The 115,343-nt window shown below is 45.1% G+C and carries 106 protein-coding genes and 1 riboswitch (2 of these 107 cut by a window edge); of the genes, 88 read left to right on the top strand and 18 right to left on the bottom strand.

Going from position 1 to position 115,343, the window contains the following annotated elements:
- The 15 genes from PUW25_RS16405 to glnA all read left to right on the top strand — a co-directional run.
- Positions 1 to 513, top strand: the 3' portion of a protein-coding gene (locus PUW25_RS16405) for an outer spore coat protein CotE (RefSeq protein WP_047910674.1). 48 nt of this gene lie to the left of the window's left edge; the window shows 513 of its 561 coding nt (coding positions 49-561); its start codon lies off the left edge, out of view; it ends in the stop codon at positions 511 to 513.
- Between the two features lie 110 nt (positions 514 to 623).
- Entirely contained in the window at positions 624 to 1,859 is a 1,236-nt protein-coding gene (locus PUW25_RS16400) for a putative amidoligase domain-containing protein (RefSeq protein ID WP_047910673.1), read from the top strand.
- A 125-nt stretch (positions 1,860 to 1,984) separates the two neighbouring features.
- Positions 1,985 to 4,735 (top strand): DNA mismatch repair protein MutS, encoded by a 2,751-nt coding sequence (gene mutS, locus PUW25_RS16395; RefSeq protein ID WP_047910672.1) that lies wholly within the window; start codon positions 1,985 to 1,987, stop codon positions 4,733 to 4,735.
- A gap of 44 nt (positions 4,736 to 4,779) precedes the next feature.
- A complete protein-coding gene (gene mutL / locus PUW25_RS16390; RefSeq protein WP_047910671.1) occupies positions 4,780 to 6,927 on the top strand; it encodes a DNA mismatch repair endonuclease MutL in 2,148 nt (715 codons plus the stop codon).
- A gap of 58 nt (positions 6,928 to 6,985) precedes the next feature.
- Positions 6,986 to 7,777 carry a class I SAM-dependent methyltransferase gene (locus PUW25_RS16385; RefSeq protein ID WP_047910670.1) on the top strand — a complete coding sequence of 264 codons (792 nt, stop codon included), beginning with the start codon at positions 6,986 to 6,988 and terminating at the stop codon, positions 7,775 to 7,777.
- Positions 7,755 to 8,735 (top strand): tRNA (adenosine(37)-N6)-dimethylallyltransferase MiaA, encoded by a 981-nt coding sequence (gene miaA / locus PUW25_RS16380; protein WP_047910669.1) that lies wholly within the window; start codon positions 7,755 to 7,757, stop codon positions 8,733 to 8,735. Before PUW25_RS16385 ends, miaA begins: the two co-directional genes overlap by 23 nt.
- A gap of 20 nt (positions 8,736 to 8,755) precedes the next feature.
- Entirely contained in the window at positions 8,756 to 8,995 is a 240-nt protein-coding gene (gene hfq / locus PUW25_RS16375; protein ID WP_047910668.1) for an RNA chaperone Hfq, read from the top strand.
- Positions 8,996 to 9,179: 184 nt separating this feature from the next.
- Positions 9,180 to 11,831, top strand: coding sequence for a transglycosylase domain-containing protein (locus PUW25_RS16370; protein WP_274337296.1), 2,652 nt, complete (start codon positions 9,180 to 9,182; stop codon positions 11,829 to 11,831).
- A gap of 158 nt (positions 11,832 to 11,989) precedes the next feature.
- The gene (locus tag PUW25_RS16365; protein ID WP_047910667.1) at positions 11,990 to 12,541 is read left to right on the top strand and encodes a ribonuclease FAU-1 family protein; all 552 of its coding nucleotides are present in this window, start codon (positions 11,990 to 11,992) and stop codon (positions 12,539 to 12,541) included.
- Positions 12,542 to 12,544: 3 nt separating this feature from the next.
- Positions 12,545 to 13,195 carry a YdcF family protein gene (locus tag PUW25_RS16360; RefSeq protein WP_047910666.1) on the top strand — a complete coding sequence of 217 codons (651 nt, stop codon included), beginning with the start codon at positions 12,545 to 12,547 and terminating at the stop codon, positions 13,193 to 13,195.
- 94 nt (positions 13,196 to 13,289) lie between these two features.
- Complete coding sequence (locus PUW25_RS16355) at positions 13,290 to 14,276, top strand: AAA family ATPase (RefSeq protein ID WP_047910665.1); 987 nt, start codon at positions 13,290 to 13,292, stop codon at positions 14,274 to 14,276.
- A 76-nt stretch (positions 14,277 to 14,352) separates the two neighbouring features.
- A complete protein-coding gene (gene hflX, locus PUW25_RS16350) occupies positions 14,353 to 15,645 on the top strand; it encodes a GTPase HflX (protein WP_047910664.1) in 1,293 nt (430 codons plus the stop codon).
- 76 nt (positions 15,646 to 15,721) lie between these two features.
- Positions 15,722 to 16,975: a methionine gamma-lyase family protein gene (locus PUW25_RS16345; RefSeq protein ID WP_047910663.1), complete on the top strand. Its 1,254-nt coding sequence runs from the start codon at positions 15,722 to 15,724 to the stop codon at positions 16,973 to 16,975.
- An 85-nt stretch (positions 16,976 to 17,060) separates the two neighbouring features.
- The gene (locus PUW25_RS16340; RefSeq protein ID WP_047910662.1) at positions 17,061 to 17,477 is read left to right on the top strand and encodes a MerR family transcriptional regulator; all 417 of its coding nucleotides are present in this window, start codon (positions 17,061 to 17,063) and stop codon (positions 17,475 to 17,477) included.
- A gap of 218 nt (positions 17,478 to 17,695) precedes the next feature.
- Complete coding sequence (gene glnA / locus PUW25_RS16335; RefSeq protein ID WP_047910661.1) at positions 17,696 to 19,024, top strand: type I glutamate--ammonia ligase; 1,329 nt, start codon at positions 17,696 to 17,698, stop codon at positions 19,022 to 19,024.
- 201 nt (positions 19,025 to 19,225) lie between these two features.
- On the opposite strand, the gene PUW25_RS16330 is transcribed toward glnA, so the two are convergent.
- Together PUW25_RS16330 and PUW25_RS16325 are read right to left on the bottom strand one after the other, a co-directional pair.
- The gene (locus PUW25_RS16330; RefSeq protein WP_337999876.1) at positions 19,226 to 19,645 is read right to left on the bottom strand and encodes an ImmA/IrrE family metallo-endopeptidase; all 420 of its coding nucleotides are present in this window, start codon (positions 19,643 to 19,645) and stop codon (positions 19,226 to 19,228) included.
- Positions 19,642 to 20,106 (bottom strand): helix-turn-helix domain-containing protein, encoded by a 465-nt coding sequence (locus tag PUW25_RS16325; RefSeq protein WP_047910756.1) that lies wholly within the window; start codon positions 20,104 to 20,106, stop codon positions 19,642 to 19,644. The genes PUW25_RS16330 and PUW25_RS16325 overlap by 4 nt, the downstream gene beginning before the upstream one ends.
- A gap of 238 nt (positions 20,107 to 20,344) precedes the next feature.
- On the opposite strand from PUW25_RS16325, the gene PUW25_RS16320 reads away from it, so the two are divergent.
- From PUW25_RS16320 to PUW25_RS16280, 9 genes are all read left to right on the top strand, one after another.
- A complete protein-coding gene (locus PUW25_RS16320) occupies positions 20,345 to 20,710 on the top strand; it encodes a hypothetical protein (protein WP_047910659.1) in 366 nt (121 codons plus the stop codon).
- 425 nt (positions 20,711 to 21,135) lie between these two features.
- Positions 21,136 to 21,729 carry a major tail protein gene (locus PUW25_RS16315; RefSeq protein WP_047910658.1) on the top strand — a complete coding sequence of 198 codons (594 nt, stop codon included), beginning with the start codon at positions 21,136 to 21,138 and terminating at the stop codon, positions 21,727 to 21,729.
- Positions 21,730 to 21,732: 3 nt separating this feature from the next.
- Positions 21,733 to 22,077 carry a hypothetical protein gene (locus PUW25_RS16310; protein ID WP_047910657.1) on the top strand — a complete coding sequence of 115 codons (345 nt, stop codon included), beginning with the start codon at positions 21,733 to 21,735 and terminating at the stop codon, positions 22,075 to 22,077.
- A gap of 366 nt (positions 22,078 to 22,443) precedes the next feature.
- Positions 22,444 to 24,084, top strand: a complete 1,641-nt coding sequence (locus PUW25_RS16305) for a phage tail protein (RefSeq protein ID WP_047910655.1) — start codon at positions 22,444 to 22,446, stop codon at positions 24,082 to 24,084.
- On the top strand, positions 24,085 to 24,951 hold the full coding sequence (locus PUW25_RS16300; RefSeq protein ID WP_047910654.1) for a phage distal tail protein: 867 nt from the start codon (positions 24,085 to 24,087) through the stop codon (positions 24,949 to 24,951).
- Between the two features lie 21 nt (positions 24,952 to 24,972).
- Entirely contained in the window at positions 24,973 to 26,292 is a 1,320-nt protein-coding gene (locus tag PUW25_RS16295; RefSeq protein ID WP_052511778.1) for a hypothetical protein, read from the top strand.
- Between the two features lie 635 nt (positions 26,293 to 26,927).
- Positions 26,928 to 28,085 carry a siphovirus ReqiPepy6 Gp37-like family protein gene (locus PUW25_RS16290; protein ID WP_047910754.1) on the top strand — a complete coding sequence of 386 codons (1,158 nt, stop codon included), beginning with the start codon at positions 26,928 to 26,930 and terminating at the stop codon, positions 28,083 to 28,085.
- 86 nt (positions 28,086 to 28,171) lie between these two features.
- Positions 28,172 to 28,441 carry a phage holin family protein gene (locus tag PUW25_RS16285; RefSeq protein ID WP_047910653.1) on the top strand — a complete coding sequence of 90 codons (270 nt, stop codon included), beginning with the start codon at positions 28,172 to 28,174 and terminating at the stop codon, positions 28,439 to 28,441.
- Positions 28,442 to 28,465: 24 nt separating this feature from the next.
- Positions 28,466 to 29,059, top strand: coding sequence for an N-acetylmuramoyl-L-alanine amidase family protein (locus PUW25_RS16280; RefSeq protein ID WP_152557662.1), 594 nt, complete (start codon positions 28,466 to 28,468; stop codon positions 29,057 to 29,059).
- A 201-nt stretch (positions 29,060 to 29,260) separates the two neighbouring features.
- Here PUW25_RS16280 and lexA read toward each other — a convergent pair whose 3' ends face one another.
- Positions 29,261 to 29,893 (bottom strand): transcriptional repressor LexA, encoded by a 633-nt coding sequence (gene lexA / locus PUW25_RS16275; protein WP_047910652.1) that lies wholly within the window; start codon positions 29,891 to 29,893, stop codon positions 29,261 to 29,263.
- Between the two features lie 178 nt (positions 29,894 to 30,071).
- Between lexA and PUW25_RS16270 the strand changes: the two genes are divergently transcribed.
- The 5 genes from PUW25_RS16270 to PUW25_RS16250 all read left to right on the top strand — a co-directional run bounded on the left by PUW25_RS16270 (position 30,072) and on the right by PUW25_RS16250 (position 32,704).
- Positions 30,072 to 30,440 carry a LysM peptidoglycan-binding domain-containing protein gene (locus PUW25_RS16270; protein ID WP_205052810.1) on the top strand — a complete coding sequence of 123 codons (369 nt, stop codon included), beginning with the start codon at positions 30,072 to 30,074 and terminating at the stop codon, positions 30,438 to 30,440.
- A gap of 162 nt (positions 30,441 to 30,602) precedes the next feature.
- Positions 30,603 to 30,806 carry a DUF896 domain-containing protein gene (locus PUW25_RS16265; protein ID WP_047910650.1) on the top strand — a complete coding sequence of 68 codons (204 nt, stop codon included), beginning with the start codon at positions 30,603 to 30,605 and terminating at the stop codon, positions 30,804 to 30,806.
- Positions 30,807 to 30,854: 48 nt separating this feature from the next.
- Positions 30,855 to 31,370, top strand: a complete 516-nt coding sequence (locus tag PUW25_RS16260) for a hypothetical protein (RefSeq protein ID WP_047910649.1) — start codon at positions 30,855 to 30,857, stop codon at positions 31,368 to 31,370.
- A gap of 43 nt (positions 31,371 to 31,413) precedes the next feature.
- On the top strand, positions 31,414 to 32,196 hold the full coding sequence (locus PUW25_RS16255; RefSeq protein ID WP_047910648.1) for an HAD family hydrolase: 783 nt from the start codon (positions 31,414 to 31,416) through the stop codon (positions 32,194 to 32,196).
- Between the two features lie 67 nt (positions 32,197 to 32,263).
- Positions 32,264 to 32,704: a FixH family protein gene (locus PUW25_RS16250; protein ID WP_052511774.1), complete on the top strand. Its 441-nt coding sequence runs from the start codon at positions 32,264 to 32,266 to the stop codon at positions 32,702 to 32,704.
- Positions 32,705 to 32,750: 46 nt separating this feature from the next.
- Here the strand turns inward: PUW25_RS16250 and PUW25_RS16245 are convergent, their stop codons facing one another.
- Entirely contained in the window at positions 32,751 to 33,305 is a 555-nt protein-coding gene (locus PUW25_RS16245) for an acireductone dioxygenase (protein ID WP_047910647.1), read from the bottom strand.
- A 260-nt stretch (positions 33,306 to 33,565) separates the two neighbouring features.
- Between PUW25_RS16245 and metH the strand changes: the two genes are divergently transcribed.
- The 27 genes from metH to PUW25_RS16110 all read left to right on the top strand — a co-directional run bounded on the left by metH (position 33,566) and on the right by PUW25_RS16110 (position 64,720).
- Positions 33,566 to 36,946, top strand: coding sequence for a methionine synthase (metH, locus tag PUW25_RS16240; RefSeq protein ID WP_420799985.1), 3,381 nt, complete (start codon positions 33,566 to 33,568; stop codon positions 36,944 to 36,946).
- A gap of 165 nt (positions 36,947 to 37,111) precedes the next feature.
- On the top strand, positions 37,112 to 38,029 hold the full coding sequence (gene rnz / locus PUW25_RS16235; protein WP_205052812.1) for a ribonuclease Z: 918 nt from the start codon (positions 37,112 to 37,114) through the stop codon (positions 38,027 to 38,029).
- Between the two features lie 127 nt (positions 38,030 to 38,156).
- Positions 38,157 to 38,939, top strand: coding sequence for a TIGR01457 family HAD-type hydrolase (locus tag PUW25_RS16230; protein ID WP_047910644.1), 783 nt, complete (start codon positions 38,157 to 38,159; stop codon positions 38,937 to 38,939).
- A gap of 54 nt (positions 38,940 to 38,993) precedes the next feature.
- A complete protein-coding gene (locus tag PUW25_RS16225) occupies positions 38,994 to 39,821 on the top strand; it encodes an Fpg/Nei family DNA glycosylase (RefSeq protein WP_205052813.1) in 828 nt (275 codons plus the stop codon).
- A gap of 1 nt (position 39,822) precedes the next feature.
- Entirely contained in the window at positions 39,823 to 40,662 is an 840-nt protein-coding gene (locus PUW25_RS16220) for a deoxyribonuclease IV (RefSeq protein WP_047910642.1), read from the top strand.
- A gap of 20 nt (positions 40,663 to 40,682) precedes the next feature.
- Entirely contained in the window at positions 40,683 to 41,024 is a 342-nt protein-coding gene (locus tag PUW25_RS16215; RefSeq protein WP_205052814.1) for a cyclic-phosphate processing receiver domain-containing protein, read from the top strand.
- Between the two features lie 2 nt (positions 41,025 to 41,026).
- Positions 41,027 to 41,341, top strand: coding sequence for a thioredoxin family protein (locus tag PUW25_RS16210; RefSeq protein ID WP_047910640.1), 315 nt, complete (start codon positions 41,027 to 41,029; stop codon positions 41,339 to 41,341).
- Complete coding sequence (locus PUW25_RS16205; protein ID WP_205052815.1) at positions 41,338 to 42,111, top strand: ABC transporter ATP-binding protein; 774 nt, start codon at positions 41,338 to 41,340, stop codon at positions 42,109 to 42,111. The genes PUW25_RS16210 and PUW25_RS16205 overlap by 4 nt, the downstream gene beginning before the upstream one ends.
- Positions 42,112 to 42,114: 3 nt before the next feature.
- Positions 42,115 to 43,167: a 23S rRNA (cytidine(2498)-2'-O)-methyltransferase RlmM gene (locus PUW25_RS16200; RefSeq protein ID WP_047910638.1), complete on the top strand. Its 1,053-nt coding sequence runs from the start codon at positions 42,115 to 42,117 to the stop codon at positions 43,165 to 43,167.
- A gap of 220 nt (positions 43,168 to 43,387) precedes the next feature.
- Positions 43,388 to 44,860 carry a serine/threonine protein kinase gene (locus tag PUW25_RS16195; RefSeq protein WP_047910637.1) on the top strand — a complete coding sequence of 491 codons (1,473 nt, stop codon included), beginning with the start codon at positions 43,388 to 43,390 and terminating at the stop codon, positions 44,858 to 44,860.
- Positions 44,861 to 44,887: 27 nt separating this feature from the next.
- Entirely contained in the window at positions 44,888 to 45,892 is a 1,005-nt protein-coding gene (locus tag PUW25_RS16190) for an SAF domain-containing protein (RefSeq protein ID WP_052511772.1), read from the top strand.
- Positions 45,889 to 46,596: a hypothetical protein gene (locus PUW25_RS16185; protein ID WP_047910636.1), complete on the top strand. Its 708-nt coding sequence runs from the start codon at positions 45,889 to 45,891 to the stop codon at positions 46,594 to 46,596. Before PUW25_RS16190 ends, PUW25_RS16185 begins: the two co-directional genes overlap by 4 nt.
- The gene (locus PUW25_RS16180; protein ID WP_047910635.1) at positions 46,593 to 47,426 is read left to right on the top strand and encodes a hypothetical protein; all 834 of its coding nucleotides are present in this window, start codon (positions 46,593 to 46,595) and stop codon (positions 47,424 to 47,426) included. Before PUW25_RS16185 ends, PUW25_RS16180 begins: the two co-directional genes overlap by 4 nt.
- On the top strand, positions 47,427 to 49,250 hold the full coding sequence (locus tag PUW25_RS16175) for an ATPase, T2SS/T4P/T4SS family (RefSeq protein WP_274337294.1): 1,824 nt from the start codon (positions 47,427 to 47,429) through the stop codon (positions 49,248 to 49,250).
- The gene (locus PUW25_RS16170) at positions 49,240 to 51,315 is read left to right on the top strand and encodes a hypothetical protein (RefSeq protein WP_274337293.1); all 2,076 of its coding nucleotides are present in this window, start codon (positions 49,240 to 49,242) and stop codon (positions 51,313 to 51,315) included. Before PUW25_RS16175 ends, PUW25_RS16170 begins: the two co-directional genes overlap by 11 nt.
- An 86-nt stretch (positions 51,316 to 51,401) precedes the next feature.
- The gene (locus PUW25_RS16165) at positions 51,402 to 51,887 is read left to right on the top strand and encodes a hypothetical protein (RefSeq protein ID WP_047910632.1); all 486 of its coding nucleotides are present in this window, start codon (positions 51,402 to 51,404) and stop codon (positions 51,885 to 51,887) included.
- Between the two features lie 68 nt (positions 51,888 to 51,955).
- Positions 51,956 to 52,306: a hypothetical protein gene (locus PUW25_RS16160; RefSeq protein ID WP_047910631.1), complete on the top strand. Its 351-nt coding sequence runs from the start codon at positions 51,956 to 51,958 to the stop codon at positions 52,304 to 52,306.
- Complete coding sequence (locus PUW25_RS16155) at positions 52,303 to 52,854, top strand: hypothetical protein (RefSeq protein ID WP_047910630.1); 552 nt, start codon at positions 52,303 to 52,305, stop codon at positions 52,852 to 52,854. Before PUW25_RS16160 ends, PUW25_RS16155 begins: the two co-directional genes overlap by 4 nt.
- Entirely contained in the window at positions 52,841 to 53,833 is a 993-nt protein-coding gene (locus PUW25_RS16150) for a F0F1-type ATP synthase (RefSeq protein ID WP_047910629.1), read from the top strand. The genes PUW25_RS16155 and PUW25_RS16150 overlap by 14 nt, the downstream gene beginning before the upstream one ends.
- 131 nt (positions 53,834 to 53,964) lie before the next feature.
- The gene (locus PUW25_RS16145) at positions 53,965 to 55,170 is read left to right on the top strand and encodes an S-layer homology domain-containing protein (protein ID WP_047910628.1); all 1,206 of its coding nucleotides are present in this window, start codon (positions 53,965 to 53,967) and stop codon (positions 55,168 to 55,170) included.
- 25 nt (positions 55,171 to 55,195) lie between these two features.
- A complete protein-coding gene (locus tag PUW25_RS16140; protein ID WP_047910627.1) occupies positions 55,196 to 58,633 on the top strand; it encodes a DUF5704 domain-containing protein in 3,438 nt (1,145 codons plus the stop codon).
- Positions 58,634 to 58,951: 318 nt separating this feature from the next.
- Positions 58,952 to 60,502, top strand: coding sequence for an ABC-F family ATP-binding cassette domain-containing protein (locus tag PUW25_RS16135; RefSeq protein WP_047910626.1), 1,551 nt, complete (start codon positions 58,952 to 58,954; stop codon positions 60,500 to 60,502).
- A gap of 74 nt (positions 60,503 to 60,576) precedes the next feature.
- Positions 60,577 to 60,687: riboswitch (TPP riboswitch) on the top strand.
- Positions 60,688 to 60,886: 199 nt separating this feature from the next.
- Entirely contained in the window at positions 60,887 to 61,537 is a 651-nt protein-coding gene (locus PUW25_RS16130) for a thiamine phosphate synthase (RefSeq protein WP_047910625.1), read from the top strand.
- 15 nt (positions 61,538 to 61,552) lie between these two features.
- Entirely contained in the window at positions 61,553 to 62,692 is a 1,140-nt protein-coding gene (thiO, locus tag PUW25_RS16125) for a glycine oxidase ThiO (protein WP_047910624.1), read from the top strand.
- Positions 62,689 to 62,892, top strand: a complete 204-nt coding sequence (thiS, locus tag PUW25_RS16120; RefSeq protein ID WP_047910623.1) for a sulfur carrier protein ThiS — start codon at positions 62,689 to 62,691, stop codon at positions 62,890 to 62,892. The genes thiO and thiS overlap by 4 nt, the downstream gene beginning before the upstream one ends.
- A gap of 2 nt (positions 62,893 to 62,894) precedes the next feature.
- Positions 62,895 to 63,662: a thiazole synthase gene (locus PUW25_RS16115; protein WP_047910622.1), complete on the top strand. Its 768-nt coding sequence runs from the start codon at positions 62,895 to 62,897 to the stop codon at positions 63,660 to 63,662.
- Complete coding sequence (locus tag PUW25_RS16110; protein ID WP_047910621.1) at positions 63,659 to 64,720, top strand: thiazole biosynthesis adenylyltransferase ThiF; 1,062 nt, start codon at positions 63,659 to 63,661, stop codon at positions 64,718 to 64,720. The genes PUW25_RS16115 and PUW25_RS16110 overlap by 4 nt, the downstream gene beginning before the upstream one ends.
- A 63-nt stretch (positions 64,721 to 64,783) precedes the next feature.
- Here the strand turns inward: PUW25_RS16110 and PUW25_RS16105 are convergent, their stop codons facing one another.
- On the bottom strand, positions 64,784 to 65,425 hold the full coding sequence (locus PUW25_RS16105) for a thiamine diphosphokinase (protein WP_047910620.1): 642 nt from the start codon (positions 65,423 to 65,425) through the stop codon (positions 64,784 to 64,786).
- Positions 65,426 to 65,567: 142 nt separating this feature from the next.
- Between PUW25_RS16105 and PUW25_RS16100 the strand changes: the two genes are divergently transcribed.
- Together PUW25_RS16100 and PUW25_RS16095 are read left to right on the top strand one after the other, a co-directional pair.
- On the top strand, positions 65,568 to 66,224 hold the full coding sequence (locus tag PUW25_RS16100) for a trimeric intracellular cation channel family protein (RefSeq protein WP_047910750.1): 657 nt from the start codon (positions 65,568 to 65,570) through the stop codon (positions 66,222 to 66,224).
- Between the two features lie 43 nt (positions 66,225 to 66,267).
- On the top strand, positions 66,268 to 66,735 hold the full coding sequence (locus PUW25_RS16095) for a low molecular weight protein-tyrosine-phosphatase (protein ID WP_047910619.1): 468 nt from the start codon (positions 66,268 to 66,270) through the stop codon (positions 66,733 to 66,735).
- Between the two features lie 179 nt (positions 66,736 to 66,914).
- Here the strand turns inward: PUW25_RS16095 and PUW25_RS16090 are convergent, their stop codons facing one another.
- Entirely contained in the window at positions 66,915 to 67,649 is a 735-nt protein-coding gene (locus PUW25_RS16090) for an alpha/beta hydrolase (protein WP_047910618.1), read from the bottom strand.
- Positions 67,650 to 67,908: 259 nt separating this feature from the next.
- On the opposite strand from PUW25_RS16090, the gene pdhA reads away from it, so the two are divergent.
- The 8 genes from pdhA (at position 67,909) to PUW25_RS16050 (ending at position 79,004) form a co-directional block, all read left to right on the top strand.
- Positions 67,909 to 68,976: a pyruvate dehydrogenase (acetyl-transferring) E1 component subunit alpha gene (gene pdhA, locus PUW25_RS16085; RefSeq protein ID WP_047910617.1), complete on the top strand. Its 1,068-nt coding sequence runs from the start codon at positions 67,909 to 67,911 to the stop codon at positions 68,974 to 68,976.
- Between the two features lie 81 nt (positions 68,977 to 69,057).
- The gene (locus tag PUW25_RS16080) at positions 69,058 to 70,038 is read left to right on the top strand and encodes an alpha-ketoacid dehydrogenase subunit beta (protein ID WP_047910616.1); all 981 of its coding nucleotides are present in this window, start codon (positions 69,058 to 69,060) and stop codon (positions 70,036 to 70,038) included.
- Between the two features lie 115 nt (positions 70,039 to 70,153).
- Positions 70,154 to 71,464: a dihydrolipoamide acetyltransferase family protein gene (locus PUW25_RS16075; RefSeq protein WP_047910615.1), complete on the top strand. Its 1,311-nt coding sequence runs from the start codon at positions 70,154 to 70,156 to the stop codon at positions 71,462 to 71,464.
- 4 nt (positions 71,465 to 71,468) lie between these two features.
- Complete coding sequence (gene lpdA / locus PUW25_RS16070; RefSeq protein WP_047910614.1) at positions 71,469 to 72,884, top strand: dihydrolipoyl dehydrogenase; 1,416 nt, start codon at positions 71,469 to 71,471, stop codon at positions 72,882 to 72,884.
- Between the two features lie 188 nt (positions 72,885 to 73,072).
- On the top strand, positions 73,073 to 73,867 hold the full coding sequence (locus PUW25_RS16065) for a thymidylate synthase (RefSeq protein ID WP_047910613.1): 795 nt from the start codon (positions 73,073 to 73,075) through the stop codon (positions 73,865 to 73,867).
- A gap of 19 nt (positions 73,868 to 73,886) precedes the next feature.
- Positions 73,887 to 74,372, top strand: coding sequence for a dihydrofolate reductase (locus tag PUW25_RS16060; RefSeq protein WP_047910612.1), 486 nt, complete (start codon positions 73,887 to 73,889; stop codon positions 74,370 to 74,372).
- 377 nt (positions 74,373 to 74,749) lie between these two features.
- The gene (locus tag PUW25_RS16055; protein WP_047910611.1) at positions 74,750 to 76,237 is read left to right on the top strand and encodes a glutamate synthase subunit beta; all 1,488 of its coding nucleotides are present in this window, start codon (positions 74,750 to 74,752) and stop codon (positions 76,235 to 76,237) included.
- Positions 76,238 to 76,658: 421 nt separating this feature from the next.
- The gene (locus tag PUW25_RS16050) at positions 76,659 to 79,004 is read left to right on the top strand and encodes a type IA DNA topoisomerase (RefSeq protein WP_047910610.1); all 2,346 of its coding nucleotides are present in this window, start codon (positions 76,659 to 76,661) and stop codon (positions 79,002 to 79,004) included.
- Between the two features lie 109 nt (positions 79,005 to 79,113).
- Here the strand turns inward: PUW25_RS16050 and PUW25_RS16045 are convergent, their stop codons facing one another.
- Positions 79,114 to 79,866, bottom strand: a complete 753-nt coding sequence (locus tag PUW25_RS16045; protein WP_047910609.1) for an HAD family hydrolase — start codon at positions 79,864 to 79,866, stop codon at positions 79,114 to 79,116.
- A 29-nt stretch (positions 79,867 to 79,895) separates the two neighbouring features.
- Positions 79,896 to 80,813 carry an ArsR family transcriptional regulator gene (locus PUW25_RS16040; protein WP_047910608.1) on the bottom strand — a complete coding sequence of 306 codons (918 nt, stop codon included), beginning with the start codon at positions 80,811 to 80,813 and terminating at the stop codon, positions 79,896 to 79,898.
- A 213-nt stretch (positions 80,814 to 81,026) separates the two neighbouring features.
- On the opposite strand from PUW25_RS16040, the gene PUW25_RS16035 reads away from it, so the two are divergent.
- The 6 genes from PUW25_RS16035 to PUW25_RS16010 all read left to right on the top strand — a co-directional run bounded on the left by PUW25_RS16035 (position 81,027) and on the right by PUW25_RS16010 (position 87,052).
- Entirely contained in the window at positions 81,027 to 82,208 is a 1,182-nt protein-coding gene (locus PUW25_RS16035; RefSeq protein ID WP_238546301.1) for an MFS transporter, read from the top strand.
- An 87-nt stretch (positions 82,209 to 82,295) separates the two neighbouring features.
- On the top strand, positions 82,296 to 83,021 hold the full coding sequence (locus PUW25_RS16030) for a phosphonate ABC transporter ATP-binding protein (protein ID WP_047910607.1): 726 nt from the start codon (positions 82,296 to 82,298) through the stop codon (positions 83,019 to 83,021).
- Positions 83,022 to 83,041: 20 nt separating this feature from the next.
- Entirely contained in the window at positions 83,042 to 84,373 is a 1,332-nt protein-coding gene (locus tag PUW25_RS16025; RefSeq protein ID WP_047910606.1) for a hypothetical protein, read from the top strand.
- Positions 84,374 to 85,072, top strand: coding sequence for a response regulator transcription factor (locus PUW25_RS16020; RefSeq protein ID WP_047910605.1), 699 nt, complete (start codon positions 84,374 to 84,376; stop codon positions 85,070 to 85,072).
- Positions 85,069 to 86,502, top strand: coding sequence for a sensor histidine kinase (locus tag PUW25_RS16015; RefSeq protein ID WP_047910604.1), 1,434 nt, complete (start codon positions 85,069 to 85,071; stop codon positions 86,500 to 86,502). The genes PUW25_RS16020 and PUW25_RS16015 overlap by 4 nt, the downstream gene beginning before the upstream one ends.
- 22 nt (positions 86,503 to 86,524) lie before the next feature.
- On the top strand, positions 86,525 to 87,052 hold the full coding sequence (locus PUW25_RS16010) for a GNAT family N-acetyltransferase (protein WP_052511768.1): 528 nt from the start codon (positions 86,525 to 86,527) through the stop codon (positions 87,050 to 87,052).
- An 82-nt stretch (positions 87,053 to 87,134) separates the two neighbouring features.
- Here the strand turns inward: PUW25_RS16010 and PUW25_RS16005 are convergent, their stop codons facing one another.
- Complete coding sequence (locus PUW25_RS16005) at positions 87,135 to 88,358, bottom strand: glucose-1-phosphate adenylyltransferase (protein ID WP_047910603.1); 1,224 nt, start codon at positions 88,356 to 88,358, stop codon at positions 87,135 to 87,137.
- A 210-nt stretch (positions 88,359 to 88,568) separates the two neighbouring features.
- Between PUW25_RS16005 and glgB the strand changes: the two genes are divergently transcribed.
- Positions 88,569 to 90,614 carry a 1,4-alpha-glucan branching protein GlgB gene (glgB, locus tag PUW25_RS16000; RefSeq protein WP_370510321.1) on the top strand — a complete coding sequence of 682 codons (2,046 nt, stop codon included), beginning with the start codon at positions 88,569 to 88,571 and terminating at the stop codon, positions 90,612 to 90,614.
- A 31-nt stretch (positions 90,615 to 90,645) separates the two neighbouring features.
- On the top strand, positions 90,646 to 92,082 hold the full coding sequence (gene glgA / locus PUW25_RS15995; RefSeq protein WP_047910602.1) for a glycogen synthase GlgA: 1,437 nt from the start codon (positions 90,646 to 90,648) through the stop codon (positions 92,080 to 92,082).
- A 203-nt stretch (positions 92,083 to 92,285) separates the two neighbouring features.
- Here the strand turns inward: glgA and PUW25_RS15990 are convergent, their stop codons facing one another.
- Complete coding sequence (locus PUW25_RS15990) at positions 92,286 to 93,458, bottom strand: M20 family metallopeptidase (RefSeq protein WP_047910601.1); 1,173 nt, start codon at positions 93,456 to 93,458, stop codon at positions 92,286 to 92,288.
- 238 nt (positions 93,459 to 93,696) lie between these two features.
- Between PUW25_RS15990 and PUW25_RS15985 the strand changes: the two genes are divergently transcribed.
- The 3 genes from PUW25_RS15985 (at position 93,697) to PUW25_RS15975 (ending at position 96,686) form a co-directional block, all read left to right on the top strand.
- Complete coding sequence (locus tag PUW25_RS15985) at positions 93,697 to 95,151, top strand: ABC transporter substrate-binding protein/permease (protein WP_205052823.1); 1,455 nt, start codon at positions 93,697 to 93,699, stop codon at positions 95,149 to 95,151.
- Entirely contained in the window at positions 95,138 to 95,860 is a 723-nt protein-coding gene (locus tag PUW25_RS15980; protein WP_047910600.1) for an amino acid ABC transporter ATP-binding protein, read from the top strand. Before PUW25_RS15985 ends, PUW25_RS15980 begins: the two co-directional genes overlap by 14 nt.
- Before the next feature lie 160 nt (positions 95,861 to 96,020).
- Positions 96,021 to 96,686, top strand: coding sequence for a 3D domain-containing protein (locus PUW25_RS15975; RefSeq protein WP_205052824.1), 666 nt, complete (start codon positions 96,021 to 96,023; stop codon positions 96,684 to 96,686).
- An 86-nt stretch (positions 96,687 to 96,772) separates the two neighbouring features.
- Here the strand turns inward: PUW25_RS15975 and PUW25_RS15970 are convergent, their stop codons facing one another.
- Positions 96,773 to 97,597 (bottom strand): polysaccharide deacetylase family protein, encoded by an 825-nt coding sequence (locus PUW25_RS15970; protein ID WP_274337291.1) that lies wholly within the window; start codon positions 97,595 to 97,597, stop codon positions 96,773 to 96,775.
- Between the two features lie 149 nt (positions 97,598 to 97,746).
- Between PUW25_RS15970 and PUW25_RS15965 the strand changes: the two genes are divergently transcribed.
- The 7 genes from PUW25_RS15965 to mobB all read left to right on the top strand — a co-directional run bounded on the left by PUW25_RS15965 (position 97,747) and on the right by mobB (position 103,383).
- A complete protein-coding gene (locus PUW25_RS15965; protein WP_205052825.1) occupies positions 97,747 to 98,769 on the top strand; it encodes an NADH:flavin oxidoreductase/NADH oxidase in 1,023 nt (340 codons plus the stop codon).
- Positions 98,770 to 98,874: 105 nt separating this feature from the next.
- Positions 98,875 to 99,543: a PspA/IM30 family protein gene (locus PUW25_RS15960; RefSeq protein ID WP_205052826.1), complete on the top strand. Its 669-nt coding sequence runs from the start codon at positions 98,875 to 98,877 to the stop codon at positions 99,541 to 99,543.
- Between the two features lie 128 nt (positions 99,544 to 99,671).
- A complete protein-coding gene (locus PUW25_RS15955; protein WP_047910596.1) occupies positions 99,672 to 100,076 on the top strand; it encodes a DUF350 domain-containing protein in 405 nt (134 codons plus the stop codon).
- Between the two features lie 35 nt (positions 100,077 to 100,111).
- Complete coding sequence (locus PUW25_RS15950; protein ID WP_047910595.1) at positions 100,112 to 100,618, top strand: DUF4178 domain-containing protein; 507 nt, start codon at positions 100,112 to 100,114, stop codon at positions 100,616 to 100,618.
- A gap of 12 nt (positions 100,619 to 100,630) precedes the next feature.
- Complete coding sequence (locus PUW25_RS15945; protein ID WP_205052827.1) at positions 100,631 to 101,386, top strand: DUF4247 domain-containing protein; 756 nt, start codon at positions 100,631 to 100,633, stop codon at positions 101,384 to 101,386.
- Between the two features lie 178 nt (positions 101,387 to 101,564).
- Positions 101,565 to 102,839, top strand: coding sequence for a molybdopterin molybdotransferase MoeA (locus PUW25_RS15940; protein ID WP_205052828.1), 1,275 nt, complete (start codon positions 101,565 to 101,567; stop codon positions 102,837 to 102,839).
- A 16-nt stretch (positions 102,840 to 102,855) separates the two neighbouring features.
- Positions 102,856 to 103,383: a molybdopterin-guanine dinucleotide biosynthesis protein B gene (mobB, locus tag PUW25_RS15935; RefSeq protein ID WP_205052829.1), complete on the top strand. Its 528-nt coding sequence runs from the start codon at positions 102,856 to 102,858 to the stop codon at positions 103,381 to 103,383.
- On the opposite strand, the gene xerS is transcribed toward mobB, so the two are convergent.
- On the bottom strand, positions 103,358 to 104,440 hold the full coding sequence (gene xerS / locus PUW25_RS15930) for a tyrosine recombinase XerS (RefSeq protein WP_047910591.1): 1,083 nt from the start codon (positions 104,438 to 104,440) through the stop codon (positions 103,358 to 103,360). The genes mobB and xerS overlap by 26 nt on opposite strands.
- Positions 104,441 to 104,659: 219 nt before the next feature.
- Here xerS and PUW25_RS15925 point away from each other — a divergent pair, with 219 nt between their 5' ends.
- Both PUW25_RS15925 and PUW25_RS15920 read left to right on the top strand, forming a co-directional pair.
- Positions 104,660 to 105,142: a GNAT family N-acetyltransferase gene (locus PUW25_RS15925; RefSeq protein ID WP_205052830.1), complete on the top strand. Its 483-nt coding sequence runs from the start codon at positions 104,660 to 104,662 to the stop codon at positions 105,140 to 105,142.
- Between the two features lie 319 nt (positions 105,143 to 105,461).
- Positions 105,462 to 107,048: a bifunctional metallophosphatase/5'-nucleotidase gene (locus PUW25_RS15920; RefSeq protein ID WP_205052831.1), complete on the top strand. Its 1,587-nt coding sequence runs from the start codon at positions 105,462 to 105,464 to the stop codon at positions 107,046 to 107,048.
- A 150-nt stretch (positions 107,049 to 107,198) separates the two neighbouring features.
- Here PUW25_RS15920 and phnE (PUW25_RS15915) read toward each other — a convergent pair whose 3' ends face one another.
- The 4 genes from phnE (PUW25_RS15915) to PUW25_RS15900 form a co-directional block, all read right to left on the bottom strand.
- A complete protein-coding gene (gene phnE, locus PUW25_RS15915; RefSeq protein ID WP_047910588.1) occupies positions 107,199 to 108,005 on the bottom strand; it encodes a phosphonate ABC transporter, permease protein PhnE in 807 nt (268 codons plus the stop codon).
- A gap of 13 nt (positions 108,006 to 108,018) precedes the next feature.
- Positions 108,019 to 108,834 (bottom strand): phosphonate ABC transporter, permease protein PhnE, encoded by an 816-nt coding sequence (phnE, locus tag PUW25_RS15910; protein ID WP_047910587.1) that lies wholly within the window; start codon positions 108,832 to 108,834, stop codon positions 108,019 to 108,021.
- Positions 108,827 to 109,609, bottom strand: a complete 783-nt coding sequence (gene phnC / locus PUW25_RS15905; RefSeq protein ID WP_205052832.1) for a phosphonate ABC transporter ATP-binding protein — start codon at positions 109,607 to 109,609, stop codon at positions 108,827 to 108,829. The genes phnE (PUW25_RS15910) and phnC overlap by 8 nt, the downstream gene beginning before the upstream one ends.
- A 116-nt stretch (positions 109,610 to 109,725) precedes the next feature.
- Positions 109,726 to 110,832, bottom strand: coding sequence for a phosphate/phosphite/phosphonate ABC transporter substrate-binding protein (locus PUW25_RS15900; RefSeq protein WP_274337290.1), 1,107 nt, complete (start codon positions 110,830 to 110,832; stop codon positions 109,726 to 109,728).
- Between the two features lie 542 nt (positions 110,833 to 111,374).
- Here PUW25_RS15900 and PUW25_RS15895 point away from each other — a divergent pair.
- Together PUW25_RS15895 and PUW25_RS15890 are read left to right on the top strand one after the other, a co-directional pair.
- The gene (locus PUW25_RS15895; protein WP_047910585.1) at positions 111,375 to 112,268 is read left to right on the top strand and encodes an aldo/keto reductase; all 894 of its coding nucleotides are present in this window, start codon (positions 111,375 to 111,377) and stop codon (positions 112,266 to 112,268) included.
- A 241-nt stretch (positions 112,269 to 112,509) separates the two neighbouring features.
- Entirely contained in the window at positions 112,510 to 113,757 is a 1,248-nt protein-coding gene (locus PUW25_RS15890; protein WP_047910584.1) for an MDR family MFS transporter, read from the top strand.
- Positions 113,758 to 113,830: 73 nt separating this feature from the next.
- On the opposite strand, the gene PUW25_RS15885 is transcribed toward PUW25_RS15890, so the two are convergent.
- Positions 113,831 to 114,544 carry a 4'-phosphopantetheinyl transferase family protein gene (locus tag PUW25_RS15885; protein ID WP_047910583.1) on the bottom strand — a complete coding sequence of 238 codons (714 nt, stop codon included), beginning with the start codon at positions 114,542 to 114,544 and terminating at the stop codon, positions 113,831 to 113,833.
- Positions 114,545 to 114,549: 5 nt separating this feature from the next.
- Positions 114,550 to 115,343, bottom strand: partial view of an amidase gene (locus PUW25_RS15880; protein WP_047910582.1) — the 3' portion only. It continues 700 nt past the right edge of the window; only the last 794 of its 1,494 coding nucleotides appear in the window; its start codon lies off the right edge, out of view; the stop codon is at positions 114,550 to 114,552.

The following is a 115,343-nucleotide window of genomic DNA, read 5'->3' as shown; positions in this document are numbered from 1 at the left end:
ATCTGCGGCAAGGGTCGTAAGTTCTCTACCGTAACACATACCGTGACTCCGCCACATAATCCTACCAGTATTTTGGGGGCATGGATTATTAACCACGAGTACGAATCGGTCCCGGCAGGAGACGGAATTGAAGTTATTGGTACTTACGATATCAACATCTGGTATTCCTATGACCAAAACTCTCAAACCGATGTAGCGAAGAAGACAGTATCTTATGTAGAGAACATTCCACTATCTTACCTGGATCCTAAGCATCGTGCCTCCACTGTTGAGGTCTCTGCGGATGCAACGCAGGAACCGAGCTGTGTAGAGGCGACGGTAGCTTCGGGCGGAGGCAGTGTAGTCATCCGTGTGGAACGCGAGTTTGCAGCTGAGATGGTTGCTGAAACCAAGGTTCGTGTTGTCGTGTGCACGAACAACTGCAGTGAAGATGCAGACAAAGATTATGAATTCGGCTCACTTGATGGCGATTTTGACGAGCTTGATCCTGACTTGCTGGATGATGAGATCTAATTGGTGCTGCAACACCTATATGGCAATATATGCGCCGAACCTTTCGGCGTAGAGGGCGGCAGCCCTCCTTTTTTTATTTCTTTTTTTGGGGGAAGGACGGTCTAGATGCCATGGTTGTAATTCGAAATCCAGAGCATTACGAGTCGATGACAATGGAGGAGCGTGACGCAAGATTAACCCGCTCAGGACTTCGTTCTTCCCTAATTCATCCTAAGGAGAACAAGCTGCAGTTCCATGTGACTTACGAAGTCTTGGTCAGTCAGCTTCATGCGTTAAGAATCGTGAAAAAGAGCTATACCGGAATTCGGGAAGGTAACTTGACGGTACTGAAAAGGGAGGATAACACTTCACTCTACAATCGAATTGAACGTGCTGCGGTTCGAGCGGCATATGCTCTAAATCTGGAGCATGCGGAGATTGTGCTGCAGGCAGGAGGACAGCAAGGCATTAGCGTAAGCAGCGTTCATGCGCAGCCATGGTTAATTAGAGAAGGAATCGCTGAGTTGTACGAACAGGCCATGATGGAAAAGCAGCTTGCACTTGAAGCAGAAAGTAATTTACATACGTCTCCGGTACTCGGTATGGATCCCGAATTTCTACTCGTTAGTCAACAGGAGAATAGAGTGGTTCCTGCTTCCTTATTTCTGGAGCGAACGGGCGAAGCCGGGTGTGATGCGGTAACTCGAGGCGGACGAAGATCGTATCCTGTTGCGGAGCTGAGGCCTATGCCAAGCTCAGAGCCGCGTGAGCTGCTCGCTCATTTGATGCATGCGTTCTTAACTGCTTCCACGCTGATTACGGATCGCACGCTGTTATGGAGAGCCGGCGGGCTTCCGGTAAGCGGGCTTCCGCTTGGCGGACATGTACATTTTAGCAGAGTGGTGCTGACCTATGATCTGCTCCGTGCCCTCGACAATTACTTGGCGCTTCCGATCGCCGTATTGGAAGATCCTCGCAGCAGTGGCAGACGACCGAAATACGGCTACTTGGGTGATTTTAGAACTCAGCCATATGGCGGCTTCGAGTACAGAACACTCCCGAGCTTCTTGGTGTCCCCAATGGTTGCCAAAGGGGTCGTGTCCATAGCTTATTTGGTCGCTGCCAATTACAGGGTTCTCCAGCGAAGACCGCTTGATCTTACCGAGAATCATGAAGCCTTTTATAAGGGAAATAAACCAATTCTTCGCGGACTGGTTCATCCCTTGCTGCAGGAATTAACAGCTCTGCCCGATTACAACCGTCATCATAAATATGTGAATCCCTTGATCAATGCACTGTATCTAGGGAAGACATGGGATGAATCCAAGGATATAAGACCTCTCTGGAATATTCAGCAAAAGCCATGAATATGAGGTCTCTTTTTGATATAATAAGCGGATGAATCCGTATCATCGTTCAGATAAGCTATACTGAATGTATGATAGGACTCGATATGATCGATGCAAATTGTGTGGCAGGAGTGGTATAATTCATGGCTCAATATACGCCAATGATTGAACAATATTTAAAGGTAAAAGAGCAGGCGCAGGATGCGTTTCTTTTTTTTAGACTTGGTGATTTTTATGAGATGTTTTTTGAGGATGCAACCCTTGCCGCGAAGGAACTGGAGATTACGTTAACCGGCCGTGAAGGCGGTGGCGGAGAACGTATTCCAATGTGCGGCGTGCCTTATCATTCCGCCGATAATTATATTCAGCGATTGATTGAGAAAGGGTATAAAGTTGCAGTATGTGAACAAATGGAAGATCCGGCCGCAACCAAAGGAATGGTACGCCGAGAGATCGTGAGAGTGATTACGTCGGGCACCGTCATGGAAGGCAAGACGATTGGCGAGAAGTCAAACAATTATATGATCTGCTTGACACAAACCAGCGGTGTTTTGGCGATTGCTGCCTGCGATTTATCTACTGGAGAGCTGTATGTTACCTCTGCTCCATATTCTGAAAAGTGGCTCAAAGATGAAATTGGCATCTATGAGCCCTCTGAGCTGATCGGAGATGCCGAGCTGCTAGAGACGGTGCAGTCCGAAATGCTGGCAGGTAACCGGAAGATCACCTATACGGCTATTGACAAGAGTAAATCTGAGCTTGTGATAACCCAATTTGGTGAAGCTGCCTGGGCCCGTTTGGGGGAAGAGCGCAGACATTGCCTTGCGACGTTGTTTGCCTATCTGCATGAGACTCAGAAGCGCTCATTGGGCCAATTGACTCAAATCCAGACGTACGAGCCCGATCATTACATGATTCTCGATCCATTCACCCGAAGAAATTTGGAGCTTGTAGAAACGGTACGCGACCGCTCCAAGAAGGGCTCGCTTCTATCTCTGATAGATAAGACAGAGACTTCCATGGGAGCGAGGATGCTCAGACGCTGGATTGATAAGCCGCTGCTCCAACGACAGAAGATTGAGGAGCGTCTTGAAGCGGTGGACAAGCTGTATAACCAATTTATTCTGCGAAGCGACATTCGCGAGCAGCTGAAGGAAATCTATGATCTGGAACGACTCGTTGGTCGAATTGCATTCGGCAATGCCAATGGACGGGATTTGAATGCGCTCAAGGTGTCTCTTGATATGATTCCTGCGCTTGCCAAGCTGTGTGCAGATTCTCCTTCAAGCACCTTGCGCCATATTGCAGAAACGATGGATGATTGCTCGGATTTGCGCGATATGATTCATCATGCCATCGTGGACGAGCCGCCTGTATCTGTCAGAGAAGGCGGAATGATACGTGAAGGATATCATGAGCATTTGGATGAGCTGCGTTATGCAAGCGTGAATGGCAAGCGCTGGATCGCGGAGCTAGAAGCACAGGAACGTGAAATTACTGGAATCCGTTCACTTAAGATCGGTTATAACAAAGTGTTCGGCTACTATATTGAAGTGACCAAATCGAATATTTCCTCCCTTCCTGAGGGCAGATATGAACGTAAGCAAACTTTGGCAAATGCAGAGAGATATATAACACCTGAGCTGAAAGAGAAGGAGTCTCTCATTCTGGAAGCCGAAGATAAGATGGTCGGGCTTGAATATTCATTATTTATTGAAATTCGTGATCAGCTTAGTAAAGAGATTAAAAGATTGCAGAAGTTAGCTGAGCAGGTTGCAGAGATTGATGTGTACCATTCACTTGCTGCCGTCAGTGCAGAGCGCGGATTTGTTAAACCGAGCATCACGGATGGATTTGACATGAAGCTTATTGAAGGACGGCACCCTGTTGTAGAATCGGTCATGCGTGATGGTGCATTTATGGCAAACGATACGGTGTTAACACAGGAGGATCCACGAATTCTGCTGATTACAGGTCCGAATATGGCGGGGAAGAGCACGTATATGCGTCAAGTGGCGCTCATCTCTATTCTGGCTCAAATTGGCTGCTTCGTTCCGGCCGTGGAGGCAGAGGTTCCGATTATGGATCGGATATTTACGAGAATCGGCGCCGGTGATGACTTGATCGGTGGTCAGAGTACCTTTATGGTAGAAATGGCTGACATTCAGGTGATGACGGAAAAGGCAACTCCGCGAAGCCTGATCATTATCGACGAGCTGGGGCGTGGAACCTCAACGAGCGAAGGTATGGCGATTGCTCAGTCGGTTATTGAATATGTGCATGATCACATCGGGTGCAAAGCTCTGGTCTCTACTCATTTTCATGAGCTTGCCCATCTGGAGGATAGTCTTCCTTCTCTTCGAAATTATTCAATGGCCGTGCAGGAGAAGGAAAATGAAGTGCAGTTTCTACGCAAACTGATCCCCGGCGCGGCAAGCAGCAGCTACGGTATTTATGTCGCAAGACTGGCTGGACTGCCGAGCTCGATCATTGACCGTGCCAGCAGGCTGATCCACACCATTGAGGAGCACTCATTTGATATCGCTGGTGAAGGACATAAGGAGCCGCTTGAGACCGATTACCATCAAGCCGAGAAGGAAGCGGCAGCTTCGTCAGATCAAATGATGCTGAACGAGACCAAATTAGCTGCGAAGATGTTTGAAGAGGAGAAAATGGAAGTGCCGGCTGCTTCGTCTAATGAAGTTGTTCAGCTGTCGATTTTCGGAGATGAACTACTTGAGCCGAAGAAGAAAGCGTTGCAGGAAGCAAATGAGCTGGACCCAGTTGTCAAGCAGCTGATTAAACGGCTGAAGAATGCGGATTTAATGAACATGACGCCGCTTCAAGCGATGCAGCTCGTGAATGAATTAAAAATGAAAGTAACGGATATGTGAAGTTATTAACTTATAAACTTATAAATAAAAGGGAGGGGTAAAAGGTGGCTAGAATTCATGTGCTGGACGAGCATATTGCCAATCAGATCGCTGCCGGTGAAGTGGTGGAAAGACCCGCTTCTGTCGTTAAGGAGCTTGTGGAAAATTCCATTGATGCTGGAAGCACCCGAATTGATGTATCCATACATGAAGGAGGGCTCCAAAGCATCCGGATCACCGATAATGGAGGCGGAATTGATGCAGAGGATATGGAAACCGCCTTTTACCGCCATGCTACGAGTAAAATTGCAAACGGTCGGGAATTATTTGAGATCACGAGTCTTGGTTTTCGAGGAGAAGCCTTGCCGAGTATTGCTGCCGTTTCCAAAGTAAGGCTGATTAGTGCGACTGAATCCGACGGCCGTGGCCGTGAGATTGTCATTGAGGGCGGCAAGCTGATCAAGCATGATGATATTACAGCTTCTCGCGGGACCGATTTTTTGGTTGAGGAGCTGTTCTACAATACCCCGGCCAGATTGAAATATATGAAGACGATTCAGACGGAGCTTGGGCATATCTCGGATGTTCTGTACAGAATGGCGTTATCTCACGCAGATATCGCATTTACGCTAAGGCATAACGGCAACCTGCTCCTGCAGACCCTTGGCAATGGAGATCTGCTTCAGGTCATTGCTGCGATATATGGAACCTCGGCTGCCAAAGCAATGCTCCCGATCAGCGGGGATAATCTGGATTACCGAATCAGCGGTTATGTAAGCAGGCCAGATCTTACAAGGGCTAATCGCAATGGCATATCGACCATCATCAATGGCCGTTATATTAAAAATTACGGTCTGAACCAAGCTCTGCTTAAGGCCTACCATACGCTGCTTCCTGTCAATCGGTTTCCGCTTGCCGTATTGCAGCTGGACATGCATCCGTCATTAGTGGATGTTAACGTTCACCCGGCAAAATTGGAGGTTCGATTCAGCAAGGAGCCTGAGCTGTATGCCTTTGTGGAGGAATACACCCGTGCTGCACTTAGGCAGGAAGTGCTCATTCCTCAAGTGATTAAACAGAGTATTGGAAAGCCGGAGAGCAAATCGTTTATCCAGGAGCAATTTCATTTTACTAAATCGAAGCCGAAGGAAGAGCAGGCGAATGCATCGAGTTTGGACAGATCTGGAACTTCATCCTTATCGAGAACTGAGAAGAAAATATATAATCCATCGGATCAGCAAGGTGTTAGCCGACCTATTTATGGAAGGGAAATGAGCCAGTCTCTGCCTCGGCCAAGCGAAGCTGAGGACAGGGAACGATCAAGCACAGCAAATACCGAGAGTGCGGCAGGGGGTTCTAATGCTGCACCGATTGAAGATATCGATGACAATTTCAATAGGCTCGATTCTTCCAACTACCACAATACAGATAAGCAAAATGATCATCATACTCAGGACAGTCAGTCTTATGTGCCTAATGTGAAGGACAAGCAGCATGTGATTAGAGAAGCGAAACTGAATCGTGCAAATGGGGATTATTACCGGGATAGTGCTGCGCTGAAGTCTAAGAATGCACAAGGAATGAGCAGGAATCATTATGCTCAGCTGGCGGGGATAAAGGCGGAGCTGCCACAGTTCCCTGAGCTGGAGCTGATCGGACAGCATCACGGAACTTATTTGATCGCACAAAATGAGAACGGGCTGTACCTGATTGACCAACACGCTGCACACGAGAGAATTAACTATGAATTCTACTACAATCAATTCGGAAATCCGGTTGAGGCTTCTCAGGAGCTCCTGCTCCCGATTACGCTGGAGTTCACACCTTCGGAGGCAGAGCAGCTGAAGGACAAGCTCCATTGGTTTGAGCAGGCTGGGGTATACCTCGAGCATTTTGGTGGACAAACCTTCCGTGTTACATCCTACCCTTATTGGCTGCCCAAAGGCGATGAAGAGTCAATCATTCTGGAAATGGCGGAATGGGTGCTGTCAGAGCGGGGAATTGATCTGTCCAAGCTGCGCGAAGCCGCATCCATCATGTGCTCATGCAAGGCATCAATTAAAGCCAATCAGAAGCTGACAGATCAGGAAGCGGCCGTGCTGTTAGAGCGGCTTGCGGACTGCAAGCAGCCTTACACTTGTCCACATGGAAGACCTATCGTTGTCTCGTTCTCAACCTATGATCTTGAAAAGATGTTTAAAAGAGTGATGTAATGTGGAACAACATGAAGTAGTTGAACGAAATCAGAGGCTTAAGATTAGGAGAAATTAAATGATAATTACAACAGGCGATACGAATGCAAAGACGCTTGCGGAGCGTGCGGTTCGTCTTGCTGAGGTTACCCATTCAAGCTATGTTCAGCGAAATAAAGCTTCCTTGGCCAAGCTATCGGAACAATATGGCGATGAAGATATTATCGTTGTCGTAACGAATGGCGTTCGTTTGATCCGTCCAGGGGAGCCTGTGCTCGAATTTCATCCAAGCATGGGATTTGTTCGGGCGAAGCGCGTATTAAAAGGGGAAAGCGACCCTATGCTGGAAGCTGCGAAGTTCCAGAAAGGTGACTCTGTACTGGACTGTACGGCAGGTCTTGGAACGGATTCGCTGGTGTTCGCCGTCGCCGCAGGAGGAGAAGGACATGTCACCGCTTGTGAGAGCTCTCACACTTTGTACACCATACTACTAGAGGGCATGCGGTATTACCGGAGCGGCAACGGCCGTGTGGATGAGGCACTCAGATCCATTCAGGTGAAGCACAGCAATCATTTAGAGCTGCTCCGCAGTATGAGTGACAATAGTGTCGATGTCGTATATTTTGACCCGATGTTCCGTGAGCCTGTTATGGATTCGAGCGCGATTCGTCCTTTGCGCAGATATGCGAATAGTGCGCCTTTGGCGCTGGAGAGCATCACAGAGGCCAAGAGAGTGGCTAGAAAAACAGTGGTTATGAAAGAAAAAAGGGACAGTGGTGAATTTGCCAGACTCGGTTTTAGTACCGTGAATCGTGCCCATTCAAAAACAGTGTACGGAGTGATTGAACTTGACAGAAACTCAAAAGCCTAAGCTGCTAGTCCTGGTGGGACCTACTGCCGTAGGCAAGACAAAAATGAGTATCGAACTGGCTAAGACCTTTCAATGCGAAATTATCTCAGGAGATTCCATGCAGGTCTACAGACGGATGGACATCGGGACGGCGAAGATCAAGCCTGAGGAAATGGGAGGTATCCCTCACCATCTTATCGACATTCATGAGCCGGATTACCCATATTCTGTCGCAGAATTTCAAGAGGAGAGCCGCAGGTTGATTCGAGAGATACATGAGCGCGGTAAGCTGCCTTTTATCGTAGGAGGAACTGGTCTGTATGTTGAATCGGTATGCTACGATTTTCAATTCTCTGAAGCAGGCTCTGACGAACAATTTAGAAAAGCACAGTTTGATTTTGCGGATGCAAACGGAGCGGAGGCATTGCACCAGAAACTTCGGGAGGTAGATGCAGACAGTGCCGCAAGACTTCATCCAAACGATGTGCGCAGAGTGGTGCGATCCCTTGAAATATATCACATGACCGGAGTCAAACAATCCGAGCAGCTGGCTGCACAGAATAAGCAGTCTCCCTATGAACTCTGCATCGTCGGTTTGACAATGGATAGAGAAATGCTATATAACCGTATTGAAGACCGAATTGACGAAATGATGGAGGAAGGGCTGGTAGAGGAGGTTGCTTCACTTCTCAGCCAAGGTGTGGGTCCCGGCTCTATTTCCATGCAAGGTCTTGGTTACAAAGAAATTGCTGCATACCTGCGTGGAGAAGTGCCGCTGGATATAGCAGTTAGTGAACTGAAGAGGGATACGCGTCGCTTCGCCAAACGACAGCTGTCCTGGTTCCGTCATATGAAGGATATTCAATGGGTGGATATGACGGACACAGCAAATTTTTCTACGAACTTCGCTACTATACGTGATATAATAGCAGATAAGCTGAATTTGGAGCATGATTATTCTTCAAATCAATCTAATTGAACTTATTGGGGGTACGGCTAATGACCAAGTCCATCAACATCCAAGATACGTTCTTGAATCAAATGCGCAAAGAAAATATTCCAGCTACTATTTTTCTCGTCAACGGTTTTCAAATTCGCGGGACTGTCAAGGCATTTGATAACTATACCATTGTTGTCGACAGTGACGGACGCCAGCAAATGATTTACAAACATGCCATATCCACCTTTACACCACAACGGAATATTTCTCTTATGCAAAATGGCAGTGGTGAAGAATAAAATCAATCATTGAAACTTTTAAAGAGTCCATTTCGTTAATACGTATAGGATTGAGGCGGAGCAACCTGTAAAGGTTGTTCTTTTACTTCTTAGGAGAAAGTTTACAAAATGGTTTCAATTCTATGAAAAAAGACTTAAAGACTAGCATGAATGTGCTACACCTATAAGGGAGTCAGGAGGTACCATGTCAAACGATACATTGTCTAGGTCCGGGAATCGTAAGAATAATCAAAAAGAGAAGAAACCAGGACCTAAGAAAAAGAAAAAAATATCGGGTAAACGTGTAGCCTGGACATTGTTTTTTACAGCTGCTTTTGTCATCTTTGTTGCGCTTGCCGGCTATCTGTTTATTATGGTGAGCGGAGAGCGGATCTTACAGGCCAACTTTGACAAAATGACCGTGAACGAAACATCCAAGGTATATGACCGAAATGATGAGGAGATCAGTGAGCTGTCCATTGAGAAGCGTGATCCTGTAGATGGAGAGGATATTCCTCAAATCTTGAAAGATGCCTTTATTGCGACAGAGGATAGAAGGTTCTACGAGCACAACGGTGTAGATCTGTGGGCGATCGGTCGTGCAGCAGTCACGGATATTATGGCCCGTTCTCTGGTTGAGGGCGGTAGTACCATCTCTCAGCAGCTCGCCAAGAACGTGTTCCTGACGCGGGATAAAACGTTCTTCCGTAAGGCGACGGAGATGTCCATTGCGCTTGCCATTGAACGGAATTATTCAAAGGATGAAATCTTGACGATGTATTTAAACCGTACCTGGTTCGGATACCAGAACTATGGGATTCAAACCGCTTCGGAGTTTTATTTCGGCAAGAGTGACCTGAATGAGCTGGAAATATGGGAAGTTGCGACGCTGGCGGCGATTCCTAAGGGCCCATCTGCTTACAATCCGGCAGGTAATCCTAACGACTCCAAAGAAAGAAGAGGAGTTGTCCTTCAATTAATGTATGATCAAGGATACATTTCGAAGGAAGAGATGGATGAGGCCAAAGCAGTGGATTACGCTTATGAGCGTCCGGAAGAGGAGAAGAAATACGTTGCCTATGTCGATTACGTGCTGAAAGAGGCTGAGCGTGTAACAGGCAAAACAACGGATGATCTGAACATCGGTGGTTATAAAATCTATACAGCGATGGCTCCTGAGGCTCAAGAAGCTGTAGAAGCCGCTTTTAAGAATGATGAATTGTTCGAAGAAAGCGCATCGGACCAGAAGGTGCAGGGCTCCATGGTGATTATGGACCATGCAACAGGCGGTATCGTTGCGATGCAGGGAGGCCGCGATTATCAGCGTCAAGGCTGGAACCGCGCGACAAGCAGCTATCGTCAGCCAGGATCTGCGTTTAAGCCGATTGCTTCCTATGCACCGGCTCTAGAAACTGGTGATTTTACAATGAATACACCACTAAGCAACTCGCAGCAATGCTTTGGTGATTATTGTCCTCGGAACCTGCACGGATATTCGAATACGATCGGCATGGCGGATGCCATCACGAAGTCTGAAAATATTCCTGCCGTGTGGCTGCTGAATGAAATCGGCGTTAACACAGGATATGAGTTTGCCGAGAAGCTGGGGATTACGATGACGGATGGTGACCGCAATCTATCCATGGCGCTTGGCGGCTTGGATAAAGGAACGAATACGCTTGAGATGGCTTCAGCATACAGTGCATTTGCTAATCGCGGTCAGTATCAGGAAGGTCATGCTATCTCACGAATTGAGAACAGCGATGGCAAGGTGATTTATGAGTATGAATCAGATGCCGAGCAAGTAATGAGTGAGCAAACCGCTTATCAAATGACAGAAATGATGCAAGAGGTTGTCAATAGCGGTACAGGTACAAGCGCGAAGCTGGATCGTCCTGTGGCTGGTAAGACAGGAACGACACAGAGCGGTTACGAAGGAAACAGCGCGAACCGTGATGTATGGTTCGTCGGCTATACACCAGAATACACCGCCGCAGTCTGGATGGGATACGATAATCCGGATCAGCAGCACCTGCTGAAGAACAGCAGCCGACTTGCAGCTACCTTCTTCAAGACGGTTATGGAAAAGGCGCTTGAAGGAGTGGAGCGCAAGGAATTCTTTGTGCCGGATAGTGAAGTTCCAGAGGTAACGGAACCGCCAGTTGAAGAGGAAGAGCCGGAAACGGATCTGACGGTTAGTGGACTGAGTGCCTCTTACGATAAAGAGGCTCAAGCCGTATCACTGAGCTGGAGCGGGTCATCAACCGAAGGCTTACAATACCGAATCTATCGTAAAGAGACGTCGGAAGGAAGCTTCAGTCGAATCCAGGATCAGATCTCGGGAACTTCGGCAACGGACACGGGAGCATTACCTGGTCTGACCTACGAATATTATGTCACCGTTATTAATCCGGAGAACGGGGAGGATGCAAGTGAGTCCAACCATGTGTCACTGTTTATCGAACCGGTAGAGGAGGCTCCAGAAACTCCGGAACAGCCGGAAGTACCTGAAGATCCGGGTACAGATCCAGGTCAAGGTCAAGAAGACCCGGATAATAGCGGTAACGGTAATGGAGAAGGGAACGGAGCGGATACCGGTGAAGGAAACGGCTCCGGTAATGAAGGTAATGGTGGAAATGGCTCCGGCACTGGCAATGGTGGAAATGGCGGGGGTCAAGGAGGTAACGACACTGGCAATGGTGGTAACGGTACGGAACCTCCTTCCAGCGGAGGGGAAGGCAATAACGAAGGTGGAGAAACTCCGCCGGAGGAAACTACACCTCCATCTGGTGAAATCTCACCTCCAGGAGAAGATAACCCGCCAACCACTACAGTTCCCGGTACAACGACACCTTAATAACATTAGCGAAAGACCTGCTGTCACAGTGACGGCAGGTCTTTTTTTGCGCGTAGGTACTGATTTGTTTTGGTTATGAGTAAATTTTGAGTGTATAACTTAAATATGGTAAGCTGTTTTTAATAAAGCGGATATTGGATGAGTAAAGAGGGATTGAGATGAAGAGAAAATTTGGAGACAGAGCGAACTGGCGCCGAATTACCAATCGGCAATTCACCTGTCGATATGTAGAGAGCGAGGAGTTTACCGGTTATTTATCCCTTTATACCATCCATGAGTTAAAGGAACCTTTATGGAAAACTTATGGAGGGTATACGTTCTGCACAGCGGATAAAGGGTATTCCTGGCTTCAGTATTTTCCTAAGGATGAGCACTTTGTTGTGACGGCGATGTTTGATGACCAGGAACGGATTATTGAATGGTATATCGATACTTGCCGTAGTCAGGGTGTCACAGATCAGGGCGTTCCTTGGTTTGATGACTTATATTTGGATGTTATCGTTCTGAGGGATGGAGAAGTATTCCTACTCGACGAAGATGAACTAGATGACGCTTTGGATAAGGGGCATATTACGACAACAGATTACGAATTGTCCATGCGGACAGCGCAGTACTTATTGCATTCAATTGATGCGCATTCCTTCCCTTATTTCCAGATGTCATTGGAACACCGTTCCACTTTGTTCGAGAATGGGGAATTCAAGGAGTGAGCTATGGCATTTGAGCAAGCAAAACCTATAAATAATACACCCAGGAACACGAAATTTTTGCGAAGTGCATTTAGGATATTAACAGCACTCGTAATTATTGGACTGATCTGGGTCGTTTATGTACAATGGAAAATTTTTAATCCGAAGGAGACAACGGAATTTGCTGATCCTGTTGACGCGGGCATTGTACTGGGGGCGTCGCTCTGGGGCGACGAACCCAGCCCGGGTCTCGCTGAACGGCTGGACAAGGCTATTGAGTTGCATGAAGCAGGGAGCTTCAGATACTTTATCGTTACCGGTGGATTGGACAGTCCTCAGCACCGACTTACCGAGGCCGAGGGGATGCAGCGCTATCTTGTAGAGCATGGTGTGGAGCCATCTCGTATTTTGCTAGAGAATGAAGCGACCAGTACGTACGAGAATTTATTGTTCAGCCAGAGAATTATGACAGATCAGGGCCTTGCTTCATCGATTATTATTACGCATGATTTTCACGGTATGCGATCACTTGAAATCGCCGAGTTTCTTGATTATGAAGCACCACTGCTCTCACTTGCTGAATCTGTGGCTATGCCATTTTTGCCAAGCCAAATTCGGGAAACGCTTGCTTATACGAAGTGGAAGCTGGATGCCGCTCTTCTGAGCTTTCAGTAACAATTTTTTAAGGGAAACTTCTAATAACATTGAACTAACTAGAATACTTTAGATAGAGAAGTTAGCCCCTTATGGAGTTGAGGTGAGCGTGTATATGAACGGAAGAGCGATGGCAGCAGGAGAGCGGCCGGAAGGCAGACCTTCCAGGCAGATCAATGTCGTTTTGCGTAATCAGCCAGAAGGCTATGGTCTGAATAAAGAGTCGATATCAGATCCGGAAGAGACTGCCGCCTCTTTGAAGAACAATCCGCAGTTTGCGATGTATCAGGATATACAGAAGGAATTGGATCAGCTGGTGGGCCTCGAGAGCATTAAGGATTTTGTGTTTGAAATTTATGCATTCCTGCAAATTGCACAGATGAGATCTGATGCGGGACTCATGAGCGGTTCTCATGTGTATCATATGGTGTTCAAAGGCAATCCCGGTACCGGCAAGACAACGGTTGCTCGTATCGTCGCCAAGCTGTTTCAGAAGATGGGGGTCCTGACCAAAGGGCATCTTATTGAGGTCGAGAGAGCTGATTTGGTCGGCGAGTATATTGGTCACACGGCTCAAAAAACGAGAGATTTGGTGAAAAAGTCGTTAGGCGGTATTCTGTTTATTGATGAAGCCTACAGCTTGGCACGCGGCGGTGAGAAGGATTTTGGCAAAGAGGCGATTGATACGCTTGTTAAAGCGATGGAAGATCACAAGAATCAATTTATATTGATTCTTGCGGGCTATTCTGACGAGATTGATTTCTTCATGCAGACCAATCCCGGACTTCCGTCCAGATTCCCGATTCAGATCGAATTTCCTGACTATACCATTGATCAGTTGATTCAGATTTCAGAGCTTATGGCTAAGGATCGAGATTATATTTTGATGCCGCAGACCATACTCAAGTTAAAGCAGCAACTGCTTGATGAGAAAAATGAAACGTCACAAGCGTTCAGTAACGCACGGTATGTTCGCAATTTGATTGAGAAATCGATTAGGCATCAAGCGGTCCGGCTGCTGAATCAGTATTCCTCAGGAAACCCTGGCAAGCTGGAGCTGATGACACTTCGGGTTGAGGATTTGAAGCTAGACAAGAAATGAGCGATAATAGATATTCACTTACATTCCATAGGGACTGAAATCGTAGACGTTACCTATATTTGAAGGAGCTTAAGAAATGAGTAACTCCACACATGAAACATCCACGGAGATAAAAGATAAGGCTGTATTAGTCAGCTTAGTGACCGATGAAGTTAAGCGGTCAGGCATTAACCCTGAGTATTCGCTTGAAGAGCTCGTTAAGCTTGCGGAAACTGCAGGTGTTGAAGTGCTTAGCGTCATATCTCAGAATCGGGAGACTCCAGACTCCAAATGGTTTATCGGAAAAGGTAAGGTAGAAGAGCTTCGTGCAGCGGCAGAGGAGCTTGGTGCGACTACCGCTATTTTTGACCAAGAGCTGTCTGGAGCACAGGTTCGCAATCTCGAAGAAAGCCTTGATCTGAAAATTATAGATCGAACCCAGCTTATCCTGGATATTTTTGCACAGCGTGCTCATACGAGAGAGGGTATTATTCAGGTAGAGCTGGCACAGCATTCTTACCTTCTGCCAAGACTGTCTGGACACGGCAAGAACCTGTCACGTCTTGGCGGGGGGATCGGAACAAGAGGACCGGGTGAGAGCAAGCTGGAGACGGACCGCAGACATATTCGCGGACGGATTACCGACCTGAAACGGCAATTAGAAGAGGTGACCCGTCACCGTACGCTGCACCGGGAACGCCGTAAGAAGAGCGGAGTAATTCAAGTAGCATTGGTCGGTTATACGAATGCCGGAAAGTCTACACTGCTTAAACAGCTGACATCGGCTGATGTTTATATTGAGAACCAGTTGTTTGCAACTCTTGATCCGACTTCCCGAACGTTGGAACTGCCGAGCGGCAAAGAAATTGTGTTAACGGATACAGTAGGCTTTATACAGAACCTTCCGCATGAGCTGGTTGCTGCATTCAGGGCAACGCTCGAAGAGGTGAATGAGGCAGATCTCATCCTGCATGTTGTTGATGCTTCTTCTACGATGAGAGAGGAGCAAATGAATGTTGTTGAAAAGCTGCTGCAGGAGCTGGGTGCTTCCGATAAACCACAAATTGTGCTGTTTAACAAGAAGGATGCCTGTTCTCCCGAGCAGCTGCAAATGCTTCCGACGGGCAAGGGCTACAGAAAAATAAGTGCATTTGATGAGCAGGATCTGCTGAGCATTCGTGAATTGATACAGGAAGAACTAACTGGAGATACGGTTAAGTTTAGAATTCCCGCGGAGCGAGGAGATATCACCTCTGTTGTCTATCGAATCGGCGATGTGATCGAAACGACCTATGATGAGAATGATGTTATTTATGAAGTACAGGTCCAAAAGGGCGAATATGAGAAGCATGGGTATCTGTTAAAAGATTTTATTGACTCGTCAAATTGATGTGATTTTGTATACTAATATTGTAACGCACTAAAGTAATATTGGTGTTAGTTTTGTGAGGAGAGAAAAACGAGAAATGGGTGTTTTTTCAGCAGACATTGTTCAGCTTCAGCAAACGATTGAGCACAAGATCGAATCAAGGCTGCGAGAAGTAGACCTAATCGTCGACAGCAATCAATGGAAGGTAATAGATGCATTCCAGAAGCATCAAGTAAGTGACTTCCATTTTGCAGGCTCTACGGGCTACGCTTATAACGATCGCGGCCGAGAAATATTAGACGAAGTATACGCCGACGTGTTTGGAGCGGAGGCGGCTTTGGTGCGTCCACATTTTGCATCCGGTACGCATACGATTGCCACCGCTCTTTTTGGTGTGCTAAGACCTGGAGATGAGCTCTTGTACATTACGGGCAAGCCTTACGACACGCTTCATAAGGTGATCGGCAAGCCAGGGGATGGCACGGGATCCCTGTACGATTTTGGGATTACATACCGCGAAACGGATCTGACTCCTGAAGGTGTAGTGGACTTCGCAGCGGTAGAACAGTCGATCCATTCTAATACGAAGGTCATCGGCATTCAACGTTCACGGGGCTATGACTGGCGCTCATCCTTTACCGTGCAGCAGATCAAAGAAATGATTGAGAAAGTCAAAGCGATTAAGCCGGATGTCATTGTATTCGTAGATAATTGTTATGGGGAATTTACAGAGGAACAGGAGCCGACGGAGGTAGGCGCGGACCTGATTGCAGGCTCTCTGATCAAAAATCCGGGTGGAGGCATTGCCGAGACAGGGGGGTATATCTGCGGTAAAGCAGAGTATGTCCAACTGGCTGCATACCGCTTAACTGCGCCTGGCATTGGAGGAGAAGTAGGTGCTATGCTGGGTACCACTAGAGGGATATATCAGGGATTGTACCTGGCTCCATCCACCGTCGGACAAGCCATCAAGGGGAGTGTTTTTGCCTCAGCCATGTTCGAAGCGGTCGGTTTTGAAACAAAGCCGGCATGGAATGAAATACGGACCGATCTGATTCAGGCTGTATCCTTTAGCGGTCCAGAGCATCTCATCGCATTCGTACAAGGTATTCAGCGGGCCGCTGCAGTGGACAGTCATGTCGTGCCGGAGCCTTGGGATATGCCGGGTTATGAACATCCGGTTATTATGGCTGCAGGAACCTTTATTCAAGGAGGCAGTCTCGAGCTCTCGGCTGATGCGCCGATTCGCGAGCCTTATATCGGCTACATGCAAGGCGGACTAACTTATTCTCATGTGAAATACGGTGTGCTCATGGCGTTACAAACGATGAAAAATCGTAATTTACTGTAAGTTTACCTAACACGTCATTGACACTTGGTATCATAAAAATGTACAATGATGATATCTTAGAATACTTGGAAGGTAGATGAACGAGATGGGTGACGAAATACGCAGAAACATGGCCTTATTTCCAATTGGTATTGTGATGAAGCTTACTGATTTGTCTGCACGCCAGATCCGCTACTATGAACAGCATAATTTGATCGTACCTGCACGTACCTCGGGCAATCAAAGAATGTTTTCTTTTAATGATGTTGAACGATTGCTTGAGATTAAAGCCCTCATTGAGAAGGGTGTAAACATAGCTGGAATCAAACAAGTGATGAATCCTGTCACGAAAGAGTCAGAGGAAGCAACGATCATTACAGCGGACACCGAGGTGAAGCGCAGAGAGCTGTCTGATTCGCAGCTCCACCGTTTACTTAAGCAGCAGCTGGTGTCTGGCGGCAAACGCCCGGGTCAGGTATCCCTGATTCAAGGGGAGTTGTCGAGATTCTTTAACAAGAAGTGATGTTAGTTAACGAAGGGGAACGGGTATAAGGATAACAGGATAAGAAGGCTTAAGAGCTCGTAATCGCTTTCTTGACATCTTATCCTTTGCCTGTGACAATGAATGAGACCCATCATTTCTTGCAGCTCTGTAGTGGCGTTATCTGCGGTATACGTTTAACCTGCAATAGCAATACTTGTTGAAGCTGATACTTTTAAGAAGAAGAGGGAGAGGATATAGTGAGTTATACAAAAGATGACATTCTCCGCATAGCGAAAGAAGAAAATGTACGTTTCATTCGTTTGCAATTTACAGATTTGCTTGGAACAATTAAAAACGTTGAAATTCCCGTAAGCCAGCTGGTAAAAGCACTCGACAACAAGATGATGTTCGACGGCTCTTCCATTGAAGGCTACGTTCGTATTGAAGAATCTGATATGTACTTGTACCCAGATTTGGACACATGGGTTATTTTCCCATGGGTAACAGAGAATCGTGTTGCGCGTCTTATTTGTGATGTGTATATGCCAGATGGAACGCCGTTTGCAGGGGACCCGCGTGGCATCCTGAAGCGCGTACTGACAGAAGCAGAGCAAATGGGCTACACTTCAATGAATGTAGGACCAGAACCTGAGTTCTTCCTGTTCCGTACGGATGCCAACGGTAACCCAACGGAAGAGCTGAATGACCAAGGTGGTTATTTTGACCTGGCTCCTACCGATCTTGGAGAGAACTGCCGTCGTGAAATCGTGCTGACGCTTGAGGAAATGGGCTTCGAGATTGAAGCTTCTCACCATGAGGTTGCTCCTGGGCAGCATGAAATCGACTTTAAGTATGCAGATGCAATTAAGGCTGCTGACCAGATTCAAACGTTTAAGCTGGTTGTTAAGACGATTGCTCGTCAGCATGGACTGCATGCGACATTTATGCCTAAGCCGCTCTTCGGCATGAATGGCTCCGGTATGCACTGTCACCAATCTCTATTCAAAGACAATGTGAATACATTCTATGATGAATCCGATACTTTGGGGCTCAGCAAGACTGCTCGCCACTACATGGCTGGTATTCTCAAGCATGCACGTGCTATGGCAGCCATTACGAATCCGACAGTGAACTCTTACAAACGTTTGGTTCCTGGTTATGAAGCTCCTTGCTACGTTGCATGGTCTGCAAGTAACCGCAGTCCGATGATCCGTATTCCGGCTTCCCGCGGGCTGAGTACTCGTGTAGAAGTACGTAATCCAGACCCTGCTGCGAACCCTTATCTGGCACTTGCTGTTATGCTCAAAGCCGGACTGGACGGAATTAACCGTGAGCTGAGTCTTCCTGCTCCAATCGACCGCAACATCTACATCATGTCGGAAGAAGAGCGTATTGAAGAAGGTATTCCTTCACTCCCAGCCGACCTGAAGGAAGCATTGCATGAGCTGATCCGCAGCGAAGTTATCACTGAGGCGCTTGGTGATCATGCGCTGGCTCACTTTTATGAACTGAAAGAAATCGAGTGGGACATGTATCGCACACAAGTACATCAATGGGAACGCGATCAATATTTGACGCTTTACTAAAACCGGAAACCCTTGGCGCTTAGAAAGTGTTTAAACCGCCATTCAAATGTTAGTTACAATCTAACATTTGAATGGCGGTTTTTTGTATAAAGACAAGTTTAGTTTTTAGTTTAGGTATTCTTATTCAGAAAGCTAATGGTGGTAAACAAGCAAACTTAGCAGGAATTAAGTCGTAGCTTCTGTAACGTTCAATCTACAAATTCAATCATAAAAAGAATGAAGTTCTTGTGGAATGCCACAACGCTGCAAAAAACGCTCGATCGGTTCTTCTGGTTGTTGTTGTTCAGAATGTGTGAGCAATTTCAAAGCAAAAGTATTCGCTTGTTTCTCATACTTTCCAGCATTAAAAAAAGAGTAATCATCGAGCCAGAAACGGCTTAAATCAGGGTGCAACCTGTCGTGTGCGAGTTCATGGGCACAAACTACCCGTTTCCAATGATCATCTAGCTCATTGTGTATAACAATAAATCGTCTGCGTAACTTTCGATAATACAGTCCCCGAGTCCCGTCTTCAAAATTAGCATATCGGATAAGAATGTTTAGGCCGTCTGCTATGATAAAAGGATCGTTTGTCTTAAATTTTTTGACGAGTTTATCAATGATTTCATCCAAATTAATCACCTTCTTTTGGTGACTTCTTCATTATTGGTATCCAGCTTTTTTGTTCTTCCGTAGGTTTCTTTGTTCATTTCCTTAGCCTCCCAGAACAAGCCTGTCAACACATCGAGCACACGCTGTTTTGCTTGTCCCTCGATCGGAACCCCATCAAACATGATAGGTGCATCATCTTCAAGCATTTTTTTAAAATCCCTAATGTCTTTAGCAGTAGCCCATTCAGGAGTTTCATAATGGTTACTTATATCTTCTATGTAACCTGCTTTATACAACATTTCTTGATAATCTACATTGAGAACTTTAGCGAGACTTTTAATTGTACTAGGCTTAGGAGAATTACGAAGCCCGTTCTCAATCCTTGAAATTTGTGCGTTACTAATTCCAGACGCAGTAGACAGTTGATTTATAGTCAGGCCATTCTTTTCACGCAACGTTCTTAAATATAAACCGAATTCATCTGAACTCATCATGTATTTCCTCCCAAATGATTTTACCTCTAGGTAATTAATATAAACCATTATAACCAAATGGTAAATGGGGTAACAAAGCTAAATATGCTAGGAAAGAATATAAAGATATTTGTATTCACTCTTTACCAAATGGTATTTATTGTGTATCATGATACCACAAGGTAATAAAAAGAAGCTGCTAATTTACCATGACATTAAGTAAGGGTTTGACAGCATGAATCAGGGAGGTAAAGACATGGAAAGCTTAATCTTAGAGATAACTAAAGAAGACAAGAGCGCAGTTAAACGGTTGCTGAGTCATTACCCAAAAATGATGGGTACGATTGAAGCATTAAGAAGAAAAGAAAATCGGACTAAATTGGAAGAACAGACACTAGAAAGCTGGGGACGAATCGTGAACGAGCTTGATTCGGCAATAAAGATGATCGAAGACGAAGAAACAAGGAGAATAGTTGAACACCGATACATAAAAGCTAAAAAGTACAAGCTTACAGTCGACCTTTTTTACTCTGAAAACCTTAGCGAACGCACGATAGATCGAAGATTAAATGCCGGGATTGAATCCATAACCGAAGCATTAAAGCGTTCTGAGGTTATATGATCTAAGCCGTAACCACATTGTAGCCAATTTCAATAAATGTTTACCAAGCTCTTAATAAATTTAGAGATGACTTCGAATTCTTGGAGTCATCTTTTTTTGTGTACCCAGCAAATGAGCCATCTATAGGGTGACTCCCGAACGAGGCTTTCGAGCACTTCTGTTAGCTCAAAGCAACGGTGTTTGAAGATTGACGGTAAATTGACGGAAATCTGTCGTAAATTTGTCGGTGCTTCGTTGTTAAAGTATGGGCATAGGGTCGTTGGTTACCCGGGCATCCCTGCAAGCCCTTATCGTGGCAGGACTCGATCATGCTGTGGGACAAGCTCCTTAGCGTAAAGCGCAAGGGTATGATGCGGGGAAGGCAGGTAAAATAACTGCCCTAGTATATTATTTTTAAATTTTTAAAAAAACTGGAGGTAATGAGAATGTCAGAGAACAAAGTAACGTTTGGTTTAGAGCAGGTGCATGTGGCTTTTTTGGATGAAACAACTACAGGTAGTCAGCCTGTTTGGAAAGCACCGGAACCCATTCCGGGAGCGGTAAGATGGACACCGGAGGCCGTCGGTGAAGCCAGCACTTTTTATGCGGATAATATGGCCTATTTTGTATCCACAGCAAACAATGGCTACACAGGAGAGCTTGAGATGGCACTTGTCCCAGATCATATTCTTGCTGAAATGTTGGGCTGGGTAATTGACAGTAACGGTATGCTGGTAGAAGTATCAAATGCTCTTCCTAAGAAATTTGCTCTTCTGGGTCAAGTGCAAGGCGACAGTAAAAATCGTCGATTTGTATATTATAACTGCCAAGCTAGCCGCCCAGCGAAGGAGCGTACAACACAAGGCGAGGCGATTGAAGTGAATACAGAAATTCTGACACTAACCATATCACCGCTAGAAGTTAACGATATGATCGTTGTTAAAGGGGATCTTGAGCTTAGCGATCAGAATGCAGCCGCCTACCAAAGCTTCTTTAATTCTGTTTATACTCCTTCGTTCGAAGCAGTTGGAGGTGTATAAACAATGAGAGAAATTCAAATCGGGAATCAGCAAGTCCGAGTCAGAGCTACCCCTCTGGCTCTTCTATATTATAAGCAAGAATTTAAGAGCGACCTCATGGGCGATCTTAGCAAGCTTTCGGAAGTATCGAATGATCCTCAGAGATTCGATATTCTTACTATTCTGCAAATGGTATGGGCTATGGCGAAGGCGGATGGATATGGCAAGTCTTTTGCTTCCTTTGAGACGTGGCTTAGCAGCTTTGACACCATTAATTTGGCTGATCCAACCTTACTGACCTCTGCTATTGAGGAGGCAACAGAAGGTTTTTTTCGTCCCGCTGACAATGGAATCCCAGCAACCAAATAATGAAGAAGCACCAGAGATTGACTTCGTGTTGCTTGCTTTAGGAAAACATATGGGATTAAGCTTCCTAGAATTAAACGAGCTAAGAGTCAGGGATCTTTTAGATCTGTCAAAGCAGTACTTCCCAGATTCAGAGCGGAGTAAATCAAAGCAAAAGAACGCGACTCAAGCAGATATCGATTCATTCTTTGGATAGCCAAAGAGTAGACGCCAAAAGAAAAAAGGAGGTGAGCCAAGATCGAAGAACAAAATATACAACAAACGAATGCGGCAATTGAGGAGCAAAGCTTCCTTGTTAAACAGCTGGGGAGTACGTATACAGCAGCATTTAAAGAGGCTCAGCAGGCATTAGGCAATAATTTTGAACAGATGCAAAAGGTTGGTTCAGGTATTACTCTACTGGGACAAACATTAGCCGGGGCGTTGGCAGGTGCGGTTGCAGCTGCTGCGGATGAGTCCACGTTCGCATCTTTTAATACGGCTATGACGGAGCTTAAAACGGCTATTGACCTGGCTGTAGTTTCAATTGGTGAAGCACTTATTCCAGTTATCCAGTCTTTATTACCGGTTTTTGAAAGTCTGGTTGGTTTCGTTCAAGGTGTGGTGAATTTATTCGTTAGCATGCCTGAAAGCTTGCAGTCCTTTATTGCCATTTCAGGAGCGGTTGTAGCAGCCATTGCACTGATTGGGGGTCCCATTATACAAATAATTGGACTTCTGCCGCAATTGGCTGCAGGCTTTTCCATCATCGGACCGGCGATTTCCACTGCTCTTTCCGTTGCCTCAGGACCTATTGGTATTGTTGTTGCTGCTGTTGCCGCATTAGCTGCAGGCGCATTGCTGGTGTATCAGAATTGGGAACATATTTCCGGATTTTTTATAGGATTATGGGAGAGTGTTAGTGGAGCGACTACAGCCGCTTGGGAAGTGATTCAATCCTCATTGTCCACGGTTTGGCAATCAATCAGCGATTTAAGCCACAGTATATTCCAGCCGATATCGGACTTTTTGGTGCAAATTTGGGATGGGATAAGCAGCTTTCTAAGTACGACCTGGTCTGGTTTATCAACCTTGGCACAGACTTCCTTCGATCAGATCGTTAACACGATAACTCCAATTATGGAAGGGCTCCAAACGTTTTTCACCGGAATATGGGAGGTTGTAAAAAATATATTTGCAGGAGCTCTCCTATTCATCATTGATTTGGTTACTGGTGATTTTGAGAGTTTATCGCAGGATGCCCAAGCGATCTGGAATAACCTGAAAGATGCTTTTCTAATGATATGGGAGGGTATAAATCAAGTGTTTACTGAGGCACTTGGTTTGGTTTCAGAGGTGCTGACAGGCGCCTGGGAAGGTATGAAAGAAGTAACAATAACCATCCTTACTGCTGTGACTGAATGGATTAAGACAACCTGGAACAATCTATTGACCTGGTTTCGTGAATTGCCGTCGCAATTGTATAGTATTGGTTCCGAGATGTTTAAACAAATGAAAGATGCTGTGCAAACAACAGTGGTTACGGTCAAAGATGCCATCGTGAACGGGATCAGTGAAGCCATCGATTGGCTTAAGCAGCTACCATCTCAAATGCTCAGTATCGGTGCGGATATCATTAATGGCATTGTTGAAGGGATTAAAAGCAAAATTCATGCTGTCACAGATGCAATTAGGGACGTAGCAAACAGTGTAACAGGCGGCATAAGAGATGTGCTTAGCATTAATTCCCCAAGCCGAGTAATGATGAAATTAGGAGAGTACACGGGAGAAGGCTTTGTTTATGGGATATCCAGTACATTGGATTCCGTGCATAGAGCAGCAGTTGAAATGTCACGTGCAGTCGTTCCGGAATTGAATGTAAATACTCGTGCAAATCATACGGCTGGCAGTGGACGTGGCGGTATTACTCAAAACATCACGGTTGTCAGCCCACAGCCGCTGTCTCCATCGGATACAGCACGAAAAAATCTTCAGGCTGCTCGTCAATTAGCCCTTGAATGGGGGATGTAAATGAGATCAAAGCAATTGAAGTTCACGAATCACAAGGGGGAGCACATCATTTTCAATGATGATAGCTCCTCTTTTTATATGGGGAACATCACTGGATTAGGGGATGTAAGTGCAGATATTCAAACACAACAGGCACCGTATCAAGATGGAACTACATTTATTGACGGCATACTTGATGTAAGAACAATCAGCTTCGAGGTTTGGATTAAAGGCACTGACGATACAGACATTTCTAAAAAGCGTGCGAGGCTTGCACAAGTTCTGAATCCTAAAAACGGCGTAGGGCTGATTGAATACCAATATGGAGATATAATCAGGGTCATTGATGCTGTTGCCGAACATATACCGACGTTTGGAGCAGGCTTCGAAAACAGAGGTGTCTATTATCAAAGAGCACTTGTTGACATTATTTGTCCTAATCCATATTGGAGATCGAGCAATATTACAGAGGAGCCGACATTTGAATCTTTGTTTCAATTTCCTTTTGAAGGCGAGTTTCAAATGGGATATCAAAGAGATCAGAGAATGATCGTAAATGATGGGGATGCACCAGCACCTATACAGATTGAATTCTATGGGCCGGCACTCAACCCAAAAATTATGAACAATACAACCGGAGAATATCTTCGGGTGCGCCAGTATCTTGGAGAAGGTGAACGCATGATGATTGATACCAGTGACCACAACAAATCTGTTTATTTCGTTGATTCGTCGGGAGCTGAACGAAATGTGTTCAACTGGATCGATCTGGACAGCACTTTTTTTAAATTAACAATCGGAGAAAACGAAATTGAATACACAGCAGACGATGATATACAAGGTGCTGTCGTCAATATTAGCTACAGCAAATTGTATACCGCTGTTTAAACAAGGAAGGGAGAAGGGACTTTGGAAAAATATAAGTTTTTTAATTCAGCTCCAGATGATCCTCGGACATATGAAGCATCTGATTTTGCAGAATACTTTGGCAGTGTATTATCAACGGGTTTACTTCATACGGATCATGTTCCGGGCATGGAGGTATCCGTTGCAGCAGGAACACTAAATACAGTTGTTAGTGCGGGCAAGGCGATCATGTTGGGAAGGCTGTATGAGAACACATCTGATCTTACCCTAACTCACAGCATTCCAGAGGCGACTTTAAATCGAATTGACCGAATCGTGTTAAGACTTGACCTTCGTAACTCTGCTAGGAATATCCATTTGGCTATAAAAGAGGGGGCAGCAGGCGCAACTCCAGTCCCGCCAGAGCTAACACGAGATAACTTTATTTATGAATTATCTCTAGCGCAAATTCTAGTAAGAGCGAACACTTCACAGCTGCAACAAGCTGATTTAGTCGATGAAAGATTATATGAAGATCTATGCGGCATCGTATACTCTCTAATTTCTATCCCTACGGAGCAGTTTCAGCGCCAATGGGACGAATTCATAGGAGGGATTGAAGACGAGGGCTTTGCAACAACTGGTTATGTAAATGAACAAGTTGCAGTTACAGAAACGAATGCTAAAAATGCAAGTTTGTCCAGAACAGGTGGAACTGTAAACGGTGTTGTTACTGTCAATAATCCTAATTTACTTGGATCTACAGCTGGTTCAATTGTTGATGGAATAACGACCAATTTTTCTACTGGGAATCAATCCAAGTTAGTTACTAGAGCAATGCGTGTATCAAACGGGAATACATGGACATCGGAAGCTATAGAATTAGCACGATATGTTGACGCTACACAGCAAGCCACCCTTAGGTTTGAAGGAGATGAGATAAGGTTTAAAAATGCTGACAACACATGGACAAGTTTAAGAGAGCTAAAGCAATCTGGCGTTAATGCTAAACAGGGCATAGTGGATGCCATTAACGCCATGGGAGGTAGTGCATCCACAGGTGATATATGGTCCACGTTGCACACAAAAATTAGGGGGCTGTATACAGGTAAAAAATATGTCGAGGGTTCTTTGGGAACATTGTCGGGAAATGGATATAAAAGTATTTATATTGGGTTCGTTCCTTCTGTGGTTATTGTATCATCACGATATTATGATACTGCTAATCCGCTCTCACTAATCTACGCTATTAAATCAAATAAGGGTACTGAGGAATATGATTCAAACGGTTATTTGAGATTGGGGAATTTCGGGACTTCTATGACCGTTTCTAACCATGTAAGCAACCCCCATTATGATGTAACATGGCAAGCATGGGAATAAATTAGGGGGCGTACATCAATGGATTTAACATTATGGTTAGATGACCGGGGAAATTCTTCGCGACACAGGAAAAACTAAATCTTACGATCACGATTTTGAATTGAAGCGGAATCCTTTTGAATATGATAAATTAAGAAATAAAAAACCGGAAACAATCGGCTTGTAAAAATTAGAGTCTAGAGAATACGCCTCTGTTTTTTCAGTAGGGGCTAATTTCCATTAGATTCTGTATGATTAGAACACCTGTTCTCATGTGCCGAACTCGGAGAAAGAACCTATAAGAGCTGAGTCAGCATTTAAGTAAACAAAATTAATACAAGAAAATGCAGTTATTACCGGAGATATGGGGAATTTGTTATCCCAAAGTGCCGAATACAAAATGGCAATTGCCACAATGGAACAGCAAAAGGATATATTAATTGAAGTAGCATCTCCGAAAGGAGGTGCTGCATAATGTGGTATTTAACAGTTAAGAGATTCTACAATAACAGCCATCCATTGTATACAAATGATAGCCTTAAAATGTTCGTTGTTGCTCAGATGATCAATGCTGATTAATACGAGCTAATTACAAGTGTAGAACTAAGTAATTAAAGAAATGTTGAATGCCTATTATATTTGAAGTTGGTGAGTACATGACATTACCATTACGCATCATGACCAAAGATTTCAAGCTAATTGCTGAGATCACCCAATATGCTTCCTTACAACTAACCCGCTCCTGGCATGGAGTGGGTTCTGTTGTTCTAAAGATCAATCGCTACTTGAAGCACGCTAATGAACTGCAGCGCGGTCGCATCATTTTCCCGCATAACAAGCTAAACAAAGCCTACATCATAAGACATCGGGAGATTGAACTGGACGAGAATGGAAAGGCAACAGAGAACTGGATCATTCAGGCACTGGCTTTAAAGTCCTGGATGGGCCAGCGTATCACATATCCGCCTTTGTCAGCCGGTTATGACAGCACGCAAGGGAATGCGGAGTCCGTAATGCTGCATTACATCAATAACAATATCATTAATCCATCAGATCCTCAGCGAAAGATGAATCGAATATCCGTGGCAACTAATCAGGAACGTGGGCCAAGTGTAAATTGGCAGTCAAGGTATAAAAACTTGGCCGAAGAAATATCCGAGATCAGCAGGATAAGCGGCTTGGGGTGGAATATTGATGTGGATACGATACAGGAAGAGTACTTATTCCGTGTTCAAGAAGGCCGTAATCTTGCGGTTAATCAGTCTCATCTGCCGCCAGCCATATTTAGTCCTGAGTTTAGTACCCTTGGCAAAATGACGTATACCGAATCGGAGCTGAACTTCCGTAATGTAGCCGTCGTAGGAGGTCAAGGGGAAAATGTGGACCGGCGCATCGTAGAAGTCGGCTCTACCAGCGGTTACGAAAGATATGAGCTGTTTGTAGACGCAAGGGACGTGTCTGATGAAGAGGATGTTCACGATACGCCCACACAGGGTCCAGATATAAATGTAGATGAATATCTTGCAGCAAAAGGCCAGCAGGCACTTACCGATTATACGCAGGAGTTTTACTTAGAAGGACAGGCTTTGACTCATTCCAAGCTGGTCTATGAAGAAGATTATGATCTAGGCGATATCGTAACGCTCCAAAATAAAGAATGGGGCGTTACGCTTAACGCCCAAATCACAGAGGTCAAAGAGATTTACGAACCTGGGAATACAAGCATAGAGCTGACATTCGGCAATAACCGCCCTACCTTAATAAGCAGGATTAAGCAAGAGCTGGCCAATTTAAGAGAAGAAATTACACGGTAGAGCTGAGGTTGACATTTGGGAGGTCCTCAAATACCAGAGCTGCAACTTTGCTGTAATAATAATGGAAATAAGGAGATGAGAGCTGGATGGAGTGGACCACAATTTTGGAGCTGATTCATCCTCAATTATTCATTGTGCTGGCTCTCTGCTGGGTAGTAGGATACATTCTAAAACAAACACCTAGAGTGCCAAATTGGACCATAGTTTATGTGGTCACTATTATTGCAGTCGCTGTGACTGTATGGATGCTTGGGTGGGGGCCTGAATCGTTGATTCAAGGAATTTTGACAGGTGCTTTTGCAGTATACGGTAATCAGCTGCTGCATCAGGCTCATAAAGGAGTGGATTTAAAATAGTTAAGCTTGTGATTGATCCTGGGCATGGAGGCAGGGATTCAGGTATTCCTAACACGCGAAATGGATCAATTTATAGAACTGAAAGAGCGAACGAAAATAGCCAATGAATTAGCTGCAGATGCAATTATTTCAATCCATTGTAATGCGGGCGGTGGTGCTGGGGGTTTTGAAAGCTTTCGTTATACTTCAGCTAGTCTGAAATCAAAAGAGCTTCAGGAAACTCTGCACGAAAGTATTATAACTGAACTGAGAAAATACAACGTGATTGATCGCAAACCAAAGACAGGCAATTTGCATATGCTACGAGAATCCAATATGTCGGCTGTATTGACTGAGAATCTGTTCATCGACGCTGACGCCATTCTACTACAAAATGATCAGGTGATTGAGGCTATTATTGACGGGCACGTGGCTGGAGTAGTTCAATTCTTCGGTTTGGAACAGAAAGACGTGATGATAGCAGCAGATGAGGAAGATCTTAACATGGTAAGTCCATGGGCTAGAACAGCTTGGGAGCAAGCTGCTTTAAAAGGATACATGGATGGAACACGTCCGAGAGATTCTGTAACTCGGGAAGAACTCGCAGCGATCTTGATTCGTATAGAGAACAATAAGTAAAGTTGATGATTAGACGATAGTGAAAAAGGCCATTTTACATAATAGTAAAAGGGCCTTTTTCTATTTGTGATAACAGCTTTTTTCAAAGCGAATCAATTAGACGCATTTAAATTATACCTAGCAATAAACCTTATGAAAAAAGGAGAGATCTTCCAACGAAGACCTCTCCTTAAAATATACAAGAAATAAAAGAATGGCTAATTAATGAAGGAAGTCACGGAACAAGCCGATAACCTTACCCAAAATGGTTACTTTTGTAAGCCGGAGAGGTTCGTATGTAGGATTCTCTGGCTGCAAGCGAATATGGTCCTTCTCTTTATAAAAAGTCTTAACGGTTGCTTCATCATCTTCCGTCATCGCGACGACGATGTCTCCGTTATTCGCTGTTTGTTGCTGGCGGACGATAACATAGTCGCCATTCGAAATTCCCGCCTCAATCATACTGTCCCCGACAACAGAAAGCATGAATACTTTCTCCTCACCAACATACTGCATCGGCAGCGGGAAGTAATCTTCAATATTCTCTGTAGCTGTGATCGGAATACCCGCAGTAACTTTACCCACTACAGGGACGCGAGCAACGGTCTGCGTAAATTGAAGAACATTATCATCACCATCATCTTGACCGAGCAATTCAATAGCCCGTGGCTTAGTAGGGTCTCTGCGAATTAACCCCTTCTTCTCCAGACGATCCAGGTGTCCGTGAACGGTTGAACTGGAGGCCAGGCCAACAGCTTCACCAATCTCTCTTACGGACGGCGGATATCCCTTCAATCGGACTTCATTGCGTATAAACTCCAGAATTGCTAATTGCCTGCTGGATACCTTCGACATACCGTATCAACTCCACATAATAACGTTTGGGAAAATTATAGCATAGAACCTCCGTTCGTACAAACATTAGTTCTAAAAAATACAGAACAATTGTTCTCAAAAACTATTGCCCAAAACACATGTTCGTGTTATAGTGAGTTCTGTAAGGAATGAGAACAAACGTTTGGAGGTTGAAATAATGCTTAAATACAGCACTTATAACAGCATACATTCTAGAACAGATGAAATGACGAACAATAACTTGGGTGAGACGATACATATTATAATGAAGAAGAACAAGCAGAGAATAATTCGTTTGATATTAATAGCGTCAGTCCTGCTTCTGAGCTTAACTGGATTCATGACGGTATTTGCAGACGCGGGACAAGAGACGGCATACGAGAAGGTTGTTGTGGAACCAGGTGATACCTTATGGGCAATCGGTTCAGAGCATAAACCAGAAGGTATGGATATAAGAGATTATGTTAACCAAATTCAACATATTAATGGATTGTCCAGCAGTGATATACAAGTAGGGCAGCTCTTAAATCTTCCTTATTTTGATTGATATGTATAATTCTTTTATAATCTACAACATGCTAAGGACGCGGCTTGATCTGCGTCTTTTTTGTATTTTGTACTAAATACAGACTATACAGGTATTTACCTTGACAACCTTTTCTAATCATGTCAAAGTTAAAGAGACTATGCATTTTGGAGGGGAAGAAAGTTGGATATTGAAAGTCTAGTTGCGCGGATTAATGAGCTTGCCCGCAAGCAGAAGGAATCCGGGCTTAACGATGAAGAATTGGCTGAACGGACTGAGCTTAGAGAGATCTATTTGAACAACATCCGCAGCAACTTCCGTCAGCAGCTGGAATCCATTGAGATTGTGGATGATGTAAGCGGCGACACGTATTCAAAAGGAAAATGATTTAATAAATAGGTCCATGCTTTTGTTATAGATTGAAGGAGGATACTCATGGCGAGTTCATTTGAAAGATCAGTGAAGAAAAATCAGCAGAAAATTAATAAAGATCGTAAAAAAAGAGGCCAGCCATCCATCGGATCTGGTGTTGAACAAGAGGATGTATTTAAAGGAAGAGCATTTTTGTTCCCATTTGTACTCGTTGTCCTATCATTCATGTTCCTGACTCTTAGCGGTTTGACGACAGATGGAGTAGGAGCATTTGATTGGGTTGTATTTGCGCTTTATCTTGGACTTGCTCTGATGTACTTTATGCGCCGGCCGTATCTCAAAGTCGGTAAGAAGCGGATCAAGACGATTAAGCTAAGCAGAGAACGTTCCATGGGTCCAGAGGATATTAAGAAAATTGTCCTGGAAAAAGGTTCTGTTGTTGTTGAACGTAATGGCAAAGGCGGTCCTTGGGTGTTCAGCAAACTGCTTAATCTATATGATGTAGAAGCGATGGGAGCACGCCTTGTGCAATACGCACAGAATCATCAAATACCTGTCGAAGATAAGAGAGTAAAGTAAGAAGCCTAACATACGATACCATACTTTCGGGGGAGAGAGAAGCATGTCAATCAAAGCAGTGCTATTCGATTTGGATGATACACTCTTATGGGATGAGCGGAGTGTAGAGGAAGCTTTTTACGAAACATGTCTAGTTGCATCTAAGCAAACAGGCGTTGATCCTCATGAACTGGAGACTTCTGTCCGCAATGAAGCAAGGAAGCTGTATGAATCGTATGAAACGTTTGCTTTTACAAAAATGATTGGCATTAACCCTTTTGAAGGATTGTGGGCTCATTTTAATGGGAGTGACAGAGCTGAATTTAAGCAGCTTGAAGAGATTGCTCCTACGTACCGTAGAGAAGCGTGGACTAAGGGTCTTCTTGCTCTGGGTATTGATGAGCCGGAACTCGGTGCGGAGCTTGCAGAGCATTTCGGTAAAGAACGCCGAAGCCGTCCTTACATGTATGATGAGACATTAGAGACGCTGGCTGAGCTGCAAGGTAAAGTGAAGCTTCTCTTATTAACCAATGGCTGTCCTTCTCTTCAACAAGAGAAGCTGGATGGGGTGCCTGATCTAGTTCCGTTCTTTGACCATATTGTGATCTCAGGTACGTTTGGCAAAGGAAAACCTGATCCTTCCATTTTCAAGCATGCTCTGGAATTGCTGGATGTATCTCCAGACGAAGCGCTGATGGTTGGCGATAAGCTTACTACAGATATTAAGGGAGCTCTTGCATCTGGAATTAGAGCGGTTTGGATCAATCGTAATAACAAGCTGAACGAAGAAGCCTACACTCCAGACGTTGAAATTAAGCATTTATCTGAAATCAAACAAATGTTATAATCTTCCATGTAACCGCATCTGCTGCAGAGCAGCGGCGGTTTTCTTTTTACAGAATACAGGAAGGAAGATGAAGATATTGAAACTCTTCTTGCAATCGAACGGCTTCACTCCTATCCGGCAGCATATCTCGATGGGTTTCATTATACTAACTCTATGTATTCTAATCTCTGGCTGCTCATTTAAAGCTTCTTCGGAGCCGATTGCTCTCATGGAACCGATTGACGTCAAGCTGAGTGTTTCGAGTGAAGAGATAAGTTTGAATGAAACCGTACATATGGAAGCTGTGGTGACTCAGGAAGCAGATGTCGTAGGTGATGCAGATGAAGTCATGTTCGAGGTTGCTACATCGGATGGTGTCAGTATGGAGTTTGAAGGGGAGCACCAAGGGGAAGGAGTATATGTATTTGACTATCAGTTCAAAGCTGCGGGAGAATACAAGGTTACTTCTCATGTAACAGCAAGAGGCTTTCATGCTATGCCATCAGTGCACATTGTGGTAAAAGAATAGCAGCAATTAACAGTATTGGACAAACAAAAGAAAACCTAGGACAACCTCATTGAGGTTGTCCATTTTTAATATAAGCTGGATCTGGGTAAGGAGATAGGGTCCACCCGTTCTCTTTAATCGTTAATCGAACGGCAATGACTTCCTTATTCTTCATTAGAGCAAAGGAGTGCGGAGTGTTCTCAGGAATAGCAATGACATCCCCTGCGGTTAGCTCTATATCAAAATAACCAGTGTCTTCATCCGCCTTCATACTTAGAATACCGTTGCCTGACAGAATAGCATGCGCACCTTCATCTCCATGTGCATGCATTTCTTCGAGCTCAGCTAGCTTTCCTTCAAGGTTGGAAGTGGCATTTGACAGTGATATGACTTCCCATTGTTGATAGCCGCGACGTCCTGCCATATCAGAAATTTCTTCTTTATAGAGGTCTAAGACTTGCTGCTGCTCTTCGTCAGATAACAGCTGGTTACGCTTAAGCTCTGCCGGCAGCTTAGATGAATCCCATTGCTCATAAAGCACATGATAGTCTTTTAGATAATTACGAACGTTCTCCACTCCACTAATTCTTTCATTCGTATTTTTGATTAAAATTTCTGGCATAATTATTCCCTCTTTTCTAATTGGTTTAATGAAGCCTGTGTTCTGCCTTTGCTCAGTGTTGTTCGCTGATAATTGGAAAAGACACTAGTCATGAAGCTGTAAACCGCTGTCATGACGCTGATTATCTGTCGATGATTTACCTTCCCAACAGATGGTGTTTCTGCTAAACTAAGATTTAACGTTTTGCGGGAGGTATGACAGTGATCAAGAGTGACTTAAAGGATGCGTTAAATAAACGAATATTAATTCTAGATGGCGCCATGGGCACCATGATCCAGCAAGAGAATCTGACTGCCGAGGATTTCGGCGGTGAAGAGCTGGATGGCTGTAACGAAATGCTTGTGCTTACGAAACCGGAATTGATTCAAAATATACATGAACGTTATCTTGAAGCTGGCGCTCATCTTATTGAAACCAACACCTTTGGAGCCACTTCTGTTGTACTAGCAGAATACGATATCCAGCATAAAGCAACAGAAATTAATCTCGCTGCGGCGAAGCTGGCTAGAGCTGCCGTAGATAAATATAACTCGCCGGATTCTCCACGATATGTCGTAGGAGCTATGGGCCCAACCACCAAGACCTTGTCCGTTACAGGTGGCGTAACTTTTCAAGAGCTGATTGACAGCTATGAAGAGCAAGCCATCGCTCTCATCGACGGTGGTGTCGATGTGCTTCTCCTAGAAACCTCTCAGGATACACTCAATGTCAAAGCTGGCAGCATCGGTATCCGGCAGGCATTCGCCAAACGGAGCATCGAGCTTCCTGTTATGATCTCAGGGACGATTGAGCCGATGGGAACAACGCTGGCAGGTCAGAACATTGAAGCATTTTATATTTCCTTAGAACACCTTAACCCGATATCGGTCGGGCTAAACTGTGCAACGGGTCCTGAATTTATGAGAGATCATATTCGTTCCTTGTCATCTATGGCAGGGACAGCGGTTAGCTGTTACCCTAATGCTGGCTTGCCGGATGAGAATGGGCAATATCATGAATCGCCTGATTCTCTGGCAACCAAGATTGCGGCTTTTGCGGAGCAAGGGTGGATCAATATTGCAGGGGGATGCTGCGGCACGACCCCGGAGCATATCAGGGCTCTTGCGGATAAGCTGGGTACAATGAAGCCACGTCCGCTAACTGGGGAGCATCCTCCTGCGATTTCAGGTATTGATCCTGTGTACGTGGAACAGGATAATCGTCCTTATATGGTTGGTGAACGAACGAATGTACTCGGGTCCCGCAAATTCAAACGTCTTATTGTGGAAGGCAAGTATGAAGAGGCCTCCGAAATTGCTCGAGCTCAGGTTAAGAATGGAGCACAGGTTGTTGATATTTGTGTGCAGGATCCTGATCGAGATGAAGCGGATGATATGCTCAAGTTCCTTGAGCTCGTTGTTAAGAAAGTCAAAGTACCTCTAATGATAGATACAACAGATAGTGAAGTCATTGATCTAGCCCTACAATATTCCCAAGGAAAAGCGATTATCAATTCTATTAATTTGGAAGATGGCGAGGATAAATTTGAGAACGTAACGCCGATCATCCATAAATATGGAGCAGCTGTCGTTGTGGGAACGATTGATGAGCGAGGGCAGGCAATTAGCAGGGAAGACAAGCTTGACGTTGCCAAACGATCGTATGATCTTCTCGTAAATAAATACGGTCTTAAACCGGAAGACATTATATTTGATACCCTTGTGTTTCCTGTAGGTACAGGAGACGAGCAGTATATTGGATCTGCGGCGGAAACGATTGAAGCCATTCGGTTGATCAAGTCCGCATTACCAGGAACACATACGATCCTTGGAGTAAGTAATGTTTCCTTTGGACTGCCTGAGGCAGGGCGTGAAGTACTGAATTCGGTCTTCTTGTATGAATGCACCAAGGCAGGACTTGATTATGCGATCGTTAACACGGAAAAAGTAGAGCGTTACGCCTCTATTCCAATTGAAGAACGTAAACTTGCCGAAGATTTAATCTACCGTACAAATGATGAAACCTTAGCTGCTTTTGTAGCCGCATTCCGTAATAAAAAAGTAGAGAAGAAAGTCCAAATCTCTAATCTGACCTTGGAAGAACGTTTAGCTGCTTACGTCGTTGAAGGCAGTAAGGAAGGACTCATCCCTGATCTGGAGCTGGCAAGAGCGAAATACAGTCCACTTGAGATCATCAACGGACCTCTGATGAAAGGGATGGAGGAGGTTGGAAGACTGTTCAACAACAATGAACTCATTGTTGCTGAGGTACTGCAAAGTGCAGAGGTAATGAAAGCTTCTGTTGCTCATCTAGAGCAATTCATGGAGAAGAACGAAACCTCGGTTAAAGGTAAGATCATGCTCGCCACGGTGAAGGGTGATGTGCATGATATCGGTAAGAACCTTGTCGAGATCATTCTCGCAAACAATGGTTATCAGATCGTCAATTTGGGTATAAAAGTACCACCAGAACGTATCATTGAGTCCTATCGTGAAGAGAAAGTAGATGCGATCGGCTTATCGGGTCTATTAGTAAAATCGGCACAGCAAATGGTGCTCACTGCACAGGACTTAAGGAATGCAGGGATTGATGTCCCTATTATGGTAGGTGGAGCAGCACTGACAAGGAAATTTACCAAGACTCGAATCAGACCTGAATACAGCGGTATGGTTGTATATGCGAAGGATGCCATGGACGGACTGGACATTGCAAACAAGCTAATGAATCCGCAATCCAGAGAGCTGATGCTGAAGGAAATGGAGCTTGAGAAGGAGAAGGATGCCGCAGCTGTTAGTAATGTCATCCCAATGCCCGAGCTGACGAGAGTGGAACGCTCCAAGGTTTCTCAAGAGGCACCTGTATATTTGCCGCCTGATCTAGCTAGACATACCATTCGGAATTATCCGATTAGTCATATTCTTCCTTATGTTAACATGCAGATGCTGCTTGGACATCATCTGGGATTGAAAGGAAATGTAGAGCAGCTGCTTAAGTCAGGGGATTCTAAAGCAGTTCAGCTCAAAGAAACCGTCGATCAAATTATGGATGAGGCGATCAAGGACGGAATCATCAAGGCAAATGCAATGTATCGTTTCTTCCCAGCACAGTCTCAAGGAAATGATATTATCATCTATGATCCGGAAGATCACTCTAAGGTATTGCACACCTTTACTTTCCCGAGACAAAAAGTCGATCCATACCTTTGTTTGGCCGACTTCCTAAAGCCGGTTGAATCGGGTGTTATGGATTATGTAGGATTTTTAGTGGTGACTGCAGGACATGGCATTTCAGAGCTGGCTGCGGAATGGAAAGAGAAAGGGGACTATCTCCGGTTCCATGCCCTTCAGTCCATTGCGCTGGAAGTGGCCGAAGGCTTGGCGGAACGTGTTCATCATATGATGAGAGATACATGGGGATTCCCTGATCCGGCAGATATGACGATGAAGCAGCGTCTTGGGGCAAGATATCAAGGTATACGAGTTTCTTTTGGCTACCCGGCATGTCCCGATTTGGAAGATCAAGAACCGCTGTTCCGACTCATGCGTCCTGAAGATATTGGTGTGGAGCTGACGGAAGGATTTATGATGGAGCCTGAGGCATCTGTATCGGCAATGGTATTAAGCCATCCGGAGGCTCAATATTTTAACGTAGAGAAGGCGTAACAAGTGAAGTATTGAACTGATCTTTTCCTCCGATTCCACAATCGGGGGATTTTCATTTATAATCATAGGATTAACGGTTAATGGCTCAACTTAATAAGCTGAGAGTCATCATTGCATGGTTCCATCCTATTCTTTTTATACTAAACATAACGAGGTGATACAATCGTGGAACTATATTTTTTGGGGACCAATGCCGGTGTTCCCTCATTACAGAGAAACGTTACAGCTGTCGCGCTTCGCATGCTGGAGGAACGTCGTTCCATCTGGCTGTTTGATTGCGGAGAAGGTACACAGCATCAATTCTTGAAATCCCCACTCAAGCTAAGCAAGCTCGAGAAAATATTCATTACTCATTTGCATGGAGACCATCTTTTCGGACTTCCGGGTCTATTATCTAGCCGTGCATATCAGGGAGGAACAACTCCGCTCACCTTGTATGGTCCGCCGGGGGTTAGAAAATATGTGGAAACATCGCTTGAGCTTAGTCAATCTCGGATTAATTATGAGCTGAGCATTATAGAGCATGAGGGCGGTATTATTTTTGAGGATGATACGTTTATTGTGGAATCTGCTCTACTTGAGCATAGAATCGACAGTTATGGCTATCGAGTGATGGAGAAGGATCGTCCGGGTAGTCTCGACCCGAATAAGCTTGCAGTTCATGGCTTAAAGCCAGGTCCGCTATTTGGCAAGCTGAAGCGTGGTGAAAGTGTGGACCTTGGCGATGGTCTGGTACTTCATGCACAGGATTTCTTGGGTGCGCCTAAACGAGGAAAGATCGTTACGATTCTCGGAGACACTAGGCCGACCGCTCATGTAGTGCCTTTATCGGCTGGAGCGGACGTCGTCGTTCACGAAGCGACTTTTCTGCATGAATTGGCCACTACAGCGCACGAATACTATCACAGTACGGCCAGACAAGCAGCGGAAGCGGCAAAAGAGGCAGGTGCGAAGAAGCTGATTATGACGCATTTCAGTTCAAGGTATAAGGATGAGGAACAGCTTCAGCCGCTATTAAGCGAGGCGTGTCAAATTTTCCCTAACACAATTCTTGCAGCCGAGCACGAGCTGGTCCAGGTCTAAACAACATAGTAAAGACCCTGTTATTCATGTTTTGCAATCGATTTAAAAAGGATGTACGATGGGCATAATGCTTATCTAACAAGCGTACATACAAAGGGTTTATTCTTTATGTAAGGAGTGAGATGAATTGTCACAACCGAAAGCCTACTTGCTCGACTTGGACGGAACTATATATCATGGGAAGCACCGGATTGATGGGGCAGATCTGCTCATTCAGCATTTACGAAATTCAGGCATTCCGTACTTATATGTAACAAACAATTCTTCAAGAACTCCGGAAGGTGTCGCTGAGCATCTGAGATCCTTGGGAATTGAAGCGGTCGGGGAAGAAGTATGTACCTCGGCAGTCGCTGCGGCTGAGTATGTAGCTGAGGAATCACCAGGTGCCAGAGTAGCTTATATTGGAGAGGATGGTTTATACCAAGCCATTCAAGCTGCGGGACTTCAAATAACGGAAGCGTCCCCTGAGTATGTGATACAAGGGATTGATCGTGAATTTACATACCATAAGCTGACGCAGGCTCTGCGCTGGATTAACGGTGGAGCTCAGTTTATCATGACAAATCCTGACTTGCAGCTTCCTGCAGATGATGGTCTGACTCCGGGGGCTGGAACCATAGGGGCTGCAATTGAGGCGGCTACACAGGTGAAGCCGGTCGTCATTGGCAAGCCTTCGAGCATTTTGATGAAGCATGCGATTGACCGATTAGGGCTGCCGGCAGCTGAGGTTGCCGTCATTGGAGATAATATGCGTACGGATATTGCAGCTGGAGCAGCAGCCGGCTGTTCCTCCATTTTAGTGCTGACAGGTGTAACGACGAGAGAGAATTTAGATGCCCATGTTCGTGCGACAGGAATTAAGCCTGATGAAATTTATGAAGATTTGCACAAACTGGTGAGCAGCATCTAGTGAATGGCGTATAATGTAACATGGACAGCAACGAGTGAAAGGAAGAATGCAAAGATGCCGGAACTACCGGAAATGGAGAATTACAAGCAGCTATTATCTGATCAAATATTAGATATTCCGATAACTCAAGTGACCCTTAATCGTGAAAAATCTATAAATGTCACTTCAGACGAATTCACATCTTCACTACTAAATACACGAATCGTATATATCGAGCGCCGGGCTAAGCATTTGATATTCCACCTGAGCACAGGCCGCAGATTAGTATTGCATTTGATGCTTGGCGGTGTTTTATATTTAGGAACAGAAGATCAGCGCCCAGATCGTAATACGCAGATTGAGATTCAATTCGGCGATATAACCTTATATTTTATCGGACTAAGACTGGGATATTTGCATCTGCTGAGTGCGAAAGAAACGGATGAGACCATGTCAGAACTAGGTCCAGAACCGCTTGATTACCGTTTTACTGAAGATAAGTTCAGAGCCGTGCTGAAAGGGAGAAGAGGAACAATCAAATCGACTCTCGTTAATCAGGAGGTCATCGCGGGAATTGGTAACTGTTATTCGGATGAGATCGCATTCGCAGCAAGTCTCACACCAAGCACGAAGATCCAAAAGGTATTGGAATCTGGTGAATTAACAAGCAGGCTGTACCGATCGATTCAATCGGTCTTGCGAGAAGCTACTGCTGGTGGAGGATATATGGAAATGCCGCTGTATGAAGGCGATGAACTCACCGGTAAATACAACGAACAATGCAGAGTATACGATCGTGAAGGGGAAACCTGCACTCGCTGCAATAAGGGGATCATTACCAAGACGCTGATTACGGGCAAGAAAGCTTTTTACTGTCCGGAATGTCAGAAGGAAGAAGCCTGACTTGTACATTGGGGGACATGTGAGCACGAGGGGAGGATACAAACAGGCTGCAATGAGGGCGCATGACATGGGAGGCACTTCATTTCAGTATTTTCCAAAGAACCCTCGTGGTCTCGGGACCAAGGCCTATGATCAGACGGAGGCTGCAAGATGTAAATTATATTGTACTGAGCATCATATCCAGTCTATTGCACATTCGCCTTATCCTACGAATCCCGCTGTAGGGAAGTTAAAAGGAACGGATCTGTACGAGTCGATGGTTGCCTCTCTCAAAAATGATCTGGAGATAGCAGAAGCTTGCGGCTCAGCAGGCGTGGTTGTCCATTTTGGACATGCCAAGACAGAGGATCCGCTGCAGTCCTATCGCAATGTCATCCAGTTTATGGATGAGGTGTTGTCCGGCTGGTCTGGTAAGGCCAAGCTTCTGATTGAGAATCAGGCTGGGGATCATGGTCCAATGGGTACGACGATGGAAGAAATCGTTCAGATCCGAAGCTTATCGAGTCATGCGGGAGCGATCGGATTCTGTCTCGATACATGCCATGCTTTTGCGAGCGGGTTATGGAATGGGACGACAGATGATCAGATGATACAAAAGGGACATGATACAGGGTATTGGGCTCAGCTGATTGCCGTCCATGTCAATGACTCTAAGTATGGCTTCCGGTCATTTAAAGATCGGCATGAACGGGTCGGCAGAGGAAAAATTGGCGTGGATGGACTGTCATGGCTGTTAAACCGCGAGGAGCTCGCAGACTGTATCTGGGTTCTCGAAAGTGAAAAAGGTGACGATGGAAGTCACAAGGACGATATCGAGCAGATTCGTTCCTGGCTAAACTAACGAGGAGAGGAGAGCGGTTCATGAACATTTTTTTGGATGATTACCGGGCTTGCCCTCCAGGATTCACACTTGCTCGAGATGCAGAAGAATGTAAGCTGCTGCTCAATGAATATGGAGTAAACATTTTGTCATTAGACTATGATCTGGGTTATGACAAGCCGACAGGGCTTGAGATCGCTTCTTTTATTGTGGAACGCAACGTGTATCCCGAGAAAATATATCTGCATACCTCGAGTGACTATGGAAGAAGAGCCATGTATGAATTGCTGTATTCAAACAAGCCTGAAGATGTAGAAGTGCATAACGGTCCCATTCCTTATGAATTGCTAGCGAGCATTTCAGGTACTGTGAGGCAGGATTAGGCATGATTGAAGCTACTGAACAAGGAATTTTGAAGATGGCTTGGGAGGGACAGGCTTTTGCCTTGTTTGTCTACACTCCGTTATGCGGTACATGTCATGCAGCTCGGCGTATGCTGGAGGTATGTGAGCACTTATTGCCTTCAGGCGTTTTATATGAAGCGAATATCACCCAGATTCAAAGTCTCGTACAGCAATACCAGATCAGGAGCGTCCCTGCCGTATTGCTGTTTAGCGGTGCAAAAGAACTCCCTACATCGATATATCGAATGGAATCCGTAGAGCATCTGCTCTCTCAAATCAGGAGGGTAATCATATGATCGAAATGGAGCACGTCAGTCTTCGCCGGGGAGACAAGCAAATATTAAATGATGTTAATCTTGAAATGAAGGCAGGAGAAAACTGGGTCATTCTTGGTAGAAACGGCAGCGGCAAAACGACCATACTTGAGATGACCATGGGTTATATGTTTCCCTCTGAGGGCAAGGTAAAAGTACTGGATTACTTGTATGGCGAATGCGACGTGCGCGAAGTTCGTAAGGAGATTGGCTACATCAGTCAAACACTGATTGAAAAGCTCGCACTGAAGGATCCGGTATGGGAGGTTGTGGCCACGGGTGCTTTTGCATTTCTACGCTTCTATCAGCATATTCCTGACGAGGTGCAGGAGCAGGCCCGTGCCCGGCTGGCCGAGATTGGATTTGCTCATTTAGCGGAGCAGCCATTTGGGACATTGTCTCAAGGAGAAAGAAAAAAGGTGCTCCTCGCCCGCTCACTCATGGCACAGCCCAAATTGTTAATTATGGACGAGCCGTGCTCAGGTCTTGATTTATTCGAGAGAGAAAAAATGCTGTCAGCGGTGGATGAGATCGGAAACAAAGATATTTCGATCGTCTATGTGACTCATCATATTGAAGAGATTATGCCCTTATTTACTCATATTGCACTTATCAAGGATGGCATGGTTGCAGCTGCAGGACCTAAGAAGGAAGTATTGACAAAAGAAACAATAATGCATACCTATGGTATTGCTGTAGAGCTGGATTGGTTCGAGGACAGACCATGGATACGGGTATGCAGTGGAGGTTAACCTATTTTGACTAATCAAGAACAATACGCAGAAGCACATTCTGCAAGATTCATTTGTACCGCAAATCATGGGTTTGCTCCGTATGCTCAAGAGGAGCTTCGAAGAGTATTTGGGAGTGTGAAAAGCTCAGTTATAGTACAGAGCGAAGTCTTCCTGGCGACCCTGCCGAGAGAGCAGTCAGCAGTGAACGACCTGCTCACGAGGGAACCGCTCATATTCTTGAGACATGTGTTCCCAGTTCAGTTTGAAGAAAATGTAGAGGATCAAGAGGCTTCATTTGCCCGTCTATATCGCTATTTAATGGCACATCCTGCCCTTCAAGAGGGGACGTTTGCCTTGCAGGTGCGTAAGACCGAAGAAAGCGCATGGACGGAAACCTCGGGTACATTAAAGCAGTATATACTTGCCGGCATTGATGAATTGCATGCAGAACATACGGTTCAGGATGCCGACAAGGTTGTCTCTGTTTATCTGACCGGAGAACGCTTGTATGCCGGCGTCTCTGCTCCTGCGGATAATCTGTCCGATTGGAACGGAGGCGCAGTTCGTTTTCAGAAGGAAGAGGGACAAATCTCAAGAGCAAAGTTCAAGCTGCTAGAGGCGGAAAAAACGCTGGGTATCCCTTTCTCGTCCTTTCATCGTGCACTCGATATCGGCGCAGCTCCGGGGGGCTGGACTTCATTCCTTCTGGAAAGAGGCCTTCAAGTCACCGCGGTAGATCCCGCGAAAATGAACCCTTCCCTGCTGGATCATCCGAATCTGAAGTACCTCTCCAAGAATGCGGGCGATGTCAAATTCAGAGATAACGAGTTTGATCTTCTCGTATGTGATATGAGCTGGAGTCCGAAACTTATGGCCAAACTGGTGACAGGCTTACTGGATAGTCTTCAATCAGGAGGAACGGCGGTCGTGACGGTTAAACTTATGCATAAGAAGCCGATGGCCCTAATTCGTGAAGTTATTGAAGTATTCGAGGATGCTCGAATGCAGGTGCAGAGAGCCAAGCAGCTATTCCATAACCGTGATGAAATCACGCTATATATGATTAAGTACTAAGCCGCATTATCTTATATAGAGGGTCCGTCTATTATAGCCGTGATCCTCTTTTGCTATATAAAGCAAAAAAACACTTTACATATCCCTGTCTATGTCATATAATTAACCCAAAATTAACCAGTACGGAAATGGGAAAGCATCCCTATAGCCAAGGTTCAGCAGGATTCTGCAGACCGCTATAGGGGCTTTCCTTTTTTTTGTGCCTGTTAGGGGGTTTTGAATGAAGCAGCCTTCCCGTTTGGAACGAGGCTCAGTCCTCGGAGGGAGATATCGTGTGATTCGAAAAATTGGAACTGGAGGTATGAGCCATGTTTATCTGGCTGAGGATCTCAAGCTGCCCGGCAAGAAATGGGCTGTCAAGGAAAATGTGAGCCTCCCGGAGTTCCATGGGAGTATCGTGTCAGAAGCGGAGACCTTAATTACATTGCACCATTCCAGACTCCCGCATATTGTAGATTTTTTTGCGCCGGATGAGGACGGATACAGTTATTTGGTCATGGACTTTATTGATGGAATAACACTCCAGGAGTATCTGCAGCATAAACAATTTCAGATCCCAGTCAATACGATGATTAGAATTATTCATCAAATTATGGAGGTGTTGGATTATTTACATGGGCTTACACCGCCGATGATCTATCGTGATTTGAAGCCCGGCAATATTATGATCGCCCAGCATGACGAGATTCGATTGATTGATTTTGGAATCGCCAGAAAGTACAAGCTCTCTGGTAATGAAGACACGGTGAAGCTTGGTACGATCGGCTTCGCAGCTCCTGAACAGTTTGGTTCAGGGCAGACGGATGCAAGGAGCGATTTATACAGTCTGGGGGCATTGTTTCTGTACATGTCAACTAGAGGAGCACATAGTGAATGGATCGCTGGCGTGGAGCAGCTGCTTAGGAATGAAAGCGTTCGAAAATATATACCTGTTATGAGACGGCTGTTAAGGTATGAACCACAGGCCAGATACCAATCGATCAATGAGCTTAGAGAGGAAATGTATAGATTATCTGAACACTATGAGCATGGGAATGTGATTAGAACGTCTGATGGCATGATGCAGGGAACTCGAATTGTTGCACTCACCGGTACAGCCGCTGGAGCAGGTGTAACCCATACCGCAATTGCGATCAGCCATTATTTAGCCAGACTGGGTAACAAGGTGGCCATAATTGAGATGTCGAAGCGGTCTGTTGCTTTTTCCAGGATTAAGGCAATTGCTTACCGCGATGCTGAGCATATTCAGGCCAAGAGCTTTGATATTGAAGGAGTTCATTATGTCCAGAGAAGCAGCAAGTATGAGATGGTTGAGCTTCTGGGAGGCAGCTATCAATATGTCGTCCTGGATCTGGGGAGCGAGAGAGACTACAGTCAGATGGAAGAGTTTTTCAGAAGTGATCTTCCTATAGTCGTAAATGCTGCTGCCGAATGGAAGCAGGATGACATGGCCTCGTTTATGCAATCGTATCCTAATCAGCCCAAATTAAAATGGACTTATCTGCTGCCGCTTGCCTCCAAGGAGACGGTGAACAGAATGAGGAAAAGGATGGATTCAACCAGAGTTTACAGTGTTCCGCCACATTTTGATCCTTTTGACCGTACAGAGCAAATGGATGAGGTGTTGCATGAGCTGTTACACACGATTAAACCGATTGGCAAGAGAAGAAGGTTCTTATTCAAAAAAGCATAAGTAGAGTTTAGTAAAGGAGACCCACGAGTGTCTAAACTTCGTAAACAGAGCAAGAAAAAGATTTATGCCGGACTCATCGGAGCGGGAGCAGCAAGTATTTTGTTTAGTGGATTATTGCTGTACGACTGGAAATTGGACAAGGACTCCGCAGATTCACTGGAATTGAAGCATGAACAAGAGCTTCTGGAGATTAAAAAACAGCTTGTAGCCGAACAGAAGGATAGCAAGACAGGTTATGTGATGGTACATGATATTCAGGCAGGAGCATCAATCAAAGATTCAGATGTAAGAGCAGTGAAGGTACCGCAAGGACAAGCACCTGTCAACTTAATAAGTGAGCTGGATGATATTGCGGGAAGTGTGGCGAAGATTGAGCTCAAGGCCGGTACCTCGCTTACTGCCGCAATGCTATATGACGAGGAGCCGACACCGGATGACTTAAGGAATCGAGAAATTTCGGTTATTGCCCGTCCCTCACAATTGGATGCAGGTGATCGGATTGATGTCCGGATTCAGTTCCCTACAGGACAGGATTACATTGTACTATCGAAGAAGAAGGTTCACGATCTGGATGGGGCCACGATGTGGATGACTTTAACAGAAGCAGAGATACTCACTTTATCGAGTGCCATGGTAGATGCCTATCTTCACAAAGCCTCATTATATTCTCTTACATATGTAGAACCTGAACTTCAAGAACGTGCAATACCAACCTATCCAGCCAATAAGGAAGTGCTGACGCTGATCGAATCCAATCCTAATATCGTAGATCTGGCCGAGCAGGCACTTGCTGCGCAGCTGCGCAGTTCCTTGGAAAGGGCATTAAATGAATCCTCCTCATCCAATTACATGGTGTCTGAATCCATTGAGGATGGACTTGCTCGCACGAATGATAACAGAACCTCGCACTGGAACAACACCTTGAACGAGCAAGTAGACAATGGCAATAGTCTATTAGATGCATCAAATGATGAAGAGACCTTATGGAAGGATACGAATATGGATACAGCACAGGAAGGGGGAACCGAGTGAAAAGCTATGTTTTTGCCGGGCCGTGTGACAAAACCGATCTGCTGCTTAATATGAGCAAAATTTTGTCTGTCAGCGGATATCGGGTCATTTTAGTCGATGGTACTGTAGATGGACGATATCGATATTGTATTGAGGAAGGTCATTCTACTCCAGCCGTTACAGAATATGAAGGCTTTGATGTAGCCATTGGATATCGGCAATTTAACGAGGTTGAGCAGGCGTTACTCGAGTTGAATGAAGATGTCCTCTATGACTATGTGATCTTTGACATTGAGCTTACGGGGTTCCTGAACACGGATCAATGGCTATCCGCTGCAGCAAGAGTATGGACGACGGATTACTCACGCATGACCCTGGAGTGTGGCAAAGCGTGGATTAAAGAGCTGTGCAGCCAGATGGTTGTGGATCGTCTTCCTCCGTTTTATAAGCTCTATATAGAGGCGGTAGATACGCACATCGAGTCTTATATTTGGGCTTACTATGAGGATAGTCCGATTGAATTCCAGGGCAGCCCGGTTTGGTTCCGCTCAGATGAACTGGATACAGCGGTACGGCTTGAGAACGAGCATCATCGAAGACGCAGCTTTCGGCATTACTCCAGAGATTACAAGAAGTCGCTTGCCGAGTTAATGGAAATGGTTGCTGGCATTGAGCCTGCCGAGACAAGGCGGGCACTACAATCGAGAGAGAGGAAGAGAGCATGAGCACTGTTGTATTTTGGAGCCCGGTAAACGGGAGAGGAACATCTTCTCACCTCATTTTGTCCGCACTGATGATTACACTCACGCACCATGTCCGTGTCTTGTCTATGCATATGCATAGAGCGGGAGACAGTATAGAAGCAGCGCTGCCAGTCAGAGAGGACAGCATGGACCATATGACGAGCATATTTGCAACTACCGGGTGGGACGCATTGCTGCGGCTGTATTTAAGCGGCAGTCTTACGAGAGACAAATTCAGAGATTATACGGTGCCTTTGTCCAGACAGCTGGATTTGCTGCCAGGAGCAAGAATGCAGAATGGGATAGATGTAAATGAAGAATATGCAAAATATATGCCTTCGGTATTGAAGACGGCAAGTGAGGTATATGATCTTGTCATGCTGGATGCCGGAAATAGAGACAGGATGGAGCGAGATATGTTGAAGGATGCTGATGTGGTCGTCATTAACTTGGATCAAAACTTGAGAGTGCTGGAAAATTATTTTGGCGATACAGAATTAAAAAAAGACCTGGAAAACAAAAAGGTTATCATGACAGTGGGGCATTATGACACAGATTCCCATTGTTCCATAAACAATATGAAGCGGCGCTTTAATTACAAACACCCGGTCATTGGAGTGCCTTACTGTACTGAATTTAAGGATGCCTGGAATCGGCGGGATGTACCTTCTTATTTGCAGCAGAACATGAATTTGGACAAGAAAAACGGTCAACGGGGTGAGCACGCTTCGAGCATTCGGGAGCTGGCCAAATGCATTATGGAAAATGCAGGTTTGCGTACAATCTTGAAGCAGCTGGAGAGGGGAGCATAAATGCGGGGAGAGGCTGCAATGAATGCTCTTCTCATCTGCCTGGTTTGCATCTGTATGATATTGATCATCTTACGAATCAGAGCGAGGGCCAAAGCCTATTCTGGAATATCCTTAGGAGCTCATCATGAACCCCGTACGATTGAGAATTTGACAGAGTATATTAAGCAGTCGCTGCACGAACTCAGTCATAGCCAGCTTGCAGATGCAGGATTACATGAAGAGGAATACAAACGAAAATTAAATCAACGGGCTGAAATGAGACGCGCACTTAAGGATTGTATCTCGGGAAGTGTCAGTGATAAGTCATTTGTTAAAAATATAATCAAGGATCTATTACTTCACAGCTATGGGCTAAACGAGAAGAGCATTAACGAAGCAATTCCGTTTGACCACACCCTAAACTTAACGGTTCAGGATCAGTTTGAAATCGTCTTTTATTTGTATAAACAGCAATATGGAACCGAGGCGCTTTCTAGCCTGATTGATACCTATGATTTAGCTGAACTGAGATGGGATCAAGAGGAGGCTGCAGGCTATTACGCGATAACAGAGGAGGATATAAGACACATCTTCGCTTGTGAGTATAGAGAGCTCCATTTTACCGATAAGCTGAACATTGTCGTTCAACGGATTTATCAGCAGTACAAGGGATTTTCTATCGTTGACGAAATTCGTGACCAGCGAATTGATGGAGTCAGTGGGGGTGTGAGCGGGATGCTGGGTACAGATTTGTCTTCGTTTCCCCGTGATGGATTTAGCAGAAATATTCCTATAACAACGGATATAAAAGATGATATTCCTTCGAAATCCATAGAGAGTATCTGGATATTTTACAAAGGCAAGTCCATTCATTTGTCCTTTTTGTCTTTTGGATCAGAGCGGGAGCTGAGAAGAGTCTGCCAAAATATTTATAAATATAATCATCCCGGACAGTTGTCAGAATCAAAAGGCTACAAAGTAAACGAGATGAAGGACGGCTCAAGGGTGGTCGTGGTCCGACCTCCGTTCTCTGAGTCCTGGGCATTCTTTGTTCGTAAGTTTGATCTTCAGAATACAGCTTTATCTAAATTAATTGTTGGTGAGAATGCAGAGCCGGTCATTGAATTCATTGAGTATCTCATGAAAGGCAGCCGTATAACCGCCGTTACGGGAGCACAGGGTTCAGGTAAAACAACACTACTAATGGCGATGATTAAGCATATCTACCCTTATCATACGCTTCGTGTACAGGAAATGGCCTTTGAATTGCATTTAAGGAAGCTATACAGCAGGCGTAACATATTAACATTCCGGGAAACAGATCATATCTCAGGACAAGAAGGTCTTGATCTACAGAAGAAGACCGATGGAACGGTCAATATTCTCGGTGAAGTGGCAAGCGATGAGGTAGCCGCATGGATGATACAAATGTCGCAGGTTGCCAGCCTGTTTACGGTCTTTACGCATCATTCCAAAACATTTCCGGATCTTATCTTCTCCTTAAGAAATTCGCTCTTAAAGGCCGGAATGTTCAGCCAGGAATCCATAGCCGAGGAGCAGGTAGCAAGTGTTATCAATTTTGATATTCATCTAAGAAAGGACGCAGACGGCAGAAGATATATCGAACGGATCACAGAATGTGTGCTGGTTCCCGGCCATTTGCGATCAGGGCATCCCGCTTTTACATACAGGAATATTGTTGAGTATAGAGCAGGGAGATACATCATAACATCCGCTATATCTGAGGCCAACAGAGCAGATATGCTATCACACATGAACAAGGAAGATGCCGAATCGTTTGAACGCTGGCTTTTGTCACACCGAGGTGAAGCTCATGTCTCTTAAAGAATGGCTGCTGATTCTCTTGTTTATCTCTCTGGCCGCTTTTATAGTTGTGATCGGTTTGATATCTCGCGCCAAGCGTCAGCAAGAGCAGCGAGTAGGAGCGATTCCATACAATTCCAATACAACAAGTACATCTACGCAGCTAGCGGCATTCTTTAATGTTTTTTTTACTAGATCTTATTTGGTAGGAATCAAGATTCCTGTGCTGTCGGGGTACATCTTGCTAGTGAGGAAGAAATTAAGCTATCAGCAGGGGATGAGCGAGTATCTGCTCCGATGTCAAACGATGAAGCTTACATGGTCCATATGGATTTCTTTTCTCACCGCAGGAGGCATTCTCTTCTCCCTACAGCCAGGGCTCAGCTTCCTTGTATTGTCCTGCCTTGTTGGCGTTATCATTAACAGTCTGTTCCTGGATATGACGGTAGCAAGGCAAGAGAGGAAGCTATTGTCTGAAATGATTGAATTGTTCGCCGATGTACGTCACAGGTACCATCAGCACGGCATGGTGGAGGAAGCGCTGTACGAAGCTGCAGAGTTCGCTCATGGGGAGGCTGCCCGGCATGCAATGCATATCTATGCGGCTTTAACCTCTGTTAATCCGGATGAAGCACTTGAGCGATATTATGAGACAGCTCCCAATCGCTTCCTGAAAGCCTTTGCCGGAATCTCCTATATGGTCATGGAATTTGGTGATCAGCATGCGGATCAGAGCTCTATGTATTTAACAGGGATCAGCAGCCTGACTCAAGAGATCCATCTTGAAATACTACGGCTGGACAAGCTTGATTATCTGTTAAAAGGACTTAATTTGATCAGTCTCATTCCGGTCTTCTTTACGAAGCCAATCGAGAACTGGGCCAGAAGCAGCTTTCCGACCATGAATGAATTTTATGACAGCAAGATGGGTTTCATCATTCTATTATCCATCTACGTCATCATCATTGGTTGTTATCTTATGCTTCAGCAGCTTCAACGTAATCAGGAGACAACTTTTCGGGTCACTCAGCAAAAAAGAATCCTCGAAAAACAGATTTATCGCTGGAAATGGATTCAACCGTTCGTTTCAAGCTTTGTGCCCCAGTCAGGTACCAAACAATATCATTCGATGGTCAAGCTGCTCCGTGATACGAATACGCATTTGAAAGTGGAGTGGTTTGTGGTAAGACGGCTTCTATGTGCCAGTATTTGCTTTTTCGTCGCATTTGGCAGTGTGCTGTACTTGCATCATGTTGAGAAGCAGCACATTCTGACCAAGCCGGTAACCCAGACAACAATCTTTGGAAAGCTGCCTGATGATGAGCTCGAGGAAGCACTTGCATGGAGTGAGCTGGATGAGAAGGTAATGCGTGATCTGAATATGAATGCTCACAGCTCTTATGAAGAAGTTGAACGATTACTCCTTGCGGTATCTGAGAAGTCGCAGGATCGAGAAACAGTGCTTGCATCCGTATCTCGAATTATGGACAAGCTCCAAGCTTGGAATGATGAATTTCTTAAGTGGTGGGAGCTGGCTCTCTGCTTCGGAATCGGGTATGTAGGCTTTCAACTACCCTTATTGCTGCTATACATGCAGCGTAAAGTACGAAGTATGGATATGAAGCATGAAATTTATCAATATCAGACGGTGATTTCTATATTAAGAGAAATGGACCGAATGTCAGTTGAGGAAATTTTGGAGTGGCTGAACCGTTTTGCTGTCATTTTCAAAACACCGCTTCAAAAATGTCTGCTTCATTTCGAGCAGGGACCAGAAGCAGCACTGGAGCTCCTTAAAGAAGAAGTGACTTTGCCTGAATTTCAAAGAATGATAGATAAGCTTATGTTGTCTCTTGGGGCAATTACGATCAAGGAAGCCTTTGATGATCTGGAAGGGCAGATGTCGTTTTATTTCGAACAGCGAAGGCAGGAGTATGCCCAAATGATTGACAAGAAAGCGGAATGGGGAAAAATGATCGGTTTCATGCCGATGTACTCGCTAATTTTCCTGTATCTAGTCATTCCGCTAATTACGGTGAGCTTCACACAAATGAATATTTACTATGAGCAAATACAGAGGCTTTGAGCTAAAGTCTAATGAATTCAATCATCATCTTACAAATGAGTTATGAAATGATTCCTATAAATCAAAATTATATCGGAGGTATAACCATGCAAAATGCATCATCTGCTCTTAAAGTAGCTGCAGGTATTTTTCTTACTATTGCACTAATCACGATCGTCGTTATTCTGTTTATTTCAGCTCAGGAAGCTACAAAGACTGCACAGAACAATTTTGCCGACATTCAGACCGAGCTGTCACAGGCTGCTTTTACCGTGTATGACGGAACCACAATCAGCGGATCCCAAGTGACGAATGCACTTCGTAAATTTGCAGGTAAAGATCAGTTTGGGATCTATATCAGAACAGGCAAGAATCCAGAAGGTCAGTGGTACGGATACCCGTTGAATACCAGCTCCGCCACGAATAATGGATATGGGGAAGTCGTTAATCCGGAGGGCGGTACCAGTGGAGTGCTGAACGATACATTGAATGAGCGTCTGAACGAATATGTAAATCCTAGCGGTAGATTCAAAGCTACTGTGGTTAAGGACAACTCTAATGTCGTGAGAGGTTTACTATTTGTACAGTCCTAAGCAGCTAGGGAATTGCTTAATTATGGAAAGAGAGAAGGGGTTGTGATCTGGGAGAACACACTAGATCCATGCTGCTTATCGCTGTAGCTGTTACGACCTGGGTTGGCGCATGTTTATTAGCTGTATCTCTAATATCTTCGATGGAAACTACAGCATCAGCAAGACATATCCATCAGTCAGGACAGGATGGTCGTATACAGACCATCCTTGGAGAAGCAGTAAGGCCCACGGTCAGCGGTGCTTATGTGCGCAGTGTAGTACAGTTTCCACAGGAGGACATTGTCATATATGTTGACGGGAAGATCCCGGCTGACAACCTTGATCTTAATGCCGGAGATCAATACAGCGTGGAATATATAAGAGGAACAGTTGGTAAGCTCGAGCAAATTCATTATCGAAAGGCGGCAGATGCCTCGTGATCAACAGTGTGTCCAAAATACTTGCAGCTCTGCTTGCTGTCCTGCTCCTTTATGTGTACCCGGCAGTTGAAGCTGCTGGAAGACAGGATGATCTATCCCGGCTGACGACATATAACACAGTGACTAAATTTGTAGATGCGGTGCGGACGAAAGGGTATATTACACCGACAATGTACGAGCAGTTTCAAGAAGAATTGGCACTTACCGGAAACACGTTTGACGTTAAGCTTGAGCATATGCACAAAAACTATGTTCCTGAATATACAGACCCGATGAATCAAGCGACGTTTACTGGAAAGTTCGAAGCAGTGCTAGATGGTTATTACGATGAACAGATCATGGAGGTTTTGTTTCCGGATAATGAAATGTCCAGAGATGAGCAAGCCCGAGTATACAAGCTTACAGCAGGAGATTTTTTTCGTGTAACTTGTATGAATACCAACAGAACACCAGCTGATCTATTCAAGGAATGGTTGCTGCTCGGTCAGGGAAATGGAAGCTCGATTCATGTGAACTACGGAGGGATGGTCATTAATGAGGATTACTGATTATGCCATCCTCTTCGTCCTCATCTTCTTTCCTGCATTCTGGTTCTATAGTATGGACCTAAAGGATGAAGCCGAGGCTGTATGGCTGGAGCAGCAATATACGCAGGCTGTTCAGACAGCGGTTCAGGACGCAAGCAGTGTGATGAATTTGAATGAAGATCCTCTGCTCGAAACAAGCTATGCCTCATCCAAATTTACAAGAGTAGACAAGGAGCTTCTGCTAGACACTTTTATGCATACGATCTCCCTCAATTTTGGATTGGATGAAGATCGATCAGCACAAAATGTTTTCATGACATATTTGCCTGCACTTCTGGTCATTGATTATGACGGCTATTACATCTATCAGAGTGCTCCCTATACGAATGAGGAAGGCTGGAATGCAGAAGAGCATCTATGGACTGAGAAAAAAATGTACATCTATGCGGATGATCTGGGGAATACGGTTCGATTTACATTAGATGATTATGTATATGCATATGAGCACAGCACGGGTCAATGGGTGGAAGGGTATCTGGATGAAATACGATCTCTCACCCGTATCCCACTCCTACAAGATGCTGATGCCTTTGATCAAGTAAGAAGACAAACAATTGTCAGTGAGATTCAGGATGATCTCGCGTACGCCATTCATAATCATAATGAAAAAGCTCTGCGTAATGGCTATGCTTATCAATTTACTCTTCCAGTTATTCCACAGGAGGAATGGTACAACACCATTGATGATGTGGGAGTGATGGCGTTCATCCAAGGAATTCCGGTTGGATCCGGATATTACAATAATTATGCATTTTCGGGAGGCAGGCTCGTGAAGACGACTCCAATTGTAGGTGGAATTGATGCAGAGACAGGGATTAAATACTATTATCCAAGCACCTGTAATCTTGAATTTGTACCGATGGAGCGATTTACAACGTCTAAGGAAGCGGCAGCTGCGGGTTATTTTGAACATGGATGCATGAATAATGCACGTCGGTAGACAAGTAGAAAAATGGATTTTTTTATAAAATATGTATAGTGATTTTCCGATAAAATACTAGAACTATAGCTAATTAATTCGTAGACAGCCGGAGCAAGATAACAACTATACATAACAGGAGTGATAGGAAAATGAAAAAACAGATGAGCTTAGTATTAGCGGGAGCCCTTCTATCCGCTAATATACTAGGAAGCTCACTGCCAGTCAGTGCAGCTAACAGTAAGTTTAGAGATGTTCCTTCTACTCATTGGGCCAATCAATCCATTTATAGTGCAGTCGAGAAAGGATATTTCAAAGGCTATTCTGATGGAACTTTTCGTCCTAAAGCCAATATAACTCGTGCTGAGTTCGCAGCCCTGATTGCTAGAGTGGCTGACTATGAAACGGTTCAGAGTACTGATGACTTTTCAGATATGAAAGGACACTGGGCAGAATCTGCGGTAAATGCAGCAGCAGGTATGGGTTTCATCAAGGCGACTGACTATCCTAACGGATTTCAACCTGGAAAGGCATTGACCAGAGAAGAGATGGCCAAATGGCTGAGCTCTGGACTTGCAGCAAATGATGCCGAGTACAAGCAGGCTTGGTCAGATACCAAGACTACAGTTCTTCCAGTTAAAGAGTACTTCCAAGGTAAGATCAGTCAGACGAAGGCTCCATCTATTGCGATTGTGATGGGGACAGCCCTAATGAAAGGTTACACAGATGGATCCTTTGGACTTACCCAGACGACAACCAGGGCGGAGGTCTCTGCCATTGTCCTTCGATTGGAGAACGTGCTTAGCAAATCAGCAAATTCATTCGCCGATTTAACAGAGCTGCGCGCCGTAGGTACGGAGAAATCGAATTTGGAGTTAGTAACTCCGTTTACCTTCGGTAACGAAACGTTCGCTGATGCATCGGGTAAAACATTTACTTTTAAAAATGGAGCAGGAAGCTTAGTTTTTCATAGGGCAATAGCAGTAAATACACAAGATTGGAACAATAAACAGAGTATTTATTCAGATGTTTTTGTATCTGAGAGAAACAAATTATTTCTCACACAACAAAAAGGAATTTATCCGGTGTATATGCAGATAACAATTTATCCTAAGTCAAGCAACTTCAGCTCAAGTCATTACAGTAATTCGGGAGCGAAATTGCTACGAGGAGAAACTATATATAGTGAATTACCAGAAAAATATGGTTACGAAACATTACCTAATAATGAAACAGCTAAGTACTTCTCCAATCATAGGCATGGGGTCACTTTATGGGTTGTGCGCTACATAACTAAGGATACTTTAATTGATGTAACTATGGAAAATGGTACCTACCTTAGAGTAATTAATAAATAAAAATATTTAACAATGGGGATGTAAGATGAAAAAATATTTGCTGTCAATTGCATTCTTCTTCATTGTTCTGATTACGTTTTTGAGTCAAAACCAAGCATTGGGTTTGTGGGAAAATGGGTACCCTCCTATTGATGAAAAAGAGGCTACTTTAACTCCTGACAATGGCAGTATCCCATCTTTCAGAAAACAAACCTTGAAAGTTAAAGTAATTGGTTTTAGTGAGCCTAACCCAGCAACAACTTGGACTCAAGGTGATGATGAAAAATGGTCTGCAGTTAGAAATGAAGGTGCAGATAGAGTGGAGACTTCTACAGTTGGATCTGGGGATAAGGCATGGCCTAAAGCTGAGAATTTTGTTACTGACAAAATCAATACTAAGAATTATGCACCAAATTCATTAATCGATATTCAAGGCAACCCATACAAAGTTGAACATGTTAAAGAACTGGCATTAGAAAATATTGAATACGTCAATTCAACTAATTATGGTTATGAAGGTAAACCACAATGGGAACGAGGTAGTTTGTTTGCTGTAATTAAAACTAAAACGGGTAAAATTTCACTGGATTCTGATTTATACACTCATGCTGAACGTCGAGTCTATGGGCAAAGACCTGATAAAGATAACAAATATCAAGTTAAATATGAAACACCTCTTCGTATCGAATACACCGGCTTCATCAAAGAAATTAAAGAACTAAAAGTCGAAGAAGACATGTCTATGTCCGTCGATGAGAAGAAGCCACTGTACGCAAAAGTTAAAACGACCCAGTATGATGGATCGGAATCAAGCTGGGTGGATGTTTCTTATCGGGACAGTGTGAAATGGAGCTCCGACAACAAAGGGGTAGCCACTGTAGATGCTGCGGGCAGAGTGACTGCTGTCAGTGAAGGAAGTGCTCGAATTACCGCGATCTGGGATAGTGAAGAAGGTCCATATCATCTATATGATTATGCCACGGTAACGGTGGGTGGTGATCCGGATGAAGAGCCTGAGCAACCAGGAGGAGAGGCTGCGTGTACACCTAAGATTAATCCTCCTTCTCAAAGCTCAAGCCCTACAACGACTTTTATGGATCCTGGGGCTCAAGGTCATATTCTAGCGGATGATGCCGCGAATGGACTTCATTTCGATGCGACAATCGGAATTCCTACTTCAGAGCACTTATATACCAATGCATGGGCGTATCATTATCTGTATCAGCATACATTTGGTCAGCAGAAAGGTACGATTACTTACGATTGTAACGCCGAGATTACCTATGTGCTGAAATGGGAGGAGGCACAGGATCCTGTACCTGATGAGGATGGGAATATGGTTGAAGTACCTCCAGAACCGAAGTCCGTATCTGAAACGGTCAATTATCAATTTTCATTCGAAAGGGATTACTCTTATTGGACTGTGAACAACCTTGAGGTTTACGGTATTGAGCAAGCGACGATGTCAAATTATGCACTGCCTGGAAAGACGGTAACGTTAAGGCCTAATGGATATACAGCACCTTCTGTGCAGCTCGACAAGTCTGAGAATGTAGAGGAACATGTTATTCCAAAAAACAGCGGCGCAATTAGCTTTACTCCGGATGAAGTCGATGGAGGAGACAGTAAGCCTTCACCGCCTGATGATACTTCGATATTGCTCGGAATGGCTGAAGCTCAGACAGGACCACCCGAAGTGAAGAATGATTCTCTCGATTTTACTTGGAAAGGGACAACCACCACTGTAATGGATGGGGGAACTGTAATCCAGAATGGACCTAGCCCGACAAAAATACCTCAAGCACCCAAGATCAGGTCCTACAAGGATAGCGGAGAAACCATATTGTATGAGAATCAACTTCTTATTAGCCAGAGCTTGCTGAATGAAGCGGATAATCCATCTTCTGGAACTATTAATTATACACTTATTCAGCCTGCGGTGGGGGGTGGAGCAACTCGTAGCTATCCAATAAACCCCATTAATGAAGTTACCGTACATACGTCTGTGGTGAACTTCTCACTCGTCTCCGACGATCAGGCTCATAACCAGAAGACGATTCCGAACATGAAACGTTCAGCCTTAATTTTGGAGCGTCCGTTTAAAGTAAGAATTCCGACGGAAGGACAGCATACAAGCTATCCTGGATACGGAAACCGAGATTATGCGAAGTATTATCGGATTAAGCAGGTGAAGTTCCCTTTTGATGTGTTTAGCCATGACCAATCTCAGTTTTATCCGCAAGACACATGGATTAATGTTCCGGTAGCCCAGCTCGATACGACCTTTTATCTTCCTGTATGGGTGGACGAAGGTGAATATCAGGTAGAATTCAGGAATATCGCGGAAAATGCCCCTTCAAATTATAATGCTCAAAATGAGCAGGATGCCAACCTGGATCTTATACATCATATCGCAAGTGATGAGGTATCTGTTGAGGTTATTGGCCGGCTGTACGATTTTCGGATAACGGATATTGCAGACTACAGCTGGGAAAATGTATTCCGAACGACGGAGGGCAGCAGTGCTCCAACCGGCGTATCTTATTGGGTAGGAACCTTGGGTATTGACGGTGATCCGAGAGGAATCGATGAGAGGTTTACGACGCCGATCCGCCCCGGAAGCCATCCTGCGGAAGGGTACAAGAATGTAGCGATGAAGACCGGCTATCATTTCAAATTTGATTTCAAGACCAAAGGAAATATGTTTGGCACCGAGGATGGAATTCGGATCACACCGACCTTTTATTTCGTCACGAAGGATGGACGGACCCGAGTTCTCGTAGATCTCTATTACCATACGAAGGAACAGAACTTTGTCCGGATCGGATCAGAAGAAGATCAGGTTCAGCGATATGTCATCCTAAATGAACGACTGCGGAATGTACCAGAAGGGCAGCTTCAGGATACGGCAAGGTACAAATATCATCACGATGAAAGCCTTCATACAGGCATGATTACCGAGAGTGCATACCAGAGCTATTATCAAACGGTGTTTACCAAAATGAAGACGCCTGTAGGTGGATGGGATCTTCTGATGATTCCAGAGCAGCTGCGAACCTTTATTGGACCGAAGACAAATATACCGGTAACGGCAAGCAGTGATACTCTTCGTGCGAACGCCTCAATCCAGCAGTGGTACGGTGAGTATAGTCTTCCAGCCGAGCCTTACGTGGTGAGGCAAGGAACGAATATCTCAGAATATGCTAGGACGAATAGAGGAATTGACGAGAAGTCACCTATCTTCCTGAAGAACGGTTATATAATCGTAAACTTCAATCTGGAATCCATTCAGGAAGGAAAGGTTAATGCTCCGCATCTGCAGTATATCCATGCTCCTTTAATGAATCAGTGGAAGATGGAAGGGTATCAAAACAGAGTTTTTGATGCATACGGACACGCCTTTAGCTTATTGGATGGAGATGTTGTGTTCTATCATGCCGATCAATCGAGCCGGGATGATTTCAGTCCACAGGTACCACATTAATCATTACTGGAGAAGACCCGGCTTCGGGTCTTTTTTCATTCACATCATGAATTGCCCGCTTTCCGGCTCCCCCCATTAGCCTAATTCCTTACATTGGAGACGTCCAAATGGAGTGATGATGCTATTTTTGCATTGACTCCCAAAATCTTAGTATCAGTGAGCCTTCAAATTATGCTAATATATCATATTAGATGGATTGGGCTTATGCTATTTCAGTAAGCAAATGTGATTGCATTAAGTTCTGATCTTCAATGAATATTCGATTAAATATCAGAGACTAAAGGCGAATGCCATACAAGATAGGAGTAACTGCATTATATGAGTTTATTGACTGTAGAAAATGTCAGCCACAATTTTGGAGATCGCACATTATTTAAAAATGTTTCCTTCCGCTTATTAGCAGGAGAGCATGTGGGAATGGTCGGTGCGAACGGCGTAGGTAAATCTACGCTGATGAATATTTTGACAGGACAGCTGCTGAAGGACAGCGGCAAAGTGGAGTGGACACCGAAAGTCCGTTATGGATATCTGGATCAGCATACCAAGCTGACACCGGGCAAAACCATTCGTGACGTATTGAAGGACGCCTTCCTGCCTTTACTTGAACTGGAAAAAGAAATGATGGTCATTACCGAGAAAATGGCCGATGCCTCTCCAGAGGAATTAGAGCAGCTGCTTGAAGAAATGGGCGAGATTCAGGAGCAGCTGGATATGGGTGACTTTTATTTGATTGATGTCAAAGTAGAAGAGATGGCAAATGGGCTTGGTCTGAATGCGATAGGACTAGATCGGGACGTATCAGCTCTAAGCGGTGGACAGCGGACGAAGGTACTGCTAGCCAAGCTGCTTCTTGAGAAGCCCAACGTTCTTCTCCTGGATGAGCCTACGAACTATTTGGATGTTGAGCATATTGAATGGCTGACTCGTTATTTGAAGGATTATCCTTATGCCTTCATGCTGATATCACATGATACAGAGTTTATGAATCAGGTCGTGAACGTCATCTATCATCTTGAATTTGCGAAGCTGACCCGTTACTCGGCGAACTATAACAAGTTCCTTGAGATGGCCGATATTAACAAGAATCAGCATATTGATGCTTACGAGAAGCAGCAGGAATATATTAAGAAGCAGGAAGATTTTATCCAGCGCAACAAGGCTCGCTATTCAACCTCAGGACGGGCGAAGAGCCGTGAGAAACAGTTGGATCGTATTGAACGTATTGATCGTCCTGAAGAAGCGGCCAAGCCGGTGTTTGGTTTTAAGGATGCCCGCGCAAGCGGCAAGACCGTATTTGAAGGCATTGATTTTGAGATTGGTTATGACTATGCACTGCTTCCCAAAATGACCATGACGATTGAGCGTGGAGATAAGATTGCCATTGTCGGATGTAACGGCGTCGGTAAATCTACGCTTCTCAAGACAATTCTCGGAAAAATTCCTGCGCTGAGCGGGAAGACCTATCTGGGGGATTTCCTATTCCCGGCTTATTTCGAACAAGAAGTACGTCCCGGCAAAATTACACCAATTGATGATGTATGGAATGAATTCTCTCATTTGAATCAGCATGAAGTACGCGCGCATCTTGCGCGCTGTGGTCTTAAGAATGAACATATTACAAGACCGCTGAACATGCTGAGCGGGGGAGAACAGGCGAAGGTGCGTCTATGTAAGCTCATGATGCGTGAGACGAATTGGATTCTATTTGATGAGCCGACCAATCACTTGGATGTGGTAGCCAAGGAAGAGCTGAAGCGTGCACTCAAAGAATTTAAAGGCACTGTATTGCTCGTTTCCCACGAACCGGATTTTTACGAGGATTGGGTAACGAAGACTTGGAATGTAGAAGAATGGTCTACTAAAGTTTAATCATGATCAAGTTAAGACTTTCCAAATCCTTGCTTATGTGCTAACATATTCAACGTAATTCTACAACTATATAGTCTTTTCACTAGGGGGGCCGCACGTGCGCGGCTGAGATGGAATGAATCGATTCCGGACTCTTTGTACCTGATCTGGGTTATACCAGCGTAGGGAAGTGGGGAACTGATATGATGCTTGAGCGCAGGCTTTGTGATTCATCAATAGAGATACGCTCTGTAGATTTCATGTATCAGTCATTGTTGCATTTTATCAATGTAAACTTAACCACTTCCATTAGGAAGTGGTTTTTTTGTTGCTGCGATGGCTTGCGGAACATACGAGGTAATCACCCGCAGGCTTGTTTTCTCAATAAGGAGGTGATCTATCATATTGAAGCCCGAATCGAAGCCCAAACTTGAACTGCATGTGATCTCTCCCTCCTCATCTCCAGCTGCCTGGATTCCCATATTCTCGACAATATGGCCCTATACGACGGCTGTACATATCCGGGATAAACGTAGCACCGAGAAGGAACTCGAACAGTTCATAGATACCCTGATCCTTCATCAGATTCCAATGAGTAAGATAGGGTTCAATCGTCAAGTGGATCTGGTATTTAAGTATGACCCAGCCATTCTCCAAATCGGGATGAAGGAGCTTCATCAGATCGAGTCCCTCAAGAGCTCTATGACAAGCCGCGGGATTACAAAGACACGTATTGGCGTATCGGTTCATTCCCTTCAGGAGGCAAAGCAGGCCGAGCACCTGGGAGCTGATTATTTAATGTACGGTCATATTTATCCTTCCTCTAGTAAGCCGGGTGCTGCTCCGAGAGGAGTCGCCTCATTACAGCAGATTTGCACGGAGGTGCATATTCCGGTCATTGCGATAGGAGGAATAAAGCCGACAGATATAGATGAACTCGTAAATGCAGGAGCATCAGGTGTTGCCGTGATATCCGGGGTGATGAATGCAGCAGATCCGCTGGGTGCAGTGCAAGAATATCATCATGCGCTATGTCGTTATGGACCGATCAAGTAAAGGAGGAGGATGGACATGCAAGATTACGATCAAACCGTGGGTACCGTTCGCAGGTCAGAGTTTATCGTGGTAGGCGGAGGGGTTATCGGCTCAGCCATTGCTTATTTTTTGGCAAGGGATGGTAAGGATGTTCTGTTGTTGGAGGGAAAGGGGATGGCATCGGGAGCTTCAGGAGCTGCTGCAGGTATGCTGGCACCGCATTTAGAATTCTTCTCAACTCCTGCGCTAAAAAATTTGGCTGAACGCAGTCTTAAGCTAATTAAGCCATTAATCAATGATTTATCCAATATAACTCCTATCGATGTCGGGCTGAATAGTACAGGTTTTGTCTCGCCGTTTATGAATGATTCCATGGAATCAATAAAAACAGGCTATCAAGAGTATTGGAATCCACTCAAGCTTAGAACTGAGATTCCCGCGATCTGTGACCAAGCGGAAGGCGCTTATTATTATCCTGATCAGCTTCAGCTGTTACCCAACCAATTCAATAGAGCTCTAATTGATGGGGCTAAGGCCAAAGGTGCACGTTATCTGGAACAACAGCCGGTGGTATCAATTGATGTCCAGAATGGAGCCGTTCATGGTGTCGAAACATCAACAGGAAGCTACACTTGTGACAACGTCATTATCGCATCAGGACTTGGACTGGGTATCCGAGGGGGGCTGTCCAGCCTGGGAATAGACCTTCCTACAGTAGCTGTCAAAGGTGAAATGATAGCCGTTTCCTTACCTGAGATCAGATTGGATTATACCCTTTATACACATGATGTTTATCTTGTTCCAAAGCCAGGGGGAGAGATATGGATTGGGGCAACGAGCCTTCCTTTTCATAACGATAAGACGGTATCTGTAAAAGGAATACTTCAACTGCTCCATGAGGGAAGTAAATGGATTCCGCAGCTTGAACATGCTGCTTATGCTCGTTGCTGGGCAGGACTCAGACCACAAACGATCGATGGATTGCCTTATATCGGACAGTATAAAGGGATTACAGGATTATACATTGCGGCAGGACATTATCGTAATGGAATTCTTCTAAGTGCAGTAACAGGAGAAATGATCAGCAGACTTGTCGCTGGTGAGAGTGAAGAAGAGCTCGGAATAACCGAATTCTCACCTATGCGAATCTTGGAGAAGGGCAGGTTGGTTCATTGAAGATAGTCATTAACGGACAATATAGGCCGGTTGACGATTCTGTTATCTCAGTCAGCGATTTAATAGATTCCCTTGAATTAGGTGTCAAAACGGTGGTGGTCGAGTGGAACGATCAAATATTAACGAAAGATCTGCATTCCACAACGAAGCTTGCAGACGGAGACAAGATCGAGATCGTTCATTTTGTGGGAGGCGGTTAATGATGTTGAATATTGGAAATTATAGCTTTGGTTCTCGGCTGTTATTAGGTACGGGTAAATTCGATGACCTGTATGTTCAGCGCAATGCGGTAGAGATCTCCGAGACGGAAGTGCTTACTTTTGCAGTACGCAGACTGAATCTGGAGAAGAAGGATGAGCCTCATTTTCTGGATCAGCTCGACTTATCCAAGTACACATTACTGCCCAATACGGCTGGAGCAAGAACAGCGGAGGAGGCTGTAAAAATAGCTAGACTAGCAAAAGCCTCTGGACTATGTGATATGATTAAGGTAGAAGTGATCGGGGATCAGACTACACTTCTTCCAGACCCGCTGGAAACATATACAGCCTGCGAAATACTGCTTGCAGAAGGATTTGTTGTACTGCCATACATTTCGGACGATGTGATGCTTGTAAAGAGGTTGCAGCTGCTGGGTGTGCATGCGATCATGCCGGGAGCGTCTCCCATCGGCTCAGGTCAAGGAATCAACAATCCGAGGGCGCTGGAGCTGATTATTGAACAAGCCGCGGTTCCTGTAATCGTCGATGCAGGTATTCGTTCTCCTCGGGATGCAGCCTATGCAATGGAGCTAGGGGCGGATGCCGTTCTGCTGAATTCAGCAGTGTCAGGAGCAGGGGACCCTGTGAAAATGGCAGAAGCGATGAAATATGCTGTATGGGCAGGAAGGAAGGCTTACGAGTCTGGAATGATCCCGGTCAAACGCTACGCATCGGCAAGCAGTCCGATGGAAGGGATGATTCATACGTGAATAGACAGGATTTGAGCACAAATGCATTAGCCATATCTGATCGTTACTCGAGACAGGAGCTGTTCGCGCCATTCGGCAAGGTAGGCCAGCAGAAGCTGAAAAATAGTCATGTGGTCGTTATTGGAGCAGGGGCACTTGGAACGGGAATTGCGGAAACGCTGGTTCGTTCAGGCGTAGGTCGTATAACGATCGCTGACCGTGACTATGTGGAGTGGAGTAATCTCCAGAGACAGCAGCTGTTCAGTGAAGCAGATGCGATGTCCCGTCTTCCCAAAGCGATTGCTGCCGAGAATCGGCTTCGCCAAATTAATTCTGAAGTGAGTATTAATGCTTATGTTATGGATGTAGGCGCAGAGGAATTAGAAGAATTGATCACAGACTCAGATTTGATTATGGATGCCACCGATAACTTCGATACCCGGCTGATCATTAATGATATTGCCCAAAAGCACAATACGCCATGGATATATGGAGGATGTGTTGGCAGCTACGGTATCACATATACCATTTTACCTGGGGAAACCCCTTGCTTGAATTGCCTGCTGGGTGAGGTCCCGCTTGGTGGAGACACATGCGACACGGCAGGAATTCTTCCACAAGCGGTCCAGATGGTCACTGCGAATCAGACAGCAGAGGCATTCAAGCTCCTTACCGGAAATTATGAAGCGCTGAGGAGAAAGCTGCTCTCTTTTGACATGTGGCGCAATGAATATACCACGATTGGTGTCGATCTGGCGAAGAATCCGAACTGCCTCTCCTGCGGGCATGAGAGAACATATCCTTATCTAAGTGCAGCAAATACCGATCGAACCGATGTGTTGTGTGGGAGGGATACGGTACAGATCAGGCCTGCACGCAGAAGAGAGCTTAACCTGCAAGAAACGGCCGATCGTTTGCGCGCGCTCCATCAAGGTAAGGTTGAGGTGAATCCTTTTCTCGTCTCTTTTCATCTCAAAGCAGCAGTCCGACTGGTCATATTCAAGGATGGAAGAGCGCTGGTTCATGGAACGAAGGATGTAGCGGAAGCGCGAACGATTTATCATCGATATTTTGGCTGACCCAATATAGCTGTATAAGAACAAAAAATCCATTCCGAATCGAATGGATTTTTGTTGTTGTGTTTAGTCCTTGCTCTGTATGACGAGCAGAATGCCTTCCTTAATGGTAATCGTACCTGCTGAGCTTACAATTTGATTGCTGATCCCGAGCGAATCTCCTATGGACAGAACTGCGTCCGACAGAGGGTACATAAAGCCATCCAGATCGATTCCGCGAACCTCAGTCGTTAGAGGGATAAGTGATATATAGTCATATTCATTCTTATGTAAAGTAATACGAGAATCCGTTGCAGTAATCAGGTTGTTACGGTTTATAATGCTGCAGCGTATACCGTGCTTCAGGGTTTTGGATAAGATCTGTATATTCGCCAGCGTGTGATCGAGTCTCGAGCCTGTTGCGCCAAAAATAACAATTTCGGCTGGATGAAATGAGTAGGCATATTTTAGAGCAAGCTCTGTGTCAGACAGGTCCTTGTCAATGGGATCACACCTGACGACTTGGTGACTGTATTCTTCAATGCGCTTATATTGCTCCTCCGATACCGAATCAAAATCTCCAACTGCAATCGTAGGCTTGAGCTGCTGATGGACTAAATACCAAGCGCCGTAATCGGCACCGATTAAAATGTCGTCTGCATTCAGCTTCTCGATATATTCCTCATGAAGATCTCCTCCTGTAAAGATGGCAACTCTTGTGTTCGGCATCTGGCCACTTCCTTACTTCTTGATGTTCTTTTTCATTTGAGTATAGTCCACAAATAAAGGTTGCACAAATGGATCGCCCTTGACTACAATGGAACAAGTGTTGAATATGACTTAATGAGTGAGGTATAGATCGTAAGTGGAAATGAATGTGTTTGAGATCTTTAGTATTATAGGTACGATTGCTTTTGCCATGTCCGGTGCGTTCGTTGCTATGGAAGAAGACTATGATATATTAGGTGTCGTCGTTCTCGGAATGGTTACGGCATTCGGCGGCGGAGTTATACGAAATATATTGATTGGTGTTCCCGTTACTACATTGTGGAGTCAAGGCACGTTTATTATGCTGGCATTGTTCTCGATAGCAATCGCATTTATTCTGCCAAACTCATGGATCGGGCATTGGAAGAAGACAGAAATGTTCTTTGACGCGATAGGCTTATCGGCTTTTGCCATTCAAGGCGGACTCTATGCTGCCGAGATGAATCATCCGATCAGTGCCGTGATTGTAGCTGCGGTATTAACAGGGATTGGCGGCGGAATTATTAGAGATTTGCTGGCTGGACGCAAGCCACTGGTGCTCAGAGATGAAATATATGCAGTGTGGGCCATTCTGGCAGGGCTGATGATCGGACTTCATATTGCAGATGATACAGTAAGCTTACTGATTTTGTTTGGTGCGGTTGTCTTCTTCCGCATGCTGTCTGTTCACTATCGATGGAGACTACCGAAGCGTACGCTGCAGACGGTTGAGAATGAAGCTCCGGTTACACCAAGCAAGCAGCAGACTTTGAATAAATAATATATTTGTTGATATAGCGTGTAAGAAGGGAAGGGTGCAAGAGATGGTTCGAGTATTATTTGTTTGTTTAGGCAACATTTGCAGATCACCGATGGCGGAAGCTATTTTTCGTCATAAAGTGAATGAGAGGCATTTGGAGCAACACATTCTGGTGGATTCTGCAGGGACAGGGGATTGGCATATCGGAAAGCCTCCTCACGAAGGGACACAGAAGATTTTGAATCTGCATTCGGTTAGTTTTGAAGGAATGACGGCAAGACAGGTTACAGACAGCGACTTCGGTTCCTTTGATTATATTGTGTGCATGGATAACTCGAATGAGCGCAACGTCCGTAATTTACCCGGTGCAGAACAAGCCAACATATTAAAATTCATGGATCTGCTTCCTGATGAACCGCATAGAGAGGTGCCGGATCCATACTACACGGGTAATTTTGATGAGGTGCATAGACTGATCGATTTGGGCAGCGATGTGCTGCTGGATAGAATTACGAAAGAAAAGTTGAAATAATAATAGACCGGCTCAAGCAGAGCCGGTTTTTTTGTGTCATAAATTGGTGTATGATAGATGCTGGATGTAAACGTTAACAATGATCACGTAAAAAGGGGGGGAAGAAGAGTCACTTGAGCCGGATCTGTTATAGAACAGCTGTTGTGAACTACCTCATCCCCACACCTGTAGTGAATGTATTATTGTTTATCGAGGAAGTATTCAAGCGCGTCTGGAAGCTCATTTTGCCAGAAGCCCCACTGATGACGGCCGTCTTTTTCAGCGTACTTCACTTTAGCTCCACGCTCTTCTAACAAGTCACGAGTATCCTGATTCATCTCTACAAAGTTGAAGATGCCATGATCCGTCTCGAAGCTGTTCTCTTGCAGTCCCACAATCATCCACACGCTCAGCCATGACAGGTCGGAGGACTGTGCGTACAGTTCTTGGGATTCGGGGTAATAAGCACCGGACAAGCTGATAACCTTGCTGAACATATCTGAATACATAAGCGCAATGTGAAGGGAGACACTGCCGCCGAGAGAGTCCCCGGCAAGAATTCTTTCCTCTTTTGTACGACGGACCGGATATTTTTGTTCGATATAGGGAATGATTTCTTTCGCAAAGGCAGAAGTGTAAGCCTCAAATTGTTCTCCAAAAGGCGCATACTCCTGAGTGCGGGTTTTTACGTCGACTTCAACGCCAACAATGATAAAAGGCTCTACACCTTCATCTAAAATTAAACGATTGGCGGTAGTAGCTATGCGGCCGAAGTTGAAGAACTCCTCACCGTCCTGACAGTAGACGACAGGATAGCTTAATACTTCATTGTAGCCCGGCGGAAGGTAGATCCGGAGATTTCTTGTTGCGTTTAAGAACCGGCTTTCAATCTCATCCTTCAGGATGGTTCGTTTCAAATAGCGAGAATCCGTCATAAATCGTCACCTTTCTTCGTCTATGTTTTGCATTCGTTTTAACAATAAGATAAGATTAACCCTAGTTGCTCGGCTAGTACAAGCAACAGGTTTTTTCCACAACTGTTATACTAATTCATAACAACTGTTATACATACAAACAAAAGAAAAACTTAAAAAAATCAACGTTTATCTTTGACGTATGTGACAAAACAGGTGTATAATAATTCTATAACAGCGGAACTTGATATTCAAATTTTTTGTTGAGGTGAAGAAAAAAATGAGCAAGGTTCCTTATGAAGTTTATACAGAGGATGTAGAGGCTCTCTCCGTATTGTCTCCTGACGGTGAAATCGTTAACAAAGACAAAATGCCTGAGCTGTCCGATGATCAATTGAAAGAAATTATGTACCGTATGGTATTTACTCGTACTTGGGACGATCGCGCAGTTAATCTGGGCCGCCAAGGACGTCTTGGATTCTACGCTCCAGTATCCGGTCAAGAAGCTTCCATGATCGGCAGTGAGTTTGCCATTGAGAAAGAAGATTACGTAGTACCTGGTTACCGTGATATTCCACAGCTTGTATGGCATGGTCTTCCGCTGTATCAAGCCTTCTTGTATTCCCGTGGACATCAACATGGTGGTCAAATTCCTGACGGCGTAAACGTAATGATGCCGCAAATCATCATCGGTGCTCAAATCTTGCACGCGATGGGTATTGCTATGGGCTTTAAATTGAAGAACCAAAAGAACGTTGCGATCACTTACACAGGTGACGGCGGTTCTTCCGAAGGTGACTTCTACGAAGGTCTGAACTATGCAGGTCGTTTCAAACTGCCGGTTATTTTCTTCGTACAAAACAATGGCTATGCCATTACAACACCTTTCTCCAAACAAACTGCAGCTCTGTCTATTGCTCATAAAGCAGTAGCAGCTGGTATCAAAGGCATCAAAGTTGACGGAATGGACGTATTCGCAGTAATCACCGCTGTTAGAGAAGCTGCTGAACGTGCTCGCAATGGAGAAGGCGCTACTTTGATTGAAGCAGTAACTTACCGCTACCGTCCGCATTCCCTGTCTGACGATGCTTCTAAATATCGTACTAAAGACGAGGAAGGCGAGTGGAACGAGAAAGATCCAATCAATCGTCTTGCTAAATATCTGGAGAAAAAAGGTCTCTGGACTGAAGAAGATACAGCTCGCGTGAAAGATGAAGCGAAAGCGAAAGTGAACGACGAGATCAAACGCGCTGAGAAAACAGAAAAAATGACAATCCCTGGCTTGATTGACAGCATGTTCGAGCATACTCCAAAACATTTGGAAGAGCAAAAAGCTGATTTTCAATAAATCTTTGGTGTAAGTAACTGTTCCACTGAATGGAACTCATATAGGCACGAACTGTTAAATGTTTAAGGAGGATATGAAGCAATGGCACAAATGAACATGAAAGAAGCAATCCGCGACGCCATGCGCGTCGAGCTTAAACGTGATCCGAATGTCCTAGTTTTCGGTGAAGACGTGGGTAATGTCGGCGGTGTATTCCGTGCGACGGAAGGTTTGCAAAAAGAATTCGGCGAAGAGCGCGTATTTGATACACCACTTGCAGAGTCCGCTATCGGTGGTCTGGCAGTAGGTCTTGGTGTGACTGGCTTCCGTCCAGTTGCAGAGATTCAATTCGTAGGTTTTATATTTGAAGCACTTGACCAAATGGCGGTTCAAGCTGCACGTATGCGTTACCGCTCCGGCGGCCGTTACAACTCCCCGATCGTGTTCCGTACACCTTTCGGCGGCGGCGTAAAAGCAGCTGAGCTTCATACAGATTCCCTCGAAGGTTTGCTCACGCAAACACCGGGTATTAAAGTAGTAGTTCCTTCTAACCCTTACGATGCAAAAGGTCTTCTGATTGCGTCGATCCGTGATAACGATCCCGTATTCTTCATGGAGCACTTGAACCTGTACCATGCTTTCCGTGCAGAAGTTCCAGAAGAAGATTACACCGTGGAGCTTGGTAAAGCGAACGTGGTACGTGAAGGTTCTGACGTAACGATTATCGCTTACGGCATGATGGTTCACACTTCTGTTAAAGCTGCAGAAGAACTCGAAAAAACGAAAGGAATCAAGGCAGAAGTTATCGATCTTCGTACGATCAGCCCGATCGACATCGATACCATTCTTGAGTCCGTTAAGAAAACAAACCGCGCTATCGTGGTTCAAGAAGCTCAAAAGAGCTCCGGCGTAGCAGCTGAAGTCATTGCCCAAATCAATGAAAAAGCGATCCTGCACCTGGAAGCACCCGTACTTCGCGTTGCTGCTCCTGACACGGTTTATGCATTCGCACAAATTGAGGACTCTTGGCTCCCAACTCCTAATCGTGTAATTGATGCGGTTAACAAAGTACTCGAATTCTAATAAATAGAATGAACGATGGACGAATCGTTTGTCCTAAAACAGCATAAGGAGCTGAAGTTTCAGCTCCTTATGTACAGTTCTTCTATGTAGTCATCTAAAGTAGGAGGTAATACAAGTGGCAAAATTTAATTACAAGTTCCCTGAGCTCGGTGAAGGTCTTCACGAAGGCGAAATCATCAAAATGCACATCAAACCAGGTGATAAAGTTACTGACGACGATATCATCATGGAAGTACAAAATGACAAGGCTGTCGTAGAAGTTCCTTGTCCAGTAAACGGTACTGTACAAGAAGTATTCGCTAAAGACGGCGACATCTTCACAGTGGGTGCTGTTGTTGCTGTCATTGATGCAGAAGGCGACATTCCTGAACAAGAGGAAGAAGAGCAAGCATCTCAAGAAGCTGACGCAGCTAAAGGCGGAGCAGATACAACTTCTTCCCCAGCAGCAAGCAGCCCAAGCGAAGCCAAAGAAGGCGGAGAGAAAGAAGTTTCTTCTGCACCTGCAAAAGAAGTTCTCGCAACTCCTAGCGTTCGCAAATTTGCTCGTGAGCAAGGCGTTAACATCGCTGAAGTTACAGGTACTGGCAACAACGGTAAAGTAACAAAAGAAGATGTTGAAGCATTCAAGAACGGCGGCGGTCAAGCAGCTTCTGCACCAGCAGCATCTACAGCTGAAGAAACAAAAGAAGCAGCTAGCGCACCGGCAGCAGCAGCGAATGCTCGTGCTGAAGAAGAGCGTGTACCATTCAAAGGTATCCGCAAAGCAATCTCTAATGCGATGGTTAAATCTGCATACACTGCACCGCACGTTACCATCATGGACGAAGTAGATGTAACTGAGCTGGTTGCCTTCCGTACTCGTATGAAGCCGATCGCTGAGAAAAAAGGCACTAAAGTGACTTACTTGCCATTCATCGTCAAAGCACTTATTGCAGCGACTCGCGAGTTCCCTGTAATGAACGCAATGATCGACGAGCAAGCAAACGAAATTGTTTACAAAAAATACTACAACATCGGTATCGCTACAGATACAGACAACGGTCTGATCGTACCTGTTATCCATGATGCAGATCGTAAGAGCATCTGGATGATCGCTGACAGCATCCGTGATCTTGCTTCCCGCGGCCGTGATGGCAAACTGTCCCCTAACGAAATGAAGGGCAGCACCATCTCTATTACAAACATCGGTTCTGCAGGCGGTATGTTCTTCACTCCGATCATCAACTTCCCTGAAGTTGCAATCCTTGGAACTGGACGTATCAGTGAAAAAGCGGTTGTTAAAGACGGTCAAGTAGTGGCAGCTCCAGTTATGGCTCTGTCCCTAAGCTTCGACCACCGTATTATCGATGGTGCAACAGCTCAAAACTTTATGAACTACATTAAATCCCTGCTCGCTAATCCCGAGCTGCTGGTAATGGAGGTATAAAAACATGGTAGTAGGAGACGCTTCTCTCGATATTGATACTCTAGTCATTGGTGCTGGCCCTGGTGGTTATGTTGCTGCAATTCGTGCGGCACAGCTTGGACAAAAAGTGCTTATCGTTGACAAATCCGAGCTTGGCGGTGTGTGTCTGAACCGCGGTTGTATTCCTTCTAAAGCTTTGATCTCTGCAGCACATGCATTTGAAAATGCAAAACATGCAGATCAATTCGGTGTAACTGCTGAGAATGTCAAAGTTGACTTTACAAAAACGCAAGAATTCAAAAACGGCGTTGTTAAAAAGATGACTGGCGGCGTAAGCTCCCTTCTTAAAGGCAACAAAGTTGAAATATTCAACGGCGAGTGCATGTTCATTAACGAAAACGAAGCGCGTGTATTCAACGATCATGAATCTCCGCGTTACCGTTTCAAAAATGCAATTATCGCAACAGGTTCCCGTCCAATCGAACTGAAGCCATTCCCGTTTGGCGGACGCATTCTGTCCTCAACAGAAGCTCTGAACCTGCAAGAAGTACCTGGAAGCATGATCGTTATCGGCGGCGGCTACATTGGTGCTGAGCTTGGTCAAATGTACTCCAAATTCGGAACGAAAGTAACCATTATCGAAGGTATGGATACAGTGCTTCCTGGATTTGACAAAGACATGACTACGCTTGTTGCGAAGAACATGAAGAAAACGGGCATCGAAATCGTAACGAATGCAAAAGCAGAAAGCGCTGAGCAAACGGATAAAGATGTTACTGTTAAGTACAGCGTAAACGGCGAAAGCAAAGAAGTTACAGCTGACTACCTGCTCGTAACTGTAGGACGTCGTCCTAATACAGATGGTGAGCTTGGTCTGGATCTGATCGGTGTTGAAACAGACGAGCGCGGTTTCGTTAAAGTTGACAACCAAGGTCGTACGAACCATAAGCACATCTTCGCAATCGGCGACATCGTTGCAGGTCTTGCACTTGCACACAAAGCTTCTTACGAAGGTAAAGTAGCAGCAGAAGTTATCGCAGGAATGCCGTCTGTTGTTGATTATAAAGTAATGCCAGCTGTTGTGTTCACTGATCCTGAGTGCTCCAGCGTGGGTTACACGGAAAAAGAAGCAAAAGAGAAAGGATACAAAGTTAAATCCGGTAAATTCTCTTATGCAGGTAACGGTCGTGCCGTTTCCCTTGGACATCCTGAAGGCTTCGTGAAGCTGGTTGCTGACGAAGAAACAGGTCTTGTACTGGGCGGACAAATCGTTGGTCTGGAAGCTTCGAACCTGATTGCTGAAATCGGTCTTGCTATTGAGATGGGTGCTACGCTTGAGGATATTTCCTTGACGATCCACGCGCATCCAACACTCGGTGAAATCGTTATGGAAGCATCTGAAGTGGTACTGGGTCATCCAATCCACACAATGGTACGTTAATTAGTTACATTGAGTTTCAATCATTAAACAGCATGCATTGATTTGGAGGCAAGAGAGCGGTAACTCGTTCTCTTTGCCTCTTTTTTTCTGCTGACTGACCTGGTTTCACATGGTAAACTGTTATAATAGTCAATCCCATTCATAATACCTTTATGGAATGGTTACTTAAGAAAGGGGCAAGGATTGCTGTGAAAGACTATCAAGAGCTGCTTAGAGATATTTTAGAGCATGGAGTCAAAAAGGAAGATCGCACCGGAACAGGTACAATCTCTGTATTTGGACGTCAACTTCGGTTTGACCTGTCGAAGGGATTTCCGCTTGTTACAACCAAGCGTATTCATCTTAAATCCGTCATACATGAGCTGCTATGGTTTATAAGCGGCGATACGAATATCCGTTATCTTAAAGAAAATGGGGTCCGTATCTGGGATGAATGGGCCGATGAGAATGGAGATTTGGGACCTGTATATGGTTCACAATGGAGAGCCTGGGAGACTCCAGATGGACAGTTTATTGACCAGATTGCGAATGTCATTGATTCAATTAAAAATAATCCGGATTCGAGAAGACATATCGTCAGTGCCTGGAACGTAGCCGAGATTGAGCACATGAAGCTGCCACCGTGCCATTTTGTGTTCCAATTCTATGTAGCCGGGGGCAAGCTGTCCTGCATGTTAACGATGCGCTCGGTGGATACCTTCCTGGGACTGCCGTTTAATATTGCAAGCTATGCACTTCTAACACATATGGTCGCACAGCAATGTGATCTTGAAGTTGGCGACTTCGTATGGTCAGGTGGAGATGTTCATATCTATTTGAACCATTTGGAGCAAGTGAACACTCAGCTGGCACGTGAGCCGTACCCATTGCCGAAGCTGGTTATTAAACGCAAGCCCGATTCTATTTTCGATTATAAATATGAAGATTTTGAGTTTGAGAATTATGAGCATCATCCGGCGATTAAGGCGCAGGTGTCTGTGTGATTAAAATAGGAGGTGTACCATGGGGATTACGATGATATGGGCCATGAGCGCGAATGGTGTAATTGGCAAGGACAATGGCATGCCTTGGCGGCTTCCGAAAGATATGGATTTCTTCAAATCCCAGACGACTGGGCACCCCATCATCATGGGCCGTAAAACCTGGGATTCCCTCAGGGGCAGAGCACTGCCTAATCGCAGAAATATCGTGCTTACTCGACAAGAGCTAGAGCTGCCAGGTGCAGAGGTGATTCATTCGGTTATTGAGGGTGTTGAGCTCGCAAAAGAAGAGGAATTGTTCGTCATTGGCGGTGCCAAGGTATATGAGGAATTTCTTCCCTATGCGGATCGACTCATCGTCACCCGGATCCATGAAACAATGGATGGGGACACCTACATATCCGATATTAATTGGGATGAGTGGGATTTGACAGAGGAGATTCACGGTGAAAAAGATGAGAAAAATCCATATGAGTTCACGTTCCAATTTTACAGAAAAAAAGTGTAAACACTTTAAGTGACATGTTTGTACAAACACTTTTTATGAAAACCCTGATAAATAAAATCGATCATAAGTTGACGCGATTTGTGATGAATAATACAAATTATTGTGCGCATAGTCCATTTAACATCAGGATTTGCGGGTGCTACTATAGTTGAAATATAGATTTAGGTGAGTTTCTGAATGTTGTACTATGATGTGGATATAAGCCGCTTGTACATCAAGATTTAAAATTCGTGATTCGGATAAGTACAAATTGTGCTTTTTTGTGATACAATAGTCAAAAACTCTACACGAACTGTCAACTATATCGCTATTGTTCGGATTTTATAGGATAGCCCGTATCGTTGATGCAGATGAGAATGGATGGGGGAAATTGTAACATGTCTACACCTACAGGATTTATGGAGTATAAAAGACAGCTGCCGGCTGACAGACCTCCCGAAGAGCGGATCAAGGACTGGGAGGAATTCCACAAGCACATGTCAGAAGAAGAACTCCGTACTCAAGGTGCACGATGCATGGATTGCGGAACACCTTACTGTCACACCGGAATCGATATGATCGGGGGAACTTCAGGCTGCCCGGTGCATAACCTGATCCCCGAATGGAACAATCTTGTTTACCGTGGTCTCTGGAAGGAAGCGCTTGACCGTTTGCATAAGACGAACAATTTCCCTGAGTTTACGGGTCGTGTGTGCCCTGCCCCTTGCGAAGGTTCTTGTACCGTGGGCTTGATTGGTCAGCCTGTAACGATCAAGACGATAGAGGAAGCTATTATTGAAAAAGGATTTGAGGAAGGCTGGGTCGTTCCTAATCCGCCTGAAAAACGGACGGGCAAACGTGTAGCGGTCGTTGGATCAGGTCCTGCCGGACTTGCAGCAGCTGCGCAGCTGAACAAAGCCGGACATTTCGTGACCGTCTATGAGCGTGCCGATCGTGTGGGTGGACTGCTGACTTATGGTATTCCTAGCATGAAACTGGACAAAGGTGTCGTAGAACGCCGTGTGAATCTGTTAAAACAAGAAGGTATTACGTTCATTACGAATACGGAGATTGGTAAGGACATCTCTTCCCAGGAGCTGACGGAGCAGTATGATGCCGTTGTATTGTGCGGAGGAGCGACGAAGCCGCGTGAGTTTAATATTGAAGGTAGCGAGCTTAACGGAGTACATTATGCAATGGACTTCCTCAATGGAACGATCAAGAGCTACCTGGATTCCAATCTTGCCGACGGAAACTATATTTCTGCGGAAGGCAAGAAGGTCATCGTCATTGGCGGCGGGGACACGGGATCTGACTGCGTTGCCACTTCACTGCGTCATGGCGCCAAAAGCGTAACACAGTTCGGTACACATGATAAGGCACCGCTTGAACGTGATCCGATTACGAATCCATGGCCGCAATTTCCTAACGTGTACACCCTTGATTATGCACAAGAAGAAGCAAAAGCCGTGTTTGGCAACGATCCGCGTGAGTTCTCTATCATGACGACCAAATTTGTTGGTGACGAGAAGGGCAACCTGAAGGAACTGCATACGGTACAAATTCAGCGTATCGTTGATGAAACAGGACGCAAAATCTACCAGCCGATTGAAGGCACAGAGCGTGTCTTTGAAGCCGATCTCGCTTTTATTGCCATCGGTTTTGATGGACCGGAACAAACGATTCCGCAGCAGCTTGGACTTGAAACAACTCGGCGTTCGAACGTCAAAGCCCGCTATGGCAAATATACGACGAATGTCGATAAAGTATTTGCAGCAGGTGATATGAGACGTGGACAAAGTCTTGTCGTATGGGCAATTAACGAGGGACGCGAAGCCGCTCGTGAGGTGGATAAGTACCTGATGGGCTCTACCGTTCTTGTATAATTTATAATTTCGTACCCGTGCTACCGGTATTATCTTCAATATCATATCAGCCCCTATGAAACTTTCCTAAGTTCATAGGGGCTTTTGCTTCCTTCCTTTAACTTGATGTTCTCGTTTTTTGAAAGTAGTTCAGCTGTATGTATAGTGGAGGGAACGAAATGGGGCTGAGGGAGCGAAGCGTGCGCTTTTGCCCGCTGATTTTATACCTATTGTATATTGAATTATAAAAATCAGCGGGCAATTGGCGTCCAGCAGACCCATTCGTTCACGGAACGGCGCGATACAGCAAAAATGCTTGAAACTTACGAAACATCAAGTTTTCTGCTATAATGAGGGTACTTAGAAGCAAGGAGCTTCCGTCAAAATATGAGGGAAGCTCCTTTTTGGCTCGTACAGGGCTAAAATAGGGAGGAACGGACGGATGAAGACGCTCATTATCGCGGAAAAGCCCGACATGGGACGAACGATAGCAGCCGTGGTGGAACCGCGTGCCAAAAACAACCGAACGTATCTGGAGGGAGAAAGGTACATCATTACTTGGGCGATTGGCCATTTGCTGGGACTGGCTCAGCCGGAGGCATATGACTCCAAGTACAAGAGATGGAGTATTGATGATCTGCCCATCATACCCGATCGATTCAAGATTGTACCGAATCCGAAGACGAAGGATCAGCTCAAAACCATTGGGGAGCTCGCGCGAAAGGCGAATCTGATCATCAATGCGTGTGATGCAGGGCGTGAGGGTCAGTATATATTCGACCTCATCCAGCAGCAGCTTAAGCTGAGCCAGCCTGTTAAGCGGCTGTGGATTTCGGATTTGACAGCTGAGAGCATTAAACGCGGCTTCGACCAGCTGCATGACGCGTCGGATTTCTATCATTTGACGGAAGCGGCAAGAGCACGGAGCGAGGCAGATTGGCTGATTGGAATGAATGCATCGAGAGCCTTTACCACTAGACATAATGCCCTTCTGTCTGTCGGCAGAGTACAAACGCCTGTCCTTGCCCTTATTTATGACCGGGAGAAGGAAATTGAAGCCTTTGATTCTCTGACCTACTATGAAGTCGCAGCCACCTTCAAGCAGGAGAAGACGGAGTATCGAGGTGTGTGGCAAGGCGATCGGCTGACGTCCAGTGATGTCGCCCAGAATATAGCGGACAAGGTCAAAGGCAAGCAGGGACGCATCGCCAAATACGATGTGAAGAATACGAAGGAATACCCGTTTAAGCTGTATGACCTGACGCTATTGCAGCGAGAGGCCAACGCCAAGTTTGGTTTTCCTGCCAAAAAAACATTGGATATTGCTCAGGCACTGTATGAGAAGCACAAGGTTATTTCTTACCCGCGGACGAATTCGAATTATGTGACCGAGCAAAATATTGATGGCATGCAGAAGACTCTACAGCTGCTGAAAAATGGACCTTACGCCGAGCTGGCGGAAGGGGCGAATCCTTCATTTGTGCACAAAGGTAATCGAAGTGTCTGCAATCCACAGCGCGTCGAGGATCATCACGCCATCTTGCCCACACTCAAGAAAGCGGGCTCTTTAAGTAAAGACGAGAATCAGATCTATGATCTGATCGTGCGCCGTTTTCTATCTCATTTCTATCCGCCGGCGGAGTACAAGCAGCATACTGTTTTTACGGAAGTGGAAAAAGAGACCTTCAAAACAAATGTGAAGGAGCTGCTGTCCTTAGGCTGGAAGGTTGTTCTGCCACCAGAGGATTCCGCTGCCAAGAAGCGCCGAAGCAAGAAAGACGGGGATGATGAGGAGCAGGAGGAGCATACGTCTGAGCCTTTCCATCTGAACAGCGAGCAGCCGGTCTCATGCAAGAAGAGCGAAATGAAAGAGAAGCAGACTCAGCCGCCGAAGAGCTACACGGAAGGAACTCTGTTGAAAGCGATGGAAAGTGCAGGAAAGCAGATTGAGAATGATGAGCTTAGAGATGCGATGAAGGACGCAGGCCTTGGAACTCCAGCGACAAGAGCAGCGACTATTGAACGGCTTAAGCAGGTTGGTTACATCCAGCTGACGGGCAAGAAGATGACGATAACACAAAAAGGCCGCACCGCTATAGAGTTAATTCGTAGTGCGGGAGTCGATCTGCTCGCTTCTCCGGAAATGACAGGACAATGGGAGCGCAGGCTGAATCAAATATCCAAGGGTGAAGCTGCACAGGACAAGTTCATGGACAATGTTAAACGGTTCACGATCTCCATCATTGAGAAGGTCCGTGTACAGCAGCCTGCAGCGAAGGATGCTTTTGGAGATGAGGATATGAATAAGAGAGGCAGAGGAGGCCGCAGCGCTAAGGGCACCAAGCGAGGGACAAGAGTGTCAGCATCAGCTGGTTCGAGTAAATCGTCTGCGTCGAATACTTCCTCTATATCTAAAGGAAGTTCAGCTTCCCGAGTATCGACAGCATCATCTGCCACAGGTTCCCTTGCTGCGTCAACCCGTACATCGGGGTCTGCCAAGACTTCTAGTAGGCGTACCGCACTCGGCAGCTGCCCGCGTCCGGGCTGCGGCGGGACAATCATTGAAGGCCGTAAAGGATATGGCTGCAGTCATTTCAAGCAAGGCTGCGGATTTGTCATATGGAAGGATTTTGCGGGCAAACAAATCTCCGAGAAGATGCTTGAGTCGTTGCTGTCCAAAGGCAAGACACAGCTGTTGTCATTTAAGACAAGTACAGGAGCTGTCAATAAAGCGAGAATTGTCCTGGCCGATGAAGCAACAGGGAAGCTGACACTAGAGCGTGAGTAGTTGCAGTTGATCCCGACTCAAACGAGCATATAACCCACATAAAAAGAACTGTCTCACACCCCAAGAAAGCGAACTTAAGGGGAGTGGACAGTTCTTTTGTAAATTACACCTAATTTTGTAGACCTGATAAGTATCCTTGGATTACATCAGGAACATCGACCAGCTTCTTGATCGTGTATAAGGAATAATTGTCCGGCTTGTTCAGCTGAATTACGTTATATTGCCATTCCACGTCCTGCTCGATGTAGATTGCGTGAATTCCTGCAGAAATCGCGGGCTCAATATCCGTACGCAGCGAGTTGCCAATCATCCAGGTGACGGAGCGGTCAAAATTCCCCTTCGAAATGATGGCTTCGAGTGCTTCAATATTTTTGTGCTTCGTAATATAGATTCGATCATCAAAGTACTCGCCAAGCTTCATTTGGTCGATTTTGCGCTGCTGGATCATATGCTCTCCACCTGTATACAGATGGAGCGTATGACCCTGGTCACGAAGCAGCTCCAGCGTTTCTACCATGCCAGGATAAGCTTCGACCTCCTGCTCGTATACGCTCATACCTAGCTTTTGGAGCTGGGCCTGTTCATCCTGGTCGATGGCTCTGTGAACTTTTTTGGAGAAAAATACGTATGTATCAATCAGGGATTGCGGGAAGTGCTGGGAGGCAAAGCCGAAAATGTTAACCCCGGACACATCGATCTCAATTTGCTTCGATCTCACTTCATCAATTGTAATGTTGTAATCGCAAAACCATTCCTGCATGAGTTCGTAAAACGCACCGAGCGTTAAATTGAAGTATTTGTTGCAGTGTATGAGTGTATCGTCAAGATCAAATATAATCTGCTGCGGTACGTAGGATTTCATTATTTTCACTCCTTGCTGTTCTAACGTTGTCATATTTGAATGTAAGCTTCCAGATACATGTTAAGCTCCGATAGTCCATCCGTTCTCAGGCTATATTTTTCACTTTGATCCTCACCTAAGTGGGTTTGCAGCAAGCCGGATACACGCAGAGCCATAAGATGGGGACGAAGAAATTCTTCGGACTGACTGAGCTCACTGGACATCTGTTTAATGGATTTAGGCTGATTAGATATATAACGAAGCAAGCGTAATCTCTCAGGATCAGAAATGGCTTCGGTTAGTCTCAGCAGGCTGACAGGCGGTTCATCATCACGCTCTTCAGGCACATCAACCGGATACTGAATTAATAGCATACCTTCGTAGAAGCAATACATATTAATCGGTCTGTTATGAACGGTTGGAAACAATATAATTTTTTTTAACCCCGGAATGTCTTCTACGATAAGGCCTGCTGTTGCATAGTCCACCAGTCGGTCAGGACTCATCTTCGTCAATAGCAGTTCTTTCTCGGAGCTGTCTTCCTCTATAAGCTTTCGGTATTCGGGAAGAAGCGATTGATAATAATGCTTGTCCCATAGCTGAAGCAGAGGGATGTAATGATCCCGTATTCGGGAAGCCTGCTCAACCGTCAGATCTGGAAGCAAGGGACGGACCATTTGAAAGAGCTCCTCAATAGGCCTGCCCGCCATTTCTTCAAGGAATGGCTGTACCTCGCTCGTCTGCTCCCGCAGTGCCGTCCATGCAAACAGCACATCATAATCGCTGAAAGGCCAAGCAGCAGCAGCTCTAATGGATTCCCGTACATCCAAGCTTAATGTGCTGTCTATGTTCTCAATCCATTCTGGACCGAGATCAAGACTGCGAACCCATCTTCTTGTTACATAAACCATAAAGCTGTTCAGCAGCTCATAAATGGGAGAAACGTCAACTTTCACCTGATAACTCATCTGTATAAACAGACCTCCTATCACAGGTATCAGCTTATCTTTTACGAAAAGTAAGCGTTCATTTCATTATCGCTTGTATTTGGGCGTATTGTCCACTATAATGTTGAATACTTTGTAACCCGTTTCCTCAGCCGGAGGGCTATAATAGAGGACAGTGACAGGTCGTCAGCGATGACGATTTTTCTTTTTGTTCAAGTGAAAGGTAGGTTCGCATTGAAGAAGGGAATACACCAAGAAGGATCATCACGGCATTTTTTGATCTTAATCGCAATTATTATTGTAGCAGGCTTAAGTCAAGGTTTATTATTACCCGTTCTTTCCATATTTATTGAGAAGATGGGCGTATCCTCAAGTGTGAACGGCATGAATGCCGCAGTCATGTATGTCGGTTCTTTTGCAATGACTTTGGTTGCAGAACGAATTCTGGGTGCAGTCGGCTTTAAGAAACTGATTGTTGCAGGACTTATTGTAGTCATGATCCCGTTAATTTTATTTCCGGTTTTCCCGGATCTGCGGTTATGGTTTCTGCTTCGGTTCCTCGTCGGAATTGGAGACAGCGCATTACACTATGCAACACAGCTGTGGGTTCTGCTGGTGACGCCTCCGGGCTCAAGAGGAAGAAATATATCGATTTACGGAATGTCATACGGTATCGGATTTAGTCTTGGACCACTAGGTATTAAATTGCTGGATTACAATCAAATGCTGCCGTTCGTCATATTGTTTCTAATCATGCTTGTTGTGCTGTTCCTTGCACTACGACTGCCGGATACACGCCCGGAGAAAATGAGTACGACGCAGCAGGTCAAGGGGCGGTACAGAATAGGCTTCATGCTTGCGTGGTATGCACTCCTGCCAGCCTTCCTGTACGGTTATATGGAGTCGGGAATGAACAGTAACTTCCCAATATATGGGCTTCGAATCGGATTCTCTGAGAATGACATTTCAACGCTCCTGCCCTTTGTAGGGATTGGCGGACTGCTGCTGCAGCTCCCGTTAGGTGCACTTAGTGACAAATACGGGCGTAAAAAGATACTGATGATCAGCGGAATATTAGGAGGTTTATTCTTTCTAATGATTCCAATGGTCGGTACTCATTTTTGGTATACCTTGATTCTACTTACACTTGCCGGTGGGCTTGTGGGCTCCTTCTTCTCACTGGGGCTCGCATATGCTGCTGATATTCTTCCGAAGCAGCTGCTTCCATCTGCAAATGTTGTCGCTTCTTTTCAATTTAATATAGGAAGCATCTTAGGGCCGAATCTAGGAGGTATCATGCTGGGGCTCGGTGCTCCGGGTGCCATGTTCTGGCTTCTTGGCGGCTGTTACCTGGTATTTGGAATAGCAGGCTTCTTTTTTCGATCGAAACAGGGATCAAAAACAAATCTAATCTGAGGAATGTTTGTTCTCATATGGTAAATCGACTCTTTTTCCAATAAACTAAGAATATACAATCTACGGATAAGAGGAGTTAAAGCGTAAATGATCAGAGTAGAGAATCTAGCAAAAAGCGTAGGTGCGGACAAGCTTCCGGTGCTTCGTGAGATAAGCTTTGACATGCAGCAAGGGGAATTTATCGGGATTGTGGGCGGCAGCGGCAGCGGTAAGAGCACGCTTCTTCGTTGTTTGGCCCTGAAGGAGCAATGGGATAAAGGAAAATTTACGGTACATGGTACGGATATCTTCGGTGCTGGTTATGCTGGTAAAAAGCAGATTAAGCGCGAATGGGCCTATTTGGAGCAGAATCCAGAGCTGTTCACGAATAAGACGGTGCTCAAGAATGTACTTATTGGTCGTTCAGGGCAAACGCCTTGGTGGAGAATGGTGACCGGGATGGTACGTTCGGATGATTATATGGGAGCCATGGACATTATTGAGAGTGTGGGCTTGCTAGATAAAGCCCATATGAAGGCTGGACAGCTTAGCGGCGGAGAGCGGCAGCGTGTGGCGATCGCAAGAGCACTGACTCATGGCGCCAAGGTTATTTTGGCGGATGAGCCTGTTATTGGACTCGATCCGAAGTCAGCAGACAGTGTGCTTGAGAACTTTAAGAAGCTGTGCTCGGAAGAGAATGTTACTGTGATTGCCGTACTTCCTATCGAGCTAGCGGAACGTCATGCGGCAAGGATATGGGGGCTATCTGAAGGAAAAATTGCCTTTGATATCCGGGGCCGGCGTCTGACCATGCACGAAAAAAACAAGATTTAACGAGTGAAAAGAGTGATCAGGTGTTAAATGCACAACATATAAAAAGGATATTTCATGCAGTGCTGCTGTTTGCCGTACTTATGCTGCTTACTGCCTGCGCGAACGGACTTGATTCTTTCAACGATCCCAAGTCGCTTATGAAAACGCCGCAGCTGACATCGGAGCGGGAGAATCTGCTCAGCGTTATTCAGGGGGAATTACCTGAAGGCTCTACGATTACACAGCCAAGAGAGATGTCTAACAAGATTATTCAGAAAGACTTGAATAATGACGGAGTGATGGAGGCCGTCGTCTTCTATGACACACCGGATGAAGAAGTGAAAATCCATGGGATGGTGCTTGAGAAGCGAGGGGTGACCTGGGTTAAGAAATTAACCTTTGATGGTCTTGGATCGGTCCTCAATTCATTCCGGCTGCAAGACATCACAGGAGATGACGATCTGGAAATTATCGCCGGCTTCTCGAACAGTGTGGAACAGAATGCCCAGAACTGGCTTGCATCCTATAGTTATAATGGCAGCACCCTTCAAAAGATACTGGAAATGCCTTATTCCAAGTATGTCATTGTAGATGAGTCCCGCAATCCAATGGATATGAATGGGGACGGCATTAATGATCTGACGATCATGAATATATTGCCGACAAGCGGTCAAGGAACCGTAACGGTCTATCAATATATAGATGAAGTGTTCGAACCGATTGACAAGCTGACAATCGAAACTCGCATGAGGGACTTCTACAACGTATCGGCGGGTAAAATCTCACCGAATCATACAGGTATTTTACTTGATATCGGTCTAGATGCATCCAATTCCTACACAGATGTTGTGTATATGGAGAACAACCAGCTTGTTGAGGCTTATAAAGGAATAGATATCACCTTCAAGCCGCGAAAAATCGTGAGTGAAGATATTAACAACGATGGAATTGTTGAATTTGGACTGCTCGAAATTCCGCCAGGCTGGGAGATGTTTGTCGACAGCGAGAAGCTCTACTTCTATTCCTTCTATCAGTGGAACGGGAAGGATGACATGACCTTTGTTATGCAGCAGTACCGTGATGATCAGGATCGGTTTTATTTCAACCTTAAGCCGGAGCAGCACGGAAATGTTACACTGGATACGAAATCGGTCAAGGATAAATATCTTCGCTTCAAGCTGATCGATACGGATGAGACTGTAGCAGAGATCAAATTCTTCTCACTTGATGAGTGGGAGAAAGTAAAAGATGAATGGAAACAGATTGTCCGGTCGAGCAATCAGGTCATCGGATATCGTTTACCAAAACAGGCAGGTGTAACGGAACCGGATAATATCCCGCAAGAGATGGAACAGGAAGGAATGAGTGATTAAATGAGTAAAGTATTGATTATGGAAGACGAGGAATCGATCCGCAGTTTTATCGTGTTGAACTTGAAGCGTAATGGCTTTGAAGTGCTTGAAGCAGGAGACGGTATGGAGGCAATGAGAATTATCAACTCTGTAAATGATATCGATATTGCTCTTCTTGACGTCATGGTTCCTGGAATAGATGGGTTTGAAGTCTGCCGCCGAATTCGGGAAACAAACGAGCGCATCGGGATTATCTTCTTGACAGCTAAGGTGCAGGAGCAAGATAAAGTCTATGCGTTATCGGTTGGAGCGGATGATCATGTCAGCAAGCCATTTAGCCCTACTGAGCTTATTGCACGCATTCAGTCGCTGCTCCGGAGAGTGAACGTTCACCGTGAAACAGCTGCCAAGGTTACATTTGAATCAGGACCGTTCTCCTTAGATCTTATTTCCAAGCTGTTCAAAAGAAACGGTCAAGCGATTGAACTTACACCGACCGAATTTTCACTGGTGCAATTCTTCCTGGAGAAAGAAAATACACCGCTGAGCCGTGATGTGCTTCTTGATCATGTCTGGGGCAAAGAATATATGGGAGATCCCAAAATCGTGGACGTGAACATTCGTCGTCTGCGTCAAAAAATTGAAGACAACCCTTCAGAGCCGGAATACTTGCAAACGGTTTGGGGGCATGGCTACAAGTGGAAGGGTAGAGCTCAATGATGAAAGGCATACGCAGGCAAATAGTTCTGCAATATTTTATTCTCGTTCTGCTTGCGCTATTGCTGATCGAATCTATTTTCCTGGTTGCGATGCAGAAATATTATTATGACAGTATCTATAATTACATTGAATCCAATTCGAAAAATGTAATCCGATACTATAATTCTTCATTTATAGACAGCAGCAATGAAAGCTCGTTTATATCCAATCTGATGTACTATCTCAAGCTGGACAATACCTCTCTAGAAATATTGGATACAGAAGGAAATGTGCTTGCCTTGTCCTCGGGCTTTGAGTCCGACCGAACTATTCAGACGAGTGATATACCTCAGGCGCTGAAGGGCAGCACAGGACGCTGGATCGGGAAAGACTCGGTAACAGGGGAGTCCGTAATGGCGGTGTCGACGAAGATTGATTATGGTAATGACAATGTGTACATCGCCCGTTACGTAACAAGCATGGAGCGTGTCAATGAAGCACTGATCGATATCCTTATTTGGTCCAGTCTGATTGTCGTTGGTGTCCTCGTTCTTGTCTTCACGATAAGTATTGGGCTCGCTAATTCTATTGTAAGGCCCATCAACATCATTACTGGAGTCTCCGCTGAAATGGCGAAGGGCCGGTTCGATGTCCGGATCGAAGGGGATTACAAGTATGAGATTGGAGAGCTGGCCTCAACGCTGAATTATATGGCTCAGGAAATTGTGCGCAGCAACCAGGTCAAGGATGATTTTATTTCGTCGATCTCTCATGAGCTGAGGACCCCGCTTACCAGCATTAAAGGCTGGAATGAAACGCTTGAATCCGGAGGTTATGATCCAGATGAGACGCGGATGGGTCTAAAGATTATATCGAACGAAACGAATCGATTAATCGGGCTGGTAGAGGAGCTGTTAGATTTCTCTAAGCTGCAGCAAAACGAAATGAAAATGGTTAAAGGGTCAGTTAGTGTACGTGAAGTCATGCAGGAAGTGATGCTGAATGTATGGGCAAAGGCAGAGCAGAAGCAAATCCAGCTTAAGCTGGACGCTGAGGAAGAGGAATATCTTATTTTGGGCGATGGCAATCGTTTGAAGCAGGTATTTCTTAATGTCATTGACAATGCAATCAAGTTCTCTCACATGAATTCGTGGATCTACATTACACTTCAGCGCGAAGATGAATTCATCATCGTGTCGGTTCAGGATACGGGGATCGGGATCAGTGAAGAGCATTTGGCAAAAGTAAAAGACCGCTTCTATCAAGTGGATCACCAGCATGGTGGTACGGGCCTTGGACTTGCTATCAGCCAGCAGCTCATTGAGCTTCATGGGGGCATCATGAGCATGCAGAGTGAACTCGGCAATGGCACGACAGTTACGGTTCGCTTGCCTGCCTTGAAGGAAGAGCCTCATGAGGAGCAGGATCAGCAAGGAACCATTGAAGCATAATGGGTATTGGAGGAGAGAGATCGTGTTAGACAATCTAGAGCTCATTAAGCAAAGAGAAGAACAAGAGGGCATGCTTGTACTAGTCAAAGCCACCCCTGAAGAAACGAATGATATTGTTTTTCTGTTGAAGGAAGCAGCGGAATGGATGGTTGCAAGCGAATTGAAGCATTGGACACCGGACATGTTTACCTCGGAATCTGTCCGCTCCTATTTTGATGACCGTGAAGTATATGTCGCTTATCTGAACAAAGTACCTGTCGGTATGTTCACGCTGCAAGGCAGTGATCCATCGTATTGGGGTCCTCTTAATGATGATCAATACGGCTATCTGCATCGACTAACGGTTCGTCAAGCGTACCGCAAACGTGGAATCAGTGAGTGGCTGCTTGATGCGGCAGAAGAGATTGTCACCTCTAAAGGTAAGAGGGCCTTAAGGCTGGATTGTATTACGCATAGTCCTAAGCTTAATGCATTTTACCAAGGGCTTGGATTCAAGCATCAAGGCGTTACGGACATGGGAGTCCGGGTTGTAAATTTGTACGAACGTTAAGGTGTAAGCTGGCACCCTATTATTTTGCAAGTGAAAAGAGCACTCCTAGAAGAAGGGGTGCTCTTTTCGTTCGAAAATGTTATTATGATGATAAGCCTTCCGCACGAAGGCGACCTGTTTTTTCATATACTTCTTTAAGCAGACGGTTAGGCTGAGTACGTACCGCAGGCTTAGAAACGACGGTCTCATGAGGTCCAATGACTACGATCTCGTCTACTTTGCCTTTGATGACTGCGCCATCTCTTACAATGGCACCTTCGCCAATAATTGCGTGCTCGATCGTTACATTACGTCCGATCTTCGCATTCGGCATCACTACACTGTCTTTAATGGAGCTTGACTTTCCAATTTCGACACCGTAGAAGATGACCGAACGGTCTGCATCACCTTCAATGGCACATGATTCATGAACCATACAAGTATCAAAGCTGCTTGTTCTCGGTTTATGAGCACTTGGTTTAGTACGCCATTGGCGAGTGAACATCGGCCACGTTTGTTCAGATTCCTTGTTCAAGGTTACTCCGTTCAAGAGATCCATATGGGCATCCCATAACGATTGAACCGTGCCTACATCTTTCCAATACCCGTTAAAGTTGTATACATATAGCGGGTCTTCGCTCGTAAGCATGGCTGGAATAAGATCTTTACCGAAGTCATGTCCAGATTCCTGAATGGCCGCATCACGAAGCAAATGCTCCTTTAAGTAGCTCCACTTAAATACATAAATACCCATTGAAGCCAGGTTGCTCTCCGGTTTCGCTGGTTTTTCAACGAACTCGGTAACACGCATGTCTTCATCCGCACCCATCACACCAAAGCGATGTGCCTCATTCCAAGGTACTTCGATAACAGCAATCGTCGCCTTAGCACCTTTGTCGGTGTGATATTGAAGCAGCTCACGATAATCCATTTGATAAATGTGATCTCCAGACAGAATAAGTACGTCTTCCGGATCATGTTGATCAATAAATTCAATGTTTTTATATATAGCATCAGCAGTTCCGCAATATCCTTCTTCACATCCAATATTCCAAGAAGGAAGGAGTGATATTCCATTCCCGCCAGATTGGTTCAGTCTCCAAGGCTCACCTTCACCAATATGTTGATGCAGTGATTCAGCCTCATATTGTGTTAATACTCCCACTGTATCAATTCCTGAATTTACACAGTTGCTGAGAGGAAAATCGATAATCCGATAATTTCCACCAAAGTGAACAGCAGGTTTAGCAATGCTCGATGTCAAAGGCGCAAGGCGCTTTCCTTCTCCTCCTGCGAGCAACATGGCGATGCAGTCTTTCTTAGCCATTTCGTTTCCCTCCCGAATGTTAATGTTGACGTTGAGATATTATTAAACGGCGACCTTCACCCGTGAAACAACCTTTTCAGAAAAACTTGAAAAATAAATAAAAAATTGATTTTGAGCTATTTTTGCTATTCAAATTGGTGAAAATGGGGTAATAATGTGTTTGAAATTCTAATTAAAAAAGCAGGTGATCTTTTGACCGAGAACAAATGGTTGGAACAATCCATCATCTCTTCTGAAGATATTTATTATTTTCATGAAGGGACGTCTCATTTCAGTCATCACTTTATGGGGGCACACCCCGTTGTGGAAGATGGGGTTAAGGGTTACCGGTTTACGGTATGGGCTCCCAACGCGATAAAAGTGGGCCTTGCTCACGATCGGAACGGTTATCACGGCCTTGGCGAGTCTGATCTCTTATATAAGATACCCGATTCGGGACTTTGGACTCGTTTTTTTCCTGAAATTAAAGAAGGAATTTTTTACAAATATCATATTATTTCTCCCCATGGTGAATCCTTGCTCCGTGCAGATCCATATGCCTTCGAGGCAGAGGTAAGACCGGCAACGGCATCGGTAACAGCGGACATCGAAGGATATGTATGGCATGATGCGGCTTGGCGCCGCAAACAGAAGGAGCCTTACAATAAACCGCTCCATATATATGAAATGCATTTTGGAACATGGAAGCAAAAGGATGATATGAGTTTCTATACATACCGAGAAATGGCGGAGCTGCTCATCCCTTATCTTGTTGAAATGTCCTACACTCATGTCGAGTTCATGCCGCTCAGTGAGCATCCCTACGATCTGTCCTGGGGTTATCAGAATACAGGTTATTTTGCCCCAACCAGCAGGTATGGTACTCCTAAAGATTTGATGTTCTTGATTGACCAGCTTCATCAAGCCGGTATAGGCGTGATTCTGGACTGGGTACCTGCTCATTTTGCGAGAGATGCACACGGACTTCGTATGTTTGACGGTACACCGCTCTATGAGTATGCGGATCCACTCAAATCCGATAAGCCAGGCTGGGGTACACTGAGCTTTGATTATTCAAAGCCGGAGGTGAGATCGTTTCTGATCTCTAACGCCATTTACTGGATGGAAAAATATCATATTGATGGACTTCGGATTGATGCGGTCACGAGTATGCTCAGGCTGGATTTTGAGAAAAACGAAGGCCAATATACTTTAAATGAATTTGGCGGCGTCGAAAATTTGGAAGCCATCGATTTTATAAAACAGTTAAACACGACGATCTATCATTATTATCCTAATGCACTCATGATGGCGGAAGAATCAAGCGCATGGCCTGGTGTGACAAGCCCTGTATTTGCTGACGGACTTGGCTTCAATTACAAATGGAACATGGGCTGGATGAACGATACCTTGGAGTATTTCAAAACAGATTTCCGTTATCGGCCTTATAAGCACAATCTGCTTACCTTTCCTGTTGTTTATGCGCAGGCGGATAACCACTTGCTTCCACTTTCACATGATGAGGTGGTGCACGGGAAGAAGTCGCTGCTGGACAAGATGCCAGGCAACTATGAGCAGAAATTTGCAGGACTTCGTGCGCTTCTCGGTTATTTCATGACCTTTCCTGGCAAAAAGCTGCTCTTTATGGGAGGGGAATTCGGTCAGTTTATCGAATGGAAGGATGAAGAGCCCCTAGATTGGTTCTTGCTGGATTATGAGAGTCATCGTAAGCTTCATGCCTACTCTAAGGCGCTGAATGAACTGTATATCCGGGAAAAAGGACTATGGGAACTGGATCACTCGGGTGAAGGCTATGAATGGATATCAGCAGATGATCACTCACAAAGTGTTATTTCCTATCTCCGAAAAGGCAAGAAGCCAGGAGATACACTGATTGTCGTCATTAATCTTCAGCCTGTGGCTAGACAGAATTATCGCATAGGAATCGCAAGACCTGGTTCATATACTGAAATTTTCAATAGTGACGACACGGAATTTGGCGGAGAAGGGCAGCATGTTAATAATGAGATCCGCACGGAGAAAACTTCCTGGCATGGACAGCCGAACAGTCTGGTTCTCACGCTTCCGCCTCTCAGTGTTGTTATTTTGAAGAAGACAACCCGTGGCAGAGTAAAATCGGACGCTAAGCCTGTGGAACTCAAAAATGAGATTGCACTGGATAAGAAAAAAGCCGTCAAGCCCAAAAAACGACAACCCAACAAGCACTGCAGGATGCTCCGATTGTATAAACAAAACACACCAGCAGTATATATGTAGAGCGAAAGCATCGATCAAGGAGGAAGCACTAATGAATGTACTATTCGCCGCAGCAGAAGGGCATCCATTCATCAAAACGGGAGGACTGGCCGATGTCATCGGCGCACTGCCTCAGGCATTGCGTAAAAATGGGGTTGATGTTCGAGTTGTGTTACCCAAATATAAAGGCATAAATGACCGTTACCGTGAGAAGATGGAGCCCGTAACGGTGGCCGATGTATACGTCGGCTGGCGCAAGCAGTATTGCGGAGTAGAGCGTCTCGTTCATAACGGCATTACATTCTATTTCCTCGATAATGAATATTACTTCGGCAGAGATGGAATATACGGTTACATGGATGATGGTGAACGATTCGCCTTCTATAATCGTGCGGTGCTGGAAGTAATCCCATTTCTGGATTTCGAGCCGGATGTCATTCATTGTCATGACTGGCATACAGGAATGATCCCGCTAATTAAAAAGGCACATTATGATCATCTCCCTGAATATCAGTCCATTAGAACGGTGTTTACGATTCATAATCTGTTGTATCAAGGTATATTCCCGTACGAGGTACATCATGACTTACTAAATTTACATGATCAGTATTTTACGATGGATGGTGTAGAGTACTACGGTAATCTAAACTTTATGAAGGCCGGTTTAGTGTATTCCGATCATGTGACGACGGTTAGTCCGACTTATGCTGAGGAGATTAAGACAGCTCACTACGGATATGGTCTTGATGGACTGCTTCGATCGCTTGGCAGCAAGCTGTCGGGAATCGTTAATGGAATTGATACGGACAGTTATAACCCTGAGAACGATAGAGATCTCGCTGCGGTTTATACCTCAGCTGATATGGAGTTAAAGCTTAAAAATAAAACCGCTCTTCAGCAGGAGCTTGGATTGCCCGTTCGACCTGAGGTTCCTGTCATCGCAATGGTTACTCGTCTTGTAGAGTCCAAAGGTCTGGATCTGGTATGCAGAACACTTGATGAGCTATTGTATTACGATGATGTCCAGTTTATTCTACTGGGTACAGGTGAACATGCATACGAGCACTGGTTCTATGAGGCAGGTCTTCGTCATCCTGAGAAGATGTCAGCACAAATAAGGTTTAATGAAGGCTTATCCAGAAGATTCTATGCCGGCAGTGATCTGTTTCTGATGCCTTCCATGTTTGAGCCTTGCGGAATCAGCCAGCTGCTCGCATTACAGTATGGAAGCATCCCGATTGTTCGTGAGACAGGTGGTTTGAATGATACGGTACAGGCCTACAACGAGTTTACAGGAGAAGGAACAGGCTTCACTTTCACCAATTACAATGCACATGACATGCTGTTTACAATCAGAAGAGCATTGCAGTTCTATGGTCTCAAAGATCATTGGCAGATAATTATGTATAATGCGATGAACGGAGATTACAGCTGGGATGTATCGGCAGAAGCCTATACGGATATATACGAGAGGTTAACGGCGAAGTAACTTCAACTCGTTTAACTATTTACAATGAAGTCATTTATATCAGCCTTAACTATTTAGCGATCTCACTTGGGCTTGTAGGCGGCATAAAGTGTTAACTTAGTTGCTTCATTATAAAGAGGGTACCGAGAATTAAACTCGGTACCCTTTTTTCTTTTGACGGGAATTTCATTTAATGATTTATGAAATTGATTCATTTGCTGAATTTAAATGTGATTTACTGCATGGTGAGCTGTTTTAATCCGGGTAAGCAGTTCTGGTTGTGTGATGACATCATAAGCGGTGTTTCCGAGTGCCTTGGCCGCGAGAATCATGCCTGAGAGTGCTCGTTCCTCCATTGCCAAATCTCTAAATTCCTTTGAATGAAGCGCATGCTTCTCCTCAATAATTTTGATGTACGGATGGATGGCTGGAATTCTTAAAGATACATTGCCCATATCCATGGAGCCGTGATCGTCTCCAGTACTGATCTCGTCCTTGCTAATACCAAGCTCTACTAAGTTGGCACTAAAGACATCAGACAAAATCTCATTCGTGTTCATCTCGTCGTATGAAGTTTCATAATTGGACGTCTTCAAAGTGCAGCCGGTTTGAAGAGCGCTTCCTTCTGCAATTTTAATGACGCGTTCCGTTAACACTTCAAGCTCTTTGCGTGTAGATGCCCGGACATAAAACTGGGCTGAGGCGTAATCCGGAATAATGTTGGCAGCTTCACCGCCATGGTTAATAATGCCATGGATGCGAACAGTGCTCTTCACTTGTTGACGGAAAGCATTAATGCCGTTGAACGTTTGAATAACAGCATCAAGTGCGTTAATCCCTTCATGGGGACTTGCAGCTGCATGTGAGGATTTACCGAAGAACTCAAATTGGATAGCATCCATGGCCAGGGAGGTGCCTGATTTCTCATATGCATAAAATGGATGCGTCATCATGGCAATATCACAGTCGTCGAATAATCCGGCAGCAGCCATGGGTACTTTGGCACCTTTGGTTTCCTCAGCAGGCGTTCCAAATACTTTGATGGAACCTCCGATCTCATCAATGACGGATTTGAGACCCACTGCTGCACCCAAGCTCATCATACAGATTAAGTGGTGACCGCAGGCATGCCCTAGTTCGGGGAGGGCATCGTACTCACAGAGCAGTGCAATTCTTGGTCCGGGCTTAGCAGCGCTGTAAGTACCGATAAATGCGGTCTCAAGGCCAAGTATAGGTGCTTCGACTTCAAAGCCATGGAAAATCAGTTCTTCCTTAAGTCTTGCGGATGCAAGGAATTCTTCGTTTCCAAGCTCCGGGTTCTGACCAATATATAATGAAATCTCTTTGAAACGGGAACTATATTGATCAATGGTCTGATTAATGGTCTGTTTGTTCAATTCAAATCGCTCTCCTCGTGGCGGCCTATTTAATGGATGGCCTCATTACACAAGCATTATAGCATTGTCAGTATAATATCGTCTTTAACTTTGTCGAATTTCAAGTGTTCGAGTCGATTGTAAGCGAATAAGCGTGAAAATTATTGGAAGTTCATTGCATATTCATACATTTTCACTTATAATGATGATTCGAATTATTAACAATAATAATTATAAGTCAGTTAAGGAGAGACAAGGGTTGAAGAAAACATTTCGGTTGCTAATGCTCTTTATGTGCATGATCATCCTGCTTCCTGCAGGACTTCAAACGGCTTATGCACAGGATGCAAATAGTGACAAACAACAGCTAATATTGGGAACTAGTGCAGATTTCCCCCCTTATGAGTTTCATACAACGATAGATGGTCAGGATCAAATTGTCGGTTTTGATATCGAAATTGCAAAGGCGATCGCGGAAAAGATGGGAGCCGAGCTGGTTATTCAGGATATGGGCTTTGACAGCCTGCTTCCAGCGCTGCAGAGCGGTCGTGTTGACATCGTTATATCCGGTATGACTCCGACGGAAGAACGTCGGCAAAGCATCGATTTTTCGGATCCGTATTATAAAGCAAGACAGGTTGTCGTGATTCGTGCTGAAGATACGGACAAGTATAAGACGATGGCTGATCTTGAGAACACGAAGCTCGGTGTTCAGAAAGGTTCCATTCAAGAGGAAATTGCGCAAGGAGTGCCGAATGCGAGTATAACCTCACTGGATAAGATCGGTGATATCGTAATGCAGCTTGAAACGGAGCGAGTCGACGCGCTAATCGTAGAGGATACGGTTGCAGCCGGTTACTTAAACGATGACATTGTGCTCGCTGATGCTGTACCGGATGAATCGGAATCCGATGCTGCGATTGGGGTACAAAAAGGTAATACTGAGCTGCTAGCCGTTATTAATGAAACACTTGCCGAGCTTAAAGCAGACGACAGAATTACTGAAATGGTAGAGGAAGCAAGTCTTCTGGCAGCAGGCAAGACGGGAGACAAAAATATTTTTGAAGTAGCTTGGGAGTACCGCAGCTATTATGCCAAAGGGATTGGATACACGTTATTGCTGTCCGCTCTCGGTGTAATCTTCGGTTTCCTCATTGGTCTTATCATTACACTGGTACGCATGTCGGGAATTAAGATCCTCGCATGGCTGGGTACCGCTTATGTTGAAGTGCTGCGCGGTACACCAATGCTCGTTCAGCTGATGATTATTCACTATGGTTTGGCCTTGGTATTTGGTATTAATCTCTCACCACTGCAATCCGGTGTAATCACATTATCCATTAACAGCTCGGCCTATCTCGCTGAAATTTTCAGAGCAGGAATTCAGGGAGTGGACAAAGGACAGATGGAAGCCGCCCGTTCACTCGGTATGACGCGTGGAGCGGCACTGAGACATATCATTTTGCCGCAGGCGATGAAGACAGTTCTTCCGGCCATCGGTAATGAATTTATTACCATTATTAAGGAATCGTCTATTATTTCCGTCATCGGTATGATGGATATTATGTACCAGGCGAATACGGTTCGCAGTATTACGTATCAAGGTCTGAGCCCGTATATCATTGCCGCGGTCATCTACTTCATTCTTACCTTCATGCTGTCCAAGCTGCTAGGTGCATTCGAAAGGAAGCTGAGAACAAGTGATAATCGTTAAAAATTTGCATAAATCCTTTGGAGATCTCAATATTTTGAAGGGAATTGATATCGAGATCGGCAAAGGTGAAGTTGTCGTCGTAATCGGTCCTTCAGGATCAGGCAAAAGTACATTTCTACGCTGCCTGAATCTGCTGGAAGTGCCGAGCGATGGAACCATTTTGTTCGAAGGCAATTCCATAACAGATCCGAAGCATAACATTAACTCTACCCGTGAAAAAATGGGCATGGTATTCCAGCACTTTAATCTGTTTCCTCATAAGACAGTAGGAGAGAACATTACACTTGCCCCAGTCACGGTGAAAAATATTGCTGCACAAGAAGCCGACAAAATTGCCGATGATCTTCTCAAGACCGTGGGATTGTCCGATAAGAAGAACATTTATCCTAACCAATTGTCGGGCGGACAGAAGCAGCGTATCGCGATCGCAAGAGCTCTTGCAATGCAGCCGCATGTCATGCTGTTTGATGAACCTACCTCAGCGCTGGATCCCGAGATGGTTGGAGAAGTGCTGGATGTCATGAAGAAGCTTGCCGAAGGTGGAATGACCATGGTCATCGTTACACATGAGATGGGCTTTGCCCGCGAAGTCGGCGATCGAATTCTATTCATGGATGGCGGTAAGATCGTTGAGGAAGGAACGCCAGAGGAAGTATTCACGAATCCTCAGCATCCGCGTACGAAGGATTTTCTCAGCAAGGTATTATAACACTTATATTTTGTAATGATTACTGCCCCAGACATTCGTGTCTGGGGTATTTTTGTGTATAGATTGGAGCCGGTTAGACAGCAGTTTCCAACATTTACATAATACAAGGTTACAAAATTGTGATATATTTACGTCAGTCAGATTCATGAGGGAGGACATTATGTTTAAATCTTTCAAGAAGACTAGCATTGCTGCAGCGATCTTAGGTGCGGCTTTGATGGTTCAGGTTGTTCCCGCGCAGGCGGCCAAGGTGCATACTGCTCTAGAAGGGGACACATTTTACACACTATCTAAAAAGTATAAAGTAAATCTACAACAACTAATGAATGCAAATAAAAAAATCTCGCCATATAACATTTACGGCGGACTGAAGATTACAATCCCAACAACGTCGAAATTGACGGCTCAAGCAGCTGGCAGTAACAGCAATCAAGCAGTGACTGCAAGCTTAAATGTAGATAGCTCAAACAAAGTGGTTGAGGCGTGGGGTAAGAATTTTGATTATAGCAAAACGCTGAATGTCAAAGCGACAGCTTACTCCTCGGATCCTGCGGAGAACGGCGGATACGGAGCCGTCGATTATTTCGGCAATGATCTGAAGCTCGGTACCATTGCGGTAGATCCTGATGTCATCCCTCTTGGAACCAAGGTTCTCGTAACCGGACATTCTCATGACGGGCTGCCGGATAAGGCTTTTGTAGCCACGGCTACGGATATTGGCGGTGCCATAAAAGGTAACAAAATTGATATCTTTATTCCTGGAAGTCCGAGCTTTGTAAGTGAATTTGGAATCCAGGACGTGAAATTGTATTTCATCAAAGAATGAATCAATGAATCCAATCAATCGGGTTGAATAACCGAATAACCTGAACTATGTAAACTCGTGAAGAGCCAGCGGCCTTCACGAGTTTTTTACTTTTCCAGGCTGATTCCAAGCAGCTCAGGCACGGTGACAAGCTCATAGCCTAAGGCTTGGAGCCTGGTAATCACTTCAGGCAGCGCCTGAATCGTACCGCTGAGATCTGAGCCTACGCCGCCTCCGCCATGCTGAAGGACAATCGCTCCTGGTCTGATGTTAGACATAATGTTCTGTATAACCTCGTTCTTGCCGATTCCCTTCCAGTCGAGTGAATCTACATTCCAATTCACAATGCGATAGGAGTGTTCTGCAGCCCACTTTAATTGATCCTCGGTAATTTCTCCATAAGGGGGACGGATCATTTTTGGATAATACTGAATAATCGGAAAGGCAGCCTGCTCTGTTCTTTGAATTTCACTCACAAATTCAGGAACGGACAATCGGTTGAAGTTAGGATGTGAATAGCTGTGATTACCGATCGCGTGACCTTCTTCATGAATTCTCCTGAAAATGTTGGGATATTTTGCTATCCGATGACCATTCGCAAAGAAGGTAGCTGTTACACCGTGATTCTTAAGAATATCTAGAATTTGCGGAGTAAACCTAGGGTCGGGAACATCGTCAAATGTTAGCGCCACCTTGTTAACCCTTGGTCCATTGGTAAGGAAGTAATGGCTGTATTTCTTACGCAGCTGTCCCAGAGTTGGTGTATTACGTTCGGAGGAAGCTCTTGAAGAATCGGGCTTGTGAATGGCCGCCGGCTGTATAGAATTCGTATGATTCTTATAGAAGGCATTCGAGAAGTCTGGGGATATCAAAGCACTAATAATGGCAATTGAGGGCATTAACATCAAGATGTAACATGACAAACGCTTCATTAATAATTTAACTCCTTTGTTATGTATTTGAAGGCTAAACTGTATTGCATTATGCGAAATTGGTAGCAAGGAACAAAGTGTTACTTGTTTGTTATTACCTTAGCAGGATGATATTATTCTAGAAAAAAGGACGAGGAGCTGAGGGGCGCTTGAGTCAATTGTTTGAGCCTATTAAGATAAAGGGCCTGGAAATTAAAAATCGCGTTGTCATGCCGCCGATGTGTCAATACAGTGTTACGCAGGAGGATGGGATTCCTAATGAGTGGCATTACGTACATTATGTCAGCCGCGCTGTAGGCGGTACGGGATTGATTATTGTTGAAATGACGGGTATACATCCGGACGGAAGAATTACCGATCTGGATACAGGACTATGGAGTGATGACCAAATTCCATCCTATCGAAGACTGGTTGAAGCCGTTCATTCCTACGGGTGTAAGATCGGTATTCAGCTGGGGCATGCAGGCCGTAAGGCTCAAGATGCGAAGCCACCTGTTGCACCTTCTGCCATTCCATTCAGCGAGCGGTATGATGTGCCAAGAGCGCTTGAGTATGAAGAAGTGAAGCAGTTGGTCATCGATTATAAGGAAGCGGCGAGAAGGGCAGTAGAGGCTGGCTTTGATACCGTTGAAATACACGGAGCACATGGTTACTTAATTCATCAATTTCATTCTCCTCTGACAAATCTCCGTGAGGACGAATACGGTCAGGACTTATCGCGTTTTGGTGTTGAGGTGATTACTGCGGTTAAAGAAGTGATTCCGAGTGAAATGCCGATCATCATGCGTATTTCCGCGAAGGAGTATGTAAATCATGGCTATGATGTTCGGTATGCGGTTGAACTTAGTCAAAAATATAAGAATGCGGGCGTGGATATCTTCCATATCACCTCTGGAGGAGAAGGCCCGATCGGTTCAGATGGAGGCCCTGCCGCAAGAGCCGGATATCAGGTGGATTTGGCCCATATATTCAAGAATGAGCTGAGGATTCCAGTGATTGCAGTTGGCCTGCTGGAGGATTATGAGGATGCAAGAAATGTGGTTGAATCGGGTCAAGCCGATCTCGTTGCGGTCGGCAGGGGAATGCTGCGTGATCCGTATTGGGCGTTGCACGCATCCCAAGCTATTAGCGGCAAGCAGTCTATACCCAAGCCTTATTTAAGAGGTTTTTAATTATTTTGAAACGTATTCTAAATTGATTCGTAATATTGGATTAGATGCAAAATTGATGAGTTATGAAGAAGGAAGCAAATAGAAAACCATTGGGAGGAATATGAAATGTCGTTTTTTAAAAGATTACGTGATGTTACGATGTCTAACCTTAATGCACTGATTGATAAAGCAGAGGACCCGATTAAATTAACGGATCAATATATTCGTGATATGCAGGAAGACCTTGAGGACGCAGAGAAGGCGGTTGCCTCTCAGATTGCCCTAGAGAAGAAATTTAAGTCTCTGTACGAAGAGCAAGAAGCGTTGGTTAAGAAGCGTGAAGAGCAGGCTCACACCGCAGCCAAGGCCCAGAATATTGATCTGGCGCGTCGCGCATTGGAAGAGAAGAAGAATGCAGAAGCGAAGCTTACTGAATACAAGACAAGTTACGACCAAAACAAGGCGGCGGCTGATAATCTCCGCAGCAAGCTTGAGGAGATGCGCAAGCAGCTCGCTGAAATGAAGAGCAAGCGTGAAACTCTGGTTGCCCGTTATAATGCAGCCAAAGCACAAACTGAGATTAACAAGGCGATGAATGACTTTAGCTCAGATTCTGCAACAGCCGGTCTTAAACGGATGGAAGATAAAATGCTGCAGGCTGAAGCCTTGGCAGAAGCAAGCAATGAAATGAACAAGAAGGATAAATCTCTCGACGAAGAGTTTGAGAATCTTGGTAAAGACCAGGCTGTTGAGGACGAACTCGCTGCGCTGATGAAGCAATACGACAATAAATAAGCGTAATGTTGATCAATCTATGAATGGATAACAGGATCAGCACATATATAAGCGAGGGAGAGACCTTTAAAGTTTCTCCTTCGTTTTTCATGAGGAGTTATCTTGAACGGTGGGGGATGTAGGCCAAGATGGAATTTATGGATATTTTACGCATGCTGGTATGGACAGGATCGGGAGCTGTATTGCTATTTATACTGATGTATATTGATTCGCTGTTTACGAAGTATAAGGATTTTGCAGAAGTGAAGGCAGGCAATATGGCGGTAACAACAAGACTTATTATGAAGCTGTTCGCACAGGGCTACATTTTGTCTTCTTCGATATCTGTATCGTATCATTTAGGAGACGCATTAATCGTCTCCGTTATTTCTTTTATCATTCTGCTTGTGATTGAAGCTGTCGTCCATTTCATCATTCGCAGGTTCGCTGCCTTTGATATTGATGGAGGCATGCAGCAGGGCAAGATTGGATATGGGTTGTTCTCCGGAACACTACATGTGGTTGGGGCATTGATCATTTCGGCTTCACTATAATGAGGATCGAGTAAGAAATAGGGGATTGATAGATAATGAGTATATGGAAAAGAGTAACGAATCTGCTGTCGAAGCCAAAGCCGGAGCCGCAAGAGAAGAGTATGCTGCAGCTGGCTCCTGGAGATATATGCGAGGTATCACTGATCACTTACGAGGTCGTCGGAAGAGTGCAGAATCGTGGACGCAATGCAGTCGTGCTTACGCTTCAAGACGGCAATCAGCTTGCTTACCTGCATATAGAAGAGAGGGAACGACTCACCTACGGATTGTACCAGCCGATTGATGGACGACTCGACAGCCCGGATGAAGTACCGACAACAATAGAGCTTGATGACCGAGATTATCATATGGAAGAACAATACGCAGGGCATGTGCTGACAACAGGAAGAACTCCTTTCTCCCAAAGCGGAGAGCAGCATGTCTGGCAGTATCAGTCTGATGACAATCACCTGCTCAGGATTGAATGGCAAAATGGACGTTTTATGCTGTACGAGGGAGAGCACATCATTCCAGCAGATGTTAAAGTTATTCGGGCAACCTAGGAGAGGTTAACCATGAACAAGCGTTTTTTTTACATGATCAAAATTGTACTTGTCCTCAGTTTATTCGTCTCAGTACTTACTGGATGTGGAACAGCGTCTGCGGTCAAAGAGAACTACCCGCTCGAATCTGTGAATGGCAGCGGCAATTCAACTTCCTATGTATATCGTGCCGCTGGTATGACCGTACCTGAAGTTGCGAATGAGCTGATGGAAGAGAGATCACCGGAAGAAGTATCTCCACAGGATACAGAGCGAATGTTTCTTGTATATCCTGATGAGTTATATCATCTGCAGCAAGACCCAGAAACACCGGAAGATACGCTCATTGAAGTGGACTCGCAAGAATATGTCAGACAGAACTACAGCTCTTCTTTTCTCCAGGGTTATATAACGGCATCGATTCTCGACAGTATGTTTGATTCGTTAAAAGGCGCAGGGAAATATCGGGGTTATACGACCCAGAAGACTTATAAACCATCCCAAGGAACGTATCGGACGCCTACGGATAACGATAAGTCGATGGCACCTCCGCTAACGACGAACAAGAGTGGATCCATTATCAGGAGAGGGCTGGGAGATTCAGGAGATACAAGCAAGTCAACCTCAGGAAACAGCGTGCTCGAACGAGGCTCCTCATCGTCCTCTTCTTCCAGCAAAGGTAAGATTGAACGAGGAAAGAGCAGTGGGTCAAGTATATTTTCATCTCCGAAGAAGAGCAGCCGGCCCAAAACGAAAATGGGTTCAGGACGTATTACAAGGCGAAGGTAAGTAAAGGTAAACAGGGAACACAAACAAATAAGAACGGAGCTGGATCTAAAGTAGATTTAATCTTTAGACTCAGCTCTTTTTTTTGAACAGAATTGGGGAATTGGACTGTGAAGACCTTGCAGGGATCGTAAGAAGCCGCTACACTTTGGAAAAAGATGATAAACATAAGGAGTATAGGATGGTAAATCTATCAACAGATCCAAAATTTAATCGTAAAGCGATACAAGTCGAGGCTGCACAGCAGATGTTAACGAAGTATTTACAAGAGATGGACACGGAGCTCGTAAGCATTGATGAGGTGCATGGCCGTACGATCAGCAAAGATATTCACGCACCGCACCCATACCCTTATTTTCGGAGATCAGGGATGGATGGATATGCTGTGAAGAGCAACGATCTTCATGAGGCTTCCAGTACGAATCAAATATGGCTTCAAGTCATAGATGAAATTCCGTGTGGATATGCGTCAGATAAAGTTATTCACTCTGGAACAGCGGCCAGAATTATGACAGGAGCACAAGTGCCGGATGGAGCCGATGCAGTCGTTATGATCGAGGCTGCCGAGGTCCGAAGTGAAGCTGAAGCCGCGTCTGTCGGCTTCAAACGTTCTGTCACATCAGGCACTAATATTACCCCCATTGGATTAGAGATCTCAGAAGGTGACCTGCTGATCAAAAAGGGGACGCTGCTGTCTGCAGGAGAAATATCGGTCCTCGCCACCTTCGGATTCCACGAGGTGCCGGTATATCGTAAGCCGCAGGTCGCTGTCTTCGCAACAGGAACAGAGCTGCTTCGTGTAGATGAAGAACTGCAGCCCGGCAAAATTAGGAACAGCAACAGCTACATGCTCTTATCTCAAGTGAAGCAGGCCGGCGGTGAGCCGCATCTGCTCGGCTCCATTGTGGATGATATTGAACTTGCACGGCGTATGCTGGAGGAAGTGGTCCAGAAGTATGATGTAATTATAACGACTGGCGGGGTCTCCGTCGGGGACTATGATATTATGGGCGATCTTGTTCGGCAGGGTGATGTGGAAATGCTATTTAACAAGGTCATGATGCGGCCTGGCAGTGTGACCACGGCTGCTGTCGTACAGGGTAAATTACTGTTCGCCCTGTCGGGTAATCCAGGCGCATGTTATGTCGGGTTTGAGTTGTTCGTCAGACCGACTCTTCGAATGATGCAGGCTTCGGATTCGCCTTATTTGGAGAAGTGGACCGCAACCTTAGGAGAGGATTACACCAAGGTAAACAACTTCACTCGTTATGTTCGGGGCAAATTAAGTATTAAGGACGGAAAAGTATATGCATCTGCAGCAAAAGTGGACGAGTCGAGTGTGATGGTCACGATCAAAGATAGTGATTGTCTCATTATTGTTCGTCCGGAATCCAAAGGTCTGAAGTCAGGGGAACCCGTAGAACTGCTTAAGCTGAACACCGCAGCGGGATGCTAGATGAAGGGGGAGCAGGATGAATTCTGACGATACACACCGTGTTCAATCGAGGATTTGGCAAGTCATCGGATATAAGAATGCGGGAAAAACGACACTGATTGCAAGATTGGTGCAAGAGCTGAGAGAACGAGGGTACAAGGCGGCTGTAATTAAGCATGACGGGCATGACCATTTTGATATGGATCATCCGAATACCGACAGTGGTAAATATAGTGAAGCTGGTGCTGAAGCCGTTGCAGTCATTTCTGATACCAGACATGCGGTCATCGAGAAACGGAGTGCATCTCTTGAGGATATCATCAAGCGATTCTCTGCCTATGATTACATTCTGGTGGAGGGCTTCAAGAAAGCGCCCTATCCTAAGCTGCTCTTGGTGCGAGAACAAGAGGATCTTGCTTTACTTCAGCTAGAACAGGTGAGAGCGGTTATTGCTGTCGATTTAGAATGGCTGAATAAAGAACAGCTGCCTGAATCGGCAGCCTGTTACAATCGTGATCAAGTCACGAGCATTGCAAATTTTATGATTCGGTGCGGCGTTCAATAGCTTCGGACATCGTTTTATCGGTTAGATGGGCATAGACCTCTGTCGTTTCTGTAGAGGCATGACCCAGCTGCTCCTTGGTCTTATAGATATCATTTTGTAAATAATAGTCGGTTGCAAAGGAATGCCGAAGCTTATGAACCGTGAGATAAGGCTTCCCGAAACGTTTGGCATACTTGATAATCATTGCTTGAATGGCACGCTTTGTCATGCGTTTCCCATCTTTTTGACCATTGGGGACCGTGACGAAGAGTGCTTTTTCTCTTTTGGGTGTATGGTAGCGAAGTGTCCGCAGCTGCATATAGGTGAGAAGATCGTCTTTTGCCTGCTCTCGGAAATAGACTGGATTCTTGAAGGTCTCATCGTTGTTGCCCTTACGGTATACATAGAGCACCTTGTTATTAAGATCAAGATCATCGACGTTTAGATTCACGACTTCGGATACCCGCAGGCCTGAATTGAGAATGAGACTGGCGATGCAAGCATCTCTTTCCTTATTCTGTTCATGGGAGTACAGAGCTTGCTTGTTCTTCTCGACATCCTTCGCATAGCCCTCTAATATGTAGCCGATAAATTCAAGCAGCTCATCCTCCTCGAGTATTTTACCTTTGAGCTTGGCCGCTGTATCCTTGGGCTTATGAACGCGCTTGATCTCGATTTTGGCCATAATATTACGCTTCAGGAGCGGGTAAAACTCCTCGTCCTCTGCAATCTGGCTGAGATAATGAAAGAGTGAGCGGAGAGAGGACAGCTTGCGGGATATTGTGATACGTGAATTTGCGCCTTCTCTCTTCGTCGTTAAGTAGATCCGATAGCCTGTGATGCTGTCCATACGGAGTACTTCCAGATCCTTCAAGGTGACATCTGAGTTCTTCTCCGCCGCAGATAATCCCTCTGCACGAAGCCAGGTAAAAAATGTATCGTAATCCCTGACATACTCCAGCAGAGTAGAGGGTGACAGGTCCGGCAGTTTGTAGTCAATGAATTGCTGAACGAACCAGGGCATGGTTACAACACGTTCATCTAGCTTTTTGCGGTCGGTTTCTTTTTGTATATGCATAGCAATGTAACCCCCGGTTTATTAGATTTATGGATTGACCTTATTTTACCACATTGATTTTTCAAAGGAAAAAGCATTCCGCCAAGAAGAAGGAAGAGGATCAGACAGTACGCTTGAAGGTCTGAAACGAAAGTTTTATAGTTTAGTAGAATGGATTCGGTGTAATCGTGTTTAATAGACGTAGAGTATATAAAAAAGACAAGCGCGGGGTGATATAAAATGGAATTAAGCCTCACTGTTGTATCCAGGGAAGAGAGCCAGGTTATAAGGCATTTGATGCAATTCTATTTATATGATTTTACGAAGTATTTAGATATTGATGTGAACAGTGATGGAGTCTTCCCCGAATATCCGAACTTGAATGAGTATTTTATCCGTTCGGACAAGTTCCCCTTTCTTATTCGAAGCGGACAAGTGCCTGCCGGATTCGCGTTAGTTGAACGATTGTCCGAACGCCGTGAGGGCGATTACTATATGACGGAGTTTTTTGTGATGCAGAAATATCGTCGCAGCGGTGTTGGCACCTGGGCAGCTCAGGAGCTATTCCGCCGTTTCCCCGGGGAATGGAAGGTGTCGCAGGTCCGTACGAATGTTGCTGCCCAGGCCTTCTGGCGGAAGGTGATCGGTACGTATACGGACGGCCAGTTCCGTGAGCGATTCCACCCCGAGTCGGGGAATCCAAGCCAGCATTTCGTGACTTGAACCTGGGTTCAGCACACAATAATTTGGTGATTCGGGTCAATGCGGTATGTCCAAGTCTGATTGAGACGAATATTGTTGAATCACAAAAAGAATCGGAGCAAAAGGCTGATTTGATTCTGTTTAAACCAAGTAGATAGCACATTGTGAGGACCATCTTTTCCTGTAATGAGGGAAGGTGGTTCTTTTGACTGCATACACAGGACCATTGTAAACGGATAATTAACTTTAAATAAACAAACCTTTACGATGCGTTGTTGGTTTTCTTTTACAATAGGATGGGAGGATACCGCAATTAGAGCATGGGAGGATACATAAAATAATGAATTCAACAAATACAGTAACGATTACACTGCTCCAGACAAGTGATGTACATGGCCATATCTATCCAACAGATTACCGGGGACCAGGGGATAAGCCGCTCGGCTATGCCAAACTGTCAGAGCTCATCCATAAAGAAAGGATGGAGGATCCGTCTCTGCTGCTGGTGGACAATGGAGATCTATTGCAGGGGACTCCCTTCATGTATCATTATGCCAAGTACGATAGGAAGGGTGTTCATCCTGCAGCGACTGTGTTAAATACGCTGCAATATGATGCAGCGATAATTGGCAATCATGAGTTTAATTATGGGATGGAGCTGCTACAGCGCACGATGGAGGATACGAAGTGCCCTTATCTGTCGGCTAATATTGTGAATGAGACGGATGGCCGGCCGGCGTTTGGACAGCCTTATCGTCTATTTGAGATGCAGGAGGGCATTCGAGTTGCTATTTTGGGTGTCACGACCCACTATATTCCGAACTGGGAGGAACCCTCGAACATTCAAGGCCTGGCATTCGAGGATGCGCTTGCCTCCGCGCAGCGCTGGGTAACTCACATTCGAGAGATGGAGAAGCCGGATGCCATCGTTGTAAGCTATCACGGCGGGTTTGAACGTGATCCTCATACAGGAGATGCCACCGAGCCTCTGACAGGAGAGAATCAGGGTTATGAGATGTGCATGCGGCTTGAAGGTGTTGATGTGCTGCTCACAGGTCATCAGCATCGTCTGCTCGCGGGAGAGCTGAACGGAGTGGTCTATGTGCAGCCTGGCTCTTCAGGACAGGCGATATCGAAGGTGCAGCTGATGTTTAGCCGCAAGCCTGAAGGTGGGTGGGTAATCCGTGACAGGAATGCCATACTCCTGCATGCAGAGGATGCACAGGCAGATCCAGAAATACTGGAGATCTTTGCCGAAGGTGAACGAAGAACTCAAGCATGGCTGGATCAGCCGATTGGCAGAGTCGAAGGGGATATGTCGATTACAGATCCCATGGCTGCAAGACAGAGAGATCATGCTTTTACGGAGTTCGTTAATCGGGTACAAATGGAGTCAACAGGGGCACCCATCTCCTGTGCCGCAATATTTACCAATGAAGCGAGAGGGTTCACCGAGCACATTACGATGAGAGATGTCGTCTCTAATTATATTTATCCGAATACACTCAAAGTGCTGCTTCTGACCGGCAGCGATATCCGGGCGGCACTAGAGCAGAATGCTTGTTATTTCAGTCTGGATGCGAATGGAACAGGTCTTAGAACTTCGGATAGCTATCTTCTGCCGAAGCCGCAGCATTTTAATTATGACATGTGGGAAGGAATCGAATATGAATTGGACATTTCCAGACCTGAAGGAAGCCGAGTCACGAAGCTGTTATTCAAAGGCTCTTCATTAGCGGATGACGCTGAATATGAAGTGGTCATGAACAGCTATCGGGCAGGAGGGGGAGGGAACTTCTCCATGCTGGTGAACAAGCCTGTCGTACGGGAGATCCCGACAGATATGACGGAAATTTTGGCAGACTATATCATGAAGCGAGAAACCATACATGCTTCCTGCAATAACAATTGGAGAGTGATCTACTAAACCAGCTGTACTCTCCCGCTCAGAACATCGTAAATAAAACCTCCGAATGCATTCGGAGGTTTTTGGCTTGCAATGATTTATTAGATATAAAAGAACAAATTTCATAATACCTTTAGCTGATTAACTTAAGGGTATATTTGATTCAAAAGATTAGCCATTAACGAGCTTGGAGCGAAGTCTATTGGACATCCATTCGATGAGAAGGATAAAAATCACTAAGCCAATCAGAATGGAGCCGACTTGGTTCCAGCGGTAGCTATTCATCGCAAAGATGAGAGGGGCACCGATTCCTCCTGCGCCAACGAGTCCCAGGATCGAGGCTTCACGCATATTCATGTCGAAACGGTAGATTGTCACCGACATAAACAGCGAAAAGAGCTGCGGGATGATACCGTATCGGATCTTCTCAAATGTATTGCAGCCAAGAGAGGTCATCGATTCCAGTACCTGCTTGTCCAATTCTTCAATGGAGTCAACATACAATTTGGACAGCATGCCGATAGAGGTTAGTCCGATGGTCAGTACGCCTGCAAACGGTCCGGGTCCCGTTACCCCAATGAACATGAGCCCATATACAAGTGCGGGAATCGTTCGAATCATGATGAGCAGCAGCCTTGTCAGCCAAGCGATAGGCTTTGGTACGATATTGGATGCTGCTAGAAAAGAGAGCGGAACAGACAGCACGGCACCGACAAGTGTTCCCAGTATGGCGATGGCTGTCGTTTGAAGCAGCAGGTAGAGCACTCCTTGCTCGGTTAGACTGAACAGCAGTTCGAGATCGGGAGTCACAATACCTGTTAATATATTTAATGCAATCGAAATTCCTTTTTGATTCACGTCCTCGAAGCTTACAGTGTCTAGTGACCAGATGAACAGAATCAGTACAATAATGGTAACCGTCAAAATATATCGATGATTCCGAGGGGAAGCACCCAATTGCTTCTCAATGGTTGTCATAGCATGGATCTCCTCATGTTAACTTTTTTCTGAAATGTTCACTGATGGATTCGATAATATATACCGTGATAACCAGTGCAAAAACGATCATGCCAACGTTCGAATAATCACGCCAGCCCAGGTTCTCCTTGATGAGAAGACCGATCCCTCCGGCGCCTACATAACCAAGAATGGCTGCATAGCGAACATTCCCCTCGAAGCAGAACAAGGATGTAGATAGATACCGGGAGAGCACTTGTGGAAAAATAGCATAGCGAAAAGCTTCCACCCGATTCATTCCAATCGACTCCATCGCTTCGAAAGGTCCCATGTCGACGTTCTCAATTTGCTCATATAGAAGCTTACCGACATAAGATAGCGTGAATAAAATAATGGCGACGAGGCCTGCCATAGGTCCGAGTCCAAAGATAAAGGTCGCAATCAAGGCGGTGACCAGCGTCGGCAATGTTCTTAATAAGCTCATCATAATCTTGAAGATCGAAGTGATCACCTTGTTCCTCATCACGTTGGAAGAAGCGAGCAGGGCAAACGGCAGAGCGAGGATCGCTCCAATCATAGAGCCGAGCAGTGACATTTGCAGTGTCGCGAGAAGTGCTTCCAGCAGCTTCGGGAAGTAGCTCCAATTCGGAGGAACCATTTCACCTAATATTTTGAAGAAGTTTTTGATTCTCGAAAATAGCAATTGAAGATCAAAGCCGGTTAATTGAACGGATGCTGCAGTCAGAATCGCAAGAATAATAAGAATCAGCGGAAGTCGAGTTCTTTTTTGCATAACGACCTTGCCGTTATCCAGCACCATCTGTTTTGGCGGAAACAATTTATCATACATGAGTCAGTGCCACCTCCTCCGGGAGGGGAACATCCTTGAGCTTGCTGCCGTAAATTTCATCCAGGGTGTCCTTAGTGACTTCAGACGGTGGACCGTCAAATACAATTTCGCCTGCTCGAACCCCGATAATACGCTCCGCATACTCGAGTGCGACCTCCACATGGTGGATGTTCATAATGACAGAGATGTTCAAGGTTTCATTGATGTTCTTAAAGTCATCCATCACAATTCGGGAGGTGACTGGGTCAAGGGAAGCGATCGGCTCATCCGCTAGGATGATGTCAGGATTCTGGGCAAGTGTCCGTGCAAGTGCTACCCGCTGCTGCTGTCCGCCCGACAACTGGTCTACCCGAACATAAGCTTTGTCGAGAATGCCTACTTTATCTAAAGCCTCGAGAGCTTTTATTCTCTGTTCTTTGGTGAAGATTCCGGTCAGCTTGCGCCACATCGGAAGATGCGGGACAAAGGCGACAAGGACGTTGTTGATCACGCTGATTCGGTTGACTAAATTGAAGGATTGAAAAATCATGCCAATTCTCTTACGAAAACTTCGTACCTGCTTGCCTCTTAGCTTGGATACATCGACTTGATCTACAAACAGCTGTCCGTCTGTAATATCATGCATACGATTAATACACCGAATGAGGGTTGACTTACCTGCTCCGGACAGTCCGATGACAGCAACGAATTCGCCTTGCTCAATCTTGAGGTTAATATTTTGCAGTGCAGTTGTGCCGTTCTGATAGGTCTTTTGTACGTTGATAAACTCGATCATGGGTCAAACTCCATTCCTATGGTTTTTGCTGCCGAGATGAAAAAGGAGAACATCATTAGAAGCCTGATGCTCTCACTTTTTTTAAAAGCATATTATTTGGTTTGGTTCCGTTTAGCTTATTGATTTTTCATGTTACGAATCAGCTCTTGTGCTTCTCTCTCACCGTCATAGTCAGAGGATTGAGCTTTTTGGTAGCCTTCGTGGCTGTATACAGCAATGACATTCTTTCCTTCTTCTGTCTTCGCGATCTCGATAAATGCTTCCTGAAGAGCGGCTTTGAGATCATCGGTAATGACTTCACTGTTCTTGCTCACGCTGATCGTATCATTATAGATTCCTTGGGTTACACCGATGACATTCGTCTCATCCCAGATCGGGCTTGTGCGGTTAAATTCACTAGTCCATTGTTCAGCGTAATCGCGTCTAGCGTCAGCAAATGCAACGATAACATCGACCTGCTCTGCAGCCAGTCGGCCAAAGGAGCTGCCGTAAGAATCGGATGTCACGACATTGGACAGATCCGTGATGCTCTTCTGGTAGTTGCTTTGCAGCCACAGCGTTGGATAAATATAACCTGCAGAAGAAGTTGTTGACATAACTGCCCAGTTAGCTTCATTCAATTCTTCCCAGGAGAGTTCTTCGCCGTTATTCACTTTCTCAGCAAGCTCTTGTCCTTTAGCAGATGGCCCTGCGATGACCAGGGAGCGATAATAGGTTGCTTGCTCACTTGTTGGTTCCGTTGGTTTGTTTTCATTCCAGTCTTTTGGAGCATCAGAGTCGTTGGACAATCCTGCACGCGTTGCGGTGAGAATGACATCAGCTCCGTCATCATACAGCGCGTAGGTTCCGCCGGGAATAAAGCCGATATCTGTCGTTCCTGCGGATAGTGCTTCACCGACAGCTTCATAGGTCGTACCTACATCGATGCTGATTTCTCCAACTTCAAAGCCTTGTGTAGACAGCTGCTCCTTTAAGAGATCCTTAAGCGGGTCCGTTGCTGTAATAATATCTTCCGGGTCTTTGGAAGGAACAAAGCTGATTTTGAGCTGATCAATGGTTTGGGTTGTGCTGGCTGCTTCGCCAGATGTTCCTGTGTTATCCGAAGTCTGTGAAGTGGTAGGCGCCGTTGGTTCTTGTGATGAAGTGCCGGCATTAGAGCCACAGCCTGCAATTAGAGCGGTAAGCAGAGTAAAAGTAGTAAGAAGCATGTTTCTTTTTTTCAATTCATAACCCCCGATAAATTTGATTATTCAAGGCAAGGCGCTTATCCCTATCTTGAAAGACAAGCTCATTGTACCTTTGGAATGTTATATATTTATAAACGTAGTGTCAGGGGGATTATAAATTTGGCTAGGTTTCCATCAATTTCTACATATTGAGTCATGATTCGTGGAGTTTTTCGAGTTAAATGTAAAATTGTCTGTCTTATAAGCCGCAAATTTCGTTTTTATACCTATGGTCGAATTTCAAAAAGAATTTACATTAATAAATGGAAAATGTAGCTATGTATACTAAATTGTAGATTTATCGTTCTTCTTCCTTATAGTATAATTTCTTGGACAACAAGAATGTTGCTGACTAGGAGATGAGAGAAGTGTAGCAGTCATAATATACCGCTTCTTGTAGTCTAATTCAGTACGAAGCTTTGAAATTGAAATAAATATGGAGAGAGCACCTCGTAATGTTTCGCTTTTTCATGAGGTGGTAATACGAACATGTCAGATATTTTAATAAAATTGACATTTACCCAAGGAGGCTAGATTTTATGGAACAGCGCTCTTATGGAAAAACAGGAATGAAGGTCAGCGTACTGGGTTTTGGCGGATCAGAGATCGGAACCGGCATTTCGAAGCCTGAGGTCGATCGTCTGCTCGGAAGTGCGATTGAAGCCGGATTAAATGTGATTGATACGGCGGAATGTTACGGAGACAGTGAGGAATTGATCGGGCAGGTGCTTGGTCCCAAGAGAGAGGAAGTGTATCTGTTCACGAAGTGTGGACATGCTTCTGGATTTGATCAGCCTGATTGGGATCCGGTTATGCTGTCCAAATCGATCGATCGCAGCTTGAGAAGACTGAACACGGAATATGTGGATATGATTCATTTGCATAGCTGCTCGGAAGAAGTGCTTCGAGAGGGCTCCGTTATTGAAGTATTGAAACGGGCCAAGGAAGCAGGGAAAACAAGATTTATTGGCTACAGCGGAGATCATAAGGATGCATTGTATGCCGTTCAGACGGGCGTGTTCGACAGCCTAGAAACTTCTGTCAATATAGCGGATCAAGAGGCCATTGAGCTGACCATTCCGGAAGCCCGGAAGCGGGGAATGGGCGTGACAGCGAAACGGCCGCTGGCCAACGTTGCCTGGACTTATGATACGCTGGAAGAAACGGCATATCCATTTGTATATTGGAATCGGTTACGGGACTTGAATTACGGATTTTTAGGTGAGAGCAATGAGGAGGTTATTGCTAAGGCGCTAGGCTTTACTTTATCAGTGCCTGGTGTGGATACGGCCATTGTAGGTACCAAGAAGCCAAATCGTTGGCAGGAGAACGCGGATCTGTTACGAGAGCGGCTGCTTGCCAAGGAAGATTACGAGATCATCCGTGAGCGGTGGATAGAAGTTGCATCCGACGACTGGACGGGTAGAACTTAATATCGCTTTTAATCAAAACCTTAGGGTGAATATATCATCCTAAGGTTTTTTTATGAGAATGAATAGAAATATAATGTGATTAATTCAATATATGAAAAATTCATAATAGAAAAACATAGAGTTATCTAATTACCACTGCTCGTATTCCCCTTGAGCATGTGTTTACATGTATTGACAGATAGCAAATAAGCTGAAATGATATGTACTAACTTACTTATTTGCAGACACAGACGGAGGCAATATGAACAGTCATTTAAAACAGATTCACCCGCTCGCCTGGACCATTATCGTAGGAACGATGTTCGGGAGAATGGCCACATCAATGAGCATTCCTTTTCTGTCGATCTATCTTATTAAATCGATGGGAGCAAGTCCAGCGGAGGCAGGTATGGTTGTCGCTGTCAGCTCCCTGATCGGCGTATTTGCCAGTTTTTATGGGGGATACATATCGGATCGAATAGGACGTAAAAAAGTACTGATCTTCTCGATTTTTAGCTGGGCACTTGTATTTATCGGTTTTGCCGTGGCCAATCAGATTTGGATGTTCTTTGTTATGAACGCACTAAATGGGCTGTGCCGAGCTGTATTTGAGCCCACCTCACGAGCGATGCTGTCGGATATTACAGATCCGAAGAACAGGCTGCTAATCTTTAATTTGAGGTATGCGGCCATTAATGTCGGTGTCGTGATCGGTCCTTTACTCGGATTGCAGTTTGGAACATCACAGAGCGGAGCTCCATTCATAGCCGCTGGGTTGGTATACATCTTATATGGGCTGGTTCTTATATTCCAGTTCGGTAGAAGAAGTGATATTGACCTTGGCCGTGCTGTCACAGCACAGTCCGTATCTTTAAAAGAAGCTTTCATGGTGACTAGCCGTGATCGTACCTTTATGTATGTGCTGATTGGTTCTATATTTTGTGTCTTAGGATATGGACATTTTAGTTCGACGCTCCCGCAATATCTTGAGCTCAGCCCAAGCTTCGAAAATGGAGCAGAAATGTTTACTTACATGCTGTCCATGAATGCCGTGGTCGTGCTGATCGTGCAGTATCCGCTGGTAAGATGGTTTAAGAATTTTCCTCCCGCGGTTTCTTTAATCGTAGGTAATGCTTTTGTGGCCAGTAGTTTGCTTGTATTTGGATTGTTTGAATCCAGATGGATGCTGCTGCTTGGTGTCGTAATATTTACAATTGGAGAAGTGCTGATGTTTACACTTATGGATCTATTGGTAGACAGGATCGCGAAACCAGAGCTGCGCGGAACTTATTTCGGTATGATCGGATTTAACAATATGGGGAATGTACTCGCCCCGGTCATCGGAGGCTGGCTGTTAACCTCGCTATCTGTGGATCAACCGGTAATGATATTTATGCCTTTGGCGCTAATGACAGCGTGTGGCATTCCATTCTTGCTGCTCGCCCACTATAAGATGCGTGATCGGAAGATGGATCAGCCAGCTGATAAACAAGCTAATGTCGCTAGTTAACATGAAGTGAGCACATATGTTTAACATAAAATCACGCCAGCATAGTAACGACTCTGCTGGCGTGATTTTTAATTTACGACTTGCTTCGGAGTATCGAATGATCTGCTAAGAGCTGATCTAAGGTAATGAGATCGATGGATTCTGGTATTTGCTCAGATCGGCTGCAAACCGCGAGCGAGTAATCAGGATCGATTGCATAACTTCTAAAGGACCAAGCTTCTTCATTTCCCGCGTTAGTGCTAGAGAATGTAACCTCACCTTGATGGGTTATACCAAATTCGAAAGAATCAAGAGGAATTGAAAGTCCGGCACCTTTCGCTTTTACATAACTCTCCTTAAGAGTCCAAAGAGTGTAGAACATCTGCTTCTGCTCTAGGTCTGCCTGGTTATGCACCAGCTCCGCCTCGTTCCGAGTGAAGAATCGATCTGCAAGAGTCAGGTCTACATCATTTAACTCTTCAATATCAATGCCAACCGGATGTCGGTCAAAAGCAGCTACCACCCAGGCCCCTGAGTGAGAGATGTTGTAATGATGCGTCGGATAATGAACAAATTCAGGTTTGCCAAAGTGGTTGGTCTGCCTGTCCAGCTTGTTAGGGGGCAGCTTCCAATGCTCGACAGCGTAGCTCTGAATTAGCAGCTCTCCGCATAGAGATCTTAATTGGTCAGGGAAACGTCTGAACCTGCGAATTTTCTTTTGCTGTTCACAGGGCAGACCTCCTACGATCTCATTCAAATCAATGGGCTGCTCCATGGCGGAGTGCAGCTTGACCCCAAGAATGTCCATGGGTCTTAATGTTCACCTCCAGAAGCTAAAGGAGAAATCCACAGGTCTGTATTCTCAAGCAGGTGTGCCAGCTGCAGCATCTCATGCTCTCTTCCTTTAGCAGACATGAACTGAACACCCATAGGCAGCCCGGACTGACTAAGATGAAGGGGAAGGCTCATAGCCGGAGTACCTGTCAAATTAGCAAGCTGGGTGAACGGAGTGTAAGTTAAGCTAGGTTCAAACATATCATAGATAAGCGCTTGCTGCTTGTCCTTAGATAACTCACTTACCCTAAGCAGCTGTTCGATCTTCGCGGGCCCAGGCGTCAGTTCACCAATCTGCGGAGCCGGATAGGCATTAGTCGGTGTGATATAGAAATCATATCGGTCAAAAATAGAAGCCATTTGTGCGGCAGCAACATCCCATTCTGCGAGACTATGTACAAATTCCGCTGCGGATAATTTTCGGCCAGCCTCAAGAAGCACCCAGCCTTCAATTTCGATATCCTCTGAAGTAATGGTTCTTCCAAGTCCACGTTCCATCTTCAGTACCATGGCTGCCATCTCACCGCTGTTCATCATATAATAGTTCTCCATGAGATGAACGCCGTTTACCGGACTTTGTTTTTCTTCAATAATATGTCCTTCAGATTCCAGGTATTTCACGACCTTGCGCACGGCCTCCTTGGCATCCTCACTGACAGGTGTGCCTACTGGAGAATCCAATGTATAGGCAATTCGATATTTCCGTTCAAGCGTTAAATACATATCTTCCACGTATCTTCCCGGGTACAGCGGTACTTGGAATGCAGCCTCGT

This window comes from Paenibacillus urinalis (genome assembly GCF_028747985.1).
Taxonomy (GTDB): Bacteria; Bacillota; Bacilli; order Paenibacillales; family Paenibacillaceae; genus Paenibacillus; species Paenibacillus urinalis.
Note: the sequence above shows the minus strand (reverse complement) of the source record. Positions and strands in the feature narration are given on the sequence as shown.

Excerpts from the sequence above, each read along its gene's own strand:
- PUW25_RS16345 (WP_047910663.1), top strand. The coding sequence starts at position 15,722 with ATGGGTGTTTTTTCAGCAGACATTGTTCAGCTTCAGCAAACGATTGAG.
- PUW25_RS16175 (WP_274337294.1), top strand. The coding sequence starts at position 47,427 with ATGCGGGGAGAGGCTGCAATGAATGCTCTTCTCATCTGCCTGGTTTGC.
- PUW25_RS16100 (WP_047910750.1), top strand. The coding sequence starts at position 65,568 with ATGAATGTGTTTGAGATCTTTAGTATTATAGGTACGATTGCTTTTGCC.
- mobB (WP_205052829.1), top strand. The coding sequence starts at position 102,856 with ATGAATTCTGACGATACACACCGTGTTCAATCGAGGATTTGGCAAGTC.
- PUW25_RS15960 (WP_205052826.1), top strand. The coding sequence starts at position 98,875 with ATGTCGTTTTTTAAAAGATTACGTGATGTTACGATGTCTAACCTTAAT.
- PUW25_RS16360 (WP_047910666.1), top strand. The coding sequence starts at position 12,545 with ATGGCATTTGAGCAAGCAAAACCTATAAATAATACACCCAGGAACACG.
- hflX (WP_047910664.1), top strand. The coding sequence starts at position 14,353 with ATGAGTAACTCCACACATGAAACATCCACGGAGATAAAAGATAAGGCT.
- PUW25_RS15940 (WP_205052828.1), top strand. The coding sequence starts at position 101,565 with ATGGTAAATCTATCAACAGATCCAAAATTTAATCGTAAAGCGATACAA.
- PUW25_RS16005 (WP_047910603.1), bottom strand. The coding sequence starts at position 88,358 with ATGGCTAAGAAAGACTGCATCGCCATGTTGCTCGCAGGAGGAGAAGGA.
- PUW25_RS16320 (WP_047910659.1), top strand. The coding sequence starts at position 20,345 with ATGGAAAGCTTAATCTTAGAGATAACTAAAGAAGACAAGAGCGCAGTT.
- PUW25_RS16015 (WP_047910604.1), top strand. The coding sequence starts at position 85,069 with ATGATGAAAGGCATACGCAGGCAAATAGTTCTGCAATATTTTATTCTC.
- PUW25_RS15890 (WP_047910584.1), top strand. The coding sequence starts at position 112,510 with ATGAACAGTCATTTAAAACAGATTCACCCGCTCGCCTGGACCATTATC.
- mutS (WP_047910672.1), top strand. The coding sequence starts at position 1,985 with ATGGCTCAATATACGCCAATGATTGAACAATATTTAAAGGTAAAAGAG.
- PUW25_RS15975 (WP_205052824.1), top strand. The coding sequence starts at position 96,021 with ATGTTTAAATCTTTCAAGAAGACTAGCATTGCTGCAGCGATCTTAGGT.
- PUW25_RS16030 (WP_047910607.1), top strand. The coding sequence starts at position 82,296 with ATGATCAGAGTAGAGAATCTAGCAAAAAGCGTAGGTGCGGACAAGCTT.
- PUW25_RS16225 (WP_205052813.1), top strand. The coding sequence starts at position 38,994 with ATGCCGGAACTACCGGAAATGGAGAATTACAAGCAGCTATTATCTGAT.
- PUW25_RS16310 (WP_047910657.1), top strand. The coding sequence starts at position 21,733 with ATGAGAGAAATTCAAATCGGGAATCAGCAAGTCCGAGTCAGAGCTACC.
- PUW25_RS16305 (WP_047910655.1), top strand. The coding sequence starts at position 22,444 with ATGCAAAAGGTTGGTTCAGGTATTACTCTACTGGGACAAACATTAGCC.
- PUW25_RS16105 (WP_047910620.1), bottom strand. The coding sequence starts at position 65,425 with ATGCCGAACACAAGAGTTGCCATCTTTACAGGAGGAGATCTTCATGAG.
- phnC (WP_205052832.1), bottom strand. The coding sequence starts at position 109,609 with ATGATCGAGTTTATCAACGTACAAAAGACCTATCAGAACGGCACAACT.
- PUW25_RS16285 (WP_047910653.1), top strand. The coding sequence starts at position 28,172 with ATGGAGTGGACCACAATTTTGGAGCTGATTCATCCTCAATTATTCATT.
- PUW25_RS16195 (WP_047910637.1), top strand. The coding sequence starts at position 43,388 with ATGAAGCAGCCTTCCCGTTTGGAACGAGGCTCAGTCCTCGGAGGGAGA.
- PUW25_RS15970 (WP_274337291.1), bottom strand. The coding sequence starts at position 97,597 with ATGAAGCGTTTGTCATGTTACATCTTGATGTTAATGCCCTCAATTGCC.
- PUW25_RS16270 (WP_205052810.1), top strand. The coding sequence starts at position 30,072 with ATGCTTAAATACAGCACTTATAACAGCATACATTCTAGAACAGATGAA.
- hfq (WP_047910668.1), top strand. The coding sequence starts at position 8,756 with ATGACCAAGTCCATCAACATCCAAGATACGTTCTTGAATCAAATGCGC.
- xerS (WP_047910591.1), bottom strand. The coding sequence starts at position 104,440 with ATGCATATACAAAAAGAAACCGACCGCAAAAAGCTAGATGAACGTGTT.
- lexA (WP_047910652.1), bottom strand. The coding sequence starts at position 29,893 with ATGTCGAAGGTATCCAGCAGGCAATTAGCAATTCTGGAGTTTATACGC.
- PUW25_RS16055 (WP_047910611.1), top strand. The coding sequence starts at position 74,750 with ATGTCTACACCTACAGGATTTATGGAGTATAAAAGACAGCTGCCGGCT.
- PUW25_RS16150 (WP_047910629.1), top strand. The coding sequence starts at position 52,841 with ATGAGGATTACTGATTATGCCATCCTCTTCGTCCTCATCTTCTTTCCT.
- PUW25_RS15895 (WP_047910585.1), top strand. The coding sequence starts at position 111,375 with ATGGAACAGCGCTCTTATGGAAAAACAGGAATGAAGGTCAGCGTACTG.
- PUW25_RS15885 (WP_047910583.1), bottom strand. The coding sequence starts at position 114,544 with ATGGACATTCTTGGGGTCAAGCTGCACTCCGCCATGGAGCAGCCCATT.
- metH (WP_420799985.1), top strand. The coding sequence starts at position 33,566 with ATGGGCACCATGATCCAGCAAGAGAATCTGACTGCCGAGGATTTCGGC.
- lpdA (WP_047910614.1), top strand. The coding sequence starts at position 71,469 with ATGGTAGTAGGAGACGCTTCTCTCGATATTGATACTCTAGTCATTGGT.
- PUW25_RS16325 (WP_047910756.1), bottom strand. The coding sequence starts at position 20,106 with ATGAGTTCAGATGAATTCGGTTTATATTTAAGAACGTTGCGTGAAAAG.
- phnE (WP_047910588.1), bottom strand. The coding sequence starts at position 108,005 with ATGACAACCATTGAGAAGCAATTGGGTGCTTCCCCTCGGAATCATCGA.
- pdhA (WP_047910617.1), top strand. The coding sequence starts at position 67,909 with ATGAGCAAGGTTCCTTATGAAGTTTATACAGAGGATGTAGAGGCTCTC.
- PUW25_RS16205 (WP_205052815.1), top strand. The coding sequence starts at position 41,338 with ATGATCGAAATGGAGCACGTCAGTCTTCGCCGGGGAGACAAGCAAATA.
- phnE (WP_047910587.1), bottom strand. The coding sequence starts at position 108,834 with ATGTATGATAAATTGTTTCCGCCAAAACAGATGGTGCTGGATAACGGC.
- PUW25_RS16400 (WP_047910673.1), top strand. The coding sequence starts at position 624 with ATGGTTGTAATTCGAAATCCAGAGCATTACGAGTCGATGACAATGGAG.
- PUW25_RS16090 (WP_047910618.1), bottom strand. The coding sequence starts at position 67,649 with ATGACGGATTCTCGCTATTTGAAACGAACCATCCTGAAGGATGAGATT.
- PUW25_RS16020 (WP_047910605.1), top strand. The coding sequence starts at position 84,374 with ATGAGTAAAGTATTGATTATGGAAGACGAGGAATCGATCCGCAGTTTT.
- PUW25_RS15925 (WP_205052830.1), top strand. The coding sequence starts at position 104,660 with ATGGAATTAAGCCTCACTGTTGTATCCAGGGAAGAGAGCCAGGTTATA.
- PUW25_RS15955 (WP_047910596.1), top strand. The coding sequence starts at position 99,672 with ATGGAATTTATGGATATTTTACGCATGCTGGTATGGACAGGATCGGGA.
- PUW25_RS16355 (WP_047910665.1), top strand. The coding sequence starts at position 13,290 with ATGAACGGAAGAGCGATGGCAGCAGGAGAGCGGCCGGAAGGCAGACCT.
- thiO (WP_047910624.1), top strand. The coding sequence starts at position 61,553 with ATGCAAGATTACGATCAAACCGTGGGTACCGTTCGCAGGTCAGAGTTT.
- PUW25_RS16165 (WP_047910632.1), top strand. The coding sequence starts at position 51,402 with ATGCAAAATGCATCATCTGCTCTTAAAGTAGCTGCAGGTATTTTTCTT.
- PUW25_RS16115 (WP_047910622.1), top strand. The coding sequence starts at position 62,895 with ATGTTGAATATTGGAAATTATAGCTTTGGTTCTCGGCTGTTATTAGGT.
- PUW25_RS16315 (WP_047910658.1), top strand. The coding sequence starts at position 21,136 with ATGTCAGAGAACAAAGTAACGTTTGGTTTAGAGCAGGTGCATGTGGCT.
- PUW25_RS16215 (WP_205052814.1), top strand. The coding sequence starts at position 40,683 with ATGAACATTTTTTTGGATGATTACCGGGCTTGCCCTCCAGGATTCACA.
- PUW25_RS16290 (WP_047910754.1), top strand. The coding sequence starts at position 26,928 with ATGACATTACCATTACGCATCATGACCAAAGATTTCAAGCTAATTGCT.
- PUW25_RS16245 (WP_047910647.1), bottom strand. The coding sequence starts at position 33,305 with ATGCCAGAAATTTTAATCAAAAATACGAATGAAAGAATTAGTGGAGTG.
- PUW25_RS16050 (WP_047910610.1), top strand. The coding sequence starts at position 76,659 with ATGAAGACGCTCATTATCGCGGAAAAGCCCGACATGGGACGAACGATA.
- PUW25_RS16145 (WP_047910628.1), top strand. The coding sequence starts at position 53,965 with ATGAAAAAACAGATGAGCTTAGTATTAGCGGGAGCCCTTCTATCCGCT.
- PUW25_RS15945 (WP_205052827.1), top strand. The coding sequence starts at position 100,631 with ATGAACAAGCGTTTTTTTTACATGATCAAAATTGTACTTGTCCTCAGT.
- glgA (WP_047910602.1), top strand. The coding sequence starts at position 90,646 with ATGAATGTACTATTCGCCGCAGCAGAAGGGCATCCATTCATCAAAACG.
- PUW25_RS16180 (WP_047910635.1), top strand. The coding sequence starts at position 46,593 with ATGAGCACTGTTGTATTTTGGAGCCCGGTAAACGGGAGAGGAACATCT.
- PUW25_RS16170 (WP_274337293.1), top strand. The coding sequence starts at position 49,240 with ATGTCTCTTAAAGAATGGCTGCTGATTCTCTTGTTTATCTCTCTGGCC.
- PUW25_RS16135 (WP_047910626.1), top strand. The coding sequence starts at position 58,952 with ATGAGTTTATTGACTGTAGAAAATGTCAGCCACAATTTTGGAGATCGC.
- PUW25_RS16255 (WP_047910648.1), top strand. The coding sequence starts at position 31,414 with ATGTCAATCAAAGCAGTGCTATTCGATTTGGATGATACACTCTTATGG.
- PUW25_RS16365 (WP_047910667.1), top strand. The coding sequence starts at position 11,990 with ATGAAGAGAAAATTTGGAGACAGAGCGAACTGGCGCCGAATTACCAAT.
- PUW25_RS15950 (WP_047910595.1), top strand. The coding sequence starts at position 100,112 with ATGAGTATATGGAAAAGAGTAACGAATCTGCTGTCGAAGCCAAAGCCG.
- PUW25_RS16260 (WP_047910649.1), top strand. The coding sequence starts at position 30,855 with ATGGCGAGTTCATTTGAAAGATCAGTGAAGAAAAATCAGCAGAAAATT.
- PUW25_RS16080 (WP_047910616.1), top strand. The coding sequence starts at position 69,058 with ATGGCACAAATGAACATGAAAGAAGCAATCCGCGACGCCATGCGCGTC.
- PUW25_RS16250 (WP_052511774.1), top strand. The coding sequence starts at position 32,264 with ATGAAGATATTGAAACTCTTCTTGCAATCGAACGGCTTCACTCCTATC.
- PUW25_RS15920 (WP_205052831.1), top strand. The coding sequence starts at position 105,462 with ATGAATTCAACAAATACAGTAACGATTACACTGCTCCAGACAAGTGAT.
- PUW25_RS16370 (WP_274337296.1), top strand. The coding sequence starts at position 9,180 with ATGTCAAACGATACATTGTCTAGGTCCGGGAATCGTAAGAATAATCAA.
- PUW25_RS16060 (WP_047910612.1), top strand. The coding sequence starts at position 73,887 with ATGGGGATTACGATGATATGGGCCATGAGCGCGAATGGTGTAATTGGC.
- PUW25_RS16040 (WP_047910608.1), bottom strand. The coding sequence starts at position 80,813 with ATGAGTTATCAGGTGAAAGTTGACGTTTCTCCCATTTATGAGCTGCTG.
- PUW25_RS16140 (WP_047910627.1), top strand. The coding sequence starts at position 55,196 with ATGAAAAAATATTTGCTGTCAATTGCATTCTTCTTCATTGTTCTGATT.
- PUW25_RS16280 (WP_152557662.1), top strand. The coding sequence starts at position 28,466 with ATGGAGGCAGGGATTCAGGTATTCCTAACACGCGAAATGGATCAATTT.
- PUW25_RS16385 (WP_047910670.1), top strand. The coding sequence starts at position 6,986 with ATGATAATTACAACAGGCGATACGAATGCAAAGACGCTTGCGGAGCGT.
- PUW25_RS16160 (WP_047910631.1), top strand. The coding sequence starts at position 51,956 with ATGCTGCTTATCGCTGTAGCTGTTACGACCTGGGTTGGCGCATGTTTA.
- PUW25_RS16340 (WP_047910662.1), top strand. The coding sequence starts at position 17,061 with ATGGGTGACGAAATACGCAGAAACATGGCCTTATTTCCAATTGGTATT.
- PUW25_RS16095 (WP_047910619.1), top strand. The coding sequence starts at position 66,268 with ATGGTTCGAGTATTATTTGTTTGTTTAGGCAACATTTGCAGATCACCG.
- PUW25_RS16045 (WP_047910609.1), bottom strand. The coding sequence starts at position 79,866 with ATGAAATCCTACGTACCGCAGCAGATTATATTTGATCTTGACGATACA.
- PUW25_RS16300 (WP_047910654.1), top strand. The coding sequence starts at position 24,085 with ATGAGATCAAAGCAATTGAAGTTCACGAATCACAAGGGGGAGCACATC.
- PUW25_RS16210 (WP_047910640.1), top strand. The coding sequence starts at position 41,027 with ATGATTGAAGCTACTGAACAAGGAATTTTGAAGATGGCTTGGGAGGGA.